This window comes from Streptomyces sp. RB17 (assembly GCF_009604455.1).
Taxonomy (GTDB): Bacteria; Actinomycetota; Actinomycetes; order Streptomycetales; family Streptomycetaceae; genus Streptomyces.
This window is the reverse complement of sequence record NZ_WEGL01000008.1, coordinates 1-115,343: the sequence shown is the minus strand read 5'-3', so window position 1 is coordinate 115,343 and position 115,343 is coordinate 1. Positions and strand designations below refer to the sequence as shown.

Here is a 115,343-nt window from a genome sequence, read left to right as displayed (position 1 = left end):
TGGTCTTGGACTCGATCTGGCGGATGCGCTCACGCGTCACGCCGTACACCTTGCCGATCTCGTCGAGGGTCTTCGGCTGACCGTCGGTGAGACCGAACCGCATGGAGACGACGCCGGCCTCGCGCTCGGACAGGGTGTCCAGAACGGAGTGCAGCTGCTCCTGCAGGAGCGTGAAGCTGACGGCGTCGGCGGGGACGACGGCCTCGGAGTCCTCGATGAGGTCACCGAACTCGCTGTCGCCGTCCTCACCCAGGGGGGTGTGCAGGGAGATGGGCTCACGGCCGTACTTCTGGACCTCGATGACCTTCTCCGGGGTCATGTCGAGCTCCTTGGCCAGCTCCTCCGGGGTGGGCTCGCGGCCCAGGTCCTGGAGCATCTGGCGCTGCACGCGCGCGAGCTTGTTGATGACCTCGACCATGTGCACCGGGATACGGATGGTGCGGGCCTGGTCGGCCATGGCGCGGGTGATGGCCTGACGGATCCACCAGGTGGCGTACGTGGAGAACTTGTAGCCCTTGGTGTAGTCGAACTTCTCGACCGCGCGGATCAGACCGAGGTTGCCCTCCTGAATGAGGTCCAGGAAGAGCATGCCGCGGCCGGTGTAGCGCTTGGCCAGGGAGACCACCAGTCGGAGGTTGGCCTCCAGGAGGTGGTTCTTGGCGCGGCGGCCGTCCTCGGCGATGATCTCCAGCTCACGCTTGAGCTTCGGCGCCAGCTTGTCGGCGTTGGCCAGCTTGTCCTCGGCGAACAGACCCGCCTCGATGCGCTTGGCCAGCTCGACCTCCTGCTCGGCGTTGAGCAGGGGGACCTTGCCGATCTGCTTCAGGTAGTCCTTGACCGGGTCGGCGGTGGCGCCGGCCGCGGCGACCTGCTGCGCGGGCGCGTCGTCCTCGTCCTCGTCGGACAGGACGAAGCCCGCGTTCTCGGCGCCCTCGGGCTCGTCGGCGACCTTGGTCTCCTCGAGCACCTCGTCCTCGAGAAGCTCGGCGTCGTCCTTCTTGGCCGTGGTCTTCTTGGCCACCGTCTTCTTGGCGACGGCCTTCTTGGCAGCCGCCTTCTTGGCGGTGGTCTTCTTGGCCGCGGCCTTCTTGGCGGGTGCGGCTTCCTCGGCGGAATCGGCTGCGGCCGGAGCGACGGGCGCCACGGGGGCGGCCGTGGTGGCGGTGGCCTGCCTCGTCGTCGTCACCGCCTTCGCCGCGACCGTCTTGGTGGCGGTGCGCTTCGCCGGGCTCTTCGCTGCGACGCTCTTGCGGGTGCGCTTGGGCTCTGCGGCACTGACCATCAGCGTCACACCCTCTTCCTCAAGAATCTGGTTGAGGCTGCGCAGTACGTTCTTCCACTGAGTGGCCGGAATCTGGTCAGCTTCGAAGGCCCGACGCACATCGTCGCCGGCGATCTGCCCCTCAGCCTTTCCCCGCTCAATGAGCGCCATGACAGAGACGGACTCGGCGATCTCCGGCGGGAGCGTACGGGATGTGCTGGCCGACACGAACAACCTCTCGGAACGTTGGAAAACGGCTTCCGGCACCGTCCACTGCGGACAGGAGCCGACCACCGGCCTGGGGATGGGCCGACGGCGCGGGCGGGGGCCGGGGAAGATGCACAGCGCCTGTGATGGCGTCCGTATTCCCTCCGCGGCTGTCACCTCTTAGGTCATCGCGCTGTCTCCACGAGCGTTACGCCCAATCTGCGTGGCCCGAGTCACACCCCGTAAGCGGTCAAAAGGAGTCAGACACGGGCAGACCAGATCACCGTTGCCGTCCTGCCCGGTCGTGCACATGGCCCCGGCGGCCGGTCGCACCGCTGGACCCCGCCGGACCGGACAGGGTCCGGCGGGGTCCAGCGGCGGCCGGCAACGCGCCCGGCGCCGACACGAGCGCCCCGAGAGCCAGGCCGACGCCGCACACCGGCGACCGCACCACCCCGGTCGCGGGGCTCAGTGCTCGCGCGGGGCGGGCACCACGCGCTCGACCTCGGGGTGGACCGTGAGCAGTTGCCGCATGGCCGTCTCGGCGGCCGCGCCGTCGCCGGTGCCGAGCGCGTCGACGATCCGCGCGTGCTGCGCGAGCGACGCCTCGTTCGGCCGCTCACAACCCGTGACCGGACCGCCGGAGACCTGGAGGGCCGCCGAGACGATCCCGGAGAGGTGCTCCAGCATGCGGTTGCCGGCGATCTGGATGAGCAGGGCGTGGAACTCGTTGTCGGCGCGCGAGTACGTCAGCGAGTCGCCCTGCGCCATGGCATGGCTCATGATCTCGACCATGTCGCAGAGGCGCTGCTGCACGTCCTCCCGCCCGTGCCCGGCGGCGAGGCGGGCGGCGAGCGGCTCGATCGTCCAGCGCAGCTCGCTCAGCTCGCGGCGCTGATCGTCGCGCTGGGGCCCGAAGGCCCGCCACTCGATGATGTCGGGGTCGAGCAGGTTCCAGTCGCTGACGGGACGCACGCGCGTGCCGACGTTCGGGCGGGCACTGACCAGGCCCTTGGCTTCGAGGACACGGAGGGACTCGCGGACGACGGTGCGGGAGACCTCGAAGCGCTGGCCGATCTCCTCGGGCACCAGCGGTCGGTCCGCGCCCAGGTCTCCGGATACGATCATCTGTCCGAGCTGTTGAACGAGTTGGCCGTGCAGTCCGCGTCCGCGGCTGCCCGCGGCACGTCGGCCGACGCGGCCCAGCTCGGGGTCCGCGCCCTCCCAGGAGGGCGCTCCGACGCGGTCGGCCACGTGGGGCTCTGCGTAGGGGTAGCGGTCGAGTTCGCCCGGGCCGGCCAGACCGGAGTCGGTGGAGCGGGCGGCGGTCATCATGGTGTGCGCAAGGGTACTCACGGATCCTTTGTCGGCGTCGGCTTCAACTCCCTTGAGGTCTTTGGTGAAAAGCACACGAAAGGGTGATCGCTCACCCCGTCGCAATTGACGCCTTATCGGAAAGAAATGGGCTTACCGCGGGGAGTTGTGCACACGGCGGGATCGGAAGTGGACGCACGGGCGTCACCGGAACCGGGTGCGCAGTGTGGTGAACAGATACGCGCACAGCAGCGCCGACAGCGACAACACCAGTGCGCTGCCCACGGGTTGGGCGAACACCCGCGCCATCCCGAGCAGATAGCGCTCGCCGCCGAAGGGCCACTGCAGCAGCAAGAGCTCTCGCATCCGCACCGGAAACCCGTCGGCCAAGCGCAGGGCGGGCCCGTGCATCACCTCGTGCACGAGGGGGACGACGACAACGGGTACGGCGAGTACGGCGGCCAGGCCGCCCGTGGTGGACCGGAACACACCGGCCGCCAGCACACCTGCCCAGGCGCAGCCGACGATCAGACAGAACCAACTCGCGCCCAGCGACAGCCAGTCCGCGGGAACTTGCGTCAGCTCCCGTCCGTAGACGATGTAGAGCGCTTCGGCGTCGCAGCCCACGGTGAGGAAGGCCAGCATGGCCGCGGTGGCCCCGGAGACGAGCAGTTTCGCGGTGAGCAGCCCCAGCCGTCGGGGCACGGTGCCGCGGTCCGCCGCGAGGGCGGGGTGGCGGAACTCGTCCCCGAAGGCCAGCGCACCGAGCAGCCCAGCCGCGAGCGCCGCGGGCGGCAGCGGCAGCTCCCGCGGCCACGCGGCGAACAGCCGCGCCTGCGGGGTGTGCCCGATCCTGGCCAGCAGTACGGCGGTGAGCGCGGACACCGCCAGTACGGCACCGCAGGTGACGAAGCCGACGCCGATGCCGGCGGCGCGCCGGATCTCGTAGCGAAGGGGGCGGAGGGGGCTGGGGGCGGGGCGGACGGGGATGGGGGGTGGGAGGGGGGAAAGGGGATCAGGAGAACGTACACCCTCGGGGCGGGCGGCGCCGGTGGCCTGCGGCTGACCGGTGCCGGGCCTTCTGGCGCCGGGGAGGCGGGTGCTCAGGCCGGAGATGCCCGGCGCCATCGTGCTCGCGGCGCCGGTCTGCGGTTCCTGGGCGGCCGAGGCCGCGTCGCCCCCGGCGTCCGTGGTGGCCGCGGCGTCGGCGGTCCGGCCTCCGTCGGCTCCCACGAGCACCTCGGCGGGCACCGCTGCGGCACCTCCGTCGAGGGCGTCCTCACCCACGGGCCCGACATCGCCGATCGTCCTCCCGCCGGTTCCCGGGGTCGCGTCGCCCAGCGGCGCACCCTCGGCCGGAACACGCTCGACGGGCTCGGTGTGCGCCGTCCCCTGCCCGGGCTCGCACGTCTCCCTGAGCGACGGCTGCTCACCGCTGAGGGCCCGTGCCCGCTCGCCCGCCGGCGGCTCCTCGCCCGAGGAGGCGCCGGAAACGGCCCGCAGCCCCGCCGGGGTCTGCGCTGGGCCGCTCTCCCGTACTCCCACCGAGAAGCCGAACGGCAGGGTGGCCCGCTCCCGCCCGGAGGAACCCGACGCGATGGTGCCCGGCTCACCCGACGCGAGGCCGGACGCCGCAGGGGCCGGCTCCGACACGGACGCGTCCAGTGCCGGTGCTCCGGACTCGGCCAGTACCGGTGCTCCGGACTCGGCCACCGACGAACCGGGCGTCGGAATGCCGGACGCGGACGCGGCCAGGGCGAGCCCCGAGGCACCCGCATCCACCGTCGGCAAGCCGCGGACCGACGGCTCGGGTTCCGTGGCCGACGGTCCGGGCCCGGCGTGTTCCAGCTCCGCAGGTGTCTCGCTCTCCGAATCCGGGGTCGGCTCCGCGGACGAGACGCTTGCCCCGGTACCGGATCCCGGCCCCATGTCGCCGATCTCGTCCGCGAGTTGGTGCACGAGGATGCCGTGACGGAACGCCGTCTCGCCGACATCGGCGGTCGTGGTGCCGTACACCGAGAGGTGGTTGCCGCCCTCCCGTACGACCTCGACGGACCGGCGCGCGGTACGGGCCTCCTTGGCGAGCAGGGTGGCGAGCCGTGCTGCCTGCGGGCTGCGGACCGCCACGCGCGGACGCAGCCGGGTACGGGCGAACTCCCCGGCCACCTGGTCGGCCACGATTCTGCCGCCGTCGAGGGTCACGACCCGGTCGGCCCTGCGCGCGGCCTCCTTGGGGTCGGCCGTGGTGAGGAGCACCGTGCCACCCTGGCCGGCGTGGGCTCGCAGCGTGTCGTGCAGCCATTGCGCCTCACGGACAGAGAGACCGCCGGCGGGCTCGTCCAGGACGAGCGTGTGCGGATCGGGCAGCAGAGCGCAGGCCAGGCCGAGCCTGCGGTCCATCCCGCGCGAGAGCGTGCCGAGGCGCTCCTCGCGGAAGCTGACGAGGCCGACCACTTCCAGGACCTCGTCGGCCCGTCGCGCCGGAACTCCCGAGGCCGCACACAACATGCGCAGATGTCCGCGCACCGAGCGGGCCGGATGCCCCGGTACGTCGCCGAGGAGCACGCCGACTTCCCGCGCGGGATGGGCGATCCGGTGCAGGGGTCGCCCTCTGAAGTAGGTGATGCCGCGCCCCTGTTGAAGTTCGAGCATCAGTCTGAGCGTCGTCGTCTTGCCCGCGCCGGCGCCTCCGAGGAGCACGGTGACGTGTCCCGCGTGTGCTTCGAAGGAGACATCGTCGACGGCGGGCGGGTGCGCCTTGCGGGGGTTGCTGGTCAGTCCGAAGGCCTGGATCACCTGCAGCAAGATAGCGTGTGATGTCCGTTTTTTCGGGTACCACCCGGTCTACTACCACACGTGCTGCCGATGGACCCGGTTCACGTCCGCCGTTCGGCGGAACCGACGCCCCGCCCGTGCGCCTCAGACCTCGGGGCGCAGCATCGGCGGGTTGAGCAGGGTGGCACCGCCGGCCCGGAAAAGCTGCGCCGGCCGACCGCCCTGGCGCGTGGTCGTCCCTCCGGTGGGGACGAGGAATCCGGGGGTTCCCGTGACCTTGCGGTGGAAGTTGCGCGGGTCGAGGGCCACTCCCCACACCGCCTCGTACACCCGGCGCAACTCGCCGACGGTGAACTCGGGTGGGCAGAACGCGGTGGCCAGCGACGAGTACTCGATCTTGGACCGGGCCCGTTCCACGCCATCGGCGAGGATCTGGGCGTGATCGAAGGCGAGCGGTGCCACGGCCTCGCCGTCGCGGCCGTAACCGCCCTGCTGGAGCAGTTCCTCGACCGGCGCCCAGCGCGCGTTGGCGGCGTCGCCTCCTGCTCGTGGGGCGGGCAGGTCGGGCGCGAGCGCGAGGTGCGCGACGCTCACCACGCGCATGCGCGGGTCCCGCTTGGGGTCCCCGTAGGTGGCGAGCTGTTCGAGATGAGCCCCGTTGTCCTGAACCGGGGCCGACGGGTCGTGCGCACACAGCCCCGTCTCCTCGGCGAGCTCGCGCGCCGCCGCCTGGGTGAGGTCCTCATCGGCCCTTACGAAACCTCCGGGCAGCGCCCAGCGCCCTTGGAACGGGGGCTCGCCCCTGCGGATCGCCAGCGCGCACAGGGCGTGGCGGCGCACGGTCAGCACGACCAGGTCCACGGTGACGGCGAAGGGCGGAAAGGCTGACGGGTCGTAGGGCATGCCGCGATCATAGTCGTCTGCCTGACGATAAACACTCCCTTCCCCGGCCGCATCGATGATGGTTCCGCTTCGTTCTCGTATGGGGCGCAGGACCGGCTGCCGTTCTTCGTCTCCGTGGCGTCGTACGAGGTCACACTGCCAGTTGCAGGCCTCCTCGGCCGGGCGAGCCCCAGCCGTCTGATGCGCACGGGGAACGGGGCGCGGCTTCCCTGATCATGATGCTCACCTGGCCTGCCCCGGCCTAGCTCTGGATCCGAAGTCCGCGGCCTGTCGTGGCCTGGCGCGGAGTTCGGCCCGAGGTCCCTGGGTGACGGTGGGGCGGCGATGGCCTGCCGTGCGGTGACGTCGGCACCGTCCGGCGGCGACCACACACGACTGTCCCAGGGACGGACGTTCGTCGTCGGTGGCGAAGGGCGGAGTCGGCTGCTGGTGCATGGGGTGGCTTTCTCTGCGCTCGCGGCGCCTCGAACATGCCGGCGACCCGTGGGACGCCCCGCCGGACAGAGGTCGTACGGCGGCAGGGGCCAGCCAGGCGTTCCGCCACTCAGGTGGACGGAAGGGGGCTGGTCCGCGTCACGGCTCGTCTCCGCGACACCCACCGAGTGACGGCGCAAGAAAGGAGCGATGCCGCTCAGGCCGGCCACGAACCGCTTCCACCACCGGACGCGCGACGGCCCCTCGCATGCGCCCCGAGCAGTCGGGGACGGCGATGGACCCGGTCGGCCTGGCGGCCGTGAAGTGCCACTGCCAGGGCCGCCGCACCGGCTCGCGGGAGATCGCTGCCGGAGCAGTTGCTGGGGGTGTGCGTCGCCTCCCGCCGACTCCGTCGATGCGCCAGGCGTCTTCCTCGGACGGGCCTGCTCGACCGGGTACGCGCCCGTGCTCCCCCGCACGGCGATCACGCCTCTCCTTCAGGCTTGCGGTGGTCGTTCTTCGTCAGGGGAGAGCCGGCCGTGGTGCCGCTCTGTTCCGCCGCACGCGTGCGGGCGTCGCCGAGGCCCCGGCTGCCGGGGCGCGAGGGTTCGGCAGCCGACGGGCCGGGGTGGGATCCGGCCGGCCTCCGCCGTCCGCCCGTGGGCCTGGCCGCGCGGCGGGCATCGCCGCCGTCGGCCGGTCGCACACGGCGTCGTCGGCGCGTGCCCGTCTCCCGGCCCACTTCGTCGCCGCCCTGGTCGTCGGCTCGGGTGGTCCCTGTCGCGTCTTCGGCTGCCGGCAACTCGGCCGGGGTCGTCTTCTCCTCCGCGTGCGACTGTGAGCCGGTGTCCGCCGGCGTACGCCTCACGCGATCCGCACGGTCGGCGCGCAGACAGCGGCGGATCGCTTCCGGGTCGAGGCCTTCGTTGCAGGCCTGGTGCAACAGCCGGGCGAACAGATATTCGGGATCCGCGCCCAGCGCCATGGCGAGTGCCTCACGGGCCTCCAACTCGTCACCCGTCGACCACGCGACCCAGCCGGCCAGGGTCAGTGGGGCCGCGGCGTGCTCGCCGTAGGGTCCGACGCAGCGGCGGGCCAGGGCGCGCCAGAGCCGGAGGGCCGGACCGGCCGCGTCGCCCTCCATCCACGCGGCCGCGCGGTCGCGGGTCGTGCGGTCCTGGAGCCCGAGGATCAAAGTCGCCGCCTCGTCGTGTGCGAGCAGGCGGTCGTCGCGCAGGTCCGCCGGATGCGTGCCGGACACCGGTGCCGCGGCGGCGAAGCGGTCGATGATCCGCTCGGCGAGGTCCAGGGTCTCCTGTGCCACTTCCGCGCGGGACACCTCGTCGAGAATGCGCGGCACCAGCGTCATGCCGGCCGTGTCCAGGGCGATCTCCTGCTCCAGGGCCGCGGTCGTCTCCCAGGGCTGCAGCCTGGCACGCAACTCCCGGAGTGTGCCGCGCACTTGGATGCCTGCGTAGGTGGCCGCGGCGGCCAGGACGGAGGTGCCGGGCAGGCCCATTGGCGAGCCGTCCTCGGGGCAGCAGCTCTCGACCGGGCAGCAGTACGACCAGAAGCGGCCGTCGGAGATGCACAGTGCCTCGATGACCGGCACGTCGCGCTCGCCGCACTGGGTGCGCAGCAGGTGGGCCAGCCGCTCGAGCCGTCGCTTGACGTCGCGGCCGGACTCTCCCGGGGCCGGTTCCTGGCAGACGTAGGCCACCATCTGTTCGGGCCGGGCACCCCGCCGTTCACTGCCGGTCACCAGGCCGTGGGCCAGCTGGCGTGCGGCCGCCTCCCAGTCCTCCTCGTCCGCCGGGATGCCTAGCCGGGCCCGGCCGCCGAACCTGCCCCGGCCTTCACGGTCGTGCAGGGCCACCAGCACCATGCTGTCCTCCGGCCGGTAGCCGAGGAGGTAGGGGAGGGCGTCGGCCAGCTCGGCCGGGGTGCGCAGGGTGACCTGCGTGTCGTGCGCGGACAGGCCGGTGAGCGGCTCCTGCCCCGAGATGTCGCCGTTTTCGAACGGTCCGGTGGTTTCGCTGTGATTCGTCATGCGCAGACGATCTCGCGGATCTCGAGATTCCGGTTGGGCCTGTGGACAAGTCGGATCAGGAACACGACAAGGCCGTCCCGGTTGTCCACAGCCGGGGCGGTGGGCCGCCCGCTTGTCGGTCCCGTCCTGTTGTATGGGACGCATGGAGCACACGAGCAACGCGGATCTCCGGGCGCAGGCGGACGCCGTCCTCGCCCGGCTCGTCGGGGATGCCACGGGCGCGGCCCGGCTGCGCGAGGACCAGTGGCGGGCGATCGAGGCACTGGTGGCCGAGCGGCGCCGGGCCCTGGTGGTGCAGCGCACCGGATGGGGCAAGTCCGCGGTGTATTTCGTGGCGACCTCGCTGCTGCGGGCCAGAGGCAGCGGGCCCACGGTGATCGTCTCGCCCCTGCTCGCGCTCATGCGCAATCAGGTGGAGGCCGCGGCCCGAGCCGGTATCCATGCCCGCACCATCAACTCCTCCAACTCCGAGGAGTGGGACACCGTCCAGGCCGAGATCGCGGCCGGCGAGGTCGATGTCCTGCTCGTCAGCCCGGAGCGGCTGAACAACCCGGACTTCCGCGACCAGGTCCTGCCCAAGCTGTCCGCCGCGACGGGACTGCTGGTCGTGGACGAGGCCCACTGCATCTCCGACTGGGGTCACGACTTCCGGCCCGACTACCGGCGGTTGCGCACCATGCTCGGCGATCTCCCGCCCGGTGTCCCCGTGCTGGCCACCACGGCCACGGCCAATGCCCGGGTGACCGCGGATGTCGCCGAGCAGCTGGGCACCGGCGGTACCTCGGACGCCCTGGTGCTGCGCGGACCGCTGGACCGGGAGAGCCTCAGCCTCGGCGTGCTGCGGCTGCCGGATGCCGCGCACCGGATGGCCTGGCTCGCCGAGCATCTCGACGACCTGCCGGGCTCGGGCATCGTCTACACGCTCACCGTCGCCGCCGCCGAGGAGGTCACCGCGTTTCTGCGACAGCGGGGGCACACCGTCGCCTCGTACACGGGCAAGACGGAGAACGCCGAACGCCAGCAGGCCGAAGACGATCTGCTCGCCAACCGGGTCAAGGCGCTGGTCGCCACCTCCGCGCTCGGTATGGGCTTCGACAAGCCGGATCTCGGTTTCGTGGTCCACCTCGGCTCCCCCTCCTCACCCATCGCCTACTACCAGCAGGTCGGCCGGGCGGGCCGCGGTGTCGAACACGCCGAGGTGCTGCTGCTGCCGGGCAGGGAGGACGAGGCGATCTGGCAGTACTTCGCGTCGCTCGCCTTCCCCTCCGAAGAGCTGGTCCGGCGCACCCTGGACGTCCTGGCCCGGGCGGACGGCCCCCTGTCGCTGCCCGCGCTTGAACCGCTGGTCGAGCTGCGCCGCTCCCGGCTGGAGACCATGCTCAAGGTCCTCGACGTGGACGGAGCGGTCCGCCGCGTCAAGGGCGGCTGGATCGCCACCGGGGAGCCCTGGTCGTACGACACCGAGCGCTACGACTGGGTGGCCCGGCAACGCGCGACCGAGCAGGAGGCGATGCGCGCCTACGCGTCCACCACCGAGTGCCGGATGGAGTTCCTGCAGCGTCAGCTGGACGACGAGGGTGCCAGCCCCTGCGGCCGCTGCGACAACTGCGCCGGACCGCGCTTCTCCGCCGACACGTCCACGGTGGCGGTGGACGCCGCGCGCAGCGACCTGGGCCGGGCCGGCGTGGAGGTGGAGCCGCGCCGCATGTGGCCGACGGGCCTGCCGGCCATCGGCATCGATCTCAAGGGACGCATTCCGGCCGGTGAACAGGCCTCGCCGGGGCGGGCCCTGGGCCGGCTCTCGGACATCGGCTGGGGCAACCGGCTGCGTCCGCTCCTCGCGCCCCAGGCACCGGACACCGCTGTGCCGGACGATGTGGCGCGGGCCGTGGTCGGCGTCCTGGCCGACTGGGCGAAGGGCCCCGGCGGCTGGGCTTCCGATGCGCCGGGCGTCCAGGCACGGCCGGTGGGTGTCGTCACCGTCGCCTCGCGGACCCGGCCCTTGCTGATCGACTCCCTGGGCTCCCGGATCGCCGAGGTGGGCCGGCTGCCGCTGCTCGGCTCCGTGGCGTACGCCGAGGACGTGCCGCGGGTGTCACGCAGCAACAGCGCGCAGCGGCTGAAGGCCCTCGACGGTGCGCTGACGGTACCGCTCGCCCTCGCTTCGGCGCTCACCGCGGCCGACGGCCCGGTGCTGCTGGTCGACGACTTCACGGAGACGGGCTGGACCCTCGCGGTCGCGGCACGTCTGCTCAGAAAATCCGGCGCACGGGCGGTGTTGCCGCTGGTCCTGGCCGTCCAGGCGTGAGCGGGCACCCGCCGCGGCAGTAGTACGGGACACAGCCCGGCACCTCGGGCGTCATCGGGCCGACCTTTGGGTAGGGATATAAGCCACGCACCACCAGATAACAGCCGGTGGCCTCAATTGCTCGTTGCCGCATCCAAGTTCGGCAGGAAGAATTGAGGTCCGCTCCCCGCGCGGCTCGTCCGTGATCGGTCGGGCTCCGCTGCGGTGCGCGGTCCCTCGAATCCGACCTCGCCCGCAGTGTGGGCGCGTAGCCGAAGGGAGGAACGTGACCTTCGGATTCGCCTCGTCCTCGGCGGCCTCGTTGTCGACCTCCGCGTCCGCCGCTTCCGCAAGTCGTCTGCTCGAGCCGGCCGAATGGGCCGCCGCCGGAATCCCTCTGCTGCGCAACCCCCGCGAGGTCGTCAGCGGGCTGCACGCCCGCCATCGGCCGAGGCCCTCCACGGCGATCGTGGCAGTGCTGGATCCGGACGAGCGGCTGTGCGCCAGCGCGTCGTTCACGCGTCGTCCGGCCCCGCCCGACGGCTGGATGTTCCGCAACGCACTGCTCGCGCAGCTGCGCCGGGTGATTCCGCACGACCTGAGACGCCGGACCCCGGTGCGCACGGCCATTCTCGTCTACTGCCGCGAGGGCGACGCACATTGGACGGAGGAGGACGGGGCCTGGATGTGGGGCCTGCGGGACGCCTGCACACTGCACGGGCTGCGGTGCGGGGCGTACATCACGCTGACCCACGACGGCTGGCATGTGCTCGGCGAAGGACGCAGCGGCCGCCGCCCCAACGCCGGCTCCGCACCCGAACCCTTCGCCACTTCCGAGGCCCCGCCGCTCGCACCGCGCACCGGCGGCCCGGTCTCCGAGGTCCTGCGCCGGGCGGCGGCTCGCTGAAGGGCACGGCGGCAGGTCGGCCTCTGCCCGGCTGTCATCCGGTCACCGCCCTGTCCGCAAGAACGGCCAAGCGCCCGCCCACTGGTGTGCCGACGCGCAGCGCCGCACGGGGCCGTGCCCCGAGAAACGCATGGGCCGCCCGTGACCGGAGCGACGCAAGGGCCTACGGCGCCCGGGGGACACGGAGCTGTGTCCTGCCGAGCGGACCGCTCACCCCCGCCGCATCCGGCAGCCGTTCCAGCCGTACGAGGGCCTCTGCCCAAGTGCCTGCCGCCCTGCCCATGAGGGCGGCGGCTTCACAGTCCGGCCTCGGCCGTCCGGCAGCGTGAGCCGGGGTCCGGCCTCCGCCCTGCAACCGCTGCCCCGCCCCTGGCGTCTTGGTGTATTGCCGGAACGCCGTCCCACGAGCGGAGCGGCCTCCGGCACACGCAGAACGACCGCACCCCTCACCCGGACATGCCAACGGCCACGCCGTGCGGATTCCGCCGGAGCGGTTCCTTTGTCGCCCCCGTGCGCCGAGGTGCGCCAAGAGGCTCAGACGCCGGCGCCCAGCACCGAGTTGATCTGCTGCGGGTCGCCGCAGACGATCAGCAGGGCACCGGCCCGGGTGTGGGCCAGCGGAAGGGCCGAGGCAGCTGCGGAAGCGGGGCCTCCGTTGATGGCCACGACGACCACGGGGCGGGACGCGGCGCGGGAGGCGACGGCGGCGTCCGCATAGAAGACGTCGTCACCGGCATCGTGCTGCGCCCAATAGGAAGCTTCGCCGAAGGACAGCTCGTGCTCCGCCCACGGGTGCTCGGACCCGGTCGTGATCACGAGCACGTCGCCGGGGGCACGACCCGAGTCCAGCAGCAGGTCGACCGCCTCATCGGCGGCGTCGAGCGCGCCCTCGGCAGAGGCAGGGATCAGCTGGATCTGCGGGGTTGCCGCCGTGGCGGCGGGAGCGGCCGGACCGGACGGGCCCGGCTTGGCCGGGGCCGCGTCACGCGGCGTGCGCTGCACCGGCGGGGCCGGCCGCGGAGGACCGGGACGACCGGGGCGGGACGGAGCCGCGGGGCGGGGGCCGGGTACGGGGCGAGGGGTCGGCGCGCTACGGCCGCTGGCCGGAGTGGCGCGGGGACCCTGGGCACTCTCGTGAATCTGAGGCTCCTCGGGAATGAGAGGCATGAGCTGATATCTATCAAACATTGGTGCGGCGCGGGTGACCGGGTGGCACATCAGTGCGAGCGGAAACGTCAGAAATCGAAGCCGAGCTGACCCTCGATCTCCGGACCGCCTCCGTCCACCCAGCTGCGGACCTTCTTGAGGTGCCGCCACTGAGGCAGCGCATCAAGATACGCCCACGACAAGCGGTGGTGCGGGGTGGGCCCCCACTCCTCCAGTGCGGCCCTGTGCACGGGCGACGGATACCCGGCATTGTCCGCAAAACCGAAGTCTGCATGGTCGACACCCAGTTCGGCCATCATTTTGTCGCGCTGAACCTTGGCGATCACCGACGCCGCCGCCACGGCCACGCACGACTGATCGCCCTTGATCACCGTGCGCACGTTCCAGGGGGCGCCGAGGTAGTTGTGCTTCCCGTCGAGGATCACGGCATCGGGGCGGACCGGCAGGATGTCCAGGGCGCGGACCGCGGCGAGCCGCAGCGCGGCCGTCATCCCCAGGTCGTCGATCTCCTCGGGGGAAGCATGCCCCAGCGCATAGGCCGTCACCCACGCGCGCAGGGTCACCGCCAGTTCCGTACGCCGCTTGACCGTCAGCAGCTTGGAATCGGTCAGCCCCTCCGGAGGACGGCGGAGGCCGGTGATCGCGGCACAGACGGTGACAGGTCCGGCCCAGGCGCCGCGCCCCACCTCGTCGACACCGGCAATGACCTTCGCTCCGGTCGTGGCGCGCAGGGAGCGCTCGACGGTGTGAGTAGGCGGTTCGTACGGCATGGCGCCATTAGGGTACGCCGCCGGGGTCGCCGGCCGACACCCCCGGTCGTCCCACCGCCGCGCGGATCGCAGGCATGCAGGATCAGCTTCCGTAGGGCCGCAGCAGCGGGAGCATCAGCTGGTCGATCATCTCTTCGAGATCCCTATCACTCCATTCGCTGGCGCACATCTTCGAGCGGTACATCATCATGGCCGGGATGGCGTCGAAGACGTAGCCATTGGCTGCATCCGGACGCACCTCGCCCCGCTCTATTCCGCGGGTGACGACCTCCCCCAGGAGCTTGACGGTCGGCTCCACCACCCCTGCGGCGATCACCTCCTGGAAGCGCTCCGCCTGGGTCTGATCGCACTCGTGAATCACCGAGCGCAGCGCGACACCCGGCGGCGAAAACATGATCTGCCGCACCTCGCGGCACAGCGCGAGAAGGTCTTCGCGCACGCTGCCGAGGTCCGGGGCCGTCTCGACCCGAGGGAGTCCGGCCACCAGCGCGTCCGCGACAAGGTCCTCCTTGGAGGGCCAGCGGCGATACACCGCGGCCTTGCCGGTCTGCGCACCGGCGGCGACGCCCTCCATGGTCAGGCCTTTCCAGCCGACCTCGCCGAGCTGCTCCAGCGCGGCGTCGAGGATCGCGCGCTCCAGCACCACTCCGCGCCGTCGAGGGGAAGCCGCCCGATCGGGAGCGGCCGTCCAGCGCGACGTAACCATCTGTGTCTCTCCAACGAGGGAAGCGGGGATTCCGGGGACAAGGTGCGCCGCGCCGCAGCAACAGGGGGACGCGAAGCGGGGCGCAGGTTCAGGTGAACGCTCGCGTTCACTGTTGCGACCTCACTCCCGTGGACGCCACAGTGAACGTGATCGTTCACTCATGCCATTGAGCGGGGCTCGACCACGCCCTCGACCAGCATGTCAGGCAACGGCGACTCTTTCGATGGTTCGGGCACCGGAACGGCCGGAATCATCTCAACCCCCGCCAGTTCCTCCAACACTCGCTCCCAAGCAGTGGGCGACGCGGCCTCGTTCCACGTCTGCCCCGTCCGCTCTTTCCAAGGCCGGCACCGCCAGCGCCGCCGGCGTCGAGGTGACCACGGGCATCACCGGCACGTCCGCGCAGTTGGCCGCGACCCTGGATGTCCCCGTCAACAACGGGTGGGACTGACCCGCGGCTAGAGTCTGGAGCGGCGGATGAGCGGGACGGTGACGGTGGAGGGCGACGACCGGGTGGCGGCGAACGGGACGGTGCGCGACTCAGCGGCTCCCCGCCGGGCCACTCCACAAGCCGCGCACCGGGCGATCCCCCGGGCCCCGCACCGGGCCCTGGTCTCGGCCGCGTTGTGGTGCGGCGCCGCCCATCTGGCCGGGGACGCCGTGACGGGATCGGCGGCCCTGGCCCTCCTGCTGGTCCTCGCCCTCGGCATCATGCTGCTGCCCGTCGCCCTGATCGGCCTGCCGGTCATGGTGGCGGCGGGCTGGGCCCTGGACCGGTTCGCCGCGGCGGAACGCGTCCGCTACGCCGCGACCTGCGCGCTCAACATTCCCGCCCAGCCGCGCCCCGTTCCGCTCGGCGCGCGCCCTGGCCACCGCCCGCTGCACCTGGCGGCAACTGGGCTACTGCGTCGCCGTGGTGCCGATGTCCCTGATGACCAGCGTGACCGTGGCCCTGGCCTGGGCCGTCCCGCTCACCCTGCTGCCCCTGCCGCTGTACTACGCGCGGCTGGGCAGCGGGCACGCGGTGATCTGGCCGTTCACCGTGGCCTCCCTCGACAGCGCCCTGCTGGTGTCGGCGCTCGCCCTGCTGGCCGGGGTGTTCGTGTCACCGCTGCTGGTCCGCGCGCTGCTCGCCGTCGACACGGCCCTCGCGCGCACCCTGCTCGCCCCGCCCCGAGACCTCGAACTCAGCCAACGCGTGGAGGAGTTGACGGAGAGCCGGGCGCAGCTGGTGGCGGCCGTCGAGGCGGAGCGCCGCCGTATCGAACGCGATCTGCACGACGGCGCCCAGCAGCGTCTGGTCGCCGTCAGCATGGCGCTGGGCCGGGCCGTGTCGCGACTGCGCAGGTCCGGGGACGACGGCACCCGGCAGATCGTCGAACAGGCCCGCGCGGATGCCCGTGAGGCCATCACCGAACTCCGTGACCTGGCCCGGGGACTGCACCCGCCGGTGCTCACCGACCGGGGGCTCGCCGCCGCGCTGTCGGCGGTCGCCGCCCGCGCGCCGGTGCCGGTCACCGTCGACGTCCAGGTGGAGCCCCGGCCGTCGGCCGCCGTGGAGGCGGTGGCCTACTTCGTGGTGACCGAGGCGCTGACCAACGTCGCCAAGCACGCCCAGGCCGACCGGGCCTGGGTGGAGATCCGCCGCAGCGGCGACCGGCTCACCGTTACGATCGGCGACGACGGCCGCGGGGGCGCCGATCCGGGCGGCGGCAGTGGCCTCGCCGGGCTCGCGGCGCGGGTCGCCGGTGTGGACGGCCGGCTGAACGTGACCAGCCCTCCCGGTGGACCGACCCTGATCAAGGTGGACATGCAATGCGGGTAGTGATCGCCGAGGACTCCGCCCTGCTCCGGCAGGGCATCGTGCTGCTCCTCACCGAGGCGGACATCGAGGTGGCGGCGGCCGTCGGTGACGGCGAGGCACTGCTGCGGGCGGTCGAGGAGCACCGGCCGGACGTCTGTGTGACCGACGTCCGGATGCCCCCCGGCTTCGTGGACGAGGGCCTGCGCGCCGCCCTGGCGATCCGCGCCCAGTGGCCCGGCATCGGGGTGCTGGTGCTCTCCCAGTACGTGGAGGAGCGGTACGCCTCCGAGCTGATCGGCGACCAGAGCGGCGGGGTCGGCTATCTGCTCAAGGACCGGGTGGACGACGTCGACGACTTCGTGGCCGCGCTGGAACGCGTCGCCGCCGGGGAGACGGTGCTCGACCCGGAGGTCGTCAAGCAGTTCCTGACCCGCGTCAACCGCGCCAACCCGCTGTCCGAACTGACCGCCCGTGAGCGGGAGGTGCTCGCGCTGATGGCCGAGGGCCAGTCCAACGCGGGCATCGCCGACGCGCTGACGGTCAGTCACAGCGCGGTCGGCAAGCACATCAACAACATCTTCATGAAGCTGGACCTGCCCCCGGCCGACGGCGGCGGCCACCGCCGGGTACAGGCCGTGCTGCGTTATCTGGGAGCCTGAGATCAAGCCCGACATCGAGCCCGAGACCGGCGTCCCGCAGCCCGTGGCGCCCCCGCGCGGTCACCGGTGGATCGTCGCCGGCGGCCTCGCCGTGCTGGCCGTGTCGGTCGCGGCGGTCTCCTTCGGGCTGCTCTTCGTGCTCTCCGCCGACCACGGCTACTCCCGGTCGCTGCGGGCCGACGCGGCGGACAGCACCCGGCTGAGGGTGGAGGCCGGACGGGCCGGGGTCACGCTGAGCCCGGGTACGGACTCCCTGGTGCACGTCGACGCGTCCGGCGACTACGAGCAGGCCGCGCCCAAGGTGGCGGTGGCCTCCTCCGGCGGCATGGTGACCGTGAAGTCGTCCTGTCATGAGGGCTGTTCGCTGCGACTGCGGATCACCGTGCCCGCGAACCTGGCCGCCGACGTCACCTCCGGCAGCGGCGAGATCAGCACGAGCGGCCTGGGCGGCCCGCTCTCCCTGCGCAGCGAGAGCGGCCAGATCAGCGTGTCCGGTTCGGCCGGCACCCTCGTCCTGCACGGCGGTTCCGGCGCGGTGGCCGTGACCGACTCCCGATCCCGCCATGTCACCGTCACCAGCGGCCAGGGCAGCGTCCGCGCCGAGTTCGCCGCTCCCCCGACGAGCGTCGAGGTGTCGACCGGCGACGGCAGCGTGGACCTGGAGATGCCGCAGGACGCCGACTACTCGGTCGAGGCCCACAGCGGCGGACCCACCGCACCCCGGATCAGCCTTCCCGTGGAGCGGGGGTCGAGGCACGCGGTGACGGTGCGGACGGGGAACGGGGCGATCCAGATCCACTGAGTCGGTCCCGTTCCCCGGCGTCTCACCGGCTCACCGCAGCGCGCCCGCCGGCTTTGGGAAGCCGTCCAGCTCCTCGTAGCGGACACCCTGTACGGCGATCAACCGCTGGGTCCTGTCCAGCAGTTCCTCGACCAGGTCCGGGCTGAGCGATCCACCGCTGACCAGCGCCGTGACGGCGTAGTTGTCGAAGCCCGCCGCCAGCAGCTCCCGCCACTCCTCGGGCGTCGCCTGGATGTGGGTGATCCGCTGCCGGTCCACGAACCCGACCAGCGCCTGCGCATCGCCCGCCGTGTCCCGGCCCGCGAGCACCACGCGGGCGCCCGAGGCGAGGACCAGGTGGAGCCGCTCGGCCGGGTCGGACGCGGGCATCAGCCAGGCCGCCTGCCGTGCCGTGCCCAGCACGCACAGGCCGGCTTCGACCCGTTCGGCCAGCTGCCGGTGGGTGACCGTCACCGGGTTGGTGGCCGGAGACGTGGAGTTCGCCGGGGATGCCGGGTGGGACGGGGTCGCCGTACTCGTCGAGGACGAGCAGCCATCCGTTGTCGACCGGCTGGCCCAACAGCGGCCCGGCCGTCTCCCGCCGCGGGTCGAAGTCGGCGGAGGCGACGGTGAGCGCCCCGCCGTGCAGGACGTGCAGGGTGCGCAGTTCGGCGCTGGTGCGCTCGGCGAGCGCGCGGCCGGTCTCACGGGCGAGCGCGGAGCCCGCCGCCGGCACCAGTCGCGGTACGGCGCCCTCCCAGCCGTCGGCGGCGACCGCGCCGGCCAGCAGCTCGAGCGTGGCGACGAGGACGGTGACACAGTGCTCGGCGAGGGTGCGCGGCAGGACGGACGCGTCGTCGCCCGGGGTGAGGACGGCGGCGGCTCCGGTGGTGAGGGCGGCCGGCAGCGGTCCGTACGACGTGTGGACCGGGCCCGCGTGCAGGATCCGGTCGCTCTCCTCGACGCCGTGCTCGTCGACCAGCCGGCCGACCTGGTTCGCGAGCGTGTCGTGGTCGAGCAGCAGGGCGGGCGTGCCGTCCGGGCCCGGCACGGCCCAGGCGGGGGCGAGCGGGTCCGGGGTGCTGTCGACGGGCGCGACGGGGTGCAGCGGCGAGGGCGCCGGGGTCGAGGCGGAGGGCGCGGGGGTGGTCGTACTCCTCGTCGGTGAGGACGACGTCGGCCGCCGCAGGGAAGTCGCCGGCGTCCAGCGCGGCAATACGGCGGCCCCGGCCCGCCACACGCCGATGACGGCCGCCGCCAGGTCCCGCCCTGTGTGCGAGCGGAGGCCGACGCCGGTGTCCCGGCCGACGCCCGCGTCGTGAAGGAAACGCGCGATGCGATGGGCCTGTTCATCGATTTCGCGCTAGCTGATCTCGTGGTGGCCGTCGAATACGGCGACCGAATCAGGAACCTGGCTCGCCGTGTGGAAGATGGGAAGGCGGGCCGCGGTACGGACGGCGAAGGCGCGTTCCGCCCGCGGCTTCCCGGGCCGTCGGTGGGTGCCGTCAGGCGGTCTGGGCCATGCGCTCGCGCAGGCTCTCGGGACGCATGTCGGTCCACACGTCGCCGATCCGGGCCAGGCACTCCTCCTTCGTGCCGGAGGTGCCCTCCTGGTGCCAGCCGGCGGGCAGCGCGCGGTCCGCGCACCAGATCGAGTACTGCTCTTGATATGCCGTGAGTCTCGGGACGCCCGCTATAGGTGCTCTATACGTCGTGGGCGCACGGTGGGGCACGCAGGCTGCTCCCCGCCTCACCCCGGGGGTATGGCCAGCACCACCCCCAGAACTGAACCGCAGTTCATTCCCCCCTGCATGACCCGGAAGGTCTACTTGCGCGATGGCCGTCACAGAATTCGCTGTCGAACTCCGCTCCGTATCGAAGACCTACCGTTCCGGTCCCGAGCCCGTCGTCGGACTGGACCGGGTGAGTCTCGGTTTTCCCTTCGGCACCTTCACGGCCATCATGGGCCCGTCCGGGTCCGGTAAGTCCACGCTGCTGAGGTCCGCCGCCGGCCTCGAGGGCATGGACAGCGGACAGGTTCTCGTCGATGGCACCGAACTCGGCGGCCTCAAGGACAAGGAGCTGACCCTGCTCCGGCGGGAGAAGATCGGTTTCGTCTTCCAGTCCTTCAACCTGCTCCCCTCGCTGACGGCCGCGCAGAACGTGGCGCTCCCCGTGAAGCTCGCCGGCCGCCGCCCGAGCCGCTCCGAGGTGCTGGCCGCGCTCTCCTCCGTAGGCCTCGCCGACCGGGCCGGGCACCCCCCCGGCGAGCTGTCCGGCGGCCAGCAGCAGCGGGTCGCCATCGCCCGCGCCCTGATCAGCCGCCCCGCCGTGGTCCTCGCCGACGAGCCGACCGGTGCCCTCGACACCAAGAGCGGCCGCGAGGTCCTGACGCTGCTGCGCGGCCTCGCCGACGACGCCGGGCGCGCGGTCGTGATGGTCACCCACGACCCGGTCGCCGCCGCCCGCGCCGACCGCGTCGTCTTCCTCACCGACGGCCGCCTCGCCGGCGAGCTGGACCGGCCGACGGCCGAGGGCGTCGCCGCCCGCATGACGAGCCTGGAGGCCGTCGCATGCTGACCGTCGCCCTGTCCACCCTGCGCGTGCGCTGGGTCTCCTTCGCCGGCACCTTCGTCGCCCTCGCCTTCGGTGTCGGTCTCATGGCCACCGCGATCCCGGTGATCGCCGCGACCGGCGGCGTCGCCACCCCCGCCCAGCACCGGTACGCCAAAGCACCGGTGGTCGTCGTACCGAACACCACCATCGACGTCGTCAACGACTCCGGGCAGGTCGAGTCCACCGCGATCGCCCAGCAGCCCGGCCTCCCGGCCGCCGTCGTCAAGGCGGTCGGCGCGACCGGCAAGGTCATCGCCGACCACAGCTTCTACGACCAGCTCGCCACCGGCGCCAAGGACCAGGCGGGCCGGGGCTGGTCGATCGCGGCGGCCGGCGGCTACCGGCTGACGGCCGGTCACGCCCCGGCCCGTGACGGCGAGGTGATCGTCGGCGGCGGTGCCCGCTCCCTGATCGGCCGCACGTTGCCGCTGACCACGTCCACCGGTCCCATGACGGTCACCGTCACCGGTGTCACCGCCAAGGTCCCCTTCGAGGACGCGGTGTTCTTCACCGACGCGCAGGCCGCCCGCCTCTCCCCCGCCGTCGACGCGCTCGCCGCGTACGGCTCGCCCGCCGAGATACGGCAGGCCGTCAAGGACGGCTTCGGCGGCACCTCCCACGCCCTCGTCCTCACCGGCGACGCCCGTCTGACCGCCGACCCGCACCATGCCGAACTCCTCGCCCTGATGGACAGCGTGGACACCCCGCTCGGGCTGGCCGCCGGCGTCGCCGGATTCGTCGCCGTGTTCGTCGTCGCCGGCACCTTCGCCCTGTCCATCGCCCAGCGCCGCCGCGAACTGGCCCTGCTCCGCCTGGTCGGCTCCACCCGCCGCCAGCTGCGCACCCTGATCTACTTCGAGGCCGTCATGGTCGGCGTGCTCGCCTCCACCGCGGGCTGTGCGATGGGCCTGGCCGGGGTCCCGCTGTGCCGTGCCTGGCTGATCGACCACCACATCGTCACCGCCGACTTCGCGGTCCCGGTCACCTCGTGGGCGCTGCTCGCCGCCGCCGGTATCGGCATGGTCACCGCCCTCATCGGGGTGCTGGTGTCGTCCCACCGGGCCGGCCGGGTCAACCCCGGGGAGGCGCTGCAGGAGGCGTCGGTGGAGCGCAGGCCGCGCGGCGGGCACATCTTCCGCTGGATGGCGGGCGGTCTCGCGCTGGCCGCCGGGATCGTCGCGGTCACCGGTACGGCCGCCGTGCAACCGGAGGCCGGTGCCAACGCGGCCGCCTCCGCCTCCCTCGTCCTGGTGATCGTCGGCGCCTGCGCCACCCTCGCCGGAGTGCTGGCCGCCCCGCTGATCCGGCTCTTCACCGCCCTGCCCGGCCTCCTCGCCGCCCGCCGCGACCGGGACGCCGCCGACGCGGGCGGCGCGGTGTGGACGACGGCCCGGCAGAGCGCCCTGACCGCGTTCCGCCGCACCTCGGCCACCACCACCCCCGTGGTGATCATCGTGAGCCTGGCGGGCTGCCTGCTCGGCACCATCGGCACCATCAACGCCGCCCAGGTCAGCGGGGTACGCCAGCAGCTGTCCCGGACGGACTACGTCATCCAGCCCGCCGGCACCCCCGGCCTGAGCCGTACCGTGGTCCAGCGCGTCCGCTCCGTCACCGGCATCACCCCGCTGGTGACGACTCCGACCACGGTCTTCGCGTCCCGCCCGCTGAAGCCCGCCCTGGCCCGGCACGCGGCCGCCGTCGACTCCACCGCCCTCGGCACCGTCGCCGACCTCCGCGTGTCCTCCGGCTCCCTCAGCCACCTCGGCCCGGACTCCATCGTCGTCAGCGACATCTGGCCCGGCTCCCCGAAGACCGGGCAGCGCATCAAGGTGTGGCTGGCCGACGGCACCCGGAAGAACCTGAAGGTCGCCGCCGTACTCGCCGCCGGGAACACCGACGTGCGGGCGTACGTCGACTCCTCCTACGGTGGTACGACGACCCTGGCCAGCCGGATCGACGTACGGCTCGCGCCGGGTGCCGACCGGGCCAAGACGGTCGCGGCACTGCGCACCGCCGTGCACGGGCTGGGCGCCCGGGTCACCACCGCCGAGCAGGTCGCCGCGGCCGCCACCGACGCCAACGAGGAGAGCTCCCGCAACGGCATCCTCATGATCCTCGGCCTGTCGATCCTGTACGCCGTGATCGCCCTCGCCAACACGCTGGTCATGACCATCAGCGACCGCAGGCGCGAACTGGCCATGCTGCGGCTCGCCGGCGCCACCACCGGCCAGGTGCTGGGGGCCGTGGCGGTGGAGACCCTGATGTGCGTGGGCGCGGGAGCCGTGCTCGGCGCGCTGGGCTCGGCCATCAGCGTCACCGGGTCCTGGGCGGCCTTACGTCAACTGGTGGGGCCCACACCGGCGGTGGTGCCGTGGTCGACGATCGGTGAGCTGGTCGCGGTGTGCGCGGCGGCGGCCCTGGTCGCGGCGGTGGCGCCCGCGCTGATGGCGCTGCGGCGGGGGGCCGGGCGGAACATCCTCGCGGACATCAGCGGGGAGGCGGGCTGAGCAGCACTTCCTCCGTATAGACCCTCATCCAGGTGGTGCGCATCCCCCGTGGCGCACGCCGCGCGTCGGCCCCGGAGCCAACCGGCTTTCGGGGCCGATGTGTTCGTCCAGCGATATGGCCGTATAGAGCGCTTATAGCGGCCGCTCGCAGACTCCAGGCATCTGACAGTTGCGAGCGTGCGGGAGACCGCCTCGCGACCACACGCCCGGAAAACCCTTCTCCGCGACCCACCTGGGCGGAACCACGGCCAGGTTCGCACACCAACAGCCTCACATGATCGGGGGATCGGCATGTACGTCGGACTACGGCCAGCAGTTGACGTCTCCCGACCTGCTGACCGTCGCCAACAACAGTGCGGAGCACGACCTCCCGGTAACTCCCCGCCGGAACCGGGCCCGTGGAAGGCATCACCCAGGGTCGGAGGTCTGCTCCATCACGCGCGGGGCTCTCAACCGCCGGGCCCGTACCCGGCGAAGGCGGCACCACCCGTGCCCGCCCCTCAACCGCCACCTTCGCACAAATCCGCGGGTCAGCACCGTGTACACGCTCAGCCATGTTTTGTGGCTCCGGCCAGGGACTCGAACCTGCGGCCAACACTACGAGGGCGCCGCCACGCCGACAGACAACCTTCCCGATCCCTGTTACACGGCAGCACAGCCCCACCACCTCACGTCTTCCCCCGGGCACGCCAACCCGCTCGACCCGCGGCACTTGTTCTGGATCAACTCCCGTACAGGCCACTTGTGTTCACACGGGCCGACTGGCTATGGTCCCGATTAGTGAACGGATACGTTCACTACTTCGCCTCTGGGGGACATATCCTGTGACGCACGATCAGATCCAGACCCAGTCACCCGTGCCCACCCCGCCGGGTCCGGCCAAGCGCTCGCCACACCCGGGCATCGCGCTCGCGGTCATCGCCGCATGCCAGCTGATGGTGGTACTCGATGCCACCATCGTCAACATCGCCCTGCCCCACATCCAGACCGCGCTGAACTTCTCCACGACCAACCTGACGTGGGTGGTCAGCGCCTACACCCTCACCTTCGGCGGTCTGCTGCTGCTCGGCGGGCGGGCCGGTGACATCCTGGGGCGCCGCAGGGTCTTCATCACCGGCATCCTGCTGTTCACCTTCGCCTCGCTGCTCGGCGGACTCGCCCAGGAACCCTGGCAGCTGCTGGCCGCACGGGTACTGCAGGGCATGGGTGGCGCAATCGCGTCGCCGACCTCGCTCGCGCTCATCACCACCACGTTTCCCGAAGGCCCGGAGCGCAACCGGGCGTTCGGCATCTTCGCGGCCGTCTCCGCGGGCGGCGGCGCCATCGGACTCCTGGCCGGCGGGCTGCTCACCGACTGGCTCGACTGGCGCTGGGTACTCTTCGTCAACGTCCCCATCGGCATCCTCATCGCCGCGCTCGCGCCGCGTTACATCAACGAGTCCGAACGCCACCCTGGCCGCTTCGACCTCACCGGCGCGCTCACCTCGACGCTCGGCATGGTCGCGCTGGTCTACGGGTTCATCAGGGCGGCGTCCGACGGCTGGCGTGACTCGCTCACGCTCGGTGCCTTCGGCGCGGCCGTGGTGCTGCTGGCCGCCTTCATGCTCGTCGAGTCTCGCGCCAAGGAACCGATCACTCCCCTGCGGATGTTCGCCAACCGCAACCGCTCCGGCACCTACGTGATCATGATCAGCCTCGCCGCGGCGATGTTCGGCATGTTCTTCTACATCGTGCTCTTCGTGCAGAACGTGCTGGGCTACTCCCCGATCCGCGCCGGTCTCGCCTTCCTGCCCGTCACCGTGGTCATCGCGGTGGGCGCTGGGATATCGCAGCGGCTGCTGCCGGTGCTCGGCCCCAAGCCGTTCCTGATGACCGGCACCACCCTCGTCGCCATCGGCCTGGCCTGGCAGTCCCTGATCGACTCGGGCAGCTCCTACGTCAGCGGAGTACTCGGCCCGATGCTGGTCTTCGGCTTCGGCATGGGACTCAACTTCGTCACGGTCACCGTGACCGCCGTCTCCGGCGTCGCCCCTCACGAAGCGGGCGCCGCCTCCGCACTGCTCAACACAACGCAGCAGGTGGGCGGTTCACTCGGCCTGTCCATCCTGACCACTGTCTTCGGCTCGGCCAACCGCGACGAAGCAACCAAGCAGGTCGCTTCGTTCATGGCCCAGGCCACACCCGAGCAGAAAGCCGCGTTCGCCAAGTCTCATCAACTGCCCGCCCCATGGAGCCACGAGGTACTCGCCCACGGCATCTCGACCGCGTTCATACCGGCCGCCGCCATGGCCGTCCTCGCGTTCGCCGTCGCCACGGTCGTCATACGTGTCCGCAAGAGCGACCTGGAAGCCCTCAGCGGCACGGGCAGCCCCCAGGCCGCGTAACCCTCGTGCGTCCCCCGATCACGGCGCCCGTGACCGATCGTCCTGCCTACGCGGGTTCGTCGGCCCACGGGCGCCCCGCGACGCCGCTGTCCCGGCCGTTCCCGGGGTCACACCATCGCCCCCAGCCGAAACTTGATAACGCGCGTTGGAACGCCACTCGACGCGACGATTGTGAACATCGCGCTCCCGCACATTCAAGACGCACTCAAGTTCAGCACCACCGATCTGACGTGGGTGGTCAGCGCCTACACGCTCACCTTCAAGAGCGATCTCGACTCCCTCGCCGGCGTGTCGGGCCCGGGCATCGGCTGACCCGGGCCGAGCCACGCGAAGCCGTGGCCGGCCGGACCGCCGCCCGGGAACGGACGGCGCACACGACGGTCCGGCCGGCCGCACGCCGGTCATCAGCGCCCGCATGAGAACCAGGACGGGAACCACCACCAACATCATGCAGGCCGCCATCTCCACGCCCCCTCCGACCGTCCCTCTCCGCCTGTCCGTCGACCTGCCGCCGCACGCCACGGCATACGAGCGACACAAGAGGAACGGGCGGTGGTCACGGAGAGTTCCCAGCGCGCACGGAGAGTTCCCAGCGCGCACGGAGAGTTCCGAGAACACTGGTCCGGGAGTGAAAGGCTTCGGCGAGGGCCGTGAGATCACGACCGATGACCGCCGCGGCCACGGCCGTCGGACCGGTCAGAGCCCGGTCGGCACCCAGCCCGGCAGCGCTTCGGAGCGTTCCACCCACGCGGCGGGCGGTGTCCCCGCCTTGCCGGAGGCGAGCACGCCGCCCACGATCGCGCAGGTCGTGTCCACATCTCCGCCGACCCCGGCCGTCGTCCAGAAGGCCGCCTCGAAGTCACCCAGGCTGCGCGCGGCCGACCAGAGGGCGAAGGGAACGGTGTCGTGGGCGGTCGTACGGCGTCCGCAGCCCAGTACCGCCGCGACGGTGCCCGCGTCGCCGTAGTCGAGCATGTCCCGGGCGCGCCGGAGTCCCTGGCCGACGGCGCTCTTCGGCACCAGGGCGACCACGCCGTCGAGGAGCGCCTCGGGGCTGGGCGGGCCGTCCGGCGAGCCGGCCAGCGCCGCGGCGGCGGCCACGGCCATGGCGCCGACGACGGCCTCACGGTGCTGATGGGTGGGGTAGGCCGAGATCTCCGCCTGGTGGGTGGCCTGCTCCGGATCGTCCGCGTACCAGGCGCCGAGGGGTGCGATCCGCATCGCCGCTCCGTTGCCCCACGACCCCCGTCCGTTGAACAGTGCGGCGGCCAGCTCACGCCAGTCCTGGCCCTCCCGGACGAGTCTGAGCAGCCGGTTGACCGCGGGGCCGTAGCCCCGGTCGAAGTCGTGGTGCTCGGCGAAGGAGCGGGCCAGCGCGTCCTGGTCGATGCGCCGGTGGGCGGCGAGGACGGCGACCACGGAGCAGGCCATCTCGGTGTCGTCCGTCCACTGCCAGGGCCCCGCGGGCAGCTCGCGTCGCTTCAGGAGGGGGTAGTTCGCGGGAACGAAGTACTGGGAGCCCAAGGCGTCCCCCACGGCCAGCCCGCGCAGGCTCGCCAGGGCGCGCTCCAGGCGCCCGGAGGAAGAGGAGTCAGCGGTCATCGCTCTGCCACTCTATCCGTTCACCCCAGTACGGCACCGGTTCCCGCCAGCGCTCGAAGGGCCGGTCGAGCGTGTACTTGCCGTCCTCCCCCAGAACGAGCATCCGCATCTCGGCGTTCCCGGGGTTCGACAGTGACTCGAATTCCGCGACCGTCCAGTGGAACCAGCGCATGCAGAACAGTCGCATCGCGAGACCGTGTGTCACCAGGAGGACGTTCGGCGGGTGGTCAGGGGCCTCGAAGCTGCGGAAGAGGCTCTCCAGGAAGCCGCCGACCCGGTCGTACACGTCGGCGCCGGACTCGCCCTGCGGGAACCGGAAGAAGAAGTGGCCGTACGCGTCGCGGTAGGCCTTCTGCAGGCGCACGTCGTCGCAGTCCTGCCAGTTGCCCCAGTCCTGTTCGCGCAGCCTCGGCTCCTCGCGGATCCGTATGAGGTCGGGGTCGAGGTGGAAGGCGCGGAGTGTCTCGTGCGTCCGGCGGTAGGGGGAGACGTACACGCTCACGCGTTCCCGGCCGAAGAGCTCCCGGAGCTCCTTGCCGGTCTCCTCCGCCTGCCGTCGGCCGCGTTCGGTCAGCGCAAGCGCGTGGTCGGGCTCGCGTTCGTACACGGAGTCGTCGACGTTGCCCGTTGACTCGCCGTGCCGGACAAGGACGATGCGCCGTGGTCGTGCCATGCCAGAACCCTAGATCGAGCGAGGGAGAGTCGAGCACCCGTACGGGCTCCATACGGCGTAGGTCACACGAATCCCGTCTCTGGGGCCGTTCCCGGACACGCTGAGCCGCACTCTCAGGCAGTGAGTCTGTTATTCAAACATATGTCGAAACGCACGACGGTGATGTCAGACCGTCCAGGACGGCTCCAGCTCCACGATGTCACCGGAGAGGGCCGCGACGTCGGCCTCGGTCTGAGCACGCAGCGCGAGACGTTCCACGCGCTCGGTGCGGTACTTGCCGTGCTCGGCCGCCGACCGCCACATCGACAGGACCAAGAACTCCTGCTCTGGCGCCTCGGCGAACATGCCGCGGATCATGCCGGGCGAACCGGCCATCGCCGGGTTCCAGACCTTCTCCTGCATGAGCGTGAAGTGCTCGACGCGCTCCTCGTGGATCTGGCACAGGGCCACACGGATCAGATCGGCGTCGGTGAACCGCGGCTCGAAGCCCGTCTTCACATCGAAGCGGTACTCGAACAGCTTGACCTGCGCATCCTTGAACGTGCCCGCCTGGGCGGACGCCAGGCGGTCGTGCGAGCGGGCCATGAAGGAGTCGTAGAAGGCACGGCTCTCCCAGAAGGCGAAGATGTGCGCCACCCCCGGCCGCCGCCGGCTCCAGCCCCCACCCTGCCCCCGGAAACCCGGCTCCCCCAGAAGCCCCGCCCATTTCCGCTGCCCCCGCTCGAAGCCGCGGCGGTCCACCACGGTGCAGCGAATCCACTTGACCAGCACCGCGCCATCGTAAGGCCACCTGGCGTGGCGTCGGTCACGCTCGGGCCGAGATCGCCCGCGCGTGCGCACCCGCGCGCGTGGCACGATGGACAAGGAGCTCTGCCTTCAGGCGAGTTGGGGTGTGAAGCAACCGATCGGGGGAAGGGGAAGCCTGGTGACCGGCTTCAGCAAGGGAATCCGCAAGGTCGAGGTCGGGCTCAAGTGGGACCCCAGTCCTGCGGGCCAACCGCCCACCGACCTCGACATCGTCGCGGCCACGTTCGTGTCGGACGACCCGTACGGGACCCCGGCCTATCTGGTGCACTTCGACAGCCGCTCACCGGACGGAACGATCTTCCTCAACCGGGACAGCACGGACGGCAGGGGCTTCGGCTGGGACGAGGTCATGACGCTGGAACTGGACCGGCTCGACGACCGGTACGCGCGCGTGGTGGTCGGTGCCGTCATCCAACAGCGGTACGGGCACAAGACGTTCGTCAATGTGCTGAATCCGGCCATGCGCATCCGGGTGGACCGCTACACCGTGCTCGCCCAGGACGACTTCGGCTCGGTCCTCGGGGCGACGGCGGCCACGATCGCGGAATTCGTCCGTGACGACTCCGGCGAGTGGGTCTTCCGCCCCGGCGTGCACGGCTTCGAGGAGGACCCGGCGACCTTCACCCGGGTCATGGGCAGGGCCCAGCAATAGCGGTAAGGGGCGCCGGCCATAGCCGACACCCCTTACTTCACGTCAGAAACGCCGCGTCCCACCGGCGGAGGGCACGTGTTCGCGGGCGTGCGCCATGCCTCGGGACCCGGACGTTCCGCCGACCGCGGTTGCGTCGGACCCATCAGGCCGACGCTCCGAACGCCGAAGGCGGGAGCCCGGGTGCCCGGGCCCCCGCCCTGACCAGGTGCATCACACCTGACCGGCACGCACCATCAGCTGCAGCCGCTGGTCGAGCCGCAGCCCTCGCAGATGTAGCAGGAACCGGCCCGCTGCATCTTCGTGCCGCAGGAGAAGCACAGCGGGGCGTCGGCCTGGATGCCCAGCTGCATCTCCACCAGCTCGGCGCTGGTGTGGGCCTGCTTCGGGGCGGGCTTGGCCGCCTCGGACTCGGACTTCGGCGCGGCGACGGCCTTCAGCTCCTGGGCGCGCGGCGCCGACTGGGCCAGGCCCTCGACGTCGACCTCGTCCTCCGACGGCTCGTAGGAACCGGTCTCCAGGTGCCGCTGACGCTCCTCTGCGGAGTGGATGCCGAGCGCCGAGCGGGTCTCGAAGGGCAGGAAGTCCAGCGCCAGGCGGCGGAAGATGTAGTCGACGATCGACTGCGCCATCCGCACGTCCGGATCGTCCGTCATGCCGGCCGGCTCGAAGCGCATGTTGGTGAACTTCGAGACGTACGTCTCCAGCGGCACGCCGTACTGGAGGCCGACGGAAACCGCGATGGAGAAGGCGTCCATCATGCCCGCGAGGGTCGAGCCCTGCTTGGACATCTTCAGGAAGACCTCACCGAGACCGTCGTCGGGGTAGGAGTTGGCGGTCATGTAGCCCTCGGCGCCACCGACCGTGAAGGACGTGGTGATCCCCGGGCGGCCCTTGGGGAGGCGCTTGCGGACCGGGCGGTACTCGACGACCTTCTCGACCGTCTCGCGGATGGTCGCCTCGGCCTTCTCCGTGACCTCGGCCTTCTCCTTCTCCTTGGTCTTGGCGGAGAGGGGCTGGCCCACCTTGCAGTTGTCGCGGTAGATCGCGAGCGCCTTGACGCCCAGCTTCCAGGCCTCGAAGTAGATCTCCTCGACCTCCTCGACGGTCGCCGTCTCCGGCATGTTGACCGTCTTGGAGATGGCGCCGGAGATCCACGGCTGGATCGCGGCCATCATGCGGACGTGGCCCATCGGGGAGATGGCGCGCTCGCCCATGGCGCAGTCGAACACCTCGTAGTGCTCGTGCTTGAGGCTGGGGGCGTCGATCACGTTGCCGTGCTCGGCGATGTGGGCGACGACCGCCTCGATCTGCTCCTCCTGGTAGCCCAGGCGGCGCAGGGCCTGCGGGACGGTGCCGTTGACGATCTGCATCGAGCCGCCGCCGACCAGCTTCTTGAACTTCACGAGCGCCAGGTCGGGCTCGACACCGGTGGTGTCGCAGGACATCGCGAGGCCGATGGTGCCGGTCGGGGCGAGGACGGACGCCTGGGAGTTACGGAAACCGTTCTTCTCGCCGAGACGGACGACGTCCTGCCAGGCCTCCGTGGCAGCGGCCCACACCGGGGTGTCCAGGTCGTCCATGCGGACGGCCTTGCCGTTGGCGTCGGCGTGCTGCTTCATGACGCGCTTGTGGGCGTCGGCGTTGCGGGCGTAGCCGTCGTAGGTGCCGACGACCGCGGCCAGCTCGGCGGAGCGGCGGTAGGCCGTACCCGTCATCAGGGAGGTGATGGCGCCGGCGAGGGCGCGGCCGCCGTCGGAGTCGTAGGCGTGGCCGGTGGCCATCAGCAGGGCGCCGAGGTTGGCGTAGCCGATGCCGAGCTGGCGGAACGCGCGCGTGTTCTCACCGATCTTCTGGGTCGGGAAGTCCGCGAAGCAGATCGAGATGTCCATCGCGGTGATGACCAGCTCGACGACCTTCTGGAAGCGCTCGGTCTGGAAGGACTGGTTGCCCTTGCCGTCGTCCTTCAGGAACTTCATCAGGTTCAGCGAGGCCAGGTTGCAGGACGTGTTGTCCAGGTGCATGTACTCGCTGCACGGGTTCGACGCGGTGATCCGGCCGGACTCGGGGCAGGTGTGCCAGTTGTTGATGGTGTCGTCGTACTGGATGCCCGGGTCGGCGCAGGCCCAGGCGGCCTCGGCGATCTTGCGGAACAGCCCCTTGGCGTCGACCTCCTCGATGACCTCACCGGTCATCCGGGCGCGCAGACCGAACCGGCCGCCGTCCTCGACCGCCGTCATGAACTCGTCGTTCACACGGACCGAGTTGTTGGCGTTCTGGTACTGGACGGAGGTGATGTCGTCGCCGCCCAGGTCCATGTCGAAGCCCGCGTCGCGCAGGACGCGGATCTTCTCCTCCTCCTTGACCTTGGTCTCGATGAAGTCCTCGATGTCGGGGTGGTCGACGTCGAGCACGACCATCTTGGCGGCGCGACGGGTGGCACCACCGGACTTGATGGTGCCGGCGGAGGCGTCGGCGCCGCGCATGAAGGAGACGGGACCGGAGGCGTTGCCGCCGGAGGACAGCAGCTCCTTGGAGGAGCGGATGCGGGAGAGGTTCAGGCCGGCACCGGAGCCGCCCTTGAAGATCATGCCCTCTTCCTTGTACCAGTCGAGGATCGACTCCATGGAGTCGTCGACGGACAGGATGAAGCAGGCGGACACCTGCTGGGGCTGCGGGGTGCCCACGTTGAACCAGACGGGGCTGTTGAAGCTGAAGATCTGGTGCAGGAGGGCGTAGGCCAGCTCGTGCTCGAAGATCTCGGCGTCGGCGGGCGAGGCGAAGTACTTGTGGTCCTCGCCGGCCTTCCGGTACGTCTTCACGATGCGGTCGATCAGCTGCTTGAGGCTGGTCTCGCGCTGCGGGGTGCCGACGGCACCGCGGAAGTACTTGCTGGTGACGATGTTGACCGCGTTCACCGACCAGAAGTCGGGGAACTCGACGCCACGCTGCTCGAAATTGACCGAGCCGTCGCGCCAGTTGGTCATGACGACGTCACGGCTCACCCACTCCACCTCGTCGTACGGGTGTACGCCGGGGGTGGTGTGGATGCGCTCGATGTGCAGCCCCTTGGTGGCCTTGGCGCCCTTGGCTCGGGAACCTCGTGCCGGACCACTCGCCGTCTCTGTCATGCCGCCTCCCTGTACGGGCAAAAACGCCCTGAAGTGCCCCGTTTGTTCCCGTGGCACGGTGTTCTGTCTTGTGTTGCGGGCATCCTCAGCTGCCACCCGCAACAGGTCTTCGGTCGCCGCCTGGCGGCCGGAACCCGGCTCTCCTCCGGATCACGGCCCGCCGGTCAGTCGGCGGCGTGGGCGGGTACGGGGACCTGAGTGGTCCCGCCGGGCCCGCGGTCGTCTTCCTGGCTCCCCGCTCCCGCGTCTTCCTCGTCCGCGGCGGGGTCTCGCGGCGCCTCCCTCAGCTCCGCGATGGCGGCCTCGAAGTCTTCGAGCGAGTCGAACGCCCGGTAGACGGAGGCGAATCGCAGATAGGCGACGAGGTCGAGCTCCTGCAACGGGCCGAGTATGGCCAGCCCCACGTCGTGGGTGGTCAGCTCGGCGCTTCCGGTGGCCCGCACCGCCTCCTCGACCCGCTGGCCGAGCTGGGCGAGTGCGTCCTCGGTGACAGGCCGTCCCTGGCACGCCTTGCGCACGCCGTTGATGACCTTGGTACGGCTGAAAGGCTCGGTGACCCCGGACCGCTTGATCACCATGAGCGAGCACGTCTCCACGGTCGTGAAACGACGGGAGCAGTCGGGGCACTGGCGGCGCCTGCGGATCGACGTGCCGTCGTCGGTCGTACGACTGTCGACCACACGGCTGTCGGGGTGCCTGCAGAAGGGGCAGTGCATGATCTCCAACCCTCCTCACAGCAGACTCAAAAACCTCACTGGGCCACACGGGCCCCGCGAAGCAGCCCTAAGCATAGGCGATCGCAGAGCCGTCTCAGACCCGGGGGACCACAACTTCTGGGCCGCTGTAGCCATCCAACCACTAGATGTGGGGATTGGCTCATACATCGAGGCCAACTCGCGTGTCGCGAGGAACGAAAGCAGACGCCCGGCCTGCAGACGACCCGCAGAGACACGCGGACGCAGAGCCGTATCGCTGTGGGGCTTACGGAGATACCGTGGGCGCCGCACGGAGGACGCGTGGGACTCCGGCGCAGAAGGGACCCGGAGCCCGGACGAGCAGGTTCCGGATGGCAGACTGGGGCGGCGGCCCACAAGGTCGGCAATCCCGGCGGTGAACAGTACAACAATGGGCGCTTTTGCCCACCAGGTGGCGCGTCAGCAATACACCCAGACACATGATCGCGTCAGGTGAACCGCACTTTTTCACTCGAACGTGTGTTTGGCGCAACCTTTCGAAAGCAACTACCGTTGTCCAGCAGGGAGACCATCGAGAGGGGCCGACGTGACCACCACCGCAGACAGTGCCACCATCACCGCCCAGGACCGCTCCCAGGGACGAGTCGAGCCGGTACACGTGATGAACGAAGCCACGAATCCCGAGGGACACAAGCGCTCCCTGCCGGGCCGACCTCCAGGTATCCGGGCGGACAGCTCCGGACTGACCGACCGGCAGCGCCGCGTGATCGAAGTCATCCGGGACTCCGTGCAGCGGCGCGGCTACCCGCCGTCGATGCGGGAGATCGGCCAGGCCGTCGGCCTCTCGAGCACCTCCTCGGTCGCGCACCAGCTGATGGCGCTGGAGCGCAAGGGCTTCCTGCGCCGCGACCCACACCGCCCGCGCGCGTACGAGGTACGAGGCTCGGACCAGGCCGTGAGCGTGCAGCCCACGGACACCGCCGGCAAGCCCGCCGCGTCGTACGTCCCGCTGGTCGGCCGTATCGCCGCCGGCGGCCCGATCCTCGCGGAGGAATCCGTCGAGGACGTGTTCCCTCTCCCCCGCCAGCTCGTCGGCGACGGTGAACTGTTCGTCCTCAAGGTCGTCGGCGACTCCATGATCGAGGCCGCGATCTGCGACGGCGACTGGGTCACCGTCCGTCGTCAGCCGGTCGCCGAGAACGGCGACATCGTGGCGGCGATGCTCGACGGCGAAGCCACCGTCAAGCGCTTCAAGCGCGAGGACGGCCATGTCTGGCTCCTCCCGCACAACGCGGCCTACGAACCGATCCCCGGCGACGACGCGACCATTCTGGGCAAGGTCGTCGCGGTGCTGCGGCGCGTGTGACGCCTGCGGCGGGCGGGCTACGGCCGGCTCGCTCCCTGACCGGGCCCCGGAACCTCTGCGCCGGTTCCGGGGTCCTGCTGTGTCCAGGGGGGCGCTCACCAGGCTTTTCGCATCGCGGGGTAGCCTGACCGCCGGCCGGTCAGGCTACCCCGCGATCACTTCACCTCGGCCTGCTCTGCTTCCGCCGCCTTCGCCGCCGCGTCGATCGCCGCGAGCGACTTGCGGACCTGGTTACGGTCCGTGGTGTACCAGAAGTCCGGCAGTGATGCCTTGAGATAGCCGCCGTACCGTGCCGTGGCCAGCCGCTGGTCCAGTACGGCCACCACGCCCCGGTCCCCCGACGCACGGACGAGCCGGCCGGCACCCTGGGCCATGAGGAGGGCCGCGTGGGTGGCGGCCACCGCCATGAAGCCGTTGCCGCCCGCGTCCTCCACCGCCTTCTGCCGGGCGCTCATCAGCGGATCGTCGGGGCGAGGGAACGGGATCTTGTCCATGACGACCAGCTGGCAGCTCGGGCCCGGGACGTCGACTCCCTGCCACAGGGACAGGGTGCCGAACAGGCAGGTCTTCGGGTCGGCCGCGAAGTTCTTGATCAGTTCGCCGAGGGTCTCCTCGCCCTGGAGCAGGATCGGGAACTCGGGAATCCGGGAACGCAGTTCCTCAGCAGCGAGCTGCGCGGCCCGCATGGACGAGAACAACCCGAGGGTGCGGCCGCCGGCAGCCTGGATGAGTTCGGTCAGCTCGTCGAGCATGTCGGAACGCTCTCCGTCACGCGCGGGGCGGGACAGATGCTTGGCGACATAGAGGATGCCCTGCCTGCGGTAGTCGAAGGGGGAGCCGACGTCGACACCCTTCCACTGCGGCAGGTCCTCGCCCTCCACGCCCTCGGGGCCGAGGCCCAGGGACGCACCGACGCCGTTGAAGTCGCCGCCCAGCTTGAGGGTCGCGGAGGTGAGGACGACGGCGCGGTCGGCGAAGAGTTTCTCCCGGAGCAGGCCCGAGACCGACATGGGAGCGACCCGCAGGGACGCACCGAAGCGGTCGTGCCGCTCGTACCAGACGACGTCCCACTCCGAGCCGTTCACGACCCGCTCCGCCACATCGTGCACCGTCTCCACGGAGGCCAGCGCCTGCTTGCGGACCGCGTCCTCGTCCTGCACCGACTTGTCGCGCGTCGCGCCCATCGCGGAGATGACCGTCCGCGCGGCGTCCCGCAGCGCCATCAGGGCATAGCCGAGGTCTTCCGGGATCTCCTCCAGGCGCCCCGGCAGGGCCAGCTCCATCAGCCGCTCGAAGCCCTCGGCGGCGGTCTGGAGCTGATCGGCGGCCTTTTCGTTCACCAGCCTGGCGGCGCGGCGCACCGCCCGGTTGACCTGACCGGGCGTGAGTTCGCCGGTCGCGACACCGGTGACCCGGGAGACGAGTTCATGGGCCTCGTCCACGATCAGCACCTCGTGCTGCGGCAGCACCGGCGCGCCCTCGATGGCGTCGATGGCGAGCAGCGCGTGGTTCGTGACCACGATCTCGGCGAGCTTGGCACGCTCGCGCGCCATCTCCGCGAAGCACTCGGCGCCGTAGGCGCACTTCGACGCGCCCAGGCACTCCCGCGACGACACCGAGATCTGCGCCCAGGCGCGGTCCGAGACGCCCGGCGTGAGATCATCCCGGTCGCCGGTCTCCGTCTCGTCCGACCAGTCCCGCAGCCGCAGGAGGTCCTGGCCCAGCTTACTGGTGGGCGCTGCGGCCTCGAACTGGTCGAAGAGGCCGTCCTCCTCGTCCTGCGGCATGCCCTCGTGCAGGCGGTGCAGGCAGAGATAGTTCGACCGGCCCTTGAGCATCGCGAACTCCGGGCGGCGGCGCAGCAGGGGGTGCAGGGCCTCGACCGTGCGCGGCAGGTCGCGCTCCACGAGCTGGCGCTGCAGTGCGAGGGTGGCCGTCGCGACGACCACTCTCTCTCCGTGCGCGAGCGCGGGCACGAGATAGCCGAGCGACTTTCCGGTGCCGGTGCCGGCCTGGACCAGCAGGTGGGATCCGTCGTCGATCGCGTCGGCGACCGCTTCGGCCATGGTCACCTGGCCGGGGCGCTCCGTACCGCCGACGGCTGTGACGGCGGCATGCAGGAGTTCGGGGAGTGAGGGCTTCGTCATAGCCCGACCACCCTACGGCCCGGCACTGACACACGGGCGGTCACGGTGGGTAGGGAGGGCGGGATCACGGCCGGGCTCCTGGGGGATACGGGCTTCGAAAATTTCTCGGAACGTGGGAACTTCAGCGCCCCACGCTTCGTACTACGGGTGAACACGCAGTCACACAGCGCTACAGCACATCGCGCAGGACCCGGTCCCGGATCATGAGGGCGGCCCGCTTGCCGGGCAGGTCGACCTCGTCCGCGTACCGGAAGCCGGCGCTCAGAAACGCGGCGACGGAGGGGGTGTTGCGAAGATCGGGTTCCGCCACGACCCGTGCGCACGCGGGGCGCCGGTCGAGGATCAGGTCGGCTACGGCTCGGAGCAGGGCGGATCCCAGCCCCCGCCCTCGATCCGCCGCTCCGCCGACGAGGAGGTGGATCCCGGTGTCATGTGGACGGGCGGGGTAGTGGCGGGCCAGGGGATCCAGGTCTGCCCGGTAGATCTCCCAGTAGCTCACCGGTGTGCCGTCCAGCACGCCGAGACACGGCATGCTGCGCCCATCGCCGTCGAGTTGAGCGCGCAGGTGGTCCTCCGTGCGGTTCCGGGGCCCGGCCAGCTCCCAGAATTCCGCGACGGCGGGGTCGTTCATCCAGCCATGGATGAGAGGCAGGTCTTCATCGATACGGACAGGAACCAGTTGGAAGGAGCCGACGCGCGTGACCACCGGGCCCCAAGTGTGGAGCTGATCCAGGAGGTATGCCGTGCCTCCGGTGAAATGCGCGAGGAACTCGGCGGGCAGATGCAGGTCCAGCGTGTCCTCGCAGTCCCCGTCGTCGTCCTCGATGGCGAACCCGGTGAACGGGCCGCTCCAGGCACCCGTGCTGTCCGCCCGGGGGCCGGCGGTGCTCCCCCACTCTCGGCTTCGCTCGCGCGGGGGCACCCGCACGTGGGCAGGGGCGGCCGCTTCGGCACCGGCTCGCGGACGGTCGGGGCCGGAGCCGGGGCCGGCGTTCGCGTCGGTGGGAGGCATGGTGCGCTCCTCTCAGGAGACGAGGTGGGTCATGCTCCTCGAAAGTGCGGGGAGACGGTTCGAATCGCTCAGGAATGAAGGGGGTTGGCGATGGTGACGTAGACGGACTGGGTGTCGACCGGGCCGACGAGCTCATCGAGGCCGTGCAGCCGGGTCAGCAGATTGGCCTTGCAGCGCAGCACGGGTGAGTCGAGCAGGCGGCGGGGCAGGGAGGTGCGCAGGGCGTCGGGTCCTGCGGCGACGTCGGTGAGGAAGCGGCGGAAGGCCGCGAGGAGGAGCCGTTCGTCGACCAGGCGTTGGGAGCCGAACGCACCGATCAGGCCCAGCACGTTGTTGATGGCGAGGTAATAGACGAAGCGTTCGTCGGTGACGTCGTCGGAGACGAAGGTGTCGGTGCGCGCACCGATGCCGGGCAGCCGGGCATCCAGTTCGGCTCGCCGGGACTCGCGGAAGTAGTAGCCCTGGTTGTCGCGGTAGTAGCCGCCGGCTGGCCAGCCGTCGCCGTCGAGCAGAAGCAGGGTGTTCTGCTGATGGGCTTCGAGGGCGATGCCGGCCTCGCTGTCCAGCCAGAGCACGGGACGGACGACCTGCTCCAGGTAGCGCAGGAACCACTCCGCGGCAACGGCGCCGACGGGCCGCCCGGTGCCTGCGGCGAGCCTCGCCACGAGCTGGGCCAGGCGGGAGCGCATGGGCCAAGCCGCCTGCTGGACGGAGGAGTTGCTTCCGGGTTCGGGAACGGGACGGGGCGAGACGAGTCCGGCGACACAGCCGACGTCGTCGGTCGGGCCGAAAGGGTTGTGCCTGATCACCACGTCGAGTCCGGGCACGGGCCGGCCGTCCGGGTCGTCGACGGCGAGCCAGGCCGGGTCGCGGACGATGTCGAAGCCGGGGTGTACGGCCTGCCATTGCTTGAGCAGGCCGGTGCGCAGCAGTCGGTGCACCTCGACTCCCCGATGCAGTTCCTTGCGCAGGTTCTCCCGGCGGGAGTTGGTGATGCGCAGGCCGAGCGACAGCTTGAGCATCGCCGGGGCACCGGATCGGTGCACCGTGCGCACGGAGGAGGTGGGATGCCAGCAGGTACCGAGGGGACCGAGGTCGCGCAGCAGACCGGAGTCGAGCAGGGCGGCGACGGGTTCGCGATGGCGCAGGTCGCGGGCCTGCCACGGGTGCAGAGGAAGGGCGGCATGGCCGTCGGGCAGAGGGAGGGCGGTTTCGGTGAGGCGCCGGGTGAGGTGGTCGGCGGGTACGGGACGACCGCGCTCGGTCCAGGCCGTGTCGGTTGCGAGGAGAGAGGGGGCGACCGCCATCCAGTGCAGGGGAAAGGAGCCGCGCAGTTCCGGTGAGTAGAGGCGGGCTTCTGCCTCGGTCAGGCCTTCCCTGCTCTTGGGGGTCGGGTGCAGGGGATGTCCGAGGAGGAGGGCCTGCTCGGCGGAGAGGAAGAGGTCGGGGGCGTCGCTGGGGTGCTGACGCCGGTCGCGGATGAAGGTCGCGGTGCGGCGGAGGGAGTCGGCCACCCTGGCCACGAGATCGCCGTCGTCGTGGGGGCCGGCTGCACCTGCGGCCTCGGCACGGGAGGTGCTGCCCGTGTCACCGGCTGTCTCCCGGGCGAGCAGCGCCGCCAGGGTGACGGCGTCGACAGCCGGGGCGGCGTCCGGGGCGCTGGTCAGGCGTGGTGGACCGAAGCGATGCAAGCCGGTCGGCGACCAGTAGCGGACCGGTGCGAGCAGGGAGGTGCCGCTGGCCGGAAGCGGGAGGTGGAGGATGCCGCCGGTGGGGGCGGCGAGGTTGGTCTCGCGTACCCAGCAGCGCAGCAGGTTCTCCACGGCGGCGGCCTGGGCGGCGATGTGCGGATCAGGATGTTCCAGCAGGTCGGCGCCGGGATCGGTCACTCGGGTGAGATCGGCGGTGCGCCTCTTCTGCTGGGGAACCGACTCGGCGATCGGTACGGGAGAGGCCGGGGTGACGGAGTCTCCCTGTTCGTCGGGAGCGCCGGAGCTGCCGTCGGGATTGGGAGTGACGTTCATGACGGCTCCTCGTGGCTGGCTGGAGTGGTGCTGGGCTCGCGCCGTCGCTCGGGCGCCGTTCTCTGATGGTCGATGGCTGCCTCGGCGGCGCCGGCGGTCGGCTCGGCCGCGCCGAAGGCCCGGGCCGACGGGGAGAACGGACGTGGGCGAGAGGGCTGTGGGCGTGTCATGGGCGGCCGTTTCGGCCTGAACAACCTTGGAAGGAGATGCGTTTGGATGAGAGGGGCAAGGGGCCGGAAGGCTGGTGTCGGCTTCGAGGGCCGGGCGGTGTGGGTGCGATCGGTGTGGGCCTCAGCCCGCGCGCCGCCCAGGGCCGTGGTGTCTGCCGTGGTGTGGGCCGTGCAATTCGTGACGGCGGGCGACCGCGGCCACCGCGTCCGACAGCCGGTCCAGAACGGCTGCCGCCTGCTCCTCGCTGATCGTGAGCGGGGGAAGCAGCCGGACCACGGCCGAGTGGCGGCCGCCGAGTTCCACGATCAAGCCACGCTGGAGGCACTCCCGCTGTACCGCCGCGGCGAGTTCGGGCGCGGCCGGATACGGGGTGTGGGTGGGCTCCGGGCTCGTGGTCGCGGGGTGGTGGTCGAGGGGCTCGGATCCGGCGTCCGCCGGGTCCACCAGCTCGACCCCGATCATCAGTCCGCGCCCCCGCACCTCGCCTACGCACGCGAAAGAGTCGGCCAGCTCCCCGAGCTGGTCGAGCATGCGGGAGCCGAGGTCGGCCGCTCGCCGGGCGAGGCCGTTCTCGCGGACATAGGTCAAGGTGGCGGTGCCCGCGGCCATGGCGAGTTGGTTGCCCCGGAAGGTTCCCGCGTGCGCGCCGGGGGGCCAGACGTCGAGATCGTCGCGGTAGACGATCACGGCGAGCGGGAGGCTACCGCCGATCGCCTTGGACAGGACCATCACGTCAGGGGTGACGCCGCTGTGGTCGACGGCCCAGAAGGCGCCCGTCCTGCCCACCCCGGTCTGGATCTCGTCGGCGATCAGCGGGATGGACCGGTCCGCCGTGAGCCGGCGCATACGGCGCAGCCAGTCGTCGGGTCCGGGAATCACCCCGCCCTCGCCCTGGACGGGCTCGAGGATCATCCCGGCGGGCAGGGGCACGCCCGACTTGGGATCGTCGAGGAGGGACTCGGTCCATCGGGCGGAGAGTTCGGCGCCGTGCGCTCCGCCGACGCCGAAGGGACAGCGGTAGTCCTGCGGATAGGGCAGGCGGGCGACCTGGATGTCACGGGCTCCGCCGGAGGCGGCCAGGGCTCCGGCGGTCATGCCGTGGTAGGCGCCGGTGAAGGCGAGGATGCCGGTGCGGCCGGTCGCGGCCCGGACCAGTTTGAGAGCCGCTTCGACGGCATCGGTACCGGCAGGGCCGCAGAACTGGACACGGGCGCGATCGGCGAGTCCGGGCGGCAGGGTGCTGAAAAGCTCGGTGACGAAGGCGTCCTTGACGGGGGTCGCCAGGTCGAGGACGGAGAGGGGAGCACCGGAGTCGAGGACCCTGCGGATGGCTTCCAACACGACCGGATGGTTGTGACCGAGGGCGAGCGTTCCGGCGCCGGAGAGGCAGTCCAGATAGCGGCGGCCGTCGGCGCCCTCGATGGTGAGCCCTCGTGCCCGGACCGGGACGATGGGCAGGGCTCGGGCATAGGTGCGGGCGGAGGATTCACGCGCCGACTGGCGTCTGAGGATCCCCTCGTGCACAGCACGCGCTTCCTCGTGCATGCCTCCAGCCATCGACTCCGTAACGACCACGGCTCGCTGTCCTCCCCGCTGTCCAGAGGCGAGTTGATCCACGGGGACCGGTTACAGGCAGCTGGCCCCCCACCGCTACAACCGTGTGCCGTTCTACGGGTTACGGGTTGGCGCAAGATCATTGCCATGTCGGGAACGACTGCAGCTCGACGCGGTGTCGCGGGACGGCGGCCTGCGGACGGAACACACGGCTCCACGCGGCACGGCCTGGACGACCGGGCAGGCGAGAACGGCTGCCGGACGCCCGCCGGCATAGGTGCCGGACAGCTGCCGGACGGTCGCCTGCGGCAGGCGGCAGGCGGTGCGGCGGCGGGCGAAAGCCCTGGAAGAGCGTAGCGGTGAGGGATCGTCAAATCGGGCGACCCAGGGATGGTTGGCCTGGTCAGACGGCTTGTAGCCGAACCGTTGCCGTTCCGTCGGAAGTCCCCCACAGCGAGCGCATAGTGTGTGATGCCGTTCCTAGACGGTCGTGAGACGGGCGTGAACTCCCCATGAGTTCTCGGCCCGTGGCACGGCCGAAGCGCCGAGTACCTTCACAGCAGGGGGAGTCACAGCATGCGATCCATACGGCCGTCGTCCACTGTTCGGCGAGGGAGGGGCCGCCGCCGCACCTCCCCCGCGCTGGCGGCGGTCGCCCTCGCCTCGGCGCTGGCGCTGACCGCCACCGCCTGCAACGGCGACGACAATGCCGACGGCAAGCCGACCGCCTCGGCGACCGCGGTCGGCGCCGGTGACGGCAAGATCAGGATCCCGGACGACCTCAAGCAGAGGCTCAAGGAGCACGGGATCGACATCGACAAGTGGAAAAACGGCGCCTGGAAGAACTGGAACAGGGACGACTGGCTGCGCGAGGCCAACGACTTCATCAACCCGATCATCAAGGGCCTGTGGGATCCCAACCGGATGCGCCACGCCAACGACCCGAACAAGGGTGTCAACGACAACGACATCTCCGGTGACCAGGGCGTGACCGACCCGACCCCGCAGCCGGTGAAGGCCCAGGCGGTCGCGCCGCCGTACCACACCAACGCAGCGCCGTTCGGCAAGCTGTTCTTCGACTCCCCCGAGGGCCACATGGTGTGCTCGGGCACGGTCGTGGAGGATCCCGCGCATCCGGGCAAGTCCAACCTGGTCTGGACGGCGGGGCACTGTGTGCACGCCGGCAAGAGCGGCGGCTGGTACCGCAACATGGCCTTCGTGCCGTCGTACAACAACTCCGGCAAGTCGGTCGCCCAGCTGCAGAACGCCAGCCGGTCGGAGATCGCCCCGTACGGCGTCTGGTGGGCCGATGCGGCGCGCACCTCACAGCAGTGGATCGACCAGGGCGGCGAGACGGGCGGCAACGGTGCCTCGTACGACTACGCGGTGATCCATGTGACGCCGGAGCAGGGCAACGGCGGCAAGTCGCTGGAGGAGACCGTCGGCGGGGCGCTGCCGGTGAGCTTCGACGCCCCGGCGGTGCCGAAGGTCGACAGCATCACCGCGTCCGGCTATCCGGAGGCGGCGCCGTTCGACGGTCAGCTGCTCTACCAGTGCAAGGACAAGCCGGGCCGGCTGTCCATCGAGCAGTCGGCTCCGACGATGTACCGGATCGGCTGCACGATGACGGCGGGCTCCTCCGGAGGTGGCTGGGTGGAGACCGGTTCCGACGGCAAGCCGGCGCTGGTGTCCAACACGTCGATCGGTCCGGTGACGTCGGGCTGGCTGGCCGGGCCCCGGTTCGGTGACGTGGCCAAGGGTGTGTATCAGGCGGTCAGCAAGAAGTTCGCCGGGCAGTAAGGACGGTTACAGCCGCCCCTGCGCCATAGGGGTTGACTGCGCGTCGGCGGCCGGCGGCCGTCTGTGGCTGGTCGCGCAGTTCCTCGCGCCCCTGACGGGGCGCTGAGAAAGGCCCGCTCCCTCGAAAGCGAGCGGGCCTTTCGTATGGCCTTGGATCAGGCTGCGGACACCGGCGCGTACGGTGCCAGGTCCGCCGCCAGTTCCTCGTGCACCCGGACCTTGAGCAGGGTGCCCTCCGCGGTGTGCTCCTCGGAGATCACCTCGCCCTCGGTGTGGGCACGGGCGACGAGCTTGCCGTGCGTGTACGGCACGAGCGCCTGGATCTCGACCGCCGGGCGCGGCAGCTCGTTGTCGATCAGGGCGAGCAGTTCCTCGATGCCCCGGCCGGTGCGGGCCGAGACGGCGATGGAGCGCTTCTCGACCCTGAGCAGCCGCTGGAGCACCAGCGGGTCGGCGGCGTCCGCCTTGTTGATCACGACGATCTCGGGCACGTCGGTGGCGCCGACGTCCCGGACCACCTCGCGCACGGCGGCGAGCTGCTCCTCGGGGGTCGGATGCGAGCCGTCCACCACGTGCAGGATCAGATCGGCGTCGCCGACCTCCTCCATGGTGGAGCGGAACGCCTCGACCAGGTGGTGCGGCAGATGGCGGACGAAGCCGACGGTGTCCGCCAGCGTGTACAGCCGGCCACTGGGGGTCTCCGCCCGGCGGACGGTCGGGTCCAGGGTCGCGAACAGGGCGTTCTCGACCAGCACCCCCGCGCCGGTGAGGCGGTTGAGCAGGGAGGACTTGCCTGCGTTGGTGTAGCCCGCGATGGCGACGGACGGCACCTTGTTGCGCCGGCGCTCCTGGCGCTTGATCTCGCGGCCGGTCTTCATGGCCGCGATCTCCCGGCGCATCTTCGCCATCTTCTCGCGGATCCGTCGCCGGTCCGTCTCGATCTTGGTCTCACCGGGGCCACGCGTGGCGAGGCCGCCGCTGCCGCCACCCATCTGCCGGGACAGCGACTGACCCCAGCCGCGGAGCCTCGGCAACATGTACTGCATCTGCGCGAGCGCGACCTGCGCCTTGCCCTCCCGGGACTTGGCGTGCTGGGCGAAGATGTCCAGGATCAGGGCCGTACGGTCGATGACCTTGACCTTGACGACGTCCTCCAGCTGGATCAGCTGGCCCGGGCTCAGCTCACCGTCGCAGATGACCGTGTCGGCGCCCGTTTCGAGGACGATGTCGCGCAGCTCCTGGGCCTTGCCGGAGCCGATGTAGGTGGCCGCGTCGGGCTTGTCGCGGCGCTGGATCACGCCGTCGAGCACCATCGCGCCCGCCGTCTCGGCGAGGGCAGCCAGCTCCGCGAGGGAGTTGTCGGCGTCCTGCGCGGTGCCGGTGGTCCACACACCGACGAGCACGACCCGCTCCAGGCGGAGCTGTCGGTACTCGACCTCGGTGACGTCCTCCAGCTCGGTGGACAGTCCGGCCACACGGCGCAGGGCCGCGCGCTCGGAGCGGTCGAACTGGTCGCCGTCCCGCTCGCCGTCGATCTCGTGGCTCCAGGCGACGTCCTCTTCCATCAGGGCATCGGCCCGAAGACCCTCGGAGTGGGCGTACGCGAGGCGCTTGGGGTCCTGGGAAGGGGAAGAAGAGGAGGTCATTGGATCCTTACGTCGATGGGATGCCGTTACGGCTTCGGTGGGGCGGCCCTGCTGGACCGCGCCTTGTCGTCAACGTACGAGTACCCCGGGAGATTCCCGGGCCCGTCTCGCGCCGACCCGACGATGGTCGCACGAGGCGGCCCGTCTCGTCACCGTGTTATCGCGCGCTCCGCGGTGCCTCGGGCCCGGCGGACGCGGCCGGCGCCTGCTGCTTCCAGTCCGGATGGCCGGGCATCGGCGGGGTCTTCTCGCCGTAGAGCCAGCTCTTGAGGAAGCCACTCAGGTCACGGCCCGCGACGGCCGAGGCCAGCTGGATGAAGTCGGCGGTGGAGGCGGTGGAGTCCCGGTGCTGACGGACCCAGCTCCGCTCCAGGCGTTCGAAGGCGGGCGTGCCGATCTCCTGCCGCAGGGCGTAGAGGACGAGCGCGGCGCCGTCGTAGATGTTGGGCCGGAAGAGGCTGATCTTCTCGCCGGGGGCGGGCGCCTTGGGCAGTGCGGGCGGCCCGTAGGCCTTCCGCCAGCGGTCGGAGGCGCCGTAGGCGGTCTTCATCCGGTCCGCCATGGGCCGGTGTGCGGTCTCCTCGGCGTACAGCGCCTCGTACCAGGTGGCGTGCCCCTCGTTCAGCCAGACGTCGGACCAGGTGCGGGGGCTGACGCTGTCGCCGAACCACTGGTGGGACAGCTCGTGCACCATGATCGATTCGATGTACCACTTGGGGTAGCCGGGCTCGGTGAACAGGTTCTTCTCGAAGAGGGAGAGGGTCTGTGTCTCCAGTTCGAACCCGGTGGAGGCCTGTGCCATGAGGAGGCCGTACGTCTCGAAGGGGAACTTCCCGACCTTGCTCTCCATCCAGGCGATCTGGCCGGGCGTCCTGGCGAGCCAGGGTTCGAGGGTCTTGGCGTCGGCGCCGGGCACGACGTCGCGCACCGGCAGCCCGTGCGGTCCCTCGCGGTGCAGCACGGCGGAACGGCCGATGGACACCTGGGCGAGTTCGGTGGCCATGGGGTGCTGGGTGCGGTAGGTCCAGGTGGTGGTACGGCCGGCCCGGTCCGCTCCGGCGGGCAGTCCGTTGGCCACGGCCGTGTAGCCGTTCGGGGCGGTGATGTGGAAGGTGAACATCGCCTTGTCGGACGGGTGGTCGTTGCAGGGGAAGACCAGGTGGGCGGCGTCGGCCTGATTGGCCATGACGAGGCCGTCGGAGGTGCGCACCCAGCCGCCGTCCTGGTTCTTGGCGGAGACGGGATCGCTGGTGTGCCGCACGGTGATCCGGGTCCAGCTGCCCGCCGCGAGGCGGTGTTCCGGGGAGACGACCAGGTCCTCGCCGGCGCTGGTGAAGTCCGCGGGATGCCCGTCGACCTCGACGGACCGCACGGTGCCGTGCGCGAAGTCGAGGTTGATCCGGTCCAGGTCCGCGGTGGTCCGGGCGTCGATGGTGGTGACGGCCTGGAGCGGCTTGTCGTTGCTGCCGGGGTAGGTGAGGGACAGGTCGTACGACGCCACGTCGTAGCCGGGGTTGCCGAGGTCCGGGTAGAGCCGGTCGCCGACGCCGAGGGGCTGGGCCGGGGGCGCGGCGGCGAGGAGAGAGACGGCGACGGCGGAGGCGAGCAGGGCCGCCGCCCGGTGCCGGGCGACCCGGGGCTGGGTCCTGGGCCGGGTTCCGTACTGGGTCCTGGGCCGGGTCCGGGAGTCGGAGCAGGCGCGGAGGCCGACGCGAGGGTTCACGCGGGGGTTGAGCAGCATGCACCACCGCTACCAGTGCGTTCCCGCGCTCCGACGGCGACTCGCGCCCGGCCCACCCGATCGGGTTCGGTTCCGGGGGCCTTCTGATCCAAGCCTGGCAGTGTGCTCCCCTGGCTCCTGAGGGCACACCCCCGTGCCCTCAGGAGCCAGGGGCCTGGTGCTGGGCGCGGGCCACGTCGTACACGCCCGGGACGTCCCGCATGGCGCGCATCAGGGCCGGGAGGCCGGCCGCGTCGGGGAGCAGGAGGGTGTACGTGTGCCGTACCCGCTGTTGGCTGGGCGGTTCGACGGTCGCCGAGACGATGTCGGCGCCCGCCGAGGAGATCGCCTCGGTGAGGTCGGCGAGCAGATGGGGGCGGCCGAACGATTCAGCGACCAGGGTGACCCGGCACTCGCTGGTGTCCCCCCAGCGCACGCCGATCTCCACGCGCCCCCTGCCCTTCATGTGCACCACAGCGGAGCACTCCACGCGGTGCACCGTCACCGCTCCCCCGCGTACCGCGAAGCCGGTGATCTCGTCGGGCGGGACGGGCGTACAGCACCGGGCGAGCCGTACGGAGGCCCCCGGCCGGTCCGCGAGGACGTCGGCGCCGCGCGAGCGGGCCGCGGAGCCGCTCCGGGCGGGGGCCGCGTCCGCCCGGCGGGACGCGGCGGGGCTGGGGGCCGCATCGACGCACCGCTCGGGTGCGGTGCCCTCGGCGGTTTCGGCGCGGGGGCCGGTCATGTCCTCCGCACCGGTACCGCCGCCGGGGTGCGTCGCAAGCCAGCGCTGGATGGCGATGCGGGCGGCCGGGGTGTGGGCGTGCTCCAGCCACTCACGGGAGGGCTCGGAGGCCGGGTCCTGGCCCATGAGGAGCTGGACGGTGTCGCCGTCCTTCAGGACGGTGCTGAGGGTGGCCAGGCGGCCGTTGACGCGGGCGCCGATGCACGCGTGCGCGTCCTCGCCGTACTGGGCGTACGCGGCGTCCACGCAGGTGGCGCCCTCGGGCAGACCGAGCCTGCCGCCGTCGGGGCGGAAGACGGTGATCTCGCGGTCCTGGGCCAGGTCCTCGCGCAGGGTGGACCAGAAGGTGTCGGGGTCGGGGGCGGCCTGCTGCCAGTCGAGGAGCCGGGAGAGCCAGCCGGGACGGGTGGGGTCGGCACGCTCACCGTCGGCGGGCGCGTCGGAGGCGGAGGTGTCGGAGGCGGAGGTGTCGGAGGCGGGGGCGTACGGGTTGCCGAGGGCGACGACGCCGGCCTCGGCGACCTTGTGCATCTGGTGGGTGCGGATGAGGACTTCGACGACCTGGCCGTCGGGACTGGCGACGGCCGTGTGGAGCGACTGGTACAGGTTGAATTTCGGTACGGCGATGAAGTCCTTGAACTCCGAGACGACCGGCGTCATACAGGTGTGCAGTTCGCCGAGGACGCCGTAACAGTCGGCGTCCTCGTTCACCAGCACGAGCAGGCGGCCGAAGTCGGTGCCGCGCAGCTGACCGCGTTTGCGGGCCACGCGGTGGACGGAGACGAAGTGCCGTGGGCGGATGAGGACTTCGGCCTGGATGCCGGCCTCGCGCAGCACCCCCCGCATCTCCTCGGCGACCCCTGCGAGCGGGTCGTCGGGGCGGGCGGCGTTCTCGGCGATGAGTTCGCGTGTGTGCTCGTACTCCTCGGGGTGCAGGATGGCGAAGACGAGGTCCTCCATCTCGGTCTTCAGGGCCTGCACGCCGAGGCGTTCGGCGAGCGGGATGAGGACGTCGCGGGTGACCTTGGCGATGCGCGCCTGTTTCTCCGGGCGCATCACGCCGAGGGTGCGCATGTTGTGCAGGCGGTCGGCGAGTTTGATCGACATCACGCGCACGTCGCTGCCGGTGGCGACGAGCATCTTGCGGAAGGTCTCCGGTTCGGCGGCGGCTCCGTAGTCGACCTTCTCCAGTTTCGTGACACCGTCGACGAGATAACGAACCTCCTCGCCGAACTGTTCCCGCACCTGCTCGAGCGTCACATCGGTGTCCTCGACGGTGTCGTGGAGCAGGGAGGCCGTCAAGGTCGTGGTCTCGGCGCCGAGTTCGGCGAGGATCAGGGTCACGGCGAGCGGGTGGGTGATGTACGGTTCGCCGCTCTTGCGCATCTGGCCCCGGTGCGAGGACTCCGCGAGGACGTAGGCGCGGCGCAGCGGGTCGAGGTCCGCGTCGGGGTGATGGGCGCGGTGCGCCTCCACGACATGGCTGATGGCGTCGGGCAGTTTGCCGCGGACGGCGGGGCCGAGCAGCGCGGCCCGGCCGAGCCTGCGCAGGTCGATCCGGGGCCGGGACTTCCTGCGGTCCGCCCGGGGCACCGCGGGGGCGGTGGCCGCCGCGGACGCGGTGGGCGCTACCGGGCCAGGGGTCGCAGGGTTCGTGGCCTCCGCACTCATGGGCACCTCCGGCTCGTGACCGGCGGACGGGGGCCCCAGGGCGTACGCGGCTCAGGGATGGCGACGTTCCCCCGTCCGTGCCGGTGCTTGATGCTACCGAGCCCACCACGCACGACCGACCGCCTCTCGCCCAGCGTGAAACGGATCACCCATTCGAGCGATGACACGGAGGTTTAGGGTTTGCGCCAACCGCCTTGACCTCGACCGGAATTTCGAGCACCCCGGCGCACCGGAAACCGCTGATCGGGGCGCCGCGGGGCGTTCTCCCCGTGGTGACGCCGAGTCAGCGCAGGGCGTTTTCCAGCCATTCGCCGTCGATCTCGCCCTCGGCGACGATCACGGCGGGTCCGGTCATCTCGATCTCGCCGTCGGGCCGCTCGGTGATGACCAGACGGCCGCCGGGCAGGTCGACGACGTACGTGGCCGGGGTTCCGGTGACGGCCGGGTCGGCGCCGTCACGCCGGGCGGCGGCCACCGCGACGGCGCACGCGCCCGTGCCGCACGAGCGGGTCTCGCCGGAACCGCGCTCGTGCACGCGCATGGCGACATGGCGGGGAGCCCGGTCGACGACGAACTCGACGTTGACCCCATCGGGGTAGGCCGCGGCCGGGCTGAACGGCGGCGGGTCGTACAGGTTGCCGGCCTGCGCGAGGTCGTCGACGAAGGCGACCGCGTGCGGGTTCCCCATGTTCACGTTCCGCGCGGGCCAGCTGTGCTCGCCGACGCTCACCGTGACCTCGCCCTCCGGCAGGCGGGCGCGGCCCATGCCGACGGTGATGTCACCGTCCTTCGCGAGGTGGACGGTCTTCACGCCCGCGCGCGTGGCGATCGCCAGGTCACCCTCGCCCACATGTCCGGCGTGCTGGAGGTAGCGCGCGAACACACGGATTCCGTTGCCGCACATCTCGGCGACCGAGCCGTCGCCGTTGCGGTAGTCCATGAACCACTCGGCCTCGGACGCCATCGCCCGGGCCTCGGGGTGCGCGGCGGAGCGTACGACGTGCAGCACCCCGTCACCGCCGATACCGGCCCGGCGGTCGCACAGGGCGGCGACGGCGGCCGGGCTCAGGTCGAGGGCGCTCTCCGGGTCCGGGACGATCACGAAGTCGTTCTCGGTGCCGTGACCCTTGAGGAAGGGGATTCGCGTGCGCGTGCTCATTCCTCGATCGTACGGGGTCGCTCCGCTGGGTTCGGCCGACGGGAGGTGGGCGTGCGGGGCTGCGGGCCGGCGGGGGGTGCTCGCGCAGTTCCCCGCGCCCCTTGGGGGGCGCTTCAGCGCAGCCTTGCCACGCGCCAGACCGCGAGGACCACGACCACGGCCACCAGAAGCACGTATCCGAGTACGACCCGCCAGTCCGGGCGGCGGCCCGAGCCGCGTGCCGGGAGGCCGGGCCAGGTGTAGCCCACGCGGCGGGCGGCCATCATGCCCCAGCCGGCGGCGCAGGAGCAGATCAGCAGGCCGAGCATGGCGATGACGGCGCCGCTGTCGCCGAAGTCGAAGGCGAGCGGGAAGGCGAACATCAGGGAACCGACGGCGGACAGTCCCACGATGGGGGCGAGCTGCCAGAGGCGGAGCCTGCGCTGCGGGCGCAGCTCGACCTCGACCTCCGGACCGCCCGGGTACATCTCCTCGGGCTCCGGGCCGTCGTCGGTCACGCCGTCCGGCGTCTCGTCGGGACCGTCGTCGGTCAGCCGGTCTTCGGCGAGGGGGTCCTCGGTGAGCCGCTCCTCGACGGGCAGGCCTTCGGCGAGACGGCCGGCGGTGACCGGGCCCGCGCCGAGTCGATCTTCGGCAAGCCGGTCGTCGCTGAGCCGGTCCGCACCGAGCCGGTGGTCGGGGAGCCGGTCGTCGGTAAGGCGGTGGTCCGGGAGCCGGTCCGCACCGAGCCGGTCGTCGGTGAGGTGGTCGTCGGTGCGGTGGTCCGCCGTCAGCCGTCCCTCGGACTTTGCCGGCCGGTCCCCGGTGTGTCGGCCCTCGGGCAGCCGGTGGTCGGCCAGGCCGTCTCCGTTCGGACGCTCTTCGGTCAGAGGGTCCTCGCCCAGGCAGTCGTCGGTCAGACGGCCGCCGCCGCCCGGCTCCGGTTCGTCACCGGCTGTGGTGACGTGCTCGGCACTTTGTGCGGTGTCGCGAGGGCCGGCCTCCATCGCCACGCGCCCTCCCAACTAGGCTCCACTTGGTCGATCGAAGCTCGATGATGGCACGGCGCCGAAGGCCGCGATGACCGGCGGCGCATCCCGATGCCATGACGTGATCAGGCTGTAACCGGTCGTTCGACCAACGCCAGGGCCTGGTGCGGAAGTTCCCCGCGGTCGGCCACGGCCCCACTCAACCAGTGCACGCGGGGATCGCGCCTGAACCACGAATCCTGACGGCGCGCGAAGCGCTTGGTCGCGCGCACGGTCTCGGCCCGCGCTTCCGCTTCCGTGCACTCGCCGGCGAGTGCCGCGAGCACCTGCTGGTAACCCAGCGCACGCGCCGCCGTGCGCCCCTCGCGCAACCCCTCCGCCTCCAGTGCGCGCACCTCGTCCACGAGGCCGGCGTCCCACATCCGGTCGACACGGCGCGCGATGCGCTCGTCCAGTTCGGGTCGAGCCACGTCGACGCCGATCTGGACGGTGTCGTACACGGAGTCGTGGCCCGGCAGGTTCGCGGTGAAGGGCCGACCGGTGATCTCGATCACTTCCAGCGCCCGGACGATACGGCGGCCGTTGCTGGGCAGGATCGCGCGGGCGGCCTCCGGGTCGGCGGCGGCCAGCCGGGCGTGCAGCGCGCCCGAGCCGCGCAGTGCCAGCTCCTCCTCCAGGCGGGCGCGCACCTCGGGGTCGGTGCCGGGGAACTCCAGGTTGTCGACGGCCCCGCGGACGTACAGGCCGGAACCGCCGACCAGGATCGGCCAGCGGCCCTCGGCGAGCAGTGCCTCGATCCGGGCGCGGGCCAGCTTCTGGTACTCGGCGACGGAGGCGGTGACCGTCACGTCCCAGATGTCCAGCAGGTGGTGCGGGACGCCGCCGCGCTCCTCGGGCGTCAGCTTGGCGGTGCCGATGTCCATCCCTCGGTACAGCTGCATGGAGTCCGCGTTGACGACCTCCCCACCGAGCTGCTGGGCCAGGAATACGCCGAGATCGGACTTTCCGGCCGCGGTGGGTCCGACGACGGCGATGACGCGGGGGGAGGAGGGTGCACTGCTCACCGCACCAGTCTCGCAAACCTCCCGGCGGCGCCTCGAACGAGTTACGTGACCGGCGGGATCCCGGGTCGTTGCCCGTGGCGGATACCGCCATCCGGATCAACGGAGGCGGTGACCCGGGCGGCGCAACCGTACGCACCGGGTAACGCGGGAATTCGCCCGCACGAGTACCGTATGGAGTGGATATGGGCGTTTTTGCACGACTCCTCGGCAGGTCGAAGGCGACTCCGGAGGCGTCGGCCGCCGAGGCGCAGACCGTCGCGGAGCCGGGAGCCGAGGCGGAGGAGGCCGGGTCGGCGGAGGCGAAGGCGGCCGGGTCGACGGAGGCGACGGGAACGGCCGGGGACGGGAGCGAGGACGGGGCGACACGGCCGGACGCCGCCGCGGACGACGCGTCCGAGGGCTCCGGCATCCCCAAGCAGCAGTCCGCCGAGGAGGCCGCCGACAACGAGGCCGGTGAGGGCGCCCACAGGTAACGGCCCGCGAGGGAAGGTGGACCATGGGTCTGTTGGACAACATGAAGGCCAAGCTCGGCCCGGCCAGGGACAAGGTGTCGGACCTCGCGCGACAGCACGGGGGCAAGGTCCAGCACGGTATCGACAAGGCCGCGAAGGTCGTGGACGACCGGACCAAGCACAAGTACAGCGACAAGATCCACGCGGGCACCGGCAAGGCCAAGGACGCGGTCGACCGACTCGCGCACAAGGAAGGTCACGGCCCGGAGAGGGCCGGCGGCGCTCCGATGCCTCCCAGCCCGCCGGAGGGCCCGCCACCGACTTCCTGAACCCTCTGAACGGCATGCCGGCCTCCTGAACGGAGGGCGGCCGCACGGCCTGCGGCTCGCCTGAACGGCAGGCCGCCGCGCAGGTATGCGGATCGGCGGACGGCCGTGGAGCACAACGGCTCCCGGCCGTCCGCCGTTTCCGCGTGGGCTCGCATGGGCCGGAGTCCCCGCCGCGCTAGGACCAGGTGGCCACGACGTACCCCACCCCGTACGGCGCGTCCTCGTAGAGCAGTGCGCCGCTGAGGTTCGCGCCCTCGGCGGCGCCAGCCAGGACCTGCCAGGGGGCCCGGCCGGAGGCCTTCAGTTCGTACGCCAGCTCGGCGTCCAGCGCCTGGACGGCCGCCACGTCCGCCGCGCCCAGCGCCCGCGCGACCTCCGCGTCGAAGGGGGCCGCCCGCTCATCCAGGTAACCCGGCGCCTTGACCGTGCGGCACGCGCTGGCGTCGCCCATCACCAGCAGCGCCACCCGCCCGGCCCGGGCGCCGATCTCCCTTCCGGCGTCGGCACACCGCTCGGGCGTGAGCGGCTCGCCCACGCCGAGTCCCTCGATCGGGGCATCCGCCCAGCCGGTCCGCTCCAGCAGCCAGGCGCCGACGGCCAGCGACGACGGCAGCTCACGCTCGGAGCGGGTGTCCCCGGCAGGACCCAGGCGTACCTCCACGTCGACCCCGAACCCGCGGAAGGACCCCGGAGCGCCCTGCGGAAAGGATCCGCGCCCGCTCTGCTCGGCGGGTCCGACGACCACCAGGAGGTCCGGGCGGGCGGCGGCCAGCACCCCGAGCGCGTCGGTGCAGGCAGAGCGCGCGGCGTCCATCTCGGGAGCGGCGCCCGCGGCCACCTCGGGCACGAGCAGCGGAGGGCAGGGACAGACTGCGGCGGCGACAAGCATGATCGGCAGGTTACGCCGTACGACGGTCGCCGACCGAGTCAGTCCTCGATGAACACGTCGGTCAGGTCGATCACCCTGAGCCCGAGGACGACGAGCTTGCCGTCGCTCACCACGTACTCGACGACGAGGTTGCGCGAGAGGGTGATCTCACGCGTGGCGTCGCCGCCGCGCACGGGGTGGGAGAGCTTGTGCCGCGGGTCGTTCACCGGTACGGCCAGGCCGCGCTCCAGCACGTCACGCCGGTCGGCGGGCAGGCTGTCGCGCACGTGGGCGGTCTCTTCGGTGAACGCGGCCCGGTACGGCACCATGGGCGCTCCATTCCGCCCGTGTCGTGGCAGGCCCCTCAGTCGCAGCCGCAGCCGCTTCCCGTGGCGACCGGCAGCGGTTCCGGCGCCCCGATCTTCGGCAGGCCAAGCATGACGCCCGTCGGCTTGGCGGCCTCGGCGGCGTTGCGCTTCTCCCAGGCGTCCCCCGCGCGCGTGCGGCGCACGGAGAGGACGGGGCCCTCGGCGAGGAGGTGGTGCGGGGCGGCGTACGTCACCTCGACCGTGACCACGTCACCGGGGCGGACCTCCTGCTCCGGCTTGGTGAAGTGGACCAGGCGGTTGTCGGGGGCGCGGCCGGAGAGCCGGTGCGTGGCGCCGTCCTTGCGGCCCTCGCCCTCGGCGACCATCAGCTCCAGGGTGCGGCCGACCTGCTTCTTGTTCTCCTCCCAGGAGATCTCCTCCTGAAGGGCGACCAGCCGCTCGTAGCGGGCCTGGACGACCTCCTTGGGGATCTGGTTCTCCATGGTCGCGGCCGGGGTGCCCGGACGCTTGGAGTACTGGAAGGTGAAGGCCTGCGCGAACCGCGCCTCGCGGACCACGTGCAGGGTCTGCTCGAAGTCGTCCTCGGTCTCGCCGGGGAAGCCCACGATGATGTCGGTGGTGATCGCGGCGTGCGGGATGGCGGCCCGCACCTTCTCGATGATCCCGAGGTAACGCTCCTGCCGGTAGGAGCGGCGCATCGCCTTCAGCACGGTGTCCGAGCCGGACTGCAGCGGCATGTGCAGCTGCGGCATCACGTTCGGGGTCTCGGCCATGGCGGCGATGACGTCGTCGGTGAAGTCACGGGGGTGCGGGGAGGTGAAGCGGACCCGCTCCAGGCCCTCGATGTTCCCGCAGGCGCGCAGCAGCTTGCTGAAGGCCTCGCGGTCGCCGATGTCGGAGCCGTAGGCGTTGACGTTCTGCCCGAGCAGCGTGATCTCGGAGACGCCCTCGCCGACCAGCGCCTCCACCTCGGCGAGGATGTCGCCGGGCCTGCGGTCCTTCTCCTTGCCGCGCAGGGCCGGGACGATACAGAAGGTGCAGGTGTTGTTGCAGCCGACGGAGATCGACACCCAGGCCGCGTAGGCGCTCTCGCGCCGGGTCGGCAGGGTGGACGGGAAGGCCTCCAGCGACTCGGCGATCTCGACCTGCGCCTCCTCCTGCACGCGGGCGCGCTCCAGCAGGACCGGCAGCTTGCCGATGTTGTGCGTACCGAAGACGACGTCCACCCAGGGCGCCTTCTTCACGATGGTGTCGCGGTCCTTCTGCGCGAGGCAGCCGCCGACCGCGATCTGCATGCCGGGCCGCGAGACCTTCTTCGGCGCGAGCCGGCCGAGGTTGCCGTACAGCCGGTTGTCGGCGTTCTCCCGCACGGCGCAGGTGTTGAACACGACCACGTCCGCGTCCCCGTCCGAGCCCTCGGCAGCTCGCACGTACCCGGCATCCTCGAGCAGGCCGGCCAACCGCTCGGAATCATGGACGTTCATCTGGCACCCGTAGGTGCGCACTTCGTAGGTCCTGGGTGCTTGAACGTCCACTGCCGGGCTCCGGTCGCTGCTGCTGGTCATGCGTCAAGGGTAGGCGGTCGTGAACGGGGCCTGTCTCGGCCGCCGCCACTTCGCCGGCACACCAGGGGCGGCGGACGCCCCTACCCCCCCGATGTCCCAGCGGCACTCCCCCGATGTCTCAGCGGCGATCCGCCCGGCCCGGAGCGCCCTCCCCGTACGGGAGTCGAATCAGGCGCGGGCCGGAAGACTGGTGGATGAGCCAGTCGGCACCCGATTGCGCGTTTGTGAATCACTGGTTCGCGTCTGCGCGTGCGGCGCACGGGCGCTGCGTGGCTGCACCGCTGGAAGAACGCTGCAGCCGCGCGGGCGGTCCCGCGGGCTGCACGGACCCGCGGGCCAGGCAGGCGCCGCCGGGGAATCGGGCCCGCCGCCCCGCCCGTCCGTCCGTCCGTCCGTAAGGTCATCCTGCGGCCCACCGGGTTGCTGACCGCATGCGGCGCGCCAGCACCGGGTCGCCGGGTCGCCGGGTCGCCGGGTCGCCGAACAGCGCATACACGCTCACCTTCGAAGACGAGGCATCACGACGGACACCACCGCGAGGATCACCCTGGTCACGCGGTGCCCACCATCACCGCCCGGCCGCTCCGTCAGGCGGGCCGCTTCGCCCCGCGCTCGCAGGCAGCGGCACAGTTGTGATCACTCTCGGCCTGCGGCCCCTTCTGCCCCTGCTTGCTCAGAATCGCAGGACGAGACCTGAGGACGCGCGACTCGGCGGGCCCGGGCACCGTCCGTCGACCGGGCGCGCGGCACATCCCTTGCCGGACAGCAGAGGTGTGAATTCTCGCCATGGTTTGCGCGTGCCCTGCAGACTCCGTTTCTGCGGCAGATCGTATGCAGCACATTGTTTTCGCTGGTTCCGCTTACTTGGCGGCAGCATCACCTTCCCGCCATATCGAGTCGTATGCCCCTGTGACTGCTGCTGGCGGTGCGCTTAAAGTGACGACCCTGCTCCCGGTCGGTTGGGGAACTGCCTGCCCGAATCGTCCGGGCGGGACGGGGGCGGACGACCAAGACACGCTCAGCGCAACGGGGACCACACAGGCGCGTGCCGCCACGGACCGGTCTCCTTGTGCCTTCAACACGGGGGAACTTCGCCATGCGTAAATGGCTGCCTGCCCTTGCCCTGTCCGCAGCTTTCGTCTCTTCGGTTCTGGCGGCTCCGCAGGCCCTGGCGCAGGACTCGAGGCCGGTGTCCGAGAAGGTGCCCGGCACCAGCGTCGAGTTTTCACCGAGCGCGGCGCGCGATGCGCAGACGCGTGCCCTCGCGGCGGCCGATCCCGCAGCGGTACGAGCCGGCGGCTTGCTGTGCGGGAGCGGATACAAGCTGGCTTCCGTAGAACCGCTTCCGGACTCACGCCGGTTCGGGACCCTGTTCACGTACATCAAGGAAGTCACAGCACCGGCGATGTCGGGGGCATGCGCCGTGTTCGACAACAACCTCGGCGCCAAGAAGCACATGAAGCTGAAGCTGTGCTGGACGACGTGCAAGACCGATGAGGGCTCATTCTCCGACTACGCGGGCCCGGTCAAGTACGAGAGCAACGCTGATACGTTCCAACCCCGCTGTGCCATGGTGACCGCCCTGATGTGGGAGGGCAGCGTCGCGATCATCAACCGGGAACGCCACGTCGACGCCTGCGACTGACCATCTCCTGTCCCTCTCCATCTGCGAGGCAGATGTTCATGCCCGTGCGTACGCCGGTGTCCCGCCTGGGGTGACCATCACCCCGTCGCAGGCCGCGACCGATATCGCCAAAGGCAGCGAGCACTCCGGAACTTCGGTCGTTCGGCAAGGAGACGTGACCGTTTTCACGAGCTGACGGTGAGCGAATCCGGTCACACGCCTCCCGCGCATCCGCACATCACCATCGAGAGCGACGAGCGGAACGAATACAAGGCCTGGAGAACCCCGCCCTCGGCTCTCTTCCCGGCCACCATCCAGAACGGCCTCTCCACGCGAGCTGTTCGGTGGATCGGCCGGGGACGAGGCCTGCCGTCTCCTGACCGGCCCTGGCCCCAATGTCGGACGCACACGCTGATGCGCGCCTACGCCCATGGGCCTGCACCAACAGCGCCTGGCGCATGGACGCGTAGGTGGTCATTGCCGCCACGCTTCCAGGGCAAGCCGACGCGGCCGGAGAAATCCAGGTCCGTCGTCGGCGCCGTTGCCGTCTCCACCACCGGCCGACTCTCTTCGCACTCGCGCCCACGCTCGGCCGCCCACCCGCGGGGGTGGGCGGCCGAGCCCTGCCCCGACCAGGCAGGGGAACCTCTCAACCAGAAACGGGGAAGCTCTCTCTTGAGACGCAGAACAAGAGTCCACGTGCCCATAGCGGCCCTGGCTGCCTGCGCGGCCTTGACCGGCGGCCTGCTGCAGGCAGCGCCCGCCGCTGCCGCACCGCGCCCCGGCCACGGGCAAGAACACGGCACACCGGCACCACCGGCACCGCCCACCGGCATCGCGCATCCGGACAGCAAGCTCGGCAAGGGCTGGAAGAGCAGCGGGGACCGCGCCGTGACCGCCGCCGCCGACACCGGCGGGCTGAAGATCCTCGTGGCGGACAGCGGCACGGCGTACGCGTGGAAGACGGCCGCCGAACTGTCCGAGCCGGGTCTGACGGCGGACTCGTGGATCGGCAACCAGTGCGTGATGGACCGCGACCACGTCGCGGCCGTGTACGCGCCGCGCACCTTCACGAACAAGCCGGACCTGATGCAGGGCGGCGCGTTCGCCGCCATCGTCGACACGGCCACCGGGCACGTGACGAAGTTGCCGTTCACGGTGTCCCTGGCCTACTTCGACCCGTCCTGCAACACCCGGACGCACACGGCCGCGTTCACCGCTTTCAGGGACATGAACGACCCGGCCCGGACGAAGACCCGTGTGGTGACCGTCGACACGGCCGGAAAGTCCTTGGGCAGGGCGGCTCTCAGGGGCGAGATCACCAGCGCCGTACCGGTCGAGGACGGGGCGGTGGCCGCGCGCGGCCACAACCTGGTCCACATCGACCGTGCCGGCAAGGTGAAGGACCTCGCCACCGGGGACAGCGTTCCGTTCGACATCCGGCCCGCACAGGGCGGCAAGATCGTCTTCGTCGACCGCAAGGACACGAAGACCTCACAGGCGAAGGTGTGGTCCGGGCACGGCAGGCCGGCTCTCGTCGCCACCGGGAAGCTGGGCGACCTCGACCTCATGCCGGGCGAGGCGGGCCGGGTGTTCCTCACCGGTCACCCCAAGGGCTCCGCCGAGGTGCGGGACACCGGCATCACCCGGATCGACGCCCCCGCCGACACGGACATCTCCACGCGAGGACGCCTCGCCGTCGAACCGGTCCTCACGCCGGGCATCCGCGCGGGTCTGGCGCACATCAAGACCGCGGGCAAGGGGTTCACCAGGAACGAGCCCGCCCCGCAGGACACCAGGCCGACTCCTGAGACCGTTGCCGGGGCCCAGTCCGTGACCGTCACCAGCACGGCCACCGCCACCGGTGAGAAGGTCACCCAGTCGGTCGCGGACACGACGGCACCGAACGGGAAGAACCCCAGCCCCGCTCTGCCCGTCGCCGGCGGCAGGGGCAAGGGGTCCTCGGTGGCGCGGGTCAACGACCCCACCACGGCGGTGGACCCGCGGGACACCGACCGCATCTGCGCCATCTCCCGCAACGACGTGGACGCACAGGCGCTGCAGCCGACGCCGAACCAGGTCGAGTGGGCCGTCGACATGGCCGTACGCGGCAAGCTGCGCTCCCAGTACCTGCGGCAGGGCGGCTACCGCAGCCAGACCGGACTGGGCACGATCGACCCCCAGGGACTGTTCCAGGTGCCGAAGCTGGCGGGCGGTGACGGCAACGGGCGTATCCCGGCGAACGTGCTGCTCGGCATCATGGCGCAGGAGTCCAACCTGTGGCAGGCCGAGGGCGGTTCGATCCCCGGCCAGATGGGCAACCCGCTGGCCGCGATGGACGGTTACTACGGCCGCAAGGCCGTGGAGAACGACCCGGACGCCTACTGGAAGATCCACTGGGACAAGTCCGACTGCGGGTACGGCGTCGGACAGGTCACCGACGGCATGCGCCTGGCCGGCCACGAGAAGACGGACGCCAACGGGCACAAGGAGAAGGCCCTGTCGCCGGGCCTGCAGAAGGCCATCGCCGTCGACTACGCCACGAACATCGCCGCCGCGATGCAGATCCTGGCCGACAAGTGGAACGAGGTCCACGCCGCCGGGCAGACGGTCACGGTCAACGACGACGACCCGTCCATGGTCGAGAACTGGTTCACGGCCGTGTGGAACTACAACCTCGGCTTCAACCCGGCCGCGGACGCGGGCAAGAACGCCGGCCACTGGGGTCTGGGCTGGTACAACAACCCGGCCAACCCGTTCTACAAGAAGAGCTGGGGCCATCCGTTCATGGACACGGACGTGGACGGCCCGACCGCGAACAAGGACGCCGCGCATCCGCAGGACTGGCCCTACGAGGAGAAGGTGATGGGCTGGGCCGCCTGGTCCATGGACACCGGCTTCTCCTACGGCACCGACGGCAAGCAGGACTGGCCCGGCGACTCCGGGTTCAACTCGGCGGGTTTCCAGCCCGCCTGGTGGATCAGCAAGGGCGACCGCAGCCATGTCTCCCCGCCGCTGGACACGTTCTGCAACACCAAGAACAACTGCGACCCGAACGTTCCGCCGAACTGCCCGAACGAGGACTGCTACAAGCAGTACTGGTGGAACCAGTCCAACGCGACCTGGAAGCCCGACTGCAAGACCACCTGCGGGCACGAGAACATCAAGTACCAGACGCTGATCTCGGAGCCGGGGCAGGGGCATCGTCTGCAGGACGGCACCCCGGTCTGCACCGGAGCCCCCTCCGGGTCGAAGGTCGTGGCCTCGGTACCGAACGGCACACCGACGTGGTCCGACTGCGGCAACACCAGTTCGGCGGGAACCTTCGGCTTCCGCTTCTTCCCTGACTCCGACGGCCACTACGAGGGCAAGGAGGACCTGCACCAGGTCGGCGGCGGATACGGCGGCCACTACTGGTACGCCCACACCCGCAACGCGGACCATCTCGGCGGTGACGGCGGCCCGATGGCCATCAACGGCGTCTGGACCCTCGGGCAGGATCTCGGCTGGGCCCGTGTCCTGGTGCATCTGCCCGACACCGGCGCACAGACGAGGCAGGCCAAGTACCACGTCCTCAACACCGACAGCTCGAGCCCCGCTCGGTCCGTGCAGCAGCGTGCGGGACGCTGGGTGAGCCTGGGCGCGTTCCACTTCACGGGGCGGCCGGCGGTCATGCTGTCGAACGTCACCGACGACGGTACGGCCGACGAGGACATCGCGTGGGGCTCGGTCGCGTTCCAGCCGCTGCCGGGCAAGCCGAAGAACGTGGTCGTCGCGATGGGTGACTCGTACTCCTCCGGCGAGGGCGCATCCGAGGGCGACCGGGACTACTACCCGGAGACCAACTACCGCAGCAAGCTGGACGACAACGCCCGCAACGCCTGCCACCGGTCCACCCAGGCGTGGTCGCGTCAGGCCACGATGCCCGGTGCCGCGCGGTCGATCGGTCAGCTGGACGACTCGCTGGACCCGAGCATGGACTACCACCTGATCGCGTGCTCGGGTGCGCGGACCTACAACGTTCTGCCCAAGGATGTGGGCAACGACAGCGCTCTGTCGAAGGGTGAGAGCCAGAACGGCGAGGAGCCCCAGATCGACAAGGGCTATCTGGACCAGAACACCACCCTGGTCACCATTTCCATCGGCGGCAACGACTCCCGGTTCTCCCAGATCGTCCAGAAGTGCCTGCTGTCCGTCGGTAACGGCAGTTGCAAGGGCGAGACGTTCGACAAGACGGACGACAGCGTCAACGGCCGGGACAAGCAGTTCCTCGGACAGCCGCTGGAGACGGCCGTTCCGGGCCTCATGAACCAGGTCGTCCGGCCGGACATCACACGCGTCCTGAAGGAGATCCACAAGAGGGCGAAGAACGCGAAGATCGTCCTGATGGGGTACCCGCCCCTGATCTCCGACAAGGGATCGTGCCTGAACATCGGCTTCAGCGGCATGGCCATCGGCCTGTCCGAGGCATCCGCGGCCTGGCTCGACGACACGGCCGACACGCTGGCGGCGGCGATGCAGGGCGCGGCCGACGACGCCAAGGCCTCGGGCATCGACGTGTGGTTCTCCAACCCGAAGAGCGACTTCGCGGGCAAGGGCGTGTGCGGTGACCCGGAGCAGGTCCACGGCATCGTCAAGACGCTGGTGAAGTCCGACGAGCCGATCAAGGACTGGCCGCTCATCAACCAGTACGGCCTGTCGGCCCAGTCGTTCCACCCGAAGATCGGGGGCGCGCGCCTGTACGCGAACGCGCTCGAGCGCACGATGGCAGGCATGAGCCTGTAGCCGTCTGAGTACGGGTACTCATGCCCGGCCCGGCCGTCCTGGTGGACAGTGACGGTCGGGCCGGGCGTACGTCGATGGAGAGGCAGCTGCCGATGAGAGGCGGACAAGCATGAGGGCCTTCGCGCGGCGTGCCGCCGGCTCGAAGAGCGTGTGGGGGTCGTTGGCGGTGGTCGTCCTGTTCGCCGTCTCGGCCTGTTCCACGACCCCGGACCGTGCCGTCAGCGACAGACAACTGCGCAAGCTCGGGGAGAGCGGCCAGGCGGTGCAGGCCCGGGAGCGGGCGGAGCAACGGCTTCGGGACGTGGCGGGGGCGTACGCCGACCGCGCGCCCCTGACGCTCGGCCTGGTCGTGGTGCACGACGTGTGCGTGCCGGGATCGGGACCGGGCTGGTTCTTCCAGCAGAAGACCGACGGCTACAAGGTCGTCTGCTCGATGAACATCACCGCCTACTACGGCGCCGACCCCAGGCACGTGGGCGACACCCTCGACGGAATCCTGACCGCGGGCGACCACGCCCGTTCCGGGCCGGCCGGATCCGGAAGTCCCATCCCGTTCACGCACGACGACCACGGCAAGCGGCTTGTCGCCTACTACCGGGGGCACGGCCCGAACCCCCAGGGCCCGAAGGCCCCGGAGCCGACCCGGCTGGCCGTCTCCGGACAGACGCTGACCTGGGACACCACACGCGGCGGCGCCCCGCGCCGGCTGGTCGAGGAGCCGTACGCCGGCCTCGTCGACGATCCGCCGGTGTCCCGCGTGGTCCGTGACCCGAAGACCGCCACGGTCGCCGCCATCCGGAAACGGTACGGCCTGGTGTTCAAGCTGGAACTCCCCTACAGCGACTATTACGGGGTGCTCAAGAACGGTCGCACGCGCACGGAGTGACGCCGGTGCCGGGCGAACCCCAACCAGCGGCTCCGGAAAGAGCGAGGTCAGGGCGCTTCCGGGGGTTTATGGAAGGCATCAGCCGTCAGGCGCACACTGTAAGCGGAAGGCCATGCGTCATGAGCCGCACACGGAGGTGAGCCATGAGCACCCTGGAACTGCATGTCGACGTGGATGTTCCGGTCGACAGGGCCTGGGAGACCCTTCACCGGGTGGAGAACTATCCGAGCTTCGTGGACGGAGTGCGGGGCGCGCGTACGGAGGCGGGGGGCCGAGCGCATCTGGAGGTCGAAGCGAGCGGCCGACCCCGGGAGGTCGAGGCCGAGGTGACCGACCGCGGCGAGCACGTCATGGAGTGGCTCACCACGAGCGCTCCCGAGATGACGGGCTCCTTCTCGGTCCAGCCGATCGACCAGAACCACACCCGGATCCAGGCACGGCTGGATTACGACCCCGGCACGGTCCGGGACGCCTTCGGCGGGCCGAAGGGGTTCGCGCAGACGAACGCGATCGAACGGCTCGTCCGCAGCGATCTGGAGCACTTCAAGGAGTACCTGGAACGCGGGTGAGCGGGACACCTCGGACGCGGCGGCGTCGGGCCGCCGGTACGGCGGTCAGGTCTCCATCACGGCAGCGCAGTCCGAGCAGACCACGGCGGCGTGTTCCTCGGGGTACCAGGGCGCTCCCGGGTGTTCGGAGGGCTTCCAGTCGGTCGTCTCCATGGCGAAGGTGTCCTTGCCGCAGAGGGTCCGCGGTCCCGCGGCCGTATGCGACCCCGGTGCCGCCGGTGCCGCGTGCACCTTGCGGACGCGCCGTTCCGCGCCCCCCGCCGGTCCTTTGCCGGAGTGCGTCTCCGCGGTCCTGTCGAGTTCGTAGACGACGATCTCGGTCATGCCTCCACCGTAGGCGTCGCCGCCGGGCGATGCGGTGAACCAGGCCGTGAACTCCGTACCCGGAGAACCGGACGATCTCGTGCGGGCCCTCACGGCCGCCGGGATCGGGGACGAGCGACTGCTCGAAGCGGTACGGACGACACCCCGGGCGGGATTCGTCCCGGCCGATCAGCTGGCTGCCGCCTACCGGGACGTGCCCGTTGCCATCGGGCAGGGACAGGTCACCACGCAGCCCTCGCTGTCGGCCATGATGATCGAGGGTCTCGGTCTGGACGGCTCGGAGCACGTCCTGGAGGTCGGTACGGGTCTGGGCTTCCAGACCGCTCTGCTCGCCCGGCTGGCCGCGGACGTGCTCAGCATCGAGATGCGGCCGGACATTGCTCGCCAGGCGCGCGCGAATCTCGCACGTCAAGGGGTGCGGAACGTGGAACTCCGCGTCGGCGACGGCAGCGGCGGTGTGCCGGACCGGGCTCCGTACGACGCCGTCCTCGTGTCGGCCGCGTTCCCCGAGGTGCCCGCGCCGCTGGCCGCACAGGTGCGCCCGGGTGGCCGCCTGGTGCAGCCGATCGGGCCGGGCGGACACGAGCAGGTGGTCTGCTTCGGGCGCACCGCGTCGGGGCTGGCGCGGCTGCGGGTGCTGACCTCGGCCTGCTTCGTCCGGCTGCAGGGGCGGTACGGCTTCCCGCCGGAGGAGTTCGGGCAGGAGGGGGCGGGGTTGCGTTGAGGGCTTGAGGCGGCAATCGCGGGCATTGGCCAGTCGTGGATCTTGGCCAGTCGTGGGCATTGGCTATTCGTCGGCGACGCGTACGACCGCCAGCGTGATGTTGTCGGGGCCGCCCGCGGCGATGGCGGCCTTCCACAGCTCGAAGGCAGCGCGGCCGTCGTCGTGCTCCCGCATCACCTCGTCGAGCACATCCGCCGGCAGAGGGTCGGTCAGGCCGTCGGTGCAGATGAGGTAGCGGTCGCCGGGAGACAGGGACTCGGCCGTCACGTGCGGGTGGACGGCGCGGTACGTGGGGCTGCCGCCCAGGCACTGGGTGACGATGGAGGTGGTGTGCTGCCCTGGTTCGAGCGGGGGGTTGTCGTCGACGCTCACCTGGCGCAGCCCGTCCCGGGAAGCCGCGTAGACCCGGCTGTCGCCCACATTGAACGCCAGCAGCGAGCCGGGCTGCACCACGATGCCGGCGATCGTCGTGCCCATGGCGGCGAGCTCGGTCTCCTCCTCGCCGCCGGCGGCCGCGTACACCGCGCGATTGCAGGCGGTCAAGGCGTCGCGGACGGCGTCCTCGTCGCTCAGGGCGGGGCCGAGCGACGCGATCCGGCGGGCGACCAGGGAACTGGCCACGTCGCCGCCCGGATGCCCGCCGAGCCCGTCGGCGACGGCGACGACGAGGGGCGTGCCGATCGGGAAGACCAGGGTCTGCGGACTCTCCGTCACCGTGGCGCACAGGGTCCACGGCCCGACCACGAGGCTGTCCTCGTTCCGTTCGCGGAGCAGTCCCGGATGGCTCAGCGCGCTCACCGCCACGTACCGCATGGAACGCCACCGCCTTCCCGGACGGGCCACGGCAGTCGGTCGGCTCGCTGCCCGCGGCTCCAGCCTAGGCGCTCGCCGGAAGCGCCGAGCTGCGTCGAAACGCTTCCTTGTCCTGGCCGGCGCGGCCCGGCGGCGATGCGCCGAGCCTTCGCCGCCGACGGCCGGAGCCTGCGCGCGGGCGGTGGGGTAACGGTCGAGGAGCAGGCCCGGCCAGGTCAGGGTGGTGGCGGTGGTCTCGTGTCCGGCCGTGAGTCCCGGAGGGGCGGTGAGCCCAGCGCCTCCGGAAACCCGGTGGAAGCCGGGGCCCGCCGTGCCTAAGGTCGCGGGATGACCACTCGCACTTTCCGGATCACCGTCCGCGGGGCCTTCGACGGCCTCACCGACGCGCAGCGGGCCGAACTACTGGCCGACGCCGCCGGACACGATGTGCTGCGCGCCGCGTTCACCCCCGAAGGCAACCTGACCTACGACATCGCCGCCCGGCCGGCCTTCGTCTTCCGTTTCTCCGACACCGGGGAGGAAGAGGAGGACATCCTGGAGGCGACCGAGCGGGCCGAGGAGGCGGCGAAGGCCTGGCTGACCGAGCGCGGCTACGGCTTCAAGAACCTCCGCTCCACCGCCGAGGACCTCTCCCAGGCGCCGATGGGCAAGCGGCAGCGACGCGCGGCGCGTTCGAGCGGCGTATAAACTTGAGCACTCAAGGAGTTGGCAATGAGTGCGCGCACGGCACGACGGCGGGAGCGGGGAGTGAGGCGCCATGAGTGACGCCCTGGACGCGGCACTGCGGCTGGTACGGGCCCAGGCGGCGCTCGTGCGGCGCTTCGACTCCCGGCTGAGCGGACTGCACGGTGTGAGTCTGGCCGACTTCATCCTGCTGCTACGGCTGAGTCAGGCACCCGGCGGCCGCATGCGTCGGGTCGACCTCGCCGAGGCACTGGGCCTGACGGCCTCCGGGGTCACGCGCGGGCTCGCGCCACTGGAGCGGATCGGACTGGTGACCCGCGAGGCGGATGCCCGGGACGCCCGTGTGGCCTACGCGTCGCTGACCGGGACGGGCCGACGGCGACTGAAGGAGATGCTCGCGACGGCCGAGGAGACCGCCGCGGAGGTCTTCGCCGCCCCGGCGCTGAACGCCGAGGACATCACACGGCTGTCGTCCCTGCTGACCCGCCTCGGCGGCACCGGCCTGACCGGCCACTGAGCCTCGGGGAGGGCTCCGGTGAGCCTCGGGAGGGCTCTGGCCGACCGCCGCTCCGCAAAGTCGGCCGTCGCCCGCAGCCGGGCGGCGGCCGGCCTTCGACCGGCTGGGCACCAGCGGTCTTCGGCCCCGCATGACGCGAACTCGCCGTGGCCCCGGTCATTTGACGAGCACGCCCGTGCGCGCGCCCGTCACCACCGCCGGGAACGTGAAGACGGCGCTGGGCACCGAGGCCTCGGTGGGCCTCTACGGCACCGTCGGCGTCACCGCAGATCTGGCGCCGTATCTGCGGGGTGAGGCCCCCGGAACGGTCACCGCCTCCTCCCGCGACGGGGCGAAGACCGCGGACACCTGGAGCGTGTACGGCGGGGTCGATCTGTCCGGGACCCTGCGGCTCCAGCTGTCCGTCTTCGGCACACCGGTCATCGAGCGGAGCATTCCGCCGGGCACCCTGAACCGCGAGTGGAAGCTGGCGGGCGGCACTTTCTAGGCGTTCGCCTGCGACGAACTGTCCTGCGCCGACGGTATCCAGCCCTGTCTGCGCAGAACGGACGACACATCGGGCGCCCGGTAGTGCTCGCCCTTGAGGACCTTGCCGTCGGCCCGGCGGGCGACCTGTCCGTCCGGGCCGAGCTTGCTCATGTTGGCGCGGTGGATCTCGGCGATCACCTGGTCGAGGTCGATGCCGTGGACCAGCGCCGTGCCGTACGCCACGTAGACCACGTCCGCCAGTTCGTGCGCGAGCTTGTCCAGCGGGCCGTCGACCGCGACCTCGGCGACCTCCGCGGCCTCCTCGGCGAGCAGTTCCCCGCGGTGCGCGGCCAGTTCGGGGTCCACCTCCGTCGGCCTGGTGCGGGCGTCGAGGCCGAAGGCGAGGTGGAACTCTCGGACGCGGTCGGCAGGCGAAGTGCTCATGCAACGACTGTAACGGCCACCACTGACAGAGCCCGCTGCCCTCCTGTCCCGCCCCGAGTGGCCCCTTCCCCCGCCCCGGAGTGGCCCCGTTGGCCGTCCCGGAGTGACCCCCGCCCTGTTCAGCGTCGCACCCGGCCTGGCAGGATCGCCGCATGTCCAAGGTGTTCCCCCGGATCAGCAGGCGCCGGGCGCTGCCGGCCGCGGCCGCCGGTGCCGTGGTGCTCGGACTGCTGCTGTGGTGGCTGCTGCCGCTGGGCGACAAGCCGCCGAGCGGGACGATCGTCTTCAGCACGGGCACGCCCCGGGGGGTCTACCAGGAGTACGGCGAGCGGCTGCGCGCCGAGTTCGCCAGGGACATGCCCAACCTGAAGGTGAAGCTGCTGAACAGCGCCGGCTCGCAGGAGAACGTGCAGCGGGTGGCGACCGGCAAGGCCGACTTCACCATCGCGGCGGCCGACGCGGTGGAGGCGTACGAACTGCAGCACGGCCGCGGCGCCGGGCGGCTGCGCGGGGTGGCCCGGCTCTACGACGACTACGTCCACCTCGTCGTGCGCAGCGACTCGGACATCAGAAACGTCGCGGACCTGCGGCACAAGCGGGTGGCGACCGGGCTGCCCGACTCCGGGGTGCGGCTGATCGCCGACCGGGTGCTCAAGGCCGCCGGCATCGACCCGCACACGGACATCACCCCGGTCGCGGACGGCATCGACACCGGGCCCGCCCAGCTGGAGCAGCGCAGGATCGACGCGTTCTTCTGGTCGGGCGGTCTGCCCACCAAGGGACTCGCCGGGCTGGCCCAGAAGTCCGCCTTCAAGTTCGTGCCGATCGAGGGCGACCTGGTCACCAAGCTGCACAGCCAGGGCGAGGACGCGCGCTACTACCGGGCCACCAACATCCCCGAGTCGGCCTACCCGGCCGTACAGCAGGGCAACGAGGTCCCGACGATCTCCGTGTCCAACCTGCTGATGACCCGTACGGACGTGGACCCCAGGCTCACCGAATGGGTGACCCGCACGGTCATCAAGAGCCGCGACGACATCGGCGCCCATGTCCATTCAGCCCAGCTGGTCGATCTGCGCACCGCCATCTACACGGACCCACTGCCCCTCCAGGAGGGCGCCCGCCGCTACTACCGCTCGGTGAAGCCCTAGGTGTATTGATCACGAGCGTTGTTAACACGGCCGGTCTTGATCACGGCGAAGGCCCCCGTGTGTGGTGGAGGTGTCGAATCTTCACCGCACGGAGGCCTTCGTGTCCCACCGTAATGCCCGGCTGACCGTTCACGGCAGGCGGCTGCTCGTCGAACGAGTCCGCTCCGGCCGTCCCGTCGCCCACGTCGCCGCGGAGATGGGCATCTCCCGTCCTACAGCCCAAGCAGGTCTGCAGGCTGCGGCAGGACCGCAAGCTGGGCCCGGCACGTATCGGACCGATCCTGGGCCTGCCCGCCTCCACCGTGCACCGCATCCTCACCCGGCACGGCCTGAACCGTCTGGCCCACCTGGACCGGCCCACCGGCCGGCCCATCCGCCGCCACGAACGCGACCGGCCCGGCGAACTGGTCCACGTGGACGTCAAGAAGCTCGGCCGGATCCCCGACGGCGGCGGCCACAAAGTCCTGGGCCGACAGGCCGGCCGGGCCCGGCGAAGCAGCGTGGGCTTCGATTACGTCCACTCCGCCGTCGTCGAACTCCCTCCCCCGACCTTCGGCCGGGACCCCAGCCTCCGGCCGGGAGGTGCCCCCACTCGCCGCACCCGCCCGGCACCAGCTCCGCGCCCGATCAGCCCGCCCCATGCCTCGGCACGGACACCGTCACCCGCAGTCCGCGCGGCTCATGGTGGGCGTAGTCGATCGAGCCTCCGCCCGCCGTGAGCAAGGCACGCACGATGGACAGGCCGAGGCCCGAGCCCTTGACGTTCTGGTGCCGGCCGCTGCGCCAGAACCGGTCGCCCACGCGCGCGAGTTCCTCGTCGGTGAGGCCCGGCCCGGTGTCGGTGACGACGACCGTGGTCCGGTCGCCGTCGGCGGCGACGATGACCTCCACCGTGCCGCCCTCGGGAGAGAACTTCACTGCGTTGTCGATCACCGCGTCCAGGGCGCTGGACAGGGTGATCGGGTCCGCCCAGGCGGTCGTGGGCGGGCAGTCCCCGGTCAGCCGGACCCCCTGGGCCTCGGCTGCCGGCGACCAGGCGGCGACCCGCTCCTCGGCGAGAGCGCCGATGTCGGTCAGCCCCAGGTCCGCGTCGGCGTGCTCGGCCAGCGCCAGGTCCAGCAGGTCGTCCAGCACCTGTGCGAGGCGCTTGCCCTCGGTGCGGACCGAGGCGATCTCCTCGTTGCCCTCGGGGAGTTCGAGGGCGAGCAGTTCGATGCGCAGCAGCAGCGCCGAGAGCGGGTTGCGCAGCTGGTGCGAGGCGTCCGCGACGAAGGCGCGCTGCTGCTCCAGCACGTCCTCGACGTTGTCCGCCATCTCGTTGAACGAACGGGCGAGCCGTCTGAGTTCCGGCGGCCCGCCGCCGACCGCGACCCGCGACTTCAGCCGCCCGGTGGCGATGTCATGGGTGGTGGCGTCCAGGACCCGCACCGGTCTGAGCACCCAGCCGGTCAGCCGCAGCGCCGCGCCGACGGCCAGCAGCATCGCGGCGATCTCGCCGGCCCCGATGATCAGCCAGCCGCGCAGGATCCGCGAACGCATCTGCCCGGTGGGCGAGTCGGTCACCACGACCGCCACGACGTCCCCGTCCCGGATCACCGGCGAGGCCACGACCAGCCGGCTCCGCTGCCAGGGCCACACCTGCCGCGGGTCGTGGCTGCGCCGGCTGAGCAGCGCCTCCTCGAAGGCGTCCCGTACCTCCCCCGTCTGCGGTACGAACCAGGCGTCGGGGGCGTTGGCCATCGCCGAGCCGTTGCGGTAGAAGACGCCCGCGCGGATGCCGTAGACGCCGTAGTAGCTCTCAAGTTCGCTGCGCAGGGCTTCCATGCGCTCGTCGGTGCTGGTGCGGCGCGATCCGCTGGGCCCGTCGGTGACGAACTGGGCGAGCGACGCGAAGCGTGCCGTGTCGTCGATGCGGTCGACGACGACCTTCTGCTGCTGGGCGGCCGCCACGCTCAGGGCGAGCGGAATCCCGAGGGCGAGGAGGACGGCCGCCATCAGAACGATCAGCAGCGGCAGGAGCCGTGTGCGCACCCTTGCCCGCTAGGCGGCCGGGGCGACGAGCCGGTAGCCGACGCCGCGTACGGTCTCGATCAGCGCGGGCATGCGCAGTTTGGCGCGCAGGGAGGCGACGTGCACCTCCAGGGTGCGGCCGGTGCCCTCCCAACTGGTGCGCCAGACCTCGCTGATGATCTGCTCCCGGCGGAAGACCACTCCGGGACGCTGCGCGAGCAGGGCGAGCAGGTCGAACTCCTTGCGGGTCAGTTGGACAACCGAACCGTCCACGGTGACCTGCCGGGTGGGCAGTTCGATGCGTACGGGACCGAGATGCAGGGTGCTGTCGCCGCCGGCCGCCGGGTCCTCGTGGACGGTGCGCCGGCTGACGGCGTGGATACGGGCCAGCAGTTCCCCGGTGTCGTAGGGCTTCACCACATAGTCGTCGGCGCCGAGGTTGAGCCCGTGGATGCGGGAGCGGACGTCGGACCGGGCCGTCACCATGATCACCGGTGTGCTGGTGCGCTTGCGGATCTTTCCGCAGACCTCGTAGCCGTCCTGGTCGGGCAGGCCCAGGTCGAGCAGGACCACGCCGAATCCGTTGCCCTCGGGGACGAGCGCCTGCAGGGCCTCCTCGCCGCTGCGCGCGTGGGTGACGTCGAAGCCGTGCCGCGCGAGTACGGCGGACAGGGCCGCGGCGACATGGTTGTCGTCCTCGACGAGCAGCAGTCTCATCCCGGCCCCCTCCGGTTCAGCGGTCGTACGGTCTGGGTTCGCGTGCGTCGTACAGCCTCACGCGCGCGTGCACCATGGCAGTGACGCCGATGGACAAGGACGGCGTCAAGAGGGTTCCGGTTGCCCGTCGCTTCCGTTATCCGGCCGATACGCACAGAGGCGGCGAGTGCTACGACACGTGTCCGTTTGCTATCGGATCGTGATGCTCAGATCTCCCTCAGATGTGATGACGCAGGTCACAGCCCCTCACTACTGTCCTCCGAAACCGAGGAGGACGGAGCCCGAAAGCGATGACCAATGTATCGGTGACCAAGGAAGACGTGGTCACGTCCGGCGAACTGGTCGTCCTGAAGAGCGTCAACAAGCACTTCGGCGCGTTGCACGTGCTCCAGGACATCGACCTGACGATCGCCCGCGGCGAGGTCGTCGTGGTCATCGGGCCCTCCGGGTCCGGAAAGTCGACCCTCTGCCGCACCATCAACCGTCTGGAGACGATCGACTCGGGCACCATCACGATCGACGGCAAACCCCTGCCGCACGAGGGCCGGGAGCTGGCGCGGCTGCGGGCGGACGTGGGGATGGTCTTCCAGTCCTTCAACCTCTTCGCGCACAAGACCGTGCTCGAGAACGTGATGCTGGGCCAGCTCAAGGTCCGCAAGGCGGACAGGAAGCAGGCCGAGGAAAAGGCCCGGTCCCTGCTCGACCGGGTCGGCGTGGGCACTCAGGCCGACAAATACCCCGCCCAGCTGTCCGGCGGCCAGCAGCAGCGCGTCGCCATCGCGCGGGCACTGGCGATGGATCCGAAGGTCATGCTCTTCGACGAGCCGACCTCCGCCCTCGACCCCGAGATGATCAACGAGGTCCTCGAAGTCATGCAGCAGCTCGCCCGTGAGGGCATGACGATGATCGTCGTCACCCATGAGATGGGCTTCGCACGATCGGCTGCAAACCGCGTGGTCTTCATGGCCGACGGCCGGATCGTCGAAGAGGCTGCGCCCGACCAGTTCTTCAGCAACCCGCGCAGCGACCGGGCCAAGGACTTCCTGTCCAAGATCCTGCACCACTGACGGTGCCGTCCCGCCCCGCGCCCCTGGGTCGCCTTTTCCAACGGACCTCGTTCCGCACCACTCAAAGGATGTTCACCATGAAGCTCCGCAAGGTCACCGCCGCCTCGGCCGCCGTACTCGCCCTCGCCGTGGGGGCCACCGCGTGCGGTGGCGGCAAGAAGGACGACAACGGCTCCTCCGGTGGCGGCAAGAAGATCGCCATCGGCATCAAGTTCGACCAGCCGGGCCTCGGCCAGAAGACCCCGCAGGGCTACTCGGGCTTCGACGTCGACGTCGCCACCTATGTCGCCAAGAAGCTCGGCTACTCGGCCGACCAGATCGAGTGGAAGGAGTCGAAGAGCGCCGACCGCGAGACCATGCTGCAGCGCGGGGACGTCGACTTCATCGCCGCCACGTACTCGATCACCCCGGAGCGTCAGCAGAAGGTCGACTTCGCCGGGCCGTACCTGCTGGCTCACCAGGACGTGCTGATCCGCGCGGACGACACCTCCATCAAGTCCCCGGCCGACCTCAACAACAAGAAGCTGTGTTCGGTGACCGGCTCGACGTCGGCGCAGAACGTCCATGACAAGCTCGCCCCCAAGGCGCAGCTCCAGCAGTACCCGACGTACTCGGCGTGCCTGACCGGTCTGCAGAGCAAGGCGATCGACGCCCTGACCACGGACGACTCGATCCTGGCCGGCTACGCCGCCCAGGCTCAGTTCAAGGGCAGGTTCAAGCTCGGCGGCTTCAAGATGACCAACGAGAACTACGGCATCGGCGTCAAGAAGGGCAGCGCCCTCAAGGACAAGATCAACAAGGCCCTTGAGGAGATGGTCTCCGACGGTTCCTGGGAGACGGCCGTGAAGAAGAACTTCGGCCCGGCCGACTACAAGAACGAGCCCGCCCCGAAGATCGGCGACATCAAGAGCTGAGGCAACGCCCCACGAGTGCGCCGCCTCTGACGACGGCGGCGCACCGGGGCATCCCTACACGCGGAAGCGCGGGAGATCGTGTTCGACTTTCTTGACAAGTACGACGTGCTGGGCGCCTTCTGGACGACGGTGCAGCTGACGCTGCTGTCGGCCGTGGGTTCCCTGGTCTGGGGCACTCTGCTGGCCGCCATGCGGGTGGGCCCGGTACCGCTGATGCGCGGTTTCGGCACCGCTTATGTGAACATCGTGCGGAACATCCCGCTCACGGTGATCATCCTGTTCGCCTCGCTCGGCCTGCACGACACGCTGGGCGTCTCCCTGGGCTCGGACAAGGTCGACACGTACAGCTTCCGGCTGGCCGTGCTCGGCCTGCTCGTCTACACGTCGGCCTTCGTCTGCGAAGCGATCCGTTCCGGCATCAACACGGTGCCGGTCGGCCAGGCGGAGGCGGCCCGGGCCCTCGGTCTGAGCTTCACTCAGGTGCTGTTCCTGGTGGTGCTGCCGCAGGCCTTCCGCGCGGCGGTCGGCCCGCTGACCAACGTGCTGATCGCATTGACGAAGAACACGACGGTGGCGGCCGCGATCGGCGTGGCGGAAGCGGCACTCCTGATGAAGAAGATGGTGGAGAACGAGGCGCAGCTGCTGGCGATCTCCGCGGTCATCGCCTTCGGGTTCTGCTGCCTGACGCTGCCGACCGGTCTGATCCTCGGCTGGGTGGGCAAGAAGGTGGCGGTGAAGCGATGAGCTCGGTCCTGTACGACGCCCAGGGCCCGCGCGCCAAGCGGCGCAACGTCCTGTACACGGCGGTCTTCCTGGTCGTCCTCGCGGCTCTCGCGTGGTGGGTGTACCAGTCCCTCGACGAGAAGGGCCAGCTGGCCTGGGCGCTGTGGAAGCCGTTCTTCAGCTCGGAGGCCTACTCGACGTACATCTGGCCCGGTCTGCAGAACACCTTGAAGGCGGCGGCCCTGGCCATGGTCATCGCGCTCCCGCTGGGTGCCTTCTTCGGCATCGCCCGGCTCTCGGACCATGCGTGGGTGCGGATACCGGCGACGGTCGTGATCGAGTTCTTCCGCGCGATTCCGGTGCTCGTCCTGATGATCTTCGGCAACGAGCTGTACAGCCAGTACACCAACGTGAGTTCCGACGACCGTCCGCTGTACGCGGTCGTGACCGGCCTGGTGCTGTACAACGCGTCGGTGCTCGCCGAGATCGTCCGCGCGGGCATCCTCGCCCTGCCGAAGGGCCAGTCCGAGGCGGCGATGGCGATCGGTCTGCGCAAGGGCCAGGTGATGCGGCTCATCCTGCTGCCGCAGGCGGTCACCGCGATGCTCCCCGCGATCGTCAGCCAGTTGGTGGTCATCGTGAAGGACACCGCGCTCGGCGGCGCCGTCCTCACCTTCCCCGAACTGCTCGCCTCGGCGAGCACGATGAGCGGCTACTACGGCGCCAACACCATCGCCTCCTTCACGGTGGTGGCCGTCATCTTCGTGATCATCAACTTCTCCCTGACCTCGTTCGCGAGCTGGCTGGAGGGCAGGCTGCGGCGGCGCAAGAAGTCGACCGGGGCGGTGCTCGGCGTCGAGGACACCGTGGGCATCGCGGGCCACGCCGGAACGGGAACCGCCGCCTGACGCCAAGTCAGGACCGAAAGCATTACCCGGAGGCAGTGGCGTGATCGCCACTGCCTCCCGTCGCTTGACGCAAACTCTGCCAATGGGTTGCATACGTTCTGTGATCGTGCACCCCGCTCCCCCTTCCTGTTCACTTGTCTCCGTCAGGGCATCGTCACGGGCAGGGGGCGCCGCGTCATGGACCCGGTGATCATCGTCGGAGCGGGGCCGGTCGGGCTCGCGCTCGCGCTGGCGCTGGCCCGCCAGGAGGTGCCGTGCGTCGTCCTGGACGAGGGCCCCGGCAAGGACGAACCCCGCCCGGCGCGCACCGTCGTCCTGCGCGAGGACACGGCCGCCCTGCTGGAGCGGCTGACCGGGGTGGCGCTCGGTGAGCATGGTGTGCGCTGGGCCGGATGGCGGTCCCTGAGGCGCAAGCAGGTGATGAGCGAGGTCGCCTTCGAGCAGACGGACCCCGCCGCCCCGCTGCACATCGCCCAGCACGTCGTCACCGGCGCCCTGCGCGCCGCCATCGCCGACGAGCCGCTGGTGAAGGTGGCGGTGGACAGCCGTCTGGACTCGATCGAGCAGGAGCGTTCCGGCGTCACCGCGCACACTCGCGGCCCGAACGGCACCTGGTGGCGCGGCAGTTACCTGATCGGCTGCGACGGACCGCGCTCGACGGTGCGCAAACTCCAGGACATCCGCTTCCCCGGCCGCACGGCGGTGGAGCGGCACGCGGTCGCCGCGCTGCGCACGGAACTTCCGTGGGAGGGTCAGGCGTTGCTCCATCGGACACCGCCCTGGCGGCAGTCCGGGCCCTCGGCCGGGGAGGTGACCGCCCGCCCCCTCCCGGACGGCGTGTGGCGCCTGGACTGGCTGCTGCCACCGGGCAAGGACCTGGTCACGCCGGAGACCCTGGTGGCGCGGATCCGCGAGACGCTCGCGGGCTGGACGGACGGCTCCACACCGCCGTACGAGCTGCTCGACACCGGTGTTCACACGGTGCACCACCGGCTGGCCCGCCGGTGGCGCGTCGGCCGGGTCTTCCTCGCCGGGGACGCGGCCCATCTGCTCGGCGCGCTCGGCACCCAGGGGCTGGACGAGGGCCTGAGGGATGCCGACAACCTCGCCTGGAAGCTGGCCCCGGCCTGGCACCACGGCCTGCATGAGGCGCTGCTGGACAGCTACCAGGCCGAGCGGCGCGCCGTGGTCGCCGCCCGGCTGCGCGCCGCCGACCAGGTGCTGCCGGTGCTGCGCGGCGCCGGCGGGCTGCGCCAGATCGTGCCGCGTGCGGCGCGCGGCCACGACGCGCTGCTCACGGACGGTCACTTGGGGCGCGGGCCACTCGGTGCGCCGGGGGCGTACGCCGACTCGCCGCTCGCGCCCCGGCATCTGGAGGGCGAGATCCCGGTCGGCACCCCGCTCGGCGCACCCGTCACCGACGTACGGGTCACCGCGGAGGATGGTTCCTTCGTCCAACTGCGCGACCGGCTCGGCCGCGCCGCCCTCCTGGTCGTGCTGATCGCGCCCGGCACGGGAGTGTGGGACCGCAAGCACTGGGTGTCCGCCGGAGTGATGCCCCGGCTCGCGGCGGCCGTGACCGCGCTGCCGTACGCCGCCGAGCTGCTGGTCGCCGAGAGCTACCCGGGTGCGCCGGCGCACAGCGTGCTGCTCGTGCGCCCCGACGGCCACCTGATCACCGCGCTGAGCGGCGTCCGTCCGGCCGACCTCTATGCGGCGGCGGAGGCGGCGGTGGGCGGAGCGGCCAGGGAGGAGCCGGCCCAGGCAGCCTCCGGCGCCCGCTGACCCGCTGCCCGTCACCCTCCGGCACCCGCTGACCCGCAGGCCCGTCACCCTCCGTCCACATGGTGACGGTGAGTTGACCGGAGTAGACCGGCATGCTGTACTCCGGACCATGACCGACACCTGCGTGCGCCTGTGGCGGCGGGTCCATATGGACCTCGTCCGCTATGCGGGCTGCGTGTGTCGCCCGTCCTGCTGAATTCGCATCCCCTTCCTTCCGGGCGCCGCCGCGCGCCCGTACCGCGAACCCTCCACAGGACGGTGCACGTGTCTGTCTCCCCCGTTCCCGTGTCCCCTGCCGTCGGCTCGGTGCCCACCCAGGCGGACCTCCTCGACTTCGTACGGCGTACGGCTGCCGACGCCGAACTGATCGCCTCCCTTCCGCTCGACCCGGAGGGCCGCACCTGGGTGCGGCTGCAGGGTCCGGGCGGCAGCGAGGCATGGCTCATCGGCTGGCCGCCCGGCACCGGCACCGGCTGGCACGACCACGCGGATTCGGTCGGAGCGTTCCTCACCGCCGCTGGCGTGCTCAAGGAGAACTCGCTCGCCGCCCGGCTGCCGACCGACGGCTGGAAGACCCTGGAGCTCGCCGAGGGCGTGGACCGCGAACGCCGGCTGCCCGCGGGCGAGGGCCGCGCCTTCGGCCGCCACCATGTCCACGAGGTGCTCAACGAGTCCCGTGACGAGCACGCGATCTCCGTACATGCCTACTACCCGCCGCTGCCGCGCATCCGCCGCTACAGCCGCACGGGGCATTTGCTCCGCCTCGAGCAGGTCGAACGCCCGGAGGACTGGCAGTGAGCCGCACGGAGGAGACGGCCGTGGGCGGCATCGGGGCCGCACCGAGCGGCGGTACGGGCGAGCCGCCGGCGGGCGGCGCAGGAGCGGTGGTCGGAGTGGGTAGACAGCCCGTCGGTATCGACGAGTTGCTGCAGCGGGTGCGTGCGGGCTATCGGCGCATCGAGGCACGGGAGGCGCACGAGGCGGCGCGGACCGGCGAGGCGCTGCTGGTCGACATCCGGTACGCGGCCCTGCGCGAGCGGGACGGACTGATCCCCGGCGCTCTCGTCATCGAGCGCAACGAACTGGAGTGGCGCCTCGATCCCCAGGGCAGCCACCGTGTCCCCGAGGCCACCGGCCACGACCTGCGCGTCGTGGTGCTCTGCAACGAGGGCTACGCCTCCAGCCTCGCGGTCGCCTCCCTCCACCAGCTGGGACTGCACCGGGCCACGGACCTCGTCGGTGGCTTCCAGGCATGGCGGGCAGAGGGCCTCCCGGTGGAGCCGGCGACGCCCTGACCCGAAACGGTCCCTGGCGACCTGGGAGGCGACACATCACCGGGAGTGCGGAACCCCCGTTCCGTTCCGGGCACGGGGGTCCGTCCACGTCCTCTTCCCGGCTGCTACTCCTTCGCTGTGGCCACCGTCACCGCCAGAACCCGCAGCGCCGCGCGCCCGGGCACCGCACTGGCCACGAGCGCGAGGAGACCGGCGGTCCCGACGACGGTGACGTACAGCAGGGGCGTGACCGAGGGCGCCGCCCGGCCCGTCATTCCGACGCTGAACGCGGTGAGCACGGCGAGCGCGATACCGCTGCCGAGTGAGGCGGCCAGGAACACGACGGACAGCGTCTCCGTCCGCAGCATCCGCAGCACCTGACGGCGGGTCGCACCGGCGAGGCGAAGCAGGCCGAATTCGCGGACACGCTCCGCAACCGACATCGCCAGCGTGTTGACGACGGCGATAGCGGTGAACGCCAGCACCAGTCCCATGGCGAGATAGTTGACCTCGGCATTCGTCTGCTGCCGCTCGGCCTGGAGGGTGTCCGCATCGGTCGGCGAAAGAATCCGCAGACCCGGGAACTCACGGAGTGTAGTCGCGAGTTGTGTCTGTGTACGGGTTGTGCTGACGAGGACGGAGGAGGCGAGCGGATTGTCGACGTGGCGGGCGATGAGGTCATGGGCGAAGGTGAGGTCGCCGAAGGCGAGACCCCGGGCATAGACGGCGGCGACGGTGAGCGTGGCGGGCGTCCCGTCGCCGAGGGTGAGTTTCAGGGTGCTGCCCGGCTTCAAGCGGTGCTGGTCAGCGGCCAGTTGGCTGACGGCGACCGTGCCGGGGGCGAGTCGGTCGAGAGAGCCGGCCGTGACCTGCGGGTCCCAGGTGCGGGTCAGGCCTGCCGGGGTGACGCCCTGCGCGGGGTACTTGTCGAGGCCGATACGGACGGTCGTGCGGACGACTTCGGTGACGGTGTCGTGCCGCCCGCGCAGCCGCTGTGCCGCCTCGGCAGGGACGCCGGGGCCCTGTGCGGCGACGACCCAGTCGGCCCGTACACCGTCACGGGCCTGGCTGCGGGCGGCGTCGCCGAGAGTGGACTGGACGAACAGGACGGTGCAGGTCATGCCGACGAGCAGGGTGAGGGGAGTGACGACGGAGGCCATACGGGCGGCGTTGCCGCGCAGGTTGGCGGTGGCGAGACGGCCGCCGTGACCGGCGAGCCGGAGCGGGCCGGCGAGCAGCAGCGCGGCCGCCCTGACCAGCAGCGGACCGAGCAGGGCGACGGAGGTGGACAGGACGACGACGGCGAGGAACGTCACAGGAGTCGAGGCGGGCTCGGTGCGCAGGGAGGTGAGGACGACGACGAGGACGACTCCGCCGGCGAGAAGCAGCAGTCCGGCGACGGTCCGGCCCCAGACGGGACGGGTCCGCTCGGTCCTGGCCTCGGCCAGAGCCTCGGCCGGGCGGATCCTGGCGACCCTGCGGGAGGCGATCCGGGCCGCGGCCCAGGCGCCGAGCAGAGTGGCGGCCAGGGCGGCGAGCGGCGGGAAGACACTGACGGTGAGTTCGAGGGTGGCGGGTACGGCGCCCAGGGCGACGAACCTGGAGTACAGCCAGCCACCCAAGGGCAGCCCGAGCAGCGCGCCCACGGTGCCCGCCGCCGCGCCGACGATCAGCGCCTCCCGGCCGAGCAGTTTGCGGATCTGTCCAGGTGTGGCGGCGATGGCGCGGAGCAGGGCGAGTTCGCGGTGGCGTTGCTGCACGGTGAGCGCGAAGGTGCCGACGACCACCAGCACCGCCACCAGCAGCGAGGTCCCGCCCATGGCGCCGCCCATGCTGACCAGCCGGGTGCGGGCGGCAGCCGCGTCCAGGAACTCGACAGGCCCGCGGGCGTCTCCGGTGCTGACCTGGGCGGTGGTGCCGTGCAGCGCCCGCGCCACGGCGTTGCGCACCTGCTCGGGGTCGGTTCCCTCCGCCGGCAACACGCCGTACGCGCTGACCTGCCCCGGATGCGCGGCCAGGCGGCGGGCCTCGGCGGCGGAGAAGAACAGGGACGTCTGGTGGCGTACGGCGGTGGCCGGGGCGGCGATACCGGTGATGCGGTAACTACGCGGGGCCTGTGTGGACTGCACGGTGAGCCGGTCACCGGGCCGCAGCCGAGCCCGTGCGGCGAGGTCACCGTCGATGACCAGGTCGCCGTCGGCCCTGGGCGCGCTGCCCGTGGTCAGCCGGTACGGCGTCAGCACGGAGGAGTCCCAGGCATGCCCGTATGCGGTACGGCCGCCGGTGCCGCCTGGAGTCAACGGCTGGGCGAGGAAGGTGAGTTCGGGCACGGCCCGGGCCACCCCGCGCACGTGGACGAGTCTGGTGCGCAGCCGCTCGGAGAGCCAGGCGCGTTCGGCGATGGGTTTCGCCTTGTGCTTGACCTTCGTCTTGCCGTTCTTGTGCTTGACGGTGGTCTTGTGGACGTACTGGTCACCGGAGACCACGACCGGAGCGGCGGCGTAGCGCTCGGTGCGGATGGTGCCGCGCAGGCCGGTGTCCAGGAGGGTGCCGCAGGCGGTGATCAGGGCGGCCGCGCACATCAGCGCGAGGAAGGCACCGAGGAAGCCCGCCTTCCGTGCGCGGACCGTCTGGAGGGCGTATCGCAGCATCATCAGGCGGGGCTCTCTTCTGTTGTACGCGTCGGCTGGGTCGTACGCGGTCGGCCTCGGCGGCTGTGCATGCCGTGGTCCGGAGCGTGCGTACAGACTCGCCTGCGCGTGGCAGGAAGAGCACTGCGGTGGCCCGGCGTCTTCGGCGGGGGTTAACCCCCGATCAACCCCCATGCGACGCGGGGAGTTCGCGAGCACGGCGGCTTCCCGCCTGCGCGCCGAGGACTCAGAACTCTCCTTCTCCCAGGAACTCCGTGTTCTCGCCCTCTTCCTCCAGGGCCTGGCGGACGACCCGGAGGGCCATGCCCTCGGGGTAGCCCTTGCGGGCGAGCATGCCGGCGAGACGGCGGAGCCGCTTGTCACGGTCGAGGCCACGGGTGGCGCGCAGTTTGCGGGTCACGAGCTCTCGGGCCGTCTCCTCCTCCTGCTCGGAGTCGAGCTGGGAGACGGCCTCGTCGATCAGCGCCGAGTCGACCCCCTTGGTGCGAAGCTCCTGGGCGAGCGCCCGGCGGGCAAGCCCCCGGCCGTGATGCCGGGACTCCACCCAGGCGTCCGCGAACGCGCTGTCGTCGATCAGCCCGACCTCCTCGAACCGCGACAGCACCTCCTCGGCCACCTCCTCGGGGATCTCCCGCTTGCGCAGGGCGTCCGCGAGTTGCTTGCGGGTGCGCGGGGTCCCGGTGAGCAGGCGCAGGCAGATCGCCCGTGCCCGCTCAGCCGGGTCCCCTGAAGACTCCCCCCGCTCGGCCCTCGACGAGGAAGGGGCGCCTTCGTCCTCACCGGGTACGTCTCCGAAGCCGCGCCGCCGGCCTCGCGCCCGCCCGCGGCCGCCCCGCGGGCCGACGCCGCCGCGGGAGCCGCGGCCGGGCGAGCCGCCCCCGTACGGCTCGTCGCCCGCGCCCGGGTGGGCGCCGCCGGCATCCCCGTATCCGCCGGTGCCCCGGTGCTCGTCGTGACCCTGGTAACCGTCGTCCCGATGTCCGCCGCCGCGCGGGGCGGAGTCCGGGTTGCTCCCGGTGCCCCTCCCCCGTGGGGCGCCGGGGGTGGCGTACTCGTACTCGGCCCAGTCGGTTCGTCGTGTCACGGGTCAGCTCTTGGCTGCGGCGGCCTTGGGCTTGGTGGCCTTGGCGGCTGCCGGGGCGGGCACCGTCTTGGCGTCGTCGGCGGCCGCGGTGGTGACCGCCGCGTCCCCGCCCGGCTCGGCGGCAGGCTCCTCCGGCCGGACGCCGACGCCCAGCTTCTCCTTGATCTTCTTCTCGATCTCGTTGGCCAGGTCGGGGTTGTCCTTGAGGAAGTTGCGCGCGTTCTCCTTGCCCTGGCCGAGCTGGTCGCCCTCGTACGTGTACCAGGCGCCGGCCTTGCGGACGAAGCCGTGCTCCACGCCCATGTCGATCAGACCGCCCTCGCGGCTGATGCCCTGGCCGTAGAGGATGTCGAACTCGGCCTGCTTGAAGGGCGGGGCGACCTTGTTCTTGACGACCTTGCAGCGGGTGCGGTTGCCGACCGCCTCCGTGCCGTCCTTCAGGGTCTCGATGCGGCGGATGTCGATACGCACCGAGGCGTAGAACTTCAGCGCGCGGCCACCGGTCGTGGTCTCCGGGGAGCCGAACATCACGCCGATCTTCTCGCGGAGCTGGTTGATGAAGATCGCGGTGGTCTTGGACTGGTTGAGCGCGCTGGTGATCTTCCGCAGGGCCTGGCTCATCAGCCGGGCCTGGAGACCGACGTGGCTGTCGCCCATCTCGCCCTCGATCTCCGCGCGCGGGACGAGCGCGGCGACGGAGTCGATGACGATGAGATCGAGCGCGCCGGAGCGGACGAGCATGTCCACGATCTCCAGGGCCTGCTCGCCGTTGTCGGGCTGGGAGAGGATCAGGTTGTCGATGTCGACGCCGAGCTTCTTCGCGTACTCGGGGTCGAGGGCGTGCTCCGCGTCGACGAAGGCGACCTGGCCGCCGGCCTTCTGCGCGTTGGCCACCGCGTGCAGGGTCAGGGTCGTCTTACCGGAGGACTCCGGGCCGTACACCTCCACCACACGGCCGCGCGGCAGACCGCCGACACCGAGGGCGACGTCGAGTGCGGTCGACCCGGTGGGGATGACCTCGATGGGCTCGTTCGGCCGCTCGCCCAGGCGCATCACCGCGCCCTTGCCGAATTGCCGTTCAATCTGTGCGAGCGCGGCGTCGAGCGCCTTCTCGCGGTCGGTTCCTGCCATGGGTTCCACCCGGTTTGCTTGAGTCGATCGCTTCACGTCAAAGACGCTAACGCCTGCCACTGACAATGGGCCCCGACGCAGGCCCAGCCTGTGGATAACCATGGGACTTCTTCCCGTAAAACGGGGCGAAATCCACTGCCGATGCCTCGCCTGAACCTCCATGAGAATGGATGTTCGATTTTGGTGTCAAGCGCACCACGCGGCGCCCGGAACCCGTGCCGCGGCACCCGGCGTCGCTACTCCCGGAGGCGTAAAACGGGTGTCTTCGGCCGGACGACGACCGGGCGGGCCGCTCCGGAGAGCCTTGGCCCATGAAGAATCCGCGCGCCGTCGACCGCCTCTGTCATGCGACGGGGCTGCTCCTCGTCCTGTCCGGTCTCGTGCACCTGGGGGTGTTCGCGGTCGACGGAGGCCCGTGGGCCGGTCCCGTCTCCTGGCGCAAGCCCGTCACCTTCGGGCTCTCCTTCGGGCTGACGCTGATCGCGATCACGTGGGTCACGTCGTATCTGCGCGTCGGCCCGCGGCTGCGCTCGGCCCTGCTGCTCGTCTTCGCCGCCGACTGTGTGGTGGAGGTCGGCGGCATCACCCTCCAGGCCTGGCGCCGGGTGCCCTCGCACCTGAACATGGAGACCCCCTTCGACACGGCGGTGTCCATGACGCTCGCGGTGGGCGGCGGTGTCCTTGTCGCCCTGCTCACGGTGTTCGCCGTCGCGTCCTTCCGGCACCGGCCGACAGGGCCGGCGGGCATGCCGCTCGCGGTCCGCTCCGGGTTCGCGATCCTGCTGGTGGCACTGGCCTCGGGGGCTGCGATGATCGCGCGCGGGGTCGTACTGACCCGCACCGGCCACCAGGAGGCCGCCTACGCCTCGACGGCCCCGCTCAAGCCCCTGCACGGCGTGAGCCTGCACGCCGTACTCGTCCTACCCGCGCTGGCCTGGCTGTTGTCCCGCTGGCCCTGGAGCGACTCGCCCTGGAGCGAACGGACACGCCGGCGGATCGTGGCCACGGCGGTCGGCTGCTACGCGGTGGCCGTCGCCGGTGCGGGAGCGTGGGCGGTGCTGACGTATCGATGACAAGGCCGGGACGGCACCGGCCCACCGCCTCCTCTCCCGTCACCGGCCCGCGACGTCCGCCTGCGAGGCACACCGGTCTACGACGACTGCTCCGGCTCGGGCTGCCCGGCCCGCGGCCGGCGTATGCGCGCCAGCATTCCGGGGCCGCCCGGGCTCCGGCCGCGGTGCCCGTGCACCCTGGGATCGTCCGTGACGGCGTACCGCTTCACATACGCCCCGAGGAAGGCCTGGAGAGTGGCGACCGCAGGGATGGCGATCAGCGCGCCGACGGCGCCCAGCAGCGCGGTGCCGGCGATGACCGAACCGAAGGCGACCGCAGGGTGGATGTCGACCGTCCTGGCGGTCAGCTTGGGCTGGAGCATGTAGTTCTCGAACTGCTGATAGACCACCACGAAGACCAGCACCCACACCGCGTACCAGGGGTCGACGGTGAACGCGATCAGCATCGGCAGCGCACCGGCGAGGTAGGTGCCGATGGTCGGAATGAACTGTGAGACCAGGCCCACCCAGACACCTAGCACGGGCGCGTACGGCACACCGAGGGCCTGGAGCAGGATGTAGTGGGCGACGCCGGAGATGAGTGCCATCAGGCCGCGCGAGTAGAGATAGCCGCCCGTCTTGTCGACGGCGATCTCCCAGGCGCGCAGCACCTCGGCCTGGCGGGCGGGCGGCAGGACGGAGCACAGGGCGCGGCGCAGCCGGGGGCCGTCGGCCGCGAAGTAGAAGGAGAACAGCCCCACCGTCAGCAGCTGGAACAGTCCGCCGAGCACCTGCGCGGAGACGTCGAGAACACCCGCGGCGCTGTTCTGTGCGTATTTGCGCAGCCAGTCGGAGTGGAGCAGGCCCTCCTGGACGTCCACGCGCCGGAGCTCGGTGTGGAAGGTCTCATTGATCCAGTTGATGAGCGAGTCAAGGTATTGCGGGAAGCCCTCGACCATCTTGATGATCTGGCCGGCCAGCATGGAGCCGAGCAGGGTGACGAACCCGGCGACGGCGATCGTCAGCCCGAGGAAGACCAGGAAGGTGGCCAGTCCCCGGCGCATGCCGCGGGCGGCCATCCGGCTCACCGCGGGCTCGATCGCGAGAGCCAGGAAGAACGCGATCAACACGTTGATCAACAGCCCGGTGAGCTGATGGAAGGCCCAGCTGCCGAGCTGGAACGCGGCGATCAACGCGAGCGCGAGCACCATGGCGCGCGGCAGCCAGCGCGGCATGCGGCCGACCGCGGCGACGGCGCCGGAGGCCGTGGGCCGCTCGGGCCGTGTCGTGCCGGTCGGTGCCGCGTCCCGGGTCAGCGGCTGGTCGTCCTCGTCAATCGGTGCCACGGGCCAAGTCTCGCCCACGCCACCGACAACCGGCGCCCACCCGCGATCTTCGTGACCGATCGGTGCCGTACGGCGGGCCCCTTCACGGACGATCAGGGCATTTCGGACGGTGGTTCAGTGTCGCTCGCCGGGCACGTCCATGACCGTGCAGACCACGCGCCACACGTCCTTCGCATCCCAGCCGGCGTTCAGCGCCTCGTTCACCGTGCGCCCGCCCAGCTCGGACATGACGTGATCGCGCGCGAAGGTGTCGGCGTACCCCGGACCGAAGTGTTCCGCCATTCGCTGCCAGAAGACCGTCAACCGCATGACTCAAGTATCCCGCCCCTGGGGGTGGGCCCCGGCCGGGAGCGCTTGCCGAGACCGCTTTCCGTCCTACGGTCTGACACATGGCCGAAACAGGAGCTTCCCCACTCCCTCCCACGCCCCCGGCGCGCTCCCCGCTCTTCCGCGCCGAACAGTTCGTGTGGCTCACCGCGCGCGTGCTGGAGCAGCACCTCTTCGCGTACCACTTCCTGCACGGCACCCCGGACGCGGTGGAAGCGGCGCTGGACGCCTACCGCAACGAGGACGGCGGGTACGGGCACGCCCTGGAACCCGACCTGCGCGGTCCCGTGAGCCAGCCCTTGCACACCGCGCACGCGCTGCGCGTTCTGGACGCCGTCGGGCGCTGCGGCGGGCAGCGGGTCGAGCGCGTCTGCCGCTATCTGACCTCGGTCTCCACCGCGGACGGCGCCCTGCCGGCGATCCATCCCAGCCAGCGCGGATATCCGGTGGCACCGTTCGTCCCGGTCGTCGACGACCCTGCCAGCGAGCTGCTGGCCACGGGACCGGTGGTGGGGCTGCTGCACCGCAACGAGGTGTGGCACGCCTGGCTGTTCCGGGCCACCGACTTCTGCTGGCAGGCCGTGGAGTCCCTGGAGAAGTCCCATCCGTACGAGGTGGAGGCCGCCGTGGCCTTCCTCGACTCCGCTCCCGACCGCTCACGCGCGGAGGCCGCCGCGGACCGGCTCGGCCGCCTGGTGCGGGAGCAACGGCTCGCGGCCCTGGACCCGGACCGGCTCGACGCGTTTCCGGTGGCGTCCGGCTACGCCCCCGGCGAGCACCACTTCCCGCACGACTTCGCCAGGACCCCGGAGTCACTCGCGCGCGCGTGGTTCACGGACGACGAGATGGCACGTTCCCTGGACCACCTGACCGCCGAGCAGCAGGACGACGGCGGCTGGCCGATCCGGTGGCGCCAGTGGGCACCGGCCCCCGCGCTGGAGGCACGCCCCCTGGTGACGATCGAGGCACTGCGCACCCTGCGGGCGTACGGCCGTTTCGTGGGCTGAGCCGGCGTCGTACGGCCGCCCGCCCCCGACCGAGCCCGACCGGTTCGCGCGGCACCACGCGTGTGGGCCGCGCCGGCCGGCGTCCGTCCCGCGTCATCCGCCGAGAGCCCGTACACCTGCCGTCACCACCACGGCCGCCGCGACGACCAGGAGGAACGGCGCGCGCAGCACCAGCGCCACTGCGGCCGCGCCGAGCCCCGCGACCCGTGCGTCCAGCACGAGCCCGTGCCCGTCGGCGAACGTCTGCTGAGCCGTGAGCGCGGCGAGGAGGGCGACGGGCAGCAGGGCGGCGAGCCGCCGTACGAACGGCCGCTCCATGGCGCCAGCGGGCACCAGCAGCCCGGCGAGCTTGACGGCGTAGCAGCCGAGGGCGGTCAAGCCGATCGCGATCCAGGTGTTCACCGGTCCTCCTCCGCTACGGCGCCGTCCTCCGGCCCATCCGCTCCATTGATCCGGTCAACCCGGTCCATCCGGTCCACCCGGGTCACTCCATCCGATCCGGTGAGTCCAGCCGGTCCCCCCGTCCGGCCCGGCCCGCGCCGTACACCCTGCCGGCCACGCCCCTCGCGAAGGCCCTCGGCGACGAGGGCGACCGGCGCCGCCAGGGCCGCCACCAGGACCGGAACGCCGGCCGGGAGGACGGGCAGCAGGCCGAGGCCCAGCAGGACCGCCAGGCCCGCGACCGCGCGCTCGCTGGTCGTCCTCAGCATCGGCGCGAGCAGCGCCAGGAACACGGCGGGCCCGGCCGCGTCCAGGCCCCACGCGCGCGTGTCGCCGATGGCCTTGGCGCCGAGCGCGCCGAGCAGCGTGGTGAGGTTCCAGAGCGCGTACAGCGTGAGCCCGGTGACGGTGAAGCCGATCCGCCGGGCGCGCCGGGTCGGCTGGGCCAGGGTGACCGCCGCGGTCTCGTCGATCACCCACTGGGCGGCGAACGGCCGTACCGCGCGCGGGAGGGCGAGCAACTGCGACAGCCGCAGCCCGTAGAAGGCGTTGCGCACGCCGAGGAAGAAGGCGCCCGCGGCCGCCGTGAACGGATTGCCTCCGGCGGCGAGCGCTCCGACCAGCGCGAACTGGGAAGCGCCGGTGAAGACCAGGAGGCTGAGCGCGCAGGTCTGGAGCAGTCCGAGCCCGCTGCCGGCCGAGGTCACCCCGAAGGCGAATCCGGACAGGCCCACGGCGACGCCGACGCCGAGGGCGTCCCGTACGACGGTCCGGTCGGGCTTGTCCGCGCCGTCGGCGGTCAGGTCCGCGAGTGCTGTCTGCTGTGCCACGCCCCGGAGGGTACGGACATCCCTCACCCCGGGTCTTGTACGTTCTTGCGCCCGCCCTGGCCGGATGCCGTGCGCTCACGCTGGTAGGCCCCCGGAGGCACCCCGACGATCCGGGTGAAGTGCCGGTTGAGGTGCGGCTGGTCGGTGAAGCCGACGGCCACCGCCGCCTCGGCAGGAGGCGAGCCCGCGTCCAGAAGAAGGCGCGCGCGGCGCACGCGGGCGTCGGTCAGCCAGGCGTGGGGAGGCATGCCGTAGGAGTCGCGGAAGGCCCGCAGCAACGCAAAGGGGCTGGTGCCGAGTTCGGTAGCCAGCCGTTCCAGGGTCGGCGGCTCGGCCATCCGCTCGTCGAGCACCGCACGCGCGCGTGCCGCGACACCCGCTCCGGCCGTGCTGACCGGCCGCTGCGGCAGCGGACCGCCGTTCCGTCGCAGCAGCCTGGTCACGGCGATCCGCAGCATGGTGTCGGCGGCCAGGGCGTTGCCCTCGTCGGCGGCGCGCAGCACCTGGTGGACCAGACGCACGGTGTACGGGTCGTCGAGGACAGGGCTGAGGAAACCCGGCGTGCCCCGGATGGTGGTGGTCTCGGCCGCGATCGCGGCGACCACCTCGGGTGAGGGGTAGACGGCGCCGTACCGCCAGCCCTCGGGGACGCCGGCGCGGCCGGTGTGCGCCGTGTCCGGGTTGACCAGTGCGAGGGCTCCCGCGCCCGCGGACACGTCGGAGCCGCGGTGGTGGAAGACCTCGACGCCGTCGGCTATGGCCGCGATCACGAAGTGCTCGTGGGTGTGCCGGACGAACGTCTTGTGGACGTACCGGGCCCGCAGCAGGTCCACGCCCGGCAGGTCGGCGTACCGCCAGTGCCGCGCACGCTCCACGGGCCGGCGCCCACCCGTCTCCCCGCCCGTCCGTTCCTCGCCCCGCCGAACCTCACCCGCCATACGCCCATTCTCCGCCCCGCCGCCCGCGACCGACCTCGTCCGCTCTCCGCCCGCCGCCCGCGACCGACCTCGTCCGCTCTCCGCCCCCGGCGCCCGCGACCGGCCTCGTCCGCTCCCCGCCCCACGACCGCCGCCGCCCCCCGGCACTACCCGCAGCCGCCACCGCTCACTCCGCGCACCACCACCTCACTCCCGGCCCCGCCCGCGCCGCCCGGCTCCCGTCCCCGCCTGGCTCCCGACCACTTCCCACCGCGGGACGTATGCCCAGGTCAGCGCGATTGTCAGTGGCCGGGTGCAGGATGGACGCATGGTCAGCTCCGCACACCGAGCCCTCGACGGCTTCTCCCCCGCGACCCGAGGCTGGTTCACGGGGGCGTTCTCCGCGCCCACCGCGGCCCAGGCCGGCGCGTGGCGGGCCATCGGCGCGGGCTCGGACGTGCTGGTGGTGGCCCCGACCGGCTCGGGCAAGACGCTGGCCGCGTTCCTCGCCGCCCTGGACCAGCTGGCCTCGACCCCGCCCCCGGCCGACCCGAAGAAGCGCTGCCGGGTGCTCTATGTTTCCCCGCTGAAGGCCCTCGCGGTCGATGTCGAGCGCAACCTCCGCAGCCCGCTGACCGGCATCCGCCAGGAGTCCGTGCGCCTGGGCCTGCCCGAGCCCGAGGTCAGGGTCGGCATCCGCTCCGGCGACACCCCGGCGGCCGAGCGGCGCGCCCTGTCCACCCGCCCGCCGGACATCCTGATCACCACCCCCGAGTCGCTGTTCCTGATGCTGACCTCGGCCACGCGTGACGCGCTGACGGGCGTGGAGACGGTGATCCTGGACGAGGTGCACGCGGTCGCGGGCACCAAGCGCGGCGCCCATCTCGCGCTCTCCCTGGAGCGGCTGGACGAGCTGCTGCCGAAGCCCGCCCGCCGGATCGGCCTGTCGGCGACCGTCCGCCCGGTGGACGAGGTGGCCCGGTATCTGTCGCCGCGCCGCAAGGTGGAGATCGTCCAGCCGGAGTCCGGCAAGGAGTTCGACCTGTCCGTGGTGGTGCCGGTCGAGGACATGGGCGAGCTGGGCGGCTCCCCCGCGGCCGACGCCGCCGAAGGCGGCGAGAAACCGTCGATCTGGCCGCATGTGGAGGAGCGGATCGCCGACCTGGTCCAGTCCCACCGCTCCACGATCGTGTTCGCCAACTCCCGGCGCCTCGCCGAGCGGCTGTGCAACCGGCTCAACGAGATCGCCTACGAGCGGGCGACCGGCGAGACCCTGGACGAGCACCACGCCCCGGCCCAGCTGATGGGCGGCTCGGGAGCGGCCCAGGGCGCGCCCCCGGTGATCGCCCGCGCACACCACGGCTCGGTCTCCAAGGAGCAGCGCGCCCTGGTCGAGGAGGACCTGAAGGCGGGCCGGCTGCCCGCCGTGGTCGCCACGTCTAGCCTGGAGCTGGGCATCGACATGGGCGCCGTCGACCTGGTCGTGCAGGTCGAGTCCCCGCCCTCGGTCGCCTCCGGCCTCCAGCGCGTCGGCCGCGCGGGGCACCAGGTGGGCGCCGTCTCCACCGGTGTCGTCTTCCCCAAGTACCGCGGTGACCTGGTCCAGGCGGCCGTGGTCACCGAACGGATGCGCTCCGGCTCGATCGAGTCCCTGAGGGTGCCCGCGAACCCGCTCGACGTGCTCGCGCAGCAACTGGTCGCGATGACGGCGCTGGACACCTGGCAGTTCGACGACCTGCTCGCCATGGTCCGCCGTGCCGCACCCTTCGCGTCACTGCCCGAGTCGGCGTTCACGGCGGTCCTCGACATGCTCGCGGGCCGCTATCCGTCCGACGCGTTCGCGGAGTTGCGCCCGCGCGTGGTGTGGGACCGCGTGACCGGCGAGATCACCGGCCGTCCGGGCGCCCAGCGCCTCGCCGTCACCTCCGGCGGCACGATCCCCGACCGCGGCCTCTTCGGGGTCTTCCTCGCCGGTTCCGACCCGAAGAAGGGCGGCGGCCGGGTCGGCGAACTGGACGAGGAGATGGTCTACGAGTCCCGGGTCGGGGATGTCTTCACGCTGGGCACGAGTTCCTGGCGGATCGAGGACATCACCCGCGACCGGGTCCTGGTCTCCCCCGCGCCCGGTGTGCCGGGCCGACTGCCCTTCTGGAAGGGCGACCAGCTCGGCCGCCCGCTCGAACTGGGCCGCGCGGTGGGCGCGTTCCTGCGTGAGGTCGGCTCGCTGCCCAAGGACGACGCCCGGCTGCGTCTGCTCGCGGCGGGCCTCGACGCCTGGGCGGCGGACAACGTGCTGTCGTACCTGGACGAGCAGCGCGAGGCCTGCGGCCATGTCCCGGACGACCGTACGATCGTCGTGGAGCGCTTCCGCGACGAGCTCGGCGACTGGCGGGTCGTCGTCCACTCCCCCTTCGGCGCCCAGGTGCACGCCCCCTGGGCCCTCGCGCTCGGCGCCCGCCTGTCCGAGCGGTACGGCATGGACGCGCAGGTCATGCACGCCGACGACGGCATCGTGCTGCGCCTGCCCGACGCCGACCTGATGGGCCTGGACCTGCTCGACCAGGAGCCCATGAAGGCCGGCACCGAGTACGACAGCGACCAGGCGCCCGTCGGCGCGGCGGACGTCGCCTTCGACAAGGGCGAGGTCAACCAGGTCGTCACCGACCAGGTCGGCGGCTCCGCCCTGTTCGCCTCCCGGTTCCGCGAGTGCGCCGCCCGCGCGCTGCTGCTGCCACGCCGCAACCCCGGCAAGCGCACCCCGCTGTGGCAGCAGCGCCAGCGTGCGGCCCAACTGCTGCAGGTGGCGAGCGAGTTCGGCTCGTTCCCGATCGTCCTGGAGGCCGTCCGCGAATGCCTCCAGGACGTCTTCGACGTCCCCGGGCTCGCGGAGCTGATGGGCGACATCGAGTCCCGCAAGGTGCGCCTGGTCGAGGTCACCACTCCGGCGCCCTCGCCGTTCGCCCGATCTCTGCTGTTCGGGTACGTCGCCCAGTTCCTGTACGAGGGCGACTCCCCGCTCGCCGAGCGCCGCGCCGCCGCGCTGTCCCTGGACTCCCGGCTGCTGGCCGAGCTGCTGGGCCAGGCGGAGCTGCGGGAACTGCTCGACGCCGAGGTGCTGACCGAGCTGGAGCGCGAGCTGCAGTGGCTCAGCGACGACCGCCGGGTCAAGGACGTGGAGGGCGTGGCCGATGTGCTGCGACTGCTCGGCCCGCTGACCGACGCCGAGCTGGTGGCGCGGGGCGCGGATGCGCAGTGGGCGCGCGAGCTGGCCGGTGCCCGCCGGGCCATCAAGGTCCGGATCGCCGGCGCCGACCACTGGGCGGCGGTCGAGGACGCGGGCCGGCTGCGCGACGCGCTCGGTACGGCGCTTCCGGTCGGCGTGCCCGAGGCCTTCACCGAGCCGGTCAAGGATCCGCTGGGCGATCTTCTCGCCCGTTACGCCCGCACCCACGGCCCGTTCACGTCGGCCACGGCGGCGGCCCGATTCGGCCTGGGCGTGGCCGTCACCGAGGGCGCTTTGCAGCGGCTCGCCGCGAACGGCCGGGTCGTCCAGGGCGAGTTCCACCCCGCCGGCATCGGCCAGGAGTGGTGCGACGCGGCCGTACTGCGCCGCCTGCGCCGCCGCTCCCTGGCGGCCCTGCGGCATGAGCTGGAGCCCGTGCCGCCGGCCGCGCTCGCACAGTTCCTGCCCCAGTGGCAGCACATCGGCAAGGGGCACGGCCTGCGCGGCATCGACGGACTGGTGCGCGCCATCGAGCAGTTGCAGGGTGCCTCCGTGCCCGCGTCCGCGCTGGAGAAGCTGGTCCTGCCCTCCCGCGTGGCGAACTACACGCCCTCCATGCTCGACGAACTGACCGCCGCCGGCGAAGTGGTGTGGTCCGGTGCGGGCGCCCTGCCCGGCAAGGACGGCTGGGTCTCCCTCTATCTGGCGGACGCGGCCCCCCTGCTGCTCCCGTCGCCCCACCCCCTGGAGCTGACCGCCCTCCACCAGTCCGTCCTGGACGCGCTCTCCGGCGGCTACGGCCTGTTCTTCCGCCAGATCGCCGACCAGGTCCGTGCCACCACCCACCCCGACGTCACCGACCCCCAACTCGCCGACGCTCTCTGGGACCTGGCCTGGTCGGGCCGGCTCACCAACGACACCCTCGCGCCGATGCGCTCCCTGCTGGGCTCCGGCCGGACCGCGGGCTCGACCGCCCACCGCGCCAAGCGCGCCGTCCCGCGCGGGCGCTACGGCTCCCTGACGGCCGCCGCACGCACCGCGTCCCGTACGGGCCCGCCGACCGTCGCCGGCCGCTGGTCCCTGCTCCCCACGGCCGAGCCGGACCCCACCGTGCGCGCCCACGCGCTGGCCCGCACCCTGCTGGACCGGCACGGCGTGGTCACCCGCGGGGCGGTCACCGCGGAAGGGATCGAGGGCGGCTTCTCTGCGGTGTACCGCGTGCTGTCCGCGTTCGAGGAGAGCGGCCAGGCGCGCCGCGGCTATGTGGTCGAGGGCCTGGGCGCGGCCCAGTTCGCCATGGACGGCGCGGTGGACCGGCTCCGCGCGGTGTCCAACGCCCGCGACCGCGGCGAGAGTCTGACCGCCGCCGCCCCCGGAAACGGCCTCCCGGGTCTCTCGAACGGCTTTGCCGCACCGGCGTTCCCGGACCACTTCGGCGGAAGCGATGGCGCACCTCACGAACCCCTCCTCCCCGGCACCTTCGACGGGTCGGACGGCGGCTTCGCCCACCCCGGCCTCGACGGCGACTTCACCTGGCCACCGGCAGACCCCCCGCCCGCCCCCGGCGACCATGTCTCGCCCCGCGACCTCGCCGACCCCTTCGCCTCCCCCGGCTACGGCGGCCCCCGAGGCGGCGGAACCGCCTCCTACGGCTCACCGGCACACCGGGGGTACGGCGGCGGTCGTACGAGCACGGCCTCACCCGACCCACGTGCCGTGGTCCTCGCCGCGGCCGATCCCGCCAACGCGTACGGCGCGGCCCTGTCCTGGCCCGAGCCGCCGACCGGTGCCGGGCACAAACCGGGCCGCAAGGCGGGCTCGCTGGTTGTCCTGGTGGAGGGCGAGCTGACGCTGTACATGGAGCGCGGCGGCAAGACCCTGCTGGCCTGGCCCGCCGGACCGGACACTCCGGCCCCGGACGACCCCCGGCTCCGTACGGCCGCGGAGGCCCTGGCCGCGGCGGCCCGTGCGGGCTCCCTCGGCACGGTCACGGTCGAGCGGATCAACGGCGCCCAGGCCCTCACCTCGCCGACAGGCACCCTTCTCGAAGCAGCGGGCTTCGTGGCCACACCGCGCGGCCTGCGCCTGAGAGCGTGACGCTCCGCTGGATGCCGCAGAATGTGGACGTGCCGCGGTATGCCGTCTTTCCGCAGCGGCCGTGCCGTGGCTGGTCGCGCCCACGCGGCGGAGCCGCACATCGACAGGGTCCCGCGCCCCTTTGGGACGCCCCACCACTCCCGTCCACCGCCCACCTCGCCGTGGCACCCTTGACGCATGCCCGAAGGTGACACGGTCTGGCAGGCCGCGAGGCGGCTGCACGAGGGCCTCGCGGGCAAGACGCTGACCCGCAGCGACTTCCGGGTGCCGAAGTACGCGACGGTCGACCTCACGGGCCGTACGGTGCTCGGCACGATCCCGCGCGGCAAACACCTGCTCACCCGGTTCGAGGGTGGGCTCAGCCTCCACACGCATCTGCGGATGGAGGGCGCGTGGAAGGTATACGGCACCGGCGAGCGCTGGCGGGGCGGTCCGGCACACCAGATCCGGGCGATCCTCGGCACCGCCGACCGGACGGCCGTGGGCTACCGGCTCCAGGTGCTGGAGCTGCTGCGCACGGGCGAGGAGGAGCGGGTCGTCGGCCACCTGGGCCCCGACCTGCTCGGCCCGGACTGGGACCCCGAGCGCGCCCTCGCCAACCTCCTCGCCGACCCCGGCCGCCCGCTCGGTGAGGCCCTGCTCGACCAGCGCAACCTCGCCGGCATCGGCAACATCTACAAGAGCGAGCTGTGCTTCCTGCTGGGCGTGACCCCGTGGCTGCCGGTGGGCGCACTGCCCGCGGACCGCGCCGAGAAGCTGCCCACGCTCGCCAAGAGGCTCCTGGAGGCGAACCGCGACCGTCCGGTCCGCCAGACCACGGGCCTGCACCGGCACGACCTGTTCGTCTACGGCCGCGCACCCCGCCCCTGCCTGCGCTGCCACACCCCGGTCCGCGTGGCCGACCAGGGCGACGGCTCCCGGGAGCGCCCCACCTACTGGTGCCCCACCTGCCAGCAGGGCCCGGCCCCGGCCTCCGGCTCACCCCAACTCCGGCGAGACCGCCCGCCCCACCGCAGCATCTGAAGCCCCGCCCGCAAGATCCGTCGCCCGTAACCTCTTTCGTGGCGTCGCGAGGGGGCCTCCGGCCTCCGCGGCCGGCCCCAGGTGCCCCGCCCGCCCACCACACATCCCGGCGACGGCGGATCCGTTCCCTCCGACAACCCCGCGCCCCGGCCCGCTCCACCCACGCCAGACCGATCCCGTCCCGCTAATTGACGATCCGTCAGAAACGCTCGTACCGTCGCTGCATGCCCCTCACGGCGTACGACCTCACCGGACGCACCGCCTTCGTCACCGGAGCCGCCGGCGGCATCGGCCGCGCCTCCGCCGTGCTGCTCGCCGAGGCGGGGGCGACGGTGCACTGCGCCGACCGGGACGCGGACGGCCTGCACGGCACTGCCGAGCTGATCGAGAAACGCGGCGGCACGGCCCGTGCCCATGTCCTGGACGTCACCGACCGGGCCCGGCTCGCCGAGGCCGTCCAGTGCTGCGAGCGCCTGGACGTGATGGCGGCGATCGCCGGGATCATGCACAGCAGCCCCGTGCTGGAGACCCGCGACGAGGATCTCGACCGGGTGCTGAACGTCAACTTCAAGGGCGTGCTGTACGCCTGCCAGGAGGCGGCCCGCTCGATGCTGGCCCGTGACACGCGGGGCAGCATCGTCACCATGGCCTCCGGAGCGATCGACACCGGCGGGCCCGGGCTGCTCTGCTACGGCGCGGCGAAGGCGGCCGTGGTCCAGCTCACCAAGACGCTGGCCACCGAGGTCGGCCGGTACGGCATCCGGGTCAATGCGATCGCGCCGGGCTGGATCCGCACCCCGATGACGGACCGCCACGACCGTGCGGCGCAGGCGCACACCGAGAGTGTGATGGCCCGGATGGCGCCGCTGGGCCGGGTCGGTGAGCCGGACGACGTCGCTCACGCGGTGCTTTACCTGGCGTCGGACGCCTCGGCGTTCACCACCGGTCAGATACTTCGCCCGAACGGGGGTGTGGCGATGCCCTGGTAGCGTCCCCCGCCCGCCAGGCTGACACCCAGCGCCCCTTCGGCACGGCCCCCACGGCCTGCCCCCTGGGCACGCAGTGCACGGGCAGCAGGCTCAGCCCCCACCCGCCGGCCGCGATGGCGCCTTCCAGTACGCCCGCGCCCTGACCCAGGGCGATCCGCAGCACGGCCCACCACCACACGGCCCCGAGCCCCAACCCGACAGCCCAGCGCACTGTCCGCGCCACCATGCCCGCCACCACCTCCTGCCGGACGCTAGCCCTCCGCCCGCCCGGCGGGGACGGCGCACCATGGGCTCACCGGTGCACCAGGACGAAACCGAAGGCCGACAGCGGGCATCTGCGGGCTCGGCCCCCGGACCGCAGCCCCCGACCGCAGCCCGGCGCGGGGCACCGGAACAGCACCGGCAACCGATCCCGGCCGAACCGCCTACGCGTTCTCCGCCTGGAACATCCAGTGATGCTTCTCCAGATCCGCCGTGATCCCGATGAAGATGTCCTGGGTCACCGGATCCGGCTCCCCCGTCGCCGCCACCCTCACCCGCATCGCGGCGATCACCGCGCCGAGCGCGTCCACCATCGCCCCGACCGCGTCCCCGTCCTTGATCCAGCCCGCCGGAGTGGTGCCGATACGGCTGCCTGAGGCCACCGTGGCGGCGCGCCCGTCCGGCGGCACGCCCAGGGCCGAGGCCCGCTCGGCCACGGTGTCGGAGTGGGTGCGCGCGGAGGCGACGACCTCGTCGAGCTGGAGGTGGATGGAGCGGAAGCGGGGCCCGACGACGTTCCAGTGGATCTGCTTGGCGACCAGGGAGAGGTCCACCAGGTCGACGAGGGCACCCTGCAACGCCTCGGCCACGGTCTTCAGGTCCCCCTCGGCCAACGGGCTCTTCACGACGTACATCCGCTTCCTCCGGTGCTTCGGCGCCGTCACGTCCCTCCACCATGACCGCACCGACCGAGCCCGGCAAACGGGCACAAAAGTGACAGAAACCACACGCGGGGCCCGTGGGCGGCCGGTAAAGAGAAAACCCCGACCACGCTTCTCGGTCCATCCCGAGAAGCCCGGCCGGGGCCTCACATGTTCGCTAAGCCGCGCACGCGTACGTCACGCTGCGACCACGTCCACCGCCTCCGCGGGTGCCTTGATGGTCACCCGTTCCGGTGGCACACCGGTCACCGACACGGAACCCAGCATCGGACGGACCGGCGTGGGCACGGGCTCGGTGGCCGCGGCGGACTGGGCCAGCTCGGCGAGCGCCAGCTCGTCGCTCACCTCTCGCATGAGTTCCGACATCCGTACGTCCAGCGCGTCGCAGATGGCGGAGAGCAGCTCGGAGGAAGCCTCCTTCTGCCCCCGCTCCACCTCGGAGAGATAGCCGAGTGAGACTCGGGCGGACGAGGAGACTTCGCGCAGAGTACGGCCCTGGCGTTGGCGCTGCCGACGCAGCACGTCACCCAGCAGGCGACGGAGCAGAATCATCGGTGGCTCCCTCCTCGGACCGCGTAGCCGCATCCTTCTCGCCCCACCGTACCGCCTCGCGCTGCGGCCGTGCGGGGAGCGATGTCGTGTTCACTCAGGGCTGCAAACATCAAAACCCCCCGTTCCGTTCCGTATCCTGTGCCCGCTCATTACCGGTCTGTTCGCCCGCAAGCTGCTCCAGGAGCGCCGTGAGTACGCTCCGTACACTCTCCATACGAATTTCCGCACGGCTGCCGTTCAACCGCAGGGCCTCCACTTTTCCGCCAGCGGCAGAACCCGGGCGGTCGGTGAGGGGCCCGTCGACGGCCACGAAGACCGTCCCGACGGGCTTGCCGTCCTGCGGTTCGGGGCCGGCGACGCCGGTGGTCGCGATGCCCCAGTCGGCGCCCAGAACCTTCCGTACGCCGACCGCCATCTGGCTTGCGACCTGCGGATCCACCGCTCCTCGCTGTGCCAGCACAGTGGCGTCGACGCCCAGCAGCCCGTGCTTCAGCTCGGTGGCGTAGGCGGTGACCGAACCCCGGAACACCTTGGACGCTCCGGGGACCGAGGTGATCTCCGCCGCCACCAGGCCACCGGTGAGCGACTCCGCGACGGCGAGGGTCTCGCCCCTCACGGTCAGTAGTCGCACCACTTCGGTGGCCTGCGAGCTCACGCTTCCTTCTCCTCCAACGCCGCCGCGCGCTCGGCGATTCCCCGCCTGCGCAGCACAATGGCTTGTCTCACATAGTCGAGTCCGGTGACGACGGTCAAAACGACAGCCACGGCCATCACCCAGAACCTCAGCGTGGCCAGCCATCCCGTCAGCGCCAGGACATACATCCCGACCGCCACTCCCTGAGTGAGGGTCTTGAGCTTGCCCCCGCGGCTGGCCGGGATCACGCCGTAGCGAATGACCAGAAAACGCAGCAGCGTGATGCCGAGTTCCCGGCCGAGGATCACGGCCGTCACCCACCACGGCAGATCGCCCAGGGCCGACAGACAGATCAGCGCCGCCCCCATGATCGCCTTGTCGGCGATGGGGTCGGCGATCTTCCCGAAGTCGGTGACCAGGTCGTAGGTGCGCGCGAGATGTCCGTCGAACAGGTCGGTGATCATGGCGATGGCGAAGGCCGCCCAGGCCAGCGAGCGCCAGGCCGGGTCGTAGCCGCCGTTCGCCAGCATCAGCGCGACGAAGCCGGGCACCAGGACCAGCCGGAGCATGGTCAGCAGATTGGCCACGTTCCAGACGCTCGCCTGGTTGACGGCCGCGGCCGCGATCTTCCCGCCGCGCGCGGACCTGCCGCCGCTGTCGGGACCTGGGGCAGAACCGGAGACCTCGGACCGAGCGCCGTCGGCGGCGGCGGCGGAACCCCGGGCGCCGTGCGCGCCGGAGGAGCCACCCGCGGCGGATGCCGGGACTCCGGTCATCTGCCCGCCTCCTCACTACACGCGAGCGAGCCGGCCAGCGGCTCGGCCACCAGGTCGACACCTTCCGTACCGACCACCTTCGCCTCGACCATACGTCCGACGCTCAGGCCAGCGCCGCTCGTGAGCAGAACCTGACCGTCGGTCTCGGGCGCCTGGTGCGCCGCACGGCCGTACACGCCCTCTTCCTCGTCGACGGACTCGACCAGGACGCGCACGGTTGCGCCGACGCGCTCCTCGGCGCGCTGCGAGACGAGTTCCTCGGCCAGCCGGGAGATGTGGGCCAGGCGCTCGGCGACGACGTCCTCGTCGAGCTTGTCGTCGTAGGTCGCCGCCTCCGTGCCCTCCTCGTCGGAGTAGCCGAAGACACCGATCGCGTCCAGGCGGGCGCCGTTCAGGAAGCGCTCCAGCTCAGCGAGGTCCGTCTCGCTCTCGCCGGGGAAGCCGACGATGAAGTTGGAGCGCACACCGGCCTCGGGCGCCTTGGAGCGGATCGTGTCGAGCAGCTCCAGGAAGCGGTCGGTGTCGCCGAAGCGGCGCATGGCACGCAGCACGCCGGGCGCGGAGTGCTGGAAGGACAGGTCGAAGTACGGGGCGACCTTCGGGGTGGAGGCCAGCACGTCGATCAGGCCGGGGCGCATCTCGGCCGGCTGCAGATAGCTCACCCGCACCCGTTCGAGGCCGTCGACCTCGGCCAGCTCCGGCAGCAGGGACTCCAGCAGACGGATGTCGCCCAGGTCCTTGCCGTAGGAGGTGTTGTTCTCGGAGACCAGCATGATCTCCTTCACGCCCTGCTCGGCCAGCCACCGCGTCTCGTTGAGCACGTCGCTGGGGCGGCGGGAGATGAAGGAGCCGCGGAAGGACGGGATCGCGCAGAAGGAGCAGCGCCGGTCGCAGCCGGAGGCGAGCTTCACCGAGGCGACCGGGGAGCCGTCGAGCCGGCGGCGCAGGGGCGCGCGGGGGCCGGAGACGGGGGCCACGCCCTCCGGGAGGTCGGCGGGTCCGTGCCCGGGCAGGGCGACGGACACGGCCGACTCCTGCCGCTCGGCCGGGCTGATCGGGAGCAGCTTGCGGCGGTCACGCGGGGTGTGGGCAGCGTGGACGCCGCCGGACAGGATGGTCTGCAGGCGGTCGGAGATGTCCGCGTAGTCGTCGAAGCCGAGCACGCCGTCGGCCTCGGGCAGCGCCTCGGCGAGTTCCTTGCCGTACCTCTCGGCCATGCAGCCCACCGCCACGACGGCCTGGGTTCTCCCGTGGTCCTTGAGGTCGTTCGCCTCGAGGAGGGCGTCGACGGAGTCCTTCTTCGCGGCTTCGACGAAACCACACGTGTTGACCACGGCGACGTCGGCGTCCGCGGCGTCCTCGACGAGCTGCCAGCCGTCCGCCTCCAAACGGCCTGCGAGCTCCTCCGAGTCCACCTCGTTACGGGCGCAGCCGAGTGTGACGAGTGCGACGGTACGGCGTTCAGGCATGGGCTCAAGAGTACTTCGTCTCACCGACAGCCCACGTCGACGGGGTCAGGGCCTCCCGGCAGGACCCTGCCGATCTTGGCCGACCCCGTCACATCCGTTCCGCCTCGGGGCGCCCTACCCCGCGACGGGGTCGCCCTTCGTGTAGGTGAGGCGCTGCACCTGGCCCTGCTGGAAGTTGTCGTCGATCTTCTTGCCGTTGACGTACAGCTCGATCGCGCCGGCGTCGCCGAGGATCAGGTTGATCTTGGAGCTGTCCTGGAAGGTCTTGGACTGGCCCTTGTTCAGCAGCCCGTCGAAGAGCATCCGGCCGTTGTGGTCCTTGGCCGAGATCCAGCTGCGTCCGTTGGGCGCACTGACCTGGACGGTCACCTTGTCCTGGGGCGCGGCGGCGATTGCGCTGTCGGAGGGCTCGGGGCTCGGCGTGGCGGGCTTGTCCTTCTTCGGCGTGGGCGAGGCGGACTTGCTTGCCGCGGACTTGCCGCCACCGGCGACCTGCGACTTCGCGTCGTTGCCGGAGTCGCCGCCCTTGACGGCGGTGAAGCCGACGAAGCCGATCACCACGACGATCGCGGCGACCATGGCGGCGGTCCAGTTCGGCCCGCGCCGCTCGGGCCGGATCCGCTCGGCCTCGAACAGGGGTGCTGCCGGGGTGGGTGCGGGACGGCCGCCGTGCTCGCCGTCGTACTGGGTGATCAGGGGAGCGGGGTCGAGGTGGACGGCCCTGGCCAGCGTGCGGATGTGCCCGCGCGCGTAGACGTCGCCGCCACAGGGGGCGAAGTCGTCCGCCTCTATGGCATGGATGATGGCGATACGGACACGAGTGGCGGTGCTGACATCGTCCACGGTGAGCCCGGCCGCGATCCGCGCCTGCTGCAGGGCGCGGCCCACGGAGACACGGGCTTCCTGGGGCTCGTCTCGGAACGGACGCTCGTCTTCAGGGGAGTTGCCGATGGACACGGGGGGCGCCTTTCGAGCGTGTAGCCACCTGTGCTGGAAGCTCAGTCTAGGGGGGGTACGAAAGGGTGGGGCAACCGGGCGGTCTGACTTTGTCCACCATAGGAATGGCCGGACATTCCTATGATTCGACAGGCAGGTACCCCATGGTGGGACCCCCAACTGTCCTTTCGCTCAACTGGACGTACGACGAAGGGAAACGGTTGCTCGCCGTTCTCTAACAGGTGGATCACGACGGATGCCGCCGCCCGACGTCACCGGCGTCCGCCGGACGGCCCTTCGCCCTACTCCTCAGACTCCCCGCGAATCATGGCGAGCACGCCGTCCAGGTCGTCAGGCTTCACAAGAACGTCACGAGCCTTGGATCCCTCGCTCGGGCCCACGATGTTGCGGGACTCCATGAGGTCCATGAGCCGCCCGGCCTTGGCGAAGCCGACGCGCAGCTTGCGCTGCAGCATGGAGGTCGACCCGAACTGGGTGGAGACGACCAGCTCGGCCGCCTGGCACAGCAGGTCCAGGTCGTCGCCGATGTCCTCGTCGATCTCCTTCTTCTGCTTGCTGCCCACCGTGACGTCGTCCCGGAAGACCGGCGCCATCTGGTCCTTGCAGTGCTGGACGACGACCGCGACCTCGGCCTCGGTGACGAAGGCGCCCTGCATACGGGTCGGCTTGTTCGCGCCCATCGGCAGGAACAGGCCGTCGCCCTTGCCGATCAGCTTCTCGGCGCCGGGCTGGTCGAGGATGACCCGGGAGTCGGCGAGCGAGGACGTGGCGAAGGCCAGCCGGGAGGGCACGTTGGCCTTGATGAGACCGGTGACCACGTCGACCGAGGGGCGCTGGGTGGCGAGGACCAGATGGATGCCGGCGGCGCGCGCGAGCTGGGTGATGCGCACGATCGCGTCCTCGACGTCGCGCGGGGCGACCATCATCAGGTCGGCCAGCTCGTCCACGATCACCAGCAGGTACGGGTACGGCTGCAGCTCGCGCTCGCTGCCCTCGGGCGGCTTGACCTTGCCGTCGCGGATCGCCTGGTTGAAGTCGTCGATGTGCCGGTAGCCGTAGGCCGCCAGGTCGTCGTAGCGCAGGTCCATCTCGCGTACGACCCACTGCAGCGCCTCGGCGGCCCGCTTGGGGTTGGTGATGATCGGCGTGATCAGGTGCGGGATGCCCTCGTACGCGGTCAGCTCGACCCGCTTGGGGTCGACCAGGATCATCCGGACGTCCTCCGGGGTCGCCCGCATCATGACCGAGGTGATCAGGCAGTTGATGCAGGACGACTTGCCGGAGCCGGTGGCACCGGCGACCAGCATGTGCGGCATCTTCGCCAGCGAGTGCATCACGTACCCGCCCTCGACGTCCTTGCCGAAGGCGACCAGCATCGGGTCGTCGTCCTCGGCGGACTCCGCGAGGCGCAGTACGTCGCCGAGGTTGACCATCTCCCGGTCGGTGTTCGGGATCTCGATGCCGACCGCGGACTTGCCGGGGATCGGGCTGATGATCCGCACGTCCGGGCTGGCGACGGCGTACGCGATGTTCTTGGTCAGCGCGGTGATCCGCTCGACCTTGACGGCGGGGCCGAGCTCGACCTCGTAGCGGGTGACCGTCGGGCCGCGGGTGAAGCCGGTGACGGCGGCGTCGACCTTGAACTCGGTGAAGACCTGGGTGAGCGAGGCGACGATCGCGTCGTTGGCCTCGCTGCGCGCCTTGCCGGGGCCGCCGCGGGTGAGCAGGTCCAGCGACGGCAGCGCGTAGGTGATGTCCCCGGCAAGCTGGAGCTGCTCGGCGCGCGGCGGCAGGTCGCGGGGCTCCTCGGGGGCCTTCTTGGTCAGGTCGGGGACCACTCCGGCCGTGAGCTTCTCCTGCTTGGGGCGCGCGGCCGGGACCGGCGACGGCGTGGGAGCCGGCGCGGGCACGGGGGTCGGTACCGGTGTGGTCTCCTCGCGGTCGCCCACGCTGACGCCCTGGGTGAGGTCCGCGACCAGCGGGGAGGGCGGCATGCCGTGCAGCACCGCGCCGTCGAGCGCAGCGGCGGCCGCCGCTGCGACGTCCACGGCGTCCATCCGGCGCTGCGGATCCGGCTGGGGCACCGCGGAGCGCCGGGGGCGTCCGCGGCGCTGCGACAGCGCCTCCTCCTCGGCGCTGTCGGGGTCGTAGGACTGAGGGGCGGACGGGCGCTTACGGGGGCGCGCGGGCAGCGCCTCGCGCCACTGCTCGTCGTAGCGCTCGTCGTCCTCGGAGAACTCGTCCGCCTCGTGGTCGTGGAGCACGCCGAGGCGTACGCCGAGCGCCCGCAGCCGCTGCGGGATCGCGTTGACCGGGGTGGCGGTCACCACGAGCAGCCCGAAGAGCGTCAGGAGCACCAGCAGCGGTACGGCGAGCACGTCGCTCATGGAGTACGTCAGCGGGGTGGCCGCCGCCCAGCCGATGAGGCCGCCGGCATCCCTTATGGCCTGCATGCCGTCGCTGCGGGCGGGCGAGCCACAGGCGATGTGGACCTGCCCGAGCACGCCGATGACGAGCGCGGACAGGCCGATCACGATCCGCCCGTTTGCCTCCGGCTTCTCCGGGTGGCGGATGAACCGTACGGCGATCACCGCGAGCAGTATCGGCACCAGCAGGTCGAGCCGGCCGAAGGCGCCGGTGACGAGGATCTCCACCAGACCGCCGACGGGGCCCTTCAGGTCGGCCCAGGTGCCGGCGGCGACGATCAGCGCGATGGCGAACAGCAGCAGTGCGATGCCGTCCTTGCGGTGGGCCGGATCGAGATTCCTGGCGCCCTGCCCTATGCCGCGGAAGACGGCGCCGACGGCGTGCGCGAGACCCAGCCAGAGGGCGCGCACGAGCCGGTACACGCCCCCGGTGGGGCTGGGCGCAGGCTTCGGCGGCGCGGCCTTTCTGGCCGGGGCCTTCTTGGCGGGCGCCTTCTTGGCCGGGGCCTTCTTCGCTGCGGCCTTCTTCGCCGGAGCCTTCGAGGGAGCGGCCGCCTTCTTGGCGGGCCGCTTCTTGGCTGCGGAGGGACGTGAGGCCATGGGTGTGAGGTTACCGGGGGAGACGACAGCGGACACGTGTGCCCACAGCTTCACCCGTTCGTGTCGCCCTTGGCGGACACCGGAACTGACGCACGCTCATGGGCAACCGCCGCCCGGGCGTCGTCAGTTCTGCGCCGGCACCGACGAGCCGCCGGGGCCGGCGCCCGGCTCCAGGGCGTCGAGCGCGCGCCGCAGCCCGGTGAGTTTGCGCTCCAGATGCGCCGCCGTGGCCACCGCGGCCGCGTCCGCCGAATCGTCGTCCAGCTGCTTGGACAGGGCCTCGGCCTGCTCCTCGACGGCCGCGAGCCGCGCGGACAGCTCGGCGAGCAGACCCGCGGACTCCTTGCCACCGACCGCGCCCTTGCCGCCGCCCTCCAACTGCAGCCGCAGCAGTGCCGCCTGCTCCCGGAGCTGGCAGTTCTTCATGTACAGCTCGACGAACACCGAGACCTTCGCGCGCAGCACCCACGGGTCGAAGGGCTTGGAGATGTAGTCGACCGCGCCCGCCGCATAGCCCCGGAAGGTGTGGTGCGGGCCGTGGTTGATCGCCGTGAGGAAGATGATCGGGATGTCCCGCGTCCGCTCGCGCCGCTTGATGTGGGCGGCGGTCTCGAATCCGTCCATGCCCGGCATCTGGACGTCCAGCAGAATGACCGCGAAATCGTCCGTGAGCAGTGCCTTGAGCGCTTCCTCCCCGGACGATGCCCGCACCAGCGTCTGATCGAGCGCCGAGAGGATCGCCTCCAGCGCCAACAGATTCTCCGGCCGGTCATCGACCAGGAGGATCTTGGCCTTCTGCACCATGGCCCGCCCTCCTCGCCCCGGCGGTACACCGGGCGCCGCCCCAGGGGACGACTCCCTTTCGCCGCCCGTCCTTGTGCCGGTCATCGTAGCCGCACCCCGCCCGTCGCCACACCCTGTCACCGCGATGTCACTGTGCACGTACCGGAAACGCGGCAGGGGCCGGGATGGTTCCCGGAATCCCGCATTCCTATACGTTCGCAGGCCACCTTAGGCCGTACGTTCGCCCTCACCTCAACCGGACAACTCCCGACCCACGCCAAGGGTTCCCCACATATTCACATCCCGGTGCGCCGATCTCGTCACTTCCCACCCATCCACTGCTGCATCACGGCAAGCAGGTGATCCGGGTCGACCGGCTTGGTCACGTAGTCCGAGGCGCCGGACTCGATCGCCTTCTCCCGGTCGCCCTTCATCGCCTTCGCGGTCAGCGCGATGATCGGCAGCCCGGCGAACTGCGGCATCCTGCGGATCGCCGTGGTCGTCGCATACCCGTCCATCTCGGGCATCATGATGTCCATCAGCACGACGGCCACGTCGTCGTGCTGCTCCAGCACCTCGATGCCCTCACGGCCGTTCTCGGCGTACAGCACCGACAGGCCGTGCTGCTCCAGGACGCTGGTCAGCGCGAACACGTTGCGGATGTCGTCGTCGACGATCAGCACCTTCTCGCCGCCGAACCGCACCCCGCGCGCGGACTGTGGCGCGCTCTCCTGCTCGGGCACCGCCGACCACGCCTCGGACCGCGGCTCGCCCTCGGGCAGACCCCGGCGCCGGCGCCGGAAGAGCGCAGCGGGACCGTTCTGCGTCTCCCGGTACGACTTCACCTCGGCCGGCATCTCGATCTCCACGGCGGACAGCTCCGAGGACTGCCTGGCCTCGGAGGCCAGCAGCTCACCCGCCTCCAGCGGAGGCGCGGACTGCTGGTAGCCCTGCGGCGGCAGCTCACTCGGGTGCAGCGGCAGGTACAGCGTGAACGTCGAACCGCGCCCCGGTTCACTCTGCGCGTGGATCTCACCGCCGAGCAGCTGCGCGATCTCCCGGGAGATCGACAGGCCGAGGCCGGTGCCGCCGTACTTGCGGCTGGTCGTACCGTCCGCCTGCTTGAACGCCTCGAAGATCACCCGCATCTTGCTGGCCGCGATCCCGATGCCGGTGTCCGTCACCGAGAACGCGATCAGCGGCGCGTCCGGATCGGTCAGCGAACCGGCCTCCAGCAGCTGCTCCCGGATGCCCACCGGCACGTCCGCACCGGCCGGCCTGATCACCAGCTCCACCGACCCGGAGTCGGTGAACTTCACCGCGTTCGAGAGCAGGTTGCGCAGCACCTGCAGCAGCCGCTGCTCGTCGGTGTGCAGCGTCGGCGGCAGCTCCGGGGAGACCCGTACGGACAGGTCCAGGCCCTTCTCCGCGGTCAGCGGCCGGAAGGTGGCCTCCACGTAGTCCACGAGCTGCACGAGCGCGATACGCGTCGGGGAGACGTCCATCTTGCCCGCCTCGACCTTCGACAGGTCGAGGATGTCGTTGATCAGCTGGAGCAGGTCGGAGCCGGCGCCGTGAATGGTCTCGGCGAACTCCACCTGCTTCGGGGAGAGGTTGCCCTCGGCGTTGTCGGCGAGCAACTTGGCCAGAATCAGCAGCGAGTTGAGCGGCGTACGCAGCTCGTGCGACATGTTGGCGAGGAACTCGCTCTTGTAGCGCATCGACACCGCGAGTTGCTCGGCACGCTCCTCCAGGACCTGCCGGGCCTCCTCGATCTCGGTGTTCTTCACCTCGATGTCGCGGTTCTGCCGGGCCAGCAGCTCGGCCTTCTCCTCCAGTTCGGCGTTGGAGGCCTGCAGCGCCTTCTGCCGGTTCTCCAACTCTGCCGACCGCTCCCGCAGTTGCTCGGTCAGCTCCTGCGACTGCTTCAGCAGCAGCTCCGTCTTGGTGTTGACCGAGATGGTGTTGACGCTGGTCGCGATCATCTCGGCGATCTGGTTGAGGAAGTCCTTCTGGATCTGCGTGAACGGCGTGAAGGAGGCCAGCTCGATCACACCGAGCACATTGCCCTCGAACAGCACCGGCAGCACGATCACCTGCGCCGGCGGAGCCTCGCCGAGCCCGGAGGAGATCTTCAGATAGCCGCTGGGCGCGTTCTCCACCAGGATCGTGCGCCTCTCCTCGGCGGCCGTGCCGACCAGCGCCTCACCGGGCCGGAACGACGTCGGCATGGAGCCCATCGAGTAGCCGTACGAACCCAGCATCCGCAGCTCGTAGTTGTCCTCGCCGTCGCCGGCGTCCTTGCCCTCCATGAGCGGCATCGCCAGGAAGAACCCGCCGTGCTGCGCGGACACCACCGGCGTCAGCTCGCTCATGATCAGCGAGGCCACGTCCTCCAGGTCCCGGCGGCCCTGCATGAGGCCGGAGATACGGGCCAGGTTGCCCTTGAGCCAGTCCTGCTCCTTGTTGGCGATCGTGGTGTCGCGCAGGTTGGCGATCATCTTGTTGATGTAGTCCTGCAGTTCCTGGATCTCGCCGGACGCGTCGACGTCGATCTTCAGGTTCAGGTCGCCGCGGGTCACCGCGGTCGCCACGCGCGCGATGGCACGCACCTGCCGGGTCAGGTTCCCGGCCATCTCGTTCACCGACTCGGTCAGGTCCCGCCAGGTGCCGTCGACGTCACGCACGCGTGCCTGGCCGCCGAGCTGCCCTTCGGTGCCCACCTCGCGGGCCACGCGCGTGACCTCCTCGGCGAAGCTGGACAGCTGGTCGACCATCGTGTTGATCGTCGTCTTCAGCTCGAGGATCTCGCCGCGCGCGTCAATGTCGATCTTCTTCGTCAGGTCACCCTTGGCGATCGCCGTGGTCACCATGGCGATGTTCCGCACCTGGCCGGTCAGGTTGGACGCCATCTGGTTCACCGACTCGGTGAGGTCCTTCCAGGTGCCGGCCACACCCGGCACGTGCGCCTGACCGCCCAGGATGCCGTCCGTACCCACCTCACGGGCCACCTTGGTGACCTGGTCGGCGAACGAACTCAGCGTCTTCACCATGATGTTGATCGTGTCGGCGAGCTGCGCGACCTCACCACGGGCCTCGATCGTCACCTGCCGCGTCAGGTCACCGTTGGCGACGGCCGAGGCGACCTGGGAGATGTTCCGCACCTGCATCGTCAGGTTGTTGGCCATCAGGTTGACGTTGTTGCTCAGGTCCTTCCAGATGCCGGTGACGCCCGGCACGGTCGCCTGACCGCCCAGGATGCCCTCGGTGCCCACCTCACGGGCCACCCGGGTCACCTGCTCGGCGAAACTGGACAGCTGATCAACCATGGTGTTGACCGTCGTGACGAGCTCAAGGATCTCGCCCTTCGCGTCAACAGTGATCTTCTTCGACAGGTCACCCTTGGCGACCGCGGTCGTGACCTCGGCGATGTTGCGCACCTGGATCGTCAGGTTGTTCGCCATGAAGTTCACGGACTGCGTGAGGTCCTTCCAGGTGCCGGAGACCCCCTGCACCTCGGCCTGACCGCCCAGGATGCCCTCCGTACCCACCTCACGGGCCACCCGGGTGACCTCCTGGGCGAACGACGACAGCTGGTCCACCATCGTGTTCAGGGTGTTCTTCAGCTCCAGGATCTCCCCGCGCGCGTCCACGGTGATCTTCTGGGAGAGGTCACCGCGGGCCACGGCCGTCGCGACCTGCGCGATGTTGCGGACCTGGGCCGTCAGGTTGCCGGCCATGCCGTTCACGGAGTCGGTCAGGTCCCGCCACACGCCGGCCACACCGGGCACCTGCGCCTGACCCCCGAGCCGGCCCTCCGTACCCACGTCCCGGGCGACCCGGGTCACCTGGTCGGCGAAGGCGGACAGCTGATCAACCATCGTGTTGATCGTGTTCTTCAGCTCAAGGATCTCGCCGCGCGCGTCAACATCGATCTTCTGCGACAGGTCGCCGCGCGCCACGGCCGTCGTCACCTGGGCGATCTGCCTCACCTGGGAGGTCAGGTTGCCGGCCATGAAGTTGACGGAGTCCGTCAACTCCTTCCACGTGCCCGACACGCCGTCCACCCGGGCCTGACCGCCCAGCCGTCCCTCCGTACCCACGTCCCGGGCCATCCGGGTGACCTGGTCGGCGAAGCTCGACAACTGGTCCACCATCGTGTTCACGGTGTTCTTCAGCTTCAGCATCTCGCCGGAGACGTCGACCGTGACCTTCTGGGAGAGGTCGCCGTTGGCCACCGCCGTGGTCACCTGGGCGATGTTGCGCACCTGTCCGGTGAGGTTGCGGAACGCGGTGTTGACGGAGTCGGTCAAGTCCTTCCATGCGCCGGCCGCGCCCGGCACCTGCGCCTGGCCGCCCAGCTCACCCTCGACACCGATCTCCCGCGCGACCCGTGTCACCTCGGCACCGAACGCCGAGAGCTGGTCAACCATCCCGTTGACGGTGTTCTTCAGCTCCAGCATCTCGCCGGCCACGTCGACCGTGACCTTCTGCGACAGATCACCGTTGGCCACGGCCGTCGTCACCGTGGCGATGTCCCGCACCTGCGTGGTCAGGTTCCGGAAGACCGTGTTGACGGAGTCCGTCAGGTCCTTCCAGGTACCGGCGGCGCCCGGCACGTTCGCCTGGCCGCCGAGCCGGCCCTCCGCGCCGACCTCGTTCGCCACGCGCGTGACCTCGTCCGCGAAGATCCGCAGCGTCTCGGTCATCTGGTTGATCGTCTCGGCGAGCTGCGCCACCTCGCCACGCGCCGGAACCGTCACCTTCTGCGACAGATCACCATTGGCGACAGCCGTCGTGACCTGCGAGATCCCACGTACCTGGGCGGTCAGGTTGCCCGCCATCGTGTTGACGGAGTCGGTCAGTTCCTTCCACACCCCGGCCACGCCCGGCACCTGCGCCTGACCGCCCAGGATGCCCTCGGTGCCCACCTCACGGGCGACCCGGGTCACCTCGACGGAGAAGGACGACAGCTGCTCCACCATCGTGTTGACGGTGTTCTTCAGCTCCAGCATCTCGCCGGCGACCTGCACGGTGACCTTGCGTGACAGGTCACCCCGGGCGACCGCCGTCGTCACCAGCGCGATGTCGCGCACCTGGGCGGTCAGCTGCCGCGCCATGGTGTTGACAGACTCGGTCAGGTCCTTCCACGAACCGGACATACCACGCACCCTGGCCTGGCCGCCGAGCTTGCCCTCGGTGCCGACCTCGCTGGCCACGCGCGTGACCTCGTCCGTGAACGTCGACAGCTGGTCGACCAGGTTGTTGACGGTACGTCCGACCTTCAGGAACTCGCCCCGCAGTGGATGCCCGGTGCCGCCGTCCAGAGCCTGCGTCCGCAGCTCCATCCGCGGCGACAGATCACCCTCGGCGACCGCCGTGAGCACGCGGCCGACCTCCGACACCGGCCACACGAGATCGTCGACGAGCGCGTTGGAGGCGTCGATCGCGGACGCCCAGGAGCCCTCGCAGGCCCCCGTCTCCAGCCGCTCCGTGAGCTTTCCCTCACGTCCCACCATGCGCCGCACCCGAGACAGCTCACCGGTCAGATGCAGGTTGCGGTCGGCCACCTCGTTGAAGACGGCCGCGATCTCCGACATCACACCGTCCCCGGAGACGGTGAGCCGTTTGCGGAAGTTCCCGTCCCGCATCGAGACGAGCGCCGCCAGCAGCCGGTTCAGGGCAGCCGTGTCCACGGCGGTGGTCTCGCCGCGCCCGCCCAGGGACGGTCCGCCTTTCGCGCGCGTCTTCGTACCACGCGTCGCCGCGCCAGACTCCACTGTGTCCCTCCCGGAGGGGTAGACCGTTACTGCTGTGCTCGGCCGCTTCGGCCCGGCGTGCCGCTGATCGGCATACCGGTTACTTCCGCGTACCCGTTACTGCTGCGTATTTCTGCCAGACGAGATCCGGCCACACCAGAGGCTGCTGCCCGCCGTACACGGAACACACGCAGGCTGACCCGACCTTCATCAGAAGCTTGCCCAGTGTTTCACCCCCGCCGAACCAGGCCATAACAGTTCGGCAGCTTCGCACATCGTCCGCACACCCTGGGGGGTAAACACCGGCGACCGGCATCCGCTCGGACCGCGAAGGTAAGTAACCTTGCATGCGGCTGTCCAGCCGCACCGGTGCGACCGGTCTGGGCGGTGGCACGAGAACGAGCGGGCATCGGAGGGGCGGCCGCAGACCATGACCACCGGAGTCATCCCCGGGGGACAGCCCCCGGAGCCACAGCGGGCGGGCGAGCTGATGCCGCAGCAGCGGAGCGAGCCGCCCGGCTGCGCAGCCCTGCCCGACGACAACCGGCCGAGGAGTTCTGTGATCACCGCGCGCGCGGCCGCCACCTTCGAGCCCGTCGGGCGATCGGTCGCGACCGCCCGGTCCTTCGTCCGCGACACCCTCCAGGGCTGGGGCTTCGCCGACATCGTCGACGACGCCGTGGTCCTCACGAGCGAGCTGGTGACCAACGCGGTCGTCCACGCGGGCACGCACGCGGACGTCCTGTGCCTGCGCACCGCGGACGGTGTGCGCATCGAGGTGTCCGACCGCTACCCCGAGCGCGAGGTCCCCCTCCAGAACGCCGCCGCCACCATGGGCAGCCCCGACCGCGAGGGCGGCCGCGGCCTGCAGCTGTGCGCGGCCCTGGCCACCCGCTGGGGCGTGGACTACACGCCCACCCACAAGAACGTCTGGTTCCAGCTCAACCTGCCCGAACGTCCGGTCGGCACCCGCACCGCCGGCCCGCCCCTGCCCGCCGACCTGCTCCCGCTGGCCGACGGCCGGGTCCGCGTCGCCGTCCTCCAGGTCGACCGCAAGGGAGCCATCACCTCCTGGAACGAGGACGCCGAAGAACTGTTCGGCTATCCGGCCACCGAGGTCATCGGCAGGCCCCTCACCGAACTGGCGGCCTGGCCGCACACCCCGGGCACCGGCACCGGAGTGGCCGAGGCCCTGCAGCTCTCCCGCTGGGAGGGCAGTTACGGCATCCGTGGCGCCGACGGCAAGGTGGCCTCGGTGTACGCCTCCCACCTCAGGGTCCGCGACACCGGCGGCGAACCCTCGACCGTCTGCCTCCTGGTCCGCGACGACGAGCGCGCCGTCCTGCAGAGCCCGTCGCGCGTCCCGGCAGGCGACCAGCCGCAGACCTCCGACGGCCAGAGCACCGACCCCTTCGAGGTCTTCATCGGCTCCCCCGCCCCGGACGACCTCGACGGCCTCCTGCAGCGCACGGTGGAGCGGGCCCGCGACATGCTCGACGCCGACTCCGCATTCCTGCTGCTGGCCACCGACGACGAGACCGAGCTGGAGGTCCGCGCCTCCACCGGCCTGCCCTCCGCCCGTCAGCGCTTCGCACGCGTGCCCGTCGAGGCCGGCCCCGGCCGCTACGGATCCGCGCGCATGCCGGCCGTCCACGACGACCTCATGTCCGTCCCCGGCGCCGTACCGCTGCTCTCCGGCACCGGGATGCGCTCGGTCGTCACGGTCCCGCTGAAGGTCGAGGGCCGCCTCACCGGCTCGCTCGGCGTCGCGGCCGAGTCACCGGGCCGGTACTCCAACGAGGAGGCGCTGCGTCTGCAGTTCGCCGCCGACCGGATCGCCCTGGCCGTCGAGTCGGCCCGCCTGGGCGAGCTCGAGCGGCTGCGCCGCGGCTCCCTGAGCTTCCTGGTCGAGGCCTCCGACCTGCTGGCCGGCACCCTGGACCGCGACCAGACGCTGGCCCTGATGGCCCAGATGACGGTTCCCACCCTGGCCACCTGGTGCGCCGTCTATACGATCGCCGACCAGGCCTCCGAGCCGTACCTGTCGTACGTCCTGCACGAGGACGAGGAGCTCATCGACGGCATCAAGTCGCTGCTGTCGAAGATCCCGCCGCCGGACCCGGTACCGACCCCCGGCGCCCGGGTCTGGACCACGCCCGCCGAGGTCGCCCACCAGGCGGCCCTGCGCACCTCCATGCGCAGCCTCGGCCTCTCCGGCGGCCCCACGCACCGGGTCGCCTCGAGCATCGGCCCCACCCTCGCCACGGCCTCCGCGGTCGGCGGCGAGACGGTCGTCCTGCCGCTCGTGGCCCGCAACCGCGTCATCGGCATGCTGACCCTCGGCAAGCCGACCGACGAACACTTCCGCCAGGAGATCCTGGAACTGGCCGAGGACTTGTCCCGCCGGGCCGCGCTCGCCCTGGACAACGCCCGCCTCTACTCGGAGCGCACGGCCATCAGCCAGTCTCTCCAGCGCAGCCTGCTCCCTCCGGGCTTGCCGCAGATCGACGGCGTCGAGGTGGAGGTCATCTACCGCGCGGCCGGCGAGGGCAACGAGGTCGGCGGCGACTTCTACGACCTCTTCCCGATCGGCAACGGCGCCTACGGCTTCGCCATCGGCGACGTCTGCGGTACGGGCCCGAACGCGGCGGCGGTCACCGGTCTGGCCCGGCACGCTCTGCGCCTGCTGGCCCGCGAGGGTCTGTCCGGACCGGCGGTCCTGCAGCGCCTGAACTCCGCGATCCTCGACGAGGGCGACCGCAGCCGCTTCCTGACTCTCCTCTACGGCGAGATGCGCCCGCAGGAGGACGGCAGCGCCGAGCTGAAGGTGGTCTGCGCCGGCCATCCGCTCCCGCTGCGCCTGCGCCAGGACGGCACGGTGACGCCGGCCGCCGAACCGCAGCCGCTGCTGGGCGTGATCGAGGACCTGGAGCTGCACGAGGAGACCGTCACCCTCGACCCCGGTGACGTACTGCTCTGCGTCACGGACGGCGTCACCGAACGCCGTGAGGGGGCGCGCATGCTGGGCGACGACGGCCTCGCCGACGTCCTCACCACGTGCACGGGTCTGACGGCCGGCGCGGTCGCCGCGCGCATCATGCGGGCGGTGGAACGCTTCGCGTCGGACGCCCCGTCGGACGACATGGCGATCCTGGCGATGCGCGTTCCGGGAATCCACAAGGAGGCCTGAGCCGGCATCAGGCACGAAAAAGGCCCCACCCGGAAGGGTGAGGCCTTTTTGCTGGAGCCCCCAAACGGAATCGAACCGTTGACCTTCTCCTTACCATGGAGACGCTCTGCCGACTGAGCTATAGGGGCCGGTCGTTTTCGAGGTTTCCCTCGCGGCGACGAAGAAACTCTACCTCGAGCGGGCCCGAGTTCCCAAATTAGTTCGGAACCCGCTCAGTAGGCGGGCTGCAGCAGTCCGCCGAGCGCGTTGCAGGCCGAGACGACCCGCTGCATCTCCCGCTTGGTGAGCGAGGCGTCGACGGGCAGCGTCAGCGTCTCGTCGGCGGCCTGCTCGGTCTCCGGCAGGGACACGCACCGACGGAACTCCGGCAGCCGGTGCACAGGCGTCTTGACCGGCACCCGGCACTCGACTCCCTTGGCCCGCAAGGCCATCGCGAAAGCGTCCCGGTCCGGCCGGCCGTTCCCCGGCACCCGCACGACGTACTGCTGGTAGGTGTGCCCGTCACCGCCGTCCGGAGTCCGTACACCCTTGAGCTTGCCGTCGAGGTAGGCGGCCCGTTCCCTGCGCTGCGCTATCTCGTCGTACGGCACCTCGGACTCGCCCTGCTCCAGCACCAGGACCCCGTGCCGCTGCCCGAGCGCGTGCAACCGCCGCAGATCGGCCCACCGTCCGAAGCGGTGTACGACAACGACCGCGGCGGTACGCGGAGTTACGGCTGCCTCGACAGCGCCGGGGTCCAGGCAGTAGGTGACCGGGTCTATGTCGGCGAACACGGGAAGCGCGCCGGCCAGCGTCACGGCCTCGGCGACCTCGACGTTCCCGAAGGCCGGTACGACGACCTCGTCACCCACGCCGACGCCGGCGGCCCTGAGCATTGCAGCAGTTCCCATGTGCTGGATGCTCGGCGCGCAGGGTGAACGACACGTTAAGCAAAACGTAAAAAGGTCGGACCCCGAACCGAAGTTCAGGATCCGACCTTTTAGAAGAATTGTTCGGCGGTGTCCTACTCTCCCACAGGGTCCCCCCTGCAGTACCATCGGCGCTGTGAGGCTTAGCTTCCGGGTTCGGAATGTAACCGGGCGTTTCCCTCACGCTATGACCACCGAAACA

Annotated in this window: 88 protein-coding genes, 1 tRNA gene, 1 rRNA gene and 3 pseudogenes (1 of these 93 running past the window's edge); 39 read left to right on the top strand and 54 right to left on the bottom strand. The window is 71.1% G+C overall.

Translation table 11 applies throughout. From position 1 onward, the window contains the following. From SRB17_RS31920 to SRB17_RS31900, 5 genes are all read right to left on the bottom strand, one after another. On the bottom strand, positions 1–1,489 hold the 5' portion of the coding sequence (locus SRB17_RS31920) for an RNA polymerase sigma factor (RefSeq protein ID WP_323376534.1). It extends 56 nt beyond the left edge of the window; 1,489 of the gene's 1,545 nt are visible here — the first part of the coding sequence; its start codon is at positions 1,487–1,489; its stop codon lies beyond the left edge, outside the window. A 447-nt stretch (positions 1,490–1,936) separates the two neighbouring features. Beyond that, positions 1,937–2,824, bottom strand: a complete 888-nt coding sequence (locus SRB17_RS31915; RefSeq protein WP_323376533.1) for a FadR/GntR family transcriptional regulator — start codon at positions 2,822–2,824, stop codon at positions 1,937–1,939. Between the two features lie 162 nt (positions 2,825–2,986). Then, a complete protein-coding gene (locus SRB17_RS31910) occupies positions 2,987–5,578 on the bottom strand; it encodes an ATP-binding cassette domain-containing protein (protein WP_323376532.1) in 2,592 nt (863 codons plus the stop codon). 123 nt (positions 5,579–5,701) lie between these two features. Next, on the bottom strand, positions 5,702–6,460 hold the full coding sequence (locus tag SRB17_RS31905; protein ID WP_153543658.1) for an NUDIX hydrolase: 759 nt from the start codon (positions 6,458–6,460) through the stop codon (positions 5,702–5,704). A gap of 898 nt (positions 6,461–7,358) precedes the next feature. After that, entirely contained in the window at positions 7,359–8,924 is a 1,566-nt protein-coding gene (locus SRB17_RS31900; RefSeq protein WP_153543657.1) for a DUF4192 domain-containing protein, read from the bottom strand. 142 nt (positions 8,925–9,066) lie between these two features. On the opposite strand from SRB17_RS31900, the gene SRB17_RS31895 reads away from it, so the two are divergent. Continuing rightward, a complete protein-coding gene (locus SRB17_RS31895; RefSeq protein ID WP_153543656.1) occupies positions 9,067–11,232 on the top strand; it encodes a RecQ family ATP-dependent DNA helicase in 2,166 nt (721 codons plus the stop codon). 265 nt (positions 11,233–11,497) lie between these two features. Next, entirely contained in the window at positions 11,498–12,118 is a 621-nt protein-coding gene (locus SRB17_RS31890; protein WP_323376531.1) for a hypothetical protein, read from the top strand. 534 nt (positions 12,119–12,652) lie between these two features. Here the strand turns inward: SRB17_RS31890 and SRB17_RS31885 are convergent. From SRB17_RS31885 to SRB17_RS31875, 3 genes are all read right to left on the bottom strand, one after another. Further along, positions 12,653–13,285, bottom strand: coding sequence for a hypothetical protein (locus SRB17_RS31885; protein WP_153543655.1), 633 nt, complete (start codon positions 13,283–13,285; stop codon positions 12,653–12,655). 68 nt (positions 13,286–13,353) lie between these two features. Further along, on the bottom strand, positions 13,354–14,055 hold the full coding sequence (locus SRB17_RS31880) for a ribonuclease HII (protein WP_153543654.1): 702 nt from the start codon (positions 14,053–14,055) through the stop codon (positions 13,354–13,356). A gap of 82 nt (positions 14,056–14,137) precedes the next feature. Then, positions 14,138–14,761, bottom strand: coding sequence for a TetR/AcrR family transcriptional regulator (locus SRB17_RS31875; protein WP_153543653.1), 624 nt, complete (start codon positions 14,759–14,761; stop codon positions 14,138–14,140). Positions 14,762–15,238: 477 nt separating this feature from the next. Between SRB17_RS31875 and SRB17_RS48615 the strand changes: the two are divergent. The 4 genes and pseudogenes from SRB17_RS48615 to SRB17_RS31855 form a co-directional block, all read left to right on the top strand. Next, positions 15,239–15,866 (top strand): annotated as a pseudogene (locus SRB17_RS48615) (sensor domain-containing protein); the annotation flags it as partial. After that, entirely contained in the window at positions 15,858–16,586 is a 729-nt protein-coding gene (locus SRB17_RS31865; protein WP_416237111.1) for a sensor histidine kinase, read from the top strand. The pseudogene SRB17_RS48615 and the gene SRB17_RS31865, both read left to right, overlap by 9 nt. Then, positions 16,577–17,224, top strand: a complete 648-nt coding sequence (locus SRB17_RS31860) for a response regulator transcription factor (protein WP_153543651.1) — start codon at positions 16,577–16,579, stop codon at positions 17,222–17,224. Before SRB17_RS31865 ends, SRB17_RS31860 begins: the two co-directional genes overlap by 10 nt. 43 nt (positions 17,225–17,267) lie before the next feature. Then, the gene (locus SRB17_RS31855; protein WP_153543650.1) at positions 17,268–18,026 is read left to right on the top strand and encodes a DUF4097 family beta strand repeat-containing protein; all 759 of its coding nucleotides are present in this window, start codon (positions 17,268–17,270) and stop codon (positions 18,024–18,026) included. A 30-nt stretch (positions 18,027–18,056) separates the two neighbouring features. Here the strand turns inward: SRB17_RS31855 and SRB17_RS46800 are convergent, their stop codons facing one another. The 3 genes and pseudogenes from SRB17_RS46800 to SRB17_RS46790 all read right to left on the bottom strand — a co-directional run bounded on the left by SRB17_RS46800 (position 18,057) and on the right by SRB17_RS46790 (position 19,738). Then, entirely contained in the window at positions 18,057–18,479 is a 423-nt protein-coding gene (locus SRB17_RS46800; protein ID WP_153543649.1) for an AMP-binding protein, read from the bottom strand. Positions 18,480–18,543: 64 nt separating this feature from the next. After that, a pseudogene (locus tag SRB17_RS48610) lies at positions 18,544–19,056 on the bottom strand (hypothetical protein); the annotation flags it as partial. Between the two features lie 454 nt (positions 19,057–19,510). Then, complete coding sequence (locus tag SRB17_RS46790; RefSeq protein ID WP_416237106.1) at positions 19,511–19,738, bottom strand: MbtH family protein; 228 nt, start codon at positions 19,736–19,738, stop codon at positions 19,511–19,513. Positions 19,739–19,841: 103 nt separating this feature from the next. Between SRB17_RS46790 and SRB17_RS31830 the strand changes: the two genes are divergently transcribed. The 4 genes from SRB17_RS31830 to SRB17_RS48215 all read left to right on the top strand — a co-directional run bounded on the left by SRB17_RS31830 (position 19,842) and on the right by SRB17_RS48215 (position 25,824). Then, the gene (locus SRB17_RS31830) at positions 19,842–20,585 is read left to right on the top strand and encodes an ABC transporter ATP-binding protein (protein ID WP_153543647.1); all 744 of its coding nucleotides are present in this window, start codon (positions 19,842–19,844) and stop codon (positions 20,583–20,585) included. Next, positions 20,579–23,128 (top strand): FtsX-like permease family protein, encoded by a 2,550-nt coding sequence (locus SRB17_RS31825; RefSeq protein ID WP_153543646.1) that lies wholly within the window; start codon positions 20,579–20,581, stop codon positions 23,126–23,128. Before SRB17_RS31830 ends, SRB17_RS31825 begins: the two co-directional genes overlap by 7 nt. Before the next feature lie 767 nt (positions 23,129–23,895). Continuing rightward, positions 23,896–25,512, top strand: a complete 1,617-nt coding sequence (locus SRB17_RS31820; RefSeq protein ID WP_194294207.1) for an MFS transporter — start codon at positions 23,896–23,898, stop codon at positions 25,510–25,512. A 171-nt stretch (positions 25,513–25,683) separates the two neighbouring features. After that, positions 25,684–25,824 carry a hypothetical protein gene (locus tag SRB17_RS48215; RefSeq protein ID WP_194294228.1) on the top strand — a complete coding sequence of 47 codons (141 nt, stop codon included), beginning with the start codon at positions 25,684–25,686 and terminating at the stop codon, positions 25,822–25,824. A 384-nt stretch (positions 25,825–26,208) separates the two neighbouring features. On the opposite strand, the gene SRB17_RS31810 is transcribed toward SRB17_RS48215, so the two are convergent. The 3 genes from SRB17_RS31810 to SRB17_RS31800 form a co-directional block, all read right to left on the bottom strand. Continuing rightward, positions 26,209–27,114 (bottom strand): ADP-ribosylglycohydrolase family protein, encoded by a 906-nt coding sequence (locus SRB17_RS31810; protein WP_153543644.1) that lies wholly within the window; start codon positions 27,112–27,114, stop codon positions 26,209–26,211. Then, complete coding sequence (locus tag SRB17_RS31805; RefSeq protein ID WP_153543643.1) at positions 27,104–27,787, bottom strand: histidine phosphatase family protein; 684 nt, start codon at positions 27,785–27,787, stop codon at positions 27,104–27,106. The genes SRB17_RS31810 and SRB17_RS31805 overlap by 11 nt, the downstream gene beginning before the upstream one ends. Positions 27,788–27,952: 165 nt before the next feature. Further along, positions 27,953–28,558, bottom strand: coding sequence for a YdbC family protein (locus tag SRB17_RS31800; protein ID WP_323376530.1), 606 nt, complete (start codon positions 28,556–28,558; stop codon positions 27,953–27,955). Between the two features lie 154 nt (positions 28,559–28,712). On the opposite strand from SRB17_RS31800, the gene SRB17_RS31795 reads away from it, so the two are divergent. Next, positions 28,713–29,246 carry a TerD family protein gene (locus SRB17_RS31795; protein WP_323376529.1) on the top strand — a complete coding sequence of 178 codons (534 nt, stop codon included), beginning with the start codon at positions 28,713–28,715 and terminating at the stop codon, positions 29,244–29,246. 233 nt (positions 29,247–29,479) lie between these two features. On the opposite strand, the gene SRB17_RS31790 is transcribed toward SRB17_RS31795, so the two are convergent. Beyond that, a complete protein-coding gene (locus tag SRB17_RS31790; RefSeq protein WP_153543641.1) occupies positions 29,480–32,374 on the bottom strand; it encodes a vitamin B12-dependent ribonucleotide reductase in 2,895 nt (964 codons plus the stop codon). A 164-nt stretch (positions 32,375–32,538) separates the two neighbouring features. Continuing rightward, positions 32,539–33,090, bottom strand: a complete 552-nt coding sequence (gene nrdR, locus SRB17_RS31785) for a transcriptional regulator NrdR (RefSeq protein WP_153543640.1) — start codon at positions 33,088–33,090, stop codon at positions 32,539–32,541. Between the two features lie 565 nt (positions 33,091–33,655). Between nrdR and lexA the strand changes: the two genes are divergently transcribed. Continuing rightward, positions 33,656–34,435, top strand: a complete 780-nt coding sequence (gene lexA, locus SRB17_RS31780) for a transcriptional repressor LexA (RefSeq protein ID WP_023546157.1) — start codon at positions 33,656–33,658, stop codon at positions 34,433–34,435. A 155-nt stretch (positions 34,436–34,590) separates the two neighbouring features. On the opposite strand, the gene SRB17_RS31775 is transcribed toward lexA, so the two are convergent. The 4 genes from SRB17_RS31775 to SRB17_RS31760 all read right to left on the bottom strand — a co-directional run bounded on the left by SRB17_RS31775 (position 34,591) and on the right by SRB17_RS31760 (position 41,334). Beyond that, on the bottom strand, positions 34,591–36,582 hold the full coding sequence (locus tag SRB17_RS31775; protein WP_153543639.1) for an ATP-dependent DNA helicase: 1,992 nt from the start codon (positions 36,580–36,582) through the stop codon (positions 34,591–34,593). Positions 36,583–36,751: 169 nt separating this feature from the next. Beyond that, positions 36,752–37,594: a GNAT family N-acetyltransferase gene (locus SRB17_RS31770; RefSeq protein ID WP_153543638.1), complete on the bottom strand. Its 843-nt coding sequence runs from the start codon at positions 37,592–37,594 to the stop codon at positions 36,752–36,754. Positions 37,595–37,662: 68 nt separating this feature from the next. Beyond that, positions 37,663–39,618: an IucA/IucC family protein gene (locus SRB17_RS31765; RefSeq protein WP_153543637.1), complete on the bottom strand. Its 1,956-nt coding sequence runs from the start codon at positions 39,616–39,618 to the stop codon at positions 37,663–37,665. A gap of 291 nt (positions 39,619–39,909) precedes the next feature. Further along, on the bottom strand, positions 39,910–41,334 hold the full coding sequence (locus SRB17_RS31760; RefSeq protein ID WP_153543636.1) for a diaminobutyrate--2-oxoglutarate transaminase family protein: 1,425 nt from the start codon (positions 41,332–41,334) through the stop codon (positions 39,910–39,912). Between the two features lie 585 nt (positions 41,335–41,919). On the opposite strand from SRB17_RS31760, the gene SRB17_RS31755 reads away from it, so the two are divergent. After that, complete coding sequence (locus SRB17_RS31755; RefSeq protein WP_153543635.1) at positions 41,920–43,143, top strand: trypsin-like serine peptidase; 1,224 nt, start codon at positions 41,920–41,922, stop codon at positions 43,141–43,143. A 155-nt stretch (positions 43,144–43,298) separates the two neighbouring features. Here SRB17_RS31755 and hflX read toward each other — a convergent pair whose 3' ends face one another. The 6 genes from hflX to miaA form a co-directional block, all read right to left on the bottom strand. Then, positions 43,299–44,789: a GTPase HflX gene (gene hflX / locus SRB17_RS31750; RefSeq protein ID WP_153543634.1), complete on the bottom strand. Its 1,491-nt coding sequence runs from the start codon at positions 44,787–44,789 to the stop codon at positions 43,299–43,301. Between the two features lie 157 nt (positions 44,790–44,946). Beyond that, positions 44,947–46,530, bottom strand: a complete 1,584-nt coding sequence (locus tag SRB17_RS31745) for a M1 family metallopeptidase (protein WP_153543633.1) — start codon at positions 46,528–46,530, stop codon at positions 44,947–44,949. A 139-nt stretch (positions 46,531–46,669) separates the two neighbouring features. Then, the gene (locus SRB17_RS31740) at positions 46,670–48,925 is read right to left on the bottom strand and encodes a RelA/SpoT family protein (RefSeq protein WP_153543632.1); all 2,256 of its coding nucleotides are present in this window, start codon (positions 48,923–48,925) and stop codon (positions 46,670–46,672) included. A 283-nt stretch (positions 48,926–49,208) separates the two neighbouring features. Continuing rightward, the gene (dapF, locus tag SRB17_RS31735) at positions 49,209–50,084 is read right to left on the bottom strand and encodes a diaminopimelate epimerase (protein ID WP_153543631.1); all 876 of its coding nucleotides are present in this window, start codon (positions 50,082–50,084) and stop codon (positions 49,209–49,211) included. A gap of 113 nt (positions 50,085–50,197) precedes the next feature. Beyond that, positions 50,198–50,665: a hypothetical protein gene (locus SRB17_RS46780; protein ID WP_228396414.1), complete on the bottom strand. Its 468-nt coding sequence runs from the start codon at positions 50,663–50,665 to the stop codon at positions 50,198–50,200. A gap of 512 nt (positions 50,666–51,177) precedes the next feature. Then, positions 51,178–52,116 carry a tRNA (adenosine(37)-N6)-dimethylallyltransferase MiaA gene (miaA, locus tag SRB17_RS31725; protein ID WP_323376528.1) on the bottom strand — a complete coding sequence of 313 codons (939 nt, stop codon included), beginning with the start codon at positions 52,114–52,116 and terminating at the stop codon, positions 51,178–51,180. A 182-nt stretch (positions 52,117–52,298) separates the two neighbouring features. Between miaA and SRB17_RS31720 the strand changes: the two genes are divergently transcribed. Further along, on the top strand, positions 52,299–52,589 hold the full coding sequence (locus SRB17_RS31720) for a hypothetical protein (protein ID WP_153543630.1): 291 nt from the start codon (positions 52,299–52,301) through the stop codon (positions 52,587–52,589). A 23-nt stretch (positions 52,590–52,612) separates the two neighbouring features. Next, a complete protein-coding gene (locus SRB17_RS31715) occupies positions 52,613–52,897 on the top strand; it encodes an antitoxin (protein WP_153543629.1) in 285 nt (94 codons plus the stop codon). Positions 52,898–53,072: 175 nt separating this feature from the next. On the opposite strand, the gene SRB17_RS31710 is transcribed toward SRB17_RS31715, so the two are convergent. From SRB17_RS31710 to miaB, 3 genes are read right to left on the bottom strand one after another with little or no spacing between them, the layout of a single operon-like run. Continuing rightward, on the bottom strand, positions 53,073–53,786 hold the full coding sequence (locus SRB17_RS31710; RefSeq protein WP_153543628.1) for a class III extradiol dioxygenase subunit B-like domain-containing protein: 714 nt from the start codon (positions 53,784–53,786) through the stop codon (positions 53,073–53,075). Between the two features lie 38 nt (positions 53,787–53,824). Next, positions 53,825–54,094, bottom strand: a complete 270-nt coding sequence (locus SRB17_RS31705) for a hypothetical protein (protein WP_153543627.1) — start codon at positions 54,092–54,094, stop codon at positions 53,825–53,827. A gap of 35 nt (positions 54,095–54,129) precedes the next feature. Next, on the bottom strand, positions 54,130–55,659 hold the full coding sequence (miaB, locus tag SRB17_RS31700; protein WP_153543626.1) for a tRNA (N6-isopentenyl adenosine(37)-C2)-methylthiotransferase MiaB: 1,530 nt from the start codon (positions 55,657–55,659) through the stop codon (positions 54,130–54,132). A 1,096-nt stretch (positions 55,660–56,755) separates the two neighbouring features. Between miaB and SRB17_RS31695 the strand changes: the two genes are divergently transcribed. The 4 genes from SRB17_RS31695 to SRB17_RS31680 all read left to right on the top strand — a co-directional run bounded on the left by SRB17_RS31695 (position 56,756) and on the right by SRB17_RS31680 (position 63,523). Further along, entirely contained in the window at positions 56,756–57,304 is a 549-nt protein-coding gene (locus tag SRB17_RS31695; protein WP_153543625.1) for a hypothetical protein, read from the top strand. Between the two features lie 678 nt (positions 57,305–57,982). Next, the gene (locus SRB17_RS31690) at positions 57,983–62,068 is read left to right on the top strand and encodes an SGNH/GDSL hydrolase family protein (RefSeq protein WP_323376527.1); all 4,086 of its coding nucleotides are present in this window, start codon (positions 57,983–57,985) and stop codon (positions 62,066–62,068) included. Between the two features lie 109 nt (positions 62,069–62,177). Continuing rightward, on the top strand, positions 62,178–62,954 hold the full coding sequence (locus tag SRB17_RS31685; RefSeq protein ID WP_153543623.1) for a hypothetical protein: 777 nt from the start codon (positions 62,178–62,180) through the stop codon (positions 62,952–62,954). A gap of 143 nt (positions 62,955–63,097) precedes the next feature. Beyond that, the gene (locus SRB17_RS31680) at positions 63,098–63,523 is read left to right on the top strand and encodes an SRPBCC family protein (RefSeq protein WP_153543622.1); all 426 of its coding nucleotides are present in this window, start codon (positions 63,098–63,100) and stop codon (positions 63,521–63,523) included. A 45-nt stretch (positions 63,524–63,568) separates the two neighbouring features. Here the strand turns inward: SRB17_RS31680 and SRB17_RS31675 are convergent, their stop codons facing one another. Further along, entirely contained in the window at positions 63,569–63,847 is a 279-nt protein-coding gene (locus SRB17_RS31675; protein ID WP_153543621.1) for a hypothetical protein, read from the bottom strand. Positions 63,848–63,893: 46 nt separating this feature from the next. Between SRB17_RS31675 and SRB17_RS31670 the strand changes: the two genes are divergently transcribed. After that, positions 63,894–64,571 (top strand): protein-L-isoaspartate O-methyltransferase, encoded by a 678-nt coding sequence (locus tag SRB17_RS31670; RefSeq protein ID WP_323376526.1) that lies wholly within the window; start codon positions 63,894–63,896, stop codon positions 64,569–64,571. Positions 64,572–64,634: 63 nt separating this feature from the next. On the opposite strand, the gene SRB17_RS31665 is transcribed toward SRB17_RS31670, so the two are convergent. Further along, a complete protein-coding gene (locus SRB17_RS31665; RefSeq protein WP_153543620.1) occupies positions 64,635–65,384 on the bottom strand; it encodes a PP2C family protein-serine/threonine phosphatase in 750 nt (249 codons plus the stop codon). 327 nt (positions 65,385–65,711) lie between these two features. On the opposite strand from SRB17_RS31665, the gene SRB17_RS31660 reads away from it, so the two are divergent. From SRB17_RS31660 to SRB17_RS31650, 3 genes are all read left to right on the top strand, one after another. Next, positions 65,712–66,071: a DUF6204 family protein gene (locus SRB17_RS31660; RefSeq protein ID WP_153543619.1), complete on the top strand. Its 360-nt coding sequence runs from the start codon at positions 65,712–65,714 to the stop codon at positions 66,069–66,071. 70 nt (positions 66,072–66,141) lie between these two features. Beyond that, complete coding sequence (locus SRB17_RS31655) at positions 66,142–66,585, top strand: MarR family winged helix-turn-helix transcriptional regulator (RefSeq protein ID WP_153543618.1); 444 nt, start codon at positions 66,142–66,144, stop codon at positions 66,583–66,585. A 175-nt stretch (positions 66,586–66,760) separates the two neighbouring features. Next, a complete protein-coding gene (locus SRB17_RS31650; RefSeq protein WP_194294205.1) occupies positions 66,761–67,072 on the top strand; it encodes a hypothetical protein in 312 nt (103 codons plus the stop codon). On the opposite strand, the gene SRB17_RS31645 is transcribed toward SRB17_RS31650, so the two are convergent. Beyond that, a complete protein-coding gene (locus SRB17_RS31645) occupies positions 67,069–67,497 on the bottom strand; it encodes a MazG nucleotide pyrophosphohydrolase domain-containing protein (RefSeq protein WP_153543617.1) in 429 nt (142 codons plus the stop codon). The two genes, SRB17_RS31650 and SRB17_RS31645, sit on opposite strands and share 4 nt — an antisense overlap. Before the next feature lie 152 nt (positions 67,498–67,649). Here SRB17_RS31645 and SRB17_RS31640 point away from each other — a divergent pair, with 152 nt between their 5' ends. Together SRB17_RS31640 and SRB17_RS31635 are read left to right on the top strand one after the other, a co-directional pair. After that, positions 67,650–68,648 (top strand): TAXI family TRAP transporter solute-binding subunit, encoded by a 999-nt coding sequence (locus SRB17_RS31640; RefSeq protein WP_153543616.1) that lies wholly within the window; start codon positions 67,650–67,652, stop codon positions 68,646–68,648. 100 nt (positions 68,649–68,748) lie between these two features. Beyond that, positions 68,749–69,178 (top strand): annotated as a pseudogene (locus SRB17_RS31635) (IS481 family transposase); the annotation flags it as partial. 97 nt (positions 69,179–69,275) lie between these two features. Here SRB17_RS31635 and SRB17_RS31630 read toward each other — a convergent pair. Together SRB17_RS31630 and SRB17_RS31625 are read right to left on the bottom strand one after the other, a co-directional pair. Further along, the gene (locus SRB17_RS31630; protein ID WP_323376525.1) at positions 69,276–70,679 is read right to left on the bottom strand and encodes a HAMP domain-containing sensor histidine kinase; all 1,404 of its coding nucleotides are present in this window, start codon (positions 70,677–70,679) and stop codon (positions 69,276–69,278) included. A 9-nt stretch (positions 70,680–70,688) separates the two neighbouring features. Beyond that, the gene (locus SRB17_RS31625) at positions 70,689–71,375 is read right to left on the bottom strand and encodes a response regulator transcription factor (RefSeq protein ID WP_153543615.1); all 687 of its coding nucleotides are present in this window, start codon (positions 71,373–71,375) and stop codon (positions 70,689–70,691) included. A gap of 290 nt (positions 71,376–71,665) precedes the next feature. Between SRB17_RS31625 and SRB17_RS31620 the strand changes: the two genes are divergently transcribed. The 8 genes from SRB17_RS31620 (at position 71,666) to SRB17_RS31590 (ending at position 78,067) form a co-directional block, all read left to right on the top strand. Then, positions 71,666–72,442, top strand: a complete 777-nt coding sequence (locus tag SRB17_RS31620) for an amino acid ABC transporter ATP-binding protein (protein WP_153543614.1) — start codon at positions 71,666–71,668, stop codon at positions 72,440–72,442. A gap of 77 nt (positions 72,443–72,519) precedes the next feature. Further along, positions 72,520–73,356: a glutamate ABC transporter substrate-binding protein gene (locus SRB17_RS31615; RefSeq protein WP_153543613.1), complete on the top strand. Its 837-nt coding sequence runs from the start codon at positions 72,520–72,522 to the stop codon at positions 73,354–73,356. A 78-nt stretch (positions 73,357–73,434) separates the two neighbouring features. Beyond that, positions 73,435–74,100: an amino acid ABC transporter permease gene (locus tag SRB17_RS31610; RefSeq protein ID WP_323376524.1), complete on the top strand. Its 666-nt coding sequence runs from the start codon at positions 73,435–73,437 to the stop codon at positions 74,098–74,100. Then, the gene (locus SRB17_RS31605; protein WP_153543612.1) at positions 74,097–74,987 is read left to right on the top strand and encodes an amino acid ABC transporter permease; all 891 of its coding nucleotides are present in this window, start codon (positions 74,097–74,099) and stop codon (positions 74,985–74,987) included. Before SRB17_RS31610 ends, SRB17_RS31605 begins: the two co-directional genes overlap by 4 nt. Positions 74,988–75,164: 177 nt before the next feature. Next, a complete protein-coding gene (locus SRB17_RS31600) occupies positions 75,165–76,772 on the top strand; it encodes an FAD-dependent monooxygenase (RefSeq protein ID WP_153543611.1) in 1,608 nt (535 codons plus the stop codon). Continuing rightward, positions 76,699–76,968, top strand: coding sequence for a putative leader peptide (locus SRB17_RS48605; RefSeq protein ID WP_416237105.1), 270 nt, complete (start codon positions 76,699–76,701; stop codon positions 76,966–76,968). The genes SRB17_RS31600 and SRB17_RS48605 overlap by 74 nt, the downstream gene beginning before the upstream one ends. A gap of 68 nt (positions 76,969–77,036) precedes the next feature. After that, complete coding sequence (locus SRB17_RS31595) at positions 77,037–77,570, top strand: cysteine dioxygenase (protein ID WP_323376523.1); 534 nt, start codon at positions 77,037–77,039, stop codon at positions 77,568–77,570. Positions 77,571–77,656: 86 nt separating this feature from the next. Further along, positions 77,657–78,067: a rhodanese-like domain-containing protein gene (locus SRB17_RS31590; protein WP_323376627.1), complete on the top strand. Its 411-nt coding sequence runs from the start codon at positions 77,657–77,659 to the stop codon at positions 78,065–78,067. A gap of 104 nt (positions 78,068–78,171) precedes the next feature. On the opposite strand, the gene SRB17_RS31585 is transcribed toward SRB17_RS31590, so the two are convergent. From SRB17_RS31585 to recA, 3 genes are all read right to left on the bottom strand, one after another. Then, positions 78,172–80,700, bottom strand: coding sequence for an ABC transporter permease (locus SRB17_RS31585; RefSeq protein WP_153543610.1), 2,529 nt, complete (start codon positions 80,698–80,700; stop codon positions 78,172–78,174). A 223-nt stretch (positions 80,701–80,923) separates the two neighbouring features. Continuing rightward, positions 80,924–81,781, bottom strand: a complete 858-nt coding sequence (gene recX, locus SRB17_RS31580) for a recombination regulator RecX (protein ID WP_323376522.1) — start codon at positions 81,779–81,781, stop codon at positions 80,924–80,926. A 3-nt stretch (positions 81,782–81,784) separates the two neighbouring features. Further along, positions 81,785–82,912 carry a recombinase RecA gene (gene recA / locus SRB17_RS31575; RefSeq protein WP_153543609.1) on the bottom strand — a complete coding sequence of 376 codons (1,128 nt, stop codon included), beginning with the start codon at positions 82,910–82,912 and terminating at the stop codon, positions 81,785–81,787. A 311-nt stretch (positions 82,913–83,223) separates the two neighbouring features. On the opposite strand from recA, the gene SRB17_RS31570 reads away from it, so the two are divergent. Continuing rightward, a complete protein-coding gene (locus tag SRB17_RS31570) occupies positions 83,224–83,985 on the top strand; it encodes a hypothetical protein (RefSeq protein ID WP_153543608.1) in 762 nt (253 codons plus the stop codon). A 77-nt stretch (positions 83,986–84,062) separates the two neighbouring features. On the opposite strand, the gene SRB17_RS31565 is transcribed toward SRB17_RS31570, so the two are convergent. Together SRB17_RS31565 and SRB17_RS31560 are read right to left on the bottom strand one after the other, a co-directional pair. Next, positions 84,063–85,310, bottom strand: a complete 1,248-nt coding sequence (locus SRB17_RS31565) for an AI-2E family transporter (RefSeq protein WP_323376521.1) — start codon at positions 85,308–85,310, stop codon at positions 84,063–84,065. Between the two features lie 114 nt (positions 85,311–85,424). Continuing rightward, entirely contained in the window at positions 85,425–85,619 is a 195-nt protein-coding gene (locus SRB17_RS31560) for a DUF3046 domain-containing protein (RefSeq protein WP_153543607.1), read from the bottom strand. A gap of 80 nt (positions 85,620–85,699) precedes the next feature. Here SRB17_RS31560 and SRB17_RS31555 point away from each other — a divergent pair, with 80 nt between their 5' ends. Then, positions 85,700–86,644, top strand: a complete 945-nt coding sequence (locus SRB17_RS31555) for a hypothetical protein (protein ID WP_153543606.1) — start codon at positions 85,700–85,702, stop codon at positions 86,642–86,644. A gap of 93 nt (positions 86,645–86,737) precedes the next feature. Here the strand turns inward: SRB17_RS31555 and SRB17_RS31550 are convergent, their stop codons facing one another. The 3 genes from SRB17_RS31550 to SRB17_RS31540 are packed head-to-tail and all read right to left on the bottom strand — an operon-like array spanning position 86,738 to position 88,853. Then, entirely contained in the window at positions 86,738–87,046 is a 309-nt protein-coding gene (locus SRB17_RS31550; protein WP_323376520.1) for an AzlD domain-containing protein, read from the bottom strand. Further along, positions 87,043–87,915, bottom strand: a complete 873-nt coding sequence (locus tag SRB17_RS31545) for an AzlC family ABC transporter permease (RefSeq protein ID WP_323376519.1) — start codon at positions 87,913–87,915, stop codon at positions 87,043–87,045. The genes SRB17_RS31550 and SRB17_RS31545 overlap by 4 nt, the downstream gene beginning before the upstream one ends. 23 nt (positions 87,916–87,938) lie before the next feature. Further along, positions 87,939–88,853, bottom strand: a complete 915-nt coding sequence (locus SRB17_RS31540; protein ID WP_153543605.1) for a helix-turn-helix transcriptional regulator — start codon at positions 88,851–88,853, stop codon at positions 87,939–87,941. Between the two features lie 307 nt (positions 88,854–89,160). Between SRB17_RS31540 and SRB17_RS31535 the strand changes: the two genes are divergently transcribed. The 3 genes from SRB17_RS31535 to SRB17_RS31525 all read left to right on the top strand — a co-directional run bounded on the left by SRB17_RS31535 (position 89,161) and on the right by SRB17_RS31525 (position 96,164). Further along, positions 89,161–94,152: an ATP-dependent helicase gene (locus tag SRB17_RS31535; protein ID WP_153543604.1), complete on the top strand. Its 4,992-nt coding sequence runs from the start codon at positions 89,161–89,163 to the stop codon at positions 94,150–94,152. Positions 94,153–94,329: 177 nt separating this feature from the next. Continuing rightward, positions 94,330–95,175, top strand: coding sequence for an Fpg/Nei family DNA glycosylase (locus SRB17_RS31530; protein WP_153543603.1), 846 nt, complete (start codon positions 94,330–94,332; stop codon positions 95,173–95,175). A gap of 224 nt (positions 95,176–95,399) precedes the next feature. Continuing rightward, positions 95,400–96,164, top strand: a complete 765-nt coding sequence (locus SRB17_RS31525) for an SDR family NAD(P)-dependent oxidoreductase (protein WP_153543602.1) — start codon at positions 95,400–95,402, stop codon at positions 96,162–96,164. Between the two features lie 425 nt (positions 96,165–96,589). Here SRB17_RS31525 and SRB17_RS31520 read toward each other — a convergent pair whose 3' ends face one another. From SRB17_RS31520 to SRB17_RS31480, 9 genes are all read right to left on the bottom strand, one after another. After that, entirely contained in the window at positions 96,590–97,060 is a 471-nt protein-coding gene (locus SRB17_RS31520) for a Dps family protein (protein ID WP_153544045.1), read from the bottom strand. Positions 97,061–97,264: 204 nt separating this feature from the next. Beyond that, positions 97,265–97,639 carry a helix-turn-helix domain-containing protein gene (locus SRB17_RS31515; protein WP_030178264.1) on the bottom strand — a complete coding sequence of 125 codons (375 nt, stop codon included), beginning with the start codon at positions 97,637–97,639 and terminating at the stop codon, positions 97,265–97,267. Positions 97,640–97,748: 109 nt separating this feature from the next. Further along, a complete protein-coding gene (locus SRB17_RS31510) occupies positions 97,749–98,294 on the bottom strand; it encodes a CinA family protein (RefSeq protein WP_323376518.1) in 546 nt (181 codons plus the stop codon). Continuing rightward, positions 98,291–99,049: a CDP-diacylglycerol--glycerol-3-phosphate 3-phosphatidyltransferase gene (pgsA, locus tag SRB17_RS31505; RefSeq protein ID WP_153543601.1), complete on the bottom strand. Its 759-nt coding sequence runs from the start codon at positions 99,047–99,049 to the stop codon at positions 98,291–98,293. The genes SRB17_RS31510 and pgsA overlap by 4 nt, the downstream gene beginning before the upstream one ends. Further along, the gene (gene rimO, locus SRB17_RS31500; RefSeq protein ID WP_153543600.1) at positions 99,046–100,518 is read right to left on the bottom strand and encodes a 30S ribosomal protein S12 methylthiotransferase RimO; all 1,473 of its coding nucleotides are present in this window, start codon (positions 100,516–100,518) and stop codon (positions 99,046–99,048) included. Before rimO ends, pgsA begins: the two co-directional genes overlap by 4 nt. A gap of 114 nt (positions 100,519–100,632) precedes the next feature. Further along, entirely contained in the window at positions 100,633–101,475 is an 843-nt protein-coding gene (locus SRB17_RS31495) for a helix-turn-helix domain-containing protein (RefSeq protein WP_323376517.1), read from the bottom strand. Between the two features lie 281 nt (positions 101,476–101,756). Further along, entirely contained in the window at positions 101,757–104,501 is a 2,745-nt protein-coding gene (locus SRB17_RS31490; RefSeq protein WP_153543599.1) for a DNA translocase FtsK, read from the bottom strand. A 123-nt stretch (positions 104,502–104,624) separates the two neighbouring features. Further along, positions 104,625–105,305, bottom strand: coding sequence for a response regulator (locus SRB17_RS31485; protein WP_069778400.1), 681 nt, complete (start codon positions 105,303–105,305; stop codon positions 104,625–104,627). 299 nt (positions 105,306–105,604) lie between these two features. Next, positions 105,605–111,064, bottom strand: coding sequence for a HAMP domain-containing protein (locus tag SRB17_RS31480; protein ID WP_323376516.1), 5,460 nt, complete (start codon positions 111,062–111,064; stop codon positions 105,605–105,607). A 409-nt stretch (positions 111,065–111,473) separates the two neighbouring features. Here SRB17_RS31480 and SRB17_RS31470 point away from each other — a divergent pair, with 409 nt between their 5' ends. Beyond that, complete coding sequence (locus SRB17_RS31470) at positions 111,474–114,233, top strand: SpoIIE family protein phosphatase (protein WP_153543598.1); 2,760 nt, start codon at positions 111,474–111,476, stop codon at positions 114,231–114,233. A gap of 52 nt (positions 114,234–114,285) precedes the next feature. On the opposite strand, the gene SRB17_RS31465 is transcribed toward SRB17_RS31470, so the two are convergent. The 3 genes from SRB17_RS31465 to rrf all read right to left on the bottom strand — a co-directional run bounded on the left by SRB17_RS31465 (position 114,286) and on the right by rrf (position 115,340). Continuing rightward, positions 114,286–114,361 (bottom strand) — tRNA-Thr (locus tag SRB17_RS31465). A gap of 84 nt (positions 114,362–114,445) precedes the next feature. Continuing rightward, on the bottom strand, positions 114,446–115,108 hold the full coding sequence (locus tag SRB17_RS31460; protein ID WP_153544037.1) for a DegT/DnrJ/EryC1/StrS family aminotransferase: 663 nt from the start codon (positions 115,106–115,108) through the stop codon (positions 114,446–114,448). A 115-nt stretch (positions 115,109–115,223) separates the two neighbouring features. Then, positions 115,224–115,340: ribosomal RNA gene (rrf, locus tag SRB17_RS31455) — 5S ribosomal RNA — on the bottom strand. Positions 115,341–115,343 lie beyond the last annotated feature (3 nt).

Excerpts from the sequence above, each read along its gene's own strand:
- SRB17_RS31640 (WP_153543616.1), top strand. The coding sequence starts at position 67,650 with ATGTCCAAGGTGTTCCCCCGGATCAGCAGGCGCCGGGCGCTGCCGGCC.
- SRB17_RS31660 (WP_153543619.1), top strand. The coding sequence starts at position 65,712 with ATGACCACTCGCACTTTCCGGATCACCGTCCGCGGGGCCTTCGACGGC.
- SRB17_RS31665 (WP_153543620.1), bottom strand. The coding sequence starts at position 65,384 with ATGCGGTACGTGGCGGTGAGCGCGCTGAGCCATCCGGGACTGCTCCGC.
- SRB17_RS31560 (WP_153543607.1), bottom strand. The coding sequence starts at position 85,619 with ATGCGGTTGACGGTCTTCTGGCAGCGAATGGCGGAACACTTCGGTCCG.
- SRB17_RS31470 (WP_153543598.1), top strand. The coding sequence starts at position 111,474 with ATGACCACCGGAGTCATCCCCGGGGGACAGCCCCCGGAGCCACAGCGG.
- SRB17_RS31680 (WP_153543622.1), top strand. The coding sequence starts at position 63,098 with ATGAGCACCCTGGAACTGCATGTCGACGTGGATGTTCCGGTCGACAGG.
- SRB17_RS31625 (WP_153543615.1), bottom strand. The coding sequence starts at position 71,375 with ATGAGACTGCTGCTCGTCGAGGACGACAACCATGTCGCCGCGGCCCTG.
- recA (WP_153543609.1), bottom strand. The coding sequence starts at position 82,912 with ATGGCAGGAACCGACCGCGAGAAGGCGCTCGACGCCGCGCTCGCACAG.
- SRB17_RS31515 (WP_030178264.1), bottom strand. The coding sequence starts at position 97,639 with ATGATTCTGCTCCGTCGCCTGCTGGGTGACGTGCTGCGTCGGCAGCGC.
- SRB17_RS31675 (WP_153543621.1), bottom strand. The coding sequence starts at position 63,847 with ATGACCGAGATCGTCGTCTACGAACTCGACAGGACCGCGGAGACGCAC.
- SRB17_RS48605 (WP_416237105.1), top strand. The coding sequence starts at position 76,699 with ATGCGGCGGCGGAGGCGGCGGTGGGCGGAGCGGCCAGGGAGGAGCCGG.
- dapF (WP_153543631.1), bottom strand. The coding sequence starts at position 50,084 with ATGAGCACGCGCACGCGAATCCCCTTCCTCAAGGGTCACGGCACCGAG.
- SRB17_RS31825 (WP_153543646.1), top strand. The coding sequence starts at position 20,579 with ATGCTGACCGTCGCCCTGTCCACCCTGCGCGTGCGCTGGGTCTCCTTC.
- nrdR (WP_153543640.1), bottom strand. The coding sequence starts at position 33,090 with ATGCACTGCCCCTTCTGCAGGCACCCCGACAGCCGTGTGGTCGACAGT.
- SRB17_RS31685 (WP_153543623.1), top strand. The coding sequence starts at position 62,178 with ATGAGGGCCTTCGCGCGGCGTGCCGCCGGCTCGAAGAGCGTGTGGGGG.
- SRB17_RS31520 (WP_153544045.1), bottom strand. The coding sequence starts at position 97,060 with ATGTACGTCGTGAAGAGCCCGTTGGCCGAGGGGGACCTGAAGACCGTG.
- SRB17_RS31775 (WP_153543639.1), bottom strand. The coding sequence starts at position 36,582 with ATGACGAAGCCCTCACTCCCCGAACTCCTGCATGCCGCCGTCACAGCC.
- SRB17_RS31860 (WP_153543651.1), top strand. The coding sequence starts at position 16,577 with ATGCGGGTAGTGATCGCCGAGGACTCCGCCCTGCTCCGGCAGGGCATC.
- SRB17_RS31715 (WP_153543629.1), top strand. The coding sequence starts at position 52,613 with ATGGGTCTGTTGGACAACATGAAGGCCAAGCTCGGCCCGGCCAGGGAC.
- hflX (WP_153543634.1), bottom strand. The coding sequence starts at position 44,789 with ATGACCTCCTCTTCTTCCCCTTCCCAGGACCCCAAGCGCCTCGCGTAC.
- SRB17_RS31765 (WP_153543637.1), bottom strand. The coding sequence starts at position 39,618 with ATGAACGTCACTCCCAATCCCGACGGCAGCTCCGGCGCTCCCGACGAA.
- SRB17_RS31645 (WP_153543617.1), bottom strand. The coding sequence starts at position 67,497 with ATGAGCACTTCGCCTGCCGACCGCGTCCGAGAGTTCCACCTCGCCTTC.
- SRB17_RS31880 (WP_153543654.1), bottom strand. The coding sequence starts at position 14,055 with ATGCCGTACGAACCGCCTACTCACACCGTCGAGCGCTCCCTGCGCGCC.
- SRB17_RS31895 (WP_153543656.1), top strand. The coding sequence starts at position 9,067 with ATGGAGCACACGAGCAACGCGGATCTCCGGGCGCAGGCGGACGCCGTC.
- pgsA (WP_153543601.1), bottom strand. The coding sequence starts at position 99,049 with ATGACCGGAGTCCCGGCATCCGCCGCGGGTGGCTCCTCCGGCGCGCAC.
- SRB17_RS31745 (WP_153543633.1), bottom strand. The coding sequence starts at position 46,530 with ATGCTGCTCAACCCCCGCGTGAACCCTCGCGTCGGCCTCCGCGCCTGC.
- SRB17_RS31740 (WP_153543632.1), bottom strand. The coding sequence starts at position 48,925 with ATGAGTGCGGAGGCCACGAACCCTGCGACCCCTGGCCCGGTAGCGCCC.
- SRB17_RS31900 (WP_153543657.1), bottom strand. The coding sequence starts at position 8,924 with ATGACGAATCACAGCGAAACCACCGGACCGTTCGAAAACGGCGACATC.
- SRB17_RS31885 (WP_153543655.1), bottom strand. The coding sequence starts at position 13,285 with ATGCCTCTCATTCCCGAGGAGCCTCAGATTCACGAGAGTGCCCAGGGT.
- SRB17_RS31460 (WP_153544037.1), bottom strand. The coding sequence starts at position 115,108 with ATGCTCAGGGCCGCCGGCGTCGGCGTGGGTGACGAGGTCGTCGTACCG.
- SRB17_RS31620 (WP_153543614.1), top strand. The coding sequence starts at position 71,666 with ATGACCAATGTATCGGTGACCAAGGAAGACGTGGTCACGTCCGGCGAA.
- SRB17_RS31905 (WP_153543658.1), bottom strand. The coding sequence starts at position 6,460 with ATGCCCTACGACCCGTCAGCCTTTCCGCCCTTCGCCGTCACCGTGGAC.
- SRB17_RS31490 (WP_153543599.1), bottom strand. The coding sequence starts at position 104,501 with ATGGCCTCACGTCCCTCCGCAGCCAAGAAGCGGCCCGCCAAGAAGGCG.
- SRB17_RS31820 (WP_194294207.1), top strand. The coding sequence starts at position 23,896 with ATGGTCCCGATTAGTGAACGGATACGTTCACTACTTCGCCTCTGGGGG.
- SRB17_RS31530 (WP_153543603.1), top strand. The coding sequence starts at position 94,330 with ATGCCCGAAGGTGACACGGTCTGGCAGGCCGCGAGGCGGCTGCACGAG.
- SRB17_RS31710 (WP_153543628.1), bottom strand. The coding sequence starts at position 53,786 with ATGCTTGTCGCCGCCGCAGTCTGTCCCTGCCCTCCGCTGCTCGTGCCC.
- SRB17_RS31615 (WP_153543613.1), top strand. The coding sequence starts at position 72,520 with ATGAAGCTCCGCAAGGTCACCGCCGCCTCGGCCGCCGTACTCGCCCTC.
- SRB17_RS31695 (WP_153543625.1), top strand. The coding sequence starts at position 56,756 with ATGCGTAAATGGCTGCCTGCCCTTGCCCTGTCCGCAGCTTTCGTCTCT.
- SRB17_RS31790 (WP_153543641.1), bottom strand. The coding sequence starts at position 32,374 with ATGACAGAGACGGCGAGTGGTCCGGCACGAGGTTCCCGAGCCAAGGGC.
- SRB17_RS31760 (WP_153543636.1), bottom strand. The coding sequence starts at position 41,334 with ATGCACGAGGAAGCGCGTGCTGTGCACGAGGGGATCCTCAGACGCCAG.
- SRB17_RS31705 (WP_153543627.1), bottom strand. The coding sequence starts at position 54,094 with ATGGTGCCGTACCGGGCCGCGTTCACCGAAGAGACCGCCCACGTGCGC.
- SRB17_RS31555 (WP_153543606.1), top strand. The coding sequence starts at position 85,700 with ATGGCCGAAACAGGAGCTTCCCCACTCCCTCCCACGCCCCCGGCGCGC.
- rimO (WP_153543600.1), bottom strand. The coding sequence starts at position 100,518 with ATGCCTGAACGCCGTACCGTCGCACTCGTCACACTCGGCTGCGCCCGT.
- SRB17_RS31585 (WP_153543610.1), bottom strand. The coding sequence starts at position 80,700 with ATGATGCTGCGATACGCCCTCCAGACGGTCCGCGCACGGAAGGCGGGC.
- SRB17_RS31720 (WP_153543630.1), top strand. The coding sequence starts at position 52,299 with ATGGGCGTTTTTGCACGACTCCTCGGCAGGTCGAAGGCGACTCCGGAG.
- SRB17_RS31830 (WP_153543647.1), top strand. The coding sequence starts at position 19,842 with ATGGCCGTCACAGAATTCGCTGTCGAACTCCGCTCCGTATCGAAGACC.
- SRB17_RS31810 (WP_153543644.1), bottom strand. The coding sequence starts at position 27,114 with ATGACCGCTGACTCCTCTTCCTCCGGGCGCCTGGAGCGCGCCCTGGCG.
- SRB17_RS31755 (WP_153543635.1), top strand. The coding sequence starts at position 41,920 with ATGCGATCCATACGGCCGTCGTCCACTGTTCGGCGAGGGAGGGGCCGC.
- SRB17_RS31655 (WP_153543618.1), top strand. The coding sequence starts at position 66,142 with ATGAGTGACGCCCTGGACGCGGCACTGCGGCTGGTACGGGCCCAGGCG.
- SRB17_RS31485 (WP_069778400.1), bottom strand. The coding sequence starts at position 105,305 with ATGGTGCAGAAGGCCAAGATCCTCCTGGTCGATGACCGGCCGGAGAAT.
- SRB17_RS31875 (WP_153543653.1), bottom strand. The coding sequence starts at position 14,761 with ATGGTTACGTCGCGCTGGACGGCCGCTCCCGATCGGGCGGCTTCCCCT.
- miaB (WP_153543626.1), bottom strand. The coding sequence starts at position 55,659 with ATGACCAGCAGCAGCGACCGGAGCCCGGCAGTGGACGTTCAAGCACCC.
- SRB17_RS31540 (WP_153543605.1), bottom strand. The coding sequence starts at position 88,853 with ATGGCGGGTGAGGTTCGGCGGGGCGAGGAACGGACGGGCGGGGAGACG.
- SRB17_RS31600 (WP_153543611.1), top strand. The coding sequence starts at position 75,165 with ATGGACCCGGTGATCATCGTCGGAGCGGGGCCGGTCGGGCTCGCGCTC.
- SRB17_RS31770 (WP_153543638.1), bottom strand. The coding sequence starts at position 37,594 with ATGCCTCCCACCGACGCGAACGCCGGCCCCGGCTCCGGCCCCGACCGT.
- SRB17_RS31525 (WP_153543602.1), top strand. The coding sequence starts at position 95,400 with ATGCCCCTCACGGCGTACGACCTCACCGGACGCACCGCCTTCGTCACC.
- SRB17_RS31535 (WP_153543604.1), top strand. The coding sequence starts at position 89,161 with ATGGTCAGCTCCGCACACCGAGCCCTCGACGGCTTCTCCCCCGCGACC.
- SRB17_RS31805 (WP_153543643.1), bottom strand. The coding sequence starts at position 27,787 with ATGGCACGACCACGGCGCATCGTCCTTGTCCGGCACGGCGAGTCAACG.
- SRB17_RS31570 (WP_153543608.1), top strand. The coding sequence starts at position 83,224 with ATGAAGAATCCGCGCGCCGTCGACCGCCTCTGTCATGCGACGGGGCTG.
- SRB17_RS31605 (WP_153543612.1), top strand. The coding sequence starts at position 74,097 with ATGAGCTCGGTCCTGTACGACGCCCAGGGCCCGCGCGCCAAGCGGCGC.